This window comes from Dyadobacter sp. SG02, assembly GCF_900109045.1.
In the GTDB taxonomy this organism is placed as follows: Bacteria; Bacteroidota; Bacteroidia; order Cytophagales; family Spirosomataceae; genus Dyadobacter.
On sequence record NZ_FNYL01000011.1, the window covers coordinates 115,213 to 230,555 of the forward strand.

Annotated in this window: 89 protein-coding genes and 1 tRNA gene (2 of these 90 only partly in view); 39 read left to right on the forward strand and 51 right to left on the reverse strand. The window is 51.0% G+C overall.

The features are described 5' to 3' along the window. The 14 genes from BMW93_RS24100 to BMW93_RS24165 all read right to left on the reverse strand — a co-directional run. Nucleotides 1-294, reverse strand: the 5' end (the start) of a protein-coding gene (locus tag BMW93_RS24100; RefSeq protein WP_090382384.1) for a DUF1080 domain-containing protein. Its footprint begins 1,074 nt before the window's first position; only the first 294 of its 1,368 coding nucleotides appear in the window; the start codon lies at nucleotides 292-294; its stop codon lies off the left edge, out of view. Nucleotides 295-411: 117 nt separating this feature from the next. Beyond that, nucleotides 412-1,308 (reverse strand): sugar phosphate isomerase/epimerase, encoded by an 897-nt coding sequence (locus BMW93_RS24105; RefSeq protein WP_090382386.1) that lies wholly within the window; start codon nucleotides 1,306-1,308, stop codon nucleotides 412-414. 88 nt (nucleotides 1,309-1,396) lie between these two features. Then, nucleotides 1,397-3,223 carry a RagB/SusD family nutrient uptake outer membrane protein gene (locus BMW93_RS24110; protein WP_090382389.1) on the reverse strand — a complete coding sequence of 609 codons (1,827 nt, stop codon included), beginning with the start codon at nucleotides 3,221-3,223 and terminating at the stop codon, nucleotides 1,397-1,399. A gap of 27 nt (nucleotides 3,224-3,250) precedes the next feature. Next, nucleotides 3,251-6,448 carry a TonB-dependent receptor gene (locus tag BMW93_RS24115; protein WP_090382391.1) on the reverse strand — a complete coding sequence of 1,066 codons (3,198 nt, stop codon included), beginning with the start codon at nucleotides 6,446-6,448 and terminating at the stop codon, nucleotides 3,251-3,253. Nucleotides 6,449-6,683: 235 nt separating this feature from the next. Then, entirely contained in the window at nucleotides 6,684-8,363 is a 1,680-nt protein-coding gene (locus tag BMW93_RS24120; RefSeq protein ID WP_090382393.1) for a RagB/SusD family nutrient uptake outer membrane protein, read from the reverse strand. Nucleotides 8,364-8,415: 52 nt separating this feature from the next. Then, nucleotides 8,416-11,553 (reverse strand): SusC/RagA family TonB-linked outer membrane protein, encoded by a 3,138-nt coding sequence (locus BMW93_RS24125; RefSeq protein WP_409013115.1) that lies wholly within the window; start codon nucleotides 11,551-11,553, stop codon nucleotides 8,416-8,418. Between the two features lie 524 nt (nucleotides 11,554-12,077). Continuing rightward, on the reverse strand, nucleotides 12,078-13,043 hold the full coding sequence (locus tag BMW93_RS24130) for a DUF1735 domain-containing protein (protein ID WP_090382697.1): 966 nt from the start codon (nucleotides 13,041-13,043) through the stop codon (nucleotides 12,078-12,080). An 11-nt stretch (nucleotides 13,044-13,054) separates the two neighbouring features. After that, nucleotides 13,055-14,851, reverse strand: a complete 1,797-nt coding sequence (locus BMW93_RS24135; RefSeq protein ID WP_090382395.1) for a RagB/SusD family nutrient uptake outer membrane protein — start codon at nucleotides 14,849-14,851, stop codon at nucleotides 13,055-13,057. Between the two features lie 10 nt (nucleotides 14,852-14,861). After that, entirely contained in the window at nucleotides 14,862-18,011 is a 3,150-nt protein-coding gene (locus tag BMW93_RS24140; protein ID WP_229240761.1) for a SusC/RagA family TonB-linked outer membrane protein, read from the reverse strand. A 30-nt stretch (nucleotides 18,012-18,041) separates the two neighbouring features. Continuing rightward, nucleotides 18,042-19,889, reverse strand: a complete 1,848-nt coding sequence (locus BMW93_RS24145; RefSeq protein ID WP_090382397.1) for a RagB/SusD family nutrient uptake outer membrane protein — start codon at nucleotides 19,887-19,889, stop codon at nucleotides 18,042-18,044. A gap of 16 nt (nucleotides 19,890-19,905) precedes the next feature. Further along, complete coding sequence (locus tag BMW93_RS24150; RefSeq protein WP_229240763.1) at nucleotides 19,906-23,448, reverse strand: TonB-dependent receptor; 3,543 nt, start codon at nucleotides 23,446-23,448, stop codon at nucleotides 19,906-19,908. A 159-nt stretch (nucleotides 23,449-23,607) separates the two neighbouring features. Continuing rightward, entirely contained in the window at nucleotides 23,608-24,666 is a 1,059-nt protein-coding gene (locus BMW93_RS24155) for a FecR family protein (protein ID WP_090382400.1), read from the reverse strand. Nucleotides 24,667-24,750: 84 nt separating this feature from the next. Then, nucleotides 24,751-25,455 (reverse strand): RNA polymerase sigma factor, encoded by a 705-nt coding sequence (locus BMW93_RS24160; RefSeq protein ID WP_090382403.1) that lies wholly within the window; start codon nucleotides 25,453-25,455, stop codon nucleotides 24,751-24,753. Between the two features lie 157 nt (nucleotides 25,456-25,612). Next, nucleotides 25,613-25,999: a hypothetical protein gene (locus BMW93_RS24165; protein WP_090382404.1), complete on the reverse strand. Its 387-nt coding sequence runs from the start codon at nucleotides 25,997-25,999 to the stop codon at nucleotides 25,613-25,615. A 278-nt stretch (nucleotides 26,000-26,277) separates the two neighbouring features. Between BMW93_RS24165 and alaS the strand changes: the two genes are divergently transcribed. Beyond that, nucleotides 26,278-28,929 (forward strand): alanine--tRNA ligase, encoded by a 2,652-nt coding sequence (gene alaS, locus BMW93_RS24170; RefSeq protein WP_090382407.1) that lies wholly within the window; start codon nucleotides 26,278-26,280, stop codon nucleotides 28,927-28,929. A gap of 91 nt (nucleotides 28,930-29,020) precedes the next feature. Here alaS and BMW93_RS24175 read toward each other — a convergent pair whose 3' ends face one another. The 3 genes from BMW93_RS24175 to BMW93_RS24185 all read right to left on the reverse strand — a co-directional run bounded on the left by BMW93_RS24175 (nucleotide 29,021) and on the right by BMW93_RS24185 (nucleotide 31,666). Continuing rightward, nucleotides 29,021-29,506, reverse strand: coding sequence for a CHRD domain-containing protein (locus BMW93_RS24175; protein WP_090382410.1), 486 nt, complete (start codon nucleotides 29,504-29,506; stop codon nucleotides 29,021-29,023). Between the two features lie 166 nt (nucleotides 29,507-29,672). Further along, on the reverse strand, nucleotides 29,673-30,533 hold the full coding sequence (locus tag BMW93_RS24180; protein ID WP_090382412.1) for a lysophospholipid acyltransferase family protein: 861 nt from the start codon (nucleotides 30,531-30,533) through the stop codon (nucleotides 29,673-29,675). After that, nucleotides 30,533-31,666, reverse strand: coding sequence for a hypothetical protein (locus BMW93_RS24185; RefSeq protein WP_229240767.1), 1,134 nt, complete (start codon nucleotides 31,664-31,666; stop codon nucleotides 30,533-30,535). Before BMW93_RS24185 ends, BMW93_RS24180 begins: the two co-directional genes overlap by 1 nt. 285 nt (nucleotides 31,667-31,951) lie before the next feature. Here BMW93_RS24185 and BMW93_RS24190 point away from each other — a divergent pair, with 285 nt between their 5' ends. The 3 genes from BMW93_RS24190 to BMW93_RS24200 are packed head-to-tail and all read left to right on the forward strand — an operon-like array spanning nucleotide 31,952 to nucleotide 34,555. Then, nucleotides 31,952-32,923, forward strand: coding sequence for a T9SS type A sorting domain-containing protein (locus tag BMW93_RS24190; RefSeq protein WP_090382415.1), 972 nt, complete (start codon nucleotides 31,952-31,954; stop codon nucleotides 32,921-32,923). 12 nt (nucleotides 32,924-32,935) lie between these two features. Then, nucleotides 32,936-33,763: an exosporium glycoprotein BclB-related protein gene (locus BMW93_RS24195; RefSeq protein WP_090382418.1), complete on the forward strand. Its 828-nt coding sequence runs from the start codon at nucleotides 32,936-32,938 to the stop codon at nucleotides 33,761-33,763. Between the two features lie 33 nt (nucleotides 33,764-33,796). Continuing rightward, nucleotides 33,797-34,555, forward strand: coding sequence for a hypothetical protein (locus tag BMW93_RS24200; RefSeq protein WP_143061716.1), 759 nt, complete (start codon nucleotides 33,797-33,799; stop codon nucleotides 34,553-34,555). 62 nt (nucleotides 34,556-34,617) lie between these two features. On the opposite strand, the gene BMW93_RS24205 is transcribed toward BMW93_RS24200, so the two are convergent. The 4 genes from BMW93_RS24205 to BMW93_RS24220 form a co-directional block, all read right to left on the reverse strand. Next, nucleotides 34,618-36,438 carry an STN and carboxypeptidase regulatory-like domain-containing protein gene (locus tag BMW93_RS24205; protein ID WP_229240769.1) on the reverse strand — a complete coding sequence of 607 codons (1,821 nt, stop codon included), beginning with the start codon at nucleotides 36,436-36,438 and terminating at the stop codon, nucleotides 34,618-34,620. 14 nt (nucleotides 36,439-36,452) lie between these two features. Next, a complete protein-coding gene (locus tag BMW93_RS24210) occupies nucleotides 36,453-37,442 on the reverse strand; it encodes a FecR family protein (protein WP_090382422.1) in 990 nt (329 codons plus the stop codon). Between the two features lie 6 nt (nucleotides 37,443-37,448). After that, a complete protein-coding gene (locus BMW93_RS24215; RefSeq protein ID WP_090382424.1) occupies nucleotides 37,449-38,021 on the reverse strand; it encodes an RNA polymerase sigma-70 factor in 573 nt (190 codons plus the stop codon). Nucleotides 38,022-38,143: 122 nt separating this feature from the next. After that, complete coding sequence (locus BMW93_RS24220; RefSeq protein WP_090148710.1) at nucleotides 38,144-38,368, reverse strand: hypothetical protein; 225 nt, start codon at nucleotides 38,366-38,368, stop codon at nucleotides 38,144-38,146. Nucleotides 38,369-38,551: 183 nt separating this feature from the next. On the opposite strand from BMW93_RS24220, the gene BMW93_RS24225 reads away from it, so the two are divergent. Together BMW93_RS24225 and BMW93_RS24230 are read left to right on the forward strand one after the other, a co-directional pair. Further along, nucleotides 38,552-39,391 carry a KilA-N domain-containing protein gene (locus tag BMW93_RS24225; RefSeq protein ID WP_090382427.1) on the forward strand — a complete coding sequence of 280 codons (840 nt, stop codon included), beginning with the start codon at nucleotides 38,552-38,554 and terminating at the stop codon, nucleotides 39,389-39,391. Between the two features lie 43 nt (nucleotides 39,392-39,434). Then, the gene (locus BMW93_RS24230) at nucleotides 39,435-40,367 is read left to right on the forward strand and encodes a hydrogen peroxide-inducible genes activator (RefSeq protein WP_090382429.1); all 933 of its coding nucleotides are present in this window, start codon (nucleotides 39,435-39,437) and stop codon (nucleotides 40,365-40,367) included. A 15-nt stretch (nucleotides 40,368-40,382) separates the two neighbouring features. Here the strand turns inward: BMW93_RS24230 and BMW93_RS24235 are convergent, their stop codons facing one another. Then, the gene (locus BMW93_RS24235; RefSeq protein ID WP_090382432.1) at nucleotides 40,383-41,564 is read right to left on the reverse strand and encodes an ATP-binding protein; all 1,182 of its coding nucleotides are present in this window, start codon (nucleotides 41,562-41,564) and stop codon (nucleotides 40,383-40,385) included. 103 nt (nucleotides 41,565-41,667) lie between these two features. Then, the gene (locus BMW93_RS24240; protein ID WP_090382709.1) at nucleotides 41,668-43,386 is read right to left on the reverse strand and encodes a DNA polymerase/3'-5' exonuclease PolX; all 1,719 of its coding nucleotides are present in this window, start codon (nucleotides 43,384-43,386) and stop codon (nucleotides 41,668-41,670) included. Nucleotides 43,387-43,591: 205 nt separating this feature from the next. On the opposite strand from BMW93_RS24240, the gene BMW93_RS24245 reads away from it, so the two are divergent. The 3 genes from BMW93_RS24245 to BMW93_RS24255 all read left to right on the forward strand — a co-directional run bounded on the left by BMW93_RS24245 (nucleotide 43,592) and on the right by BMW93_RS24255 (nucleotide 46,383). After that, entirely contained in the window at nucleotides 43,592-44,857 is a 1,266-nt protein-coding gene (locus BMW93_RS24245; RefSeq protein WP_090382434.1) for an AGE family epimerase/isomerase, read from the forward strand. 199 nt (nucleotides 44,858-45,056) lie between these two features. Then, nucleotides 45,057-45,254, forward strand: a complete 198-nt coding sequence (locus BMW93_RS24250; protein WP_090382436.1) for a CsbD family protein — start codon at nucleotides 45,057-45,059, stop codon at nucleotides 45,252-45,254. Nucleotides 45,255-45,381: 127 nt separating this feature from the next. After that, nucleotides 45,382-46,383 (forward strand): 3-hydroxyacyl-CoA dehydrogenase family protein, encoded by a 1,002-nt coding sequence (locus tag BMW93_RS24255; RefSeq protein ID WP_090382438.1) that lies wholly within the window; start codon nucleotides 45,382-45,384, stop codon nucleotides 46,381-46,383. On the opposite strand, the gene BMW93_RS24260 is transcribed toward BMW93_RS24255, so the two are convergent. After that, complete coding sequence (locus BMW93_RS24260; protein WP_218147730.1) at nucleotides 46,380-47,630, reverse strand: S9 family peptidase; 1,251 nt, start codon at nucleotides 47,628-47,630, stop codon at nucleotides 46,380-46,382. The genes BMW93_RS24255 and BMW93_RS24260 overlap by 4 nt on opposite strands. A gap of 170 nt (nucleotides 47,631-47,800) precedes the next feature. On the opposite strand from BMW93_RS24260, the gene BMW93_RS24265 reads away from it, so the two are divergent. From BMW93_RS24265 to BMW93_RS24290, 6 genes are all read left to right on the forward strand, one after another. Further along, nucleotides 47,801-49,111, forward strand: a complete 1,311-nt coding sequence (locus BMW93_RS24265; RefSeq protein WP_090382442.1) for a cytochrome ubiquinol oxidase subunit I — start codon at nucleotides 47,801-47,803, stop codon at nucleotides 49,109-49,111. 303 nt (nucleotides 49,112-49,414) lie between these two features. Further along, complete coding sequence (locus BMW93_RS24270; protein WP_090382445.1) at nucleotides 49,415-50,440, forward strand: cytochrome d ubiquinol oxidase subunit II; 1,026 nt, start codon at nucleotides 49,415-49,417, stop codon at nucleotides 50,438-50,440. A 175-nt stretch (nucleotides 50,441-50,615) separates the two neighbouring features. Then, a complete protein-coding gene (locus BMW93_RS24275) occupies nucleotides 50,616-51,362 on the forward strand; it encodes a LytTR family DNA-binding domain-containing protein (RefSeq protein WP_090382447.1) in 747 nt (248 codons plus the stop codon). 133 nt (nucleotides 51,363-51,495) lie between these two features. Next, nucleotides 51,496-52,749, forward strand: coding sequence for an L-fucose:H+ symporter permease (gene fucP, locus BMW93_RS24280; RefSeq protein ID WP_090382448.1), 1,254 nt, complete (start codon nucleotides 51,496-51,498; stop codon nucleotides 52,747-52,749). A gap of 40 nt (nucleotides 52,750-52,789) precedes the next feature. Further along, nucleotides 52,790-53,578, forward strand: coding sequence for an SDR family oxidoreductase (locus BMW93_RS24285; protein WP_090382451.1), 789 nt, complete (start codon nucleotides 52,790-52,792; stop codon nucleotides 53,576-53,578). 7 nt (nucleotides 53,579-53,585) lie between these two features. Then, nucleotides 53,586-54,599, forward strand: coding sequence for a zinc-binding alcohol dehydrogenase family protein (locus BMW93_RS24290; RefSeq protein WP_090382453.1), 1,014 nt, complete (start codon nucleotides 53,586-53,588; stop codon nucleotides 54,597-54,599). Between the two features lie 31 nt (nucleotides 54,600-54,630). Here BMW93_RS24290 and BMW93_RS24295 read toward each other — a convergent pair whose 3' ends face one another. The 7 genes from BMW93_RS24295 to BMW93_RS24325 form a co-directional block, all read right to left on the reverse strand. Continuing rightward, entirely contained in the window at nucleotides 54,631-55,749 is a 1,119-nt protein-coding gene (locus BMW93_RS24295; RefSeq protein ID WP_090382455.1) for an ABC transporter permease, read from the reverse strand. Next, entirely contained in the window at nucleotides 55,746-56,852 is a 1,107-nt protein-coding gene (locus tag BMW93_RS24300; RefSeq protein ID WP_090382458.1) for an ABC transporter permease, read from the reverse strand. The genes BMW93_RS24295 and BMW93_RS24300 overlap by 4 nt, the downstream gene beginning before the upstream one ends. A gap of 2 nt (nucleotides 56,853-56,854) precedes the next feature. Continuing rightward, entirely contained in the window at nucleotides 56,855-57,601 is a 747-nt protein-coding gene (locus tag BMW93_RS24305) for an ABC transporter ATP-binding protein (RefSeq protein ID WP_218147731.1), read from the reverse strand. A 15-nt stretch (nucleotides 57,602-57,616) separates the two neighbouring features. After that, nucleotides 57,617-58,522 (reverse strand): ABC transporter ATP-binding protein, encoded by a 906-nt coding sequence (locus BMW93_RS24310; RefSeq protein ID WP_090382459.1) that lies wholly within the window; start codon nucleotides 58,520-58,522, stop codon nucleotides 57,617-57,619. Further along, a complete protein-coding gene (locus BMW93_RS24315) occupies nucleotides 58,522-59,457 on the reverse strand; it encodes an HlyD family secretion protein (protein WP_090382461.1) in 936 nt (311 codons plus the stop codon). Before BMW93_RS24315 ends, BMW93_RS24310 begins: the two co-directional genes overlap by 1 nt. A 17-nt stretch (nucleotides 59,458-59,474) precedes the next feature. Beyond that, nucleotides 59,475-60,761: a TolC family protein gene (locus tag BMW93_RS24320; protein ID WP_090382463.1), complete on the reverse strand. Its 1,287-nt coding sequence runs from the start codon at nucleotides 60,759-60,761 to the stop codon at nucleotides 59,475-59,477. Nucleotides 60,762-60,848: 87 nt separating this feature from the next. Next, the gene (locus BMW93_RS24325) at nucleotides 60,849-61,460 is read right to left on the reverse strand and encodes a TetR/AcrR family transcriptional regulator (RefSeq protein ID WP_090382466.1); all 612 of its coding nucleotides are present in this window, start codon (nucleotides 61,458-61,460) and stop codon (nucleotides 60,849-60,851) included. 687 nt (nucleotides 61,461-62,147) lie between these two features. On the opposite strand from BMW93_RS24325, the gene lepA reads away from it, so the two are divergent. The 3 genes from lepA (at nucleotide 62,148) to hslV (ending at nucleotide 66,418) form a co-directional block, all read left to right on the forward strand. Further along, a complete protein-coding gene (lepA, locus tag BMW93_RS24330; protein WP_090382469.1) occupies nucleotides 62,148-63,935 on the forward strand; it encodes a translation elongation factor 4 in 1,788 nt (595 codons plus the stop codon). A 114-nt stretch (nucleotides 63,936-64,049) separates the two neighbouring features. Beyond that, on the forward strand, nucleotides 64,050-65,768 hold the full coding sequence (locus BMW93_RS24335) for a pyruvate dehydrogenase complex dihydrolipoamide acetyltransferase (protein WP_090382471.1): 1,719 nt from the start codon (nucleotides 64,050-64,052) through the stop codon (nucleotides 65,766-65,768). Nucleotides 65,769-65,875: 107 nt separating this feature from the next. Then, complete coding sequence (hslV, locus tag BMW93_RS24340; protein WP_015815054.1) at nucleotides 65,876-66,418, forward strand: ATP-dependent protease subunit HslV; 543 nt, start codon at nucleotides 65,876-65,878, stop codon at nucleotides 66,416-66,418. Between the two features lie 190 nt (nucleotides 66,419-66,608). Here hslV and dacB read toward each other — a convergent pair whose 3' ends face one another. Beyond that, complete coding sequence (gene dacB / locus BMW93_RS24345; RefSeq protein WP_090382473.1) at nucleotides 66,609-68,087, reverse strand: D-alanyl-D-alanine carboxypeptidase/D-alanyl-D-alanine-endopeptidase; 1,479 nt, start codon at nucleotides 68,085-68,087, stop codon at nucleotides 66,609-66,611. Between the two features lie 199 nt (nucleotides 68,088-68,286). Between dacB and BMW93_RS24350 the strand changes: the two genes are divergently transcribed. Genes BMW93_RS24350 through BMW93_RS24370 form a run of 5 tightly spaced genes read left to right on the forward strand, consistent with a single transcriptional unit; the run spans nucleotide 68,287 to nucleotide 73,596 of the window. Further along, the gene (locus tag BMW93_RS24350; RefSeq protein ID WP_090382477.1) at nucleotides 68,287-69,708 is read left to right on the forward strand and encodes an MBL fold metallo-hydrolase RNA specificity domain-containing protein; all 1,422 of its coding nucleotides are present in this window, start codon (nucleotides 68,287-68,289) and stop codon (nucleotides 69,706-69,708) included. A 40-nt stretch (nucleotides 69,709-69,748) separates the two neighbouring features. After that, entirely contained in the window at nucleotides 69,749-70,705 is a 957-nt protein-coding gene (locus BMW93_RS24355; protein WP_090382481.1) for an acetyl-CoA carboxylase carboxyltransferase subunit alpha, read from the forward strand. A gap of 8 nt (nucleotides 70,706-70,713) precedes the next feature. Next, nucleotides 70,714-71,349 (forward strand): HAD family phosphatase, encoded by a 636-nt coding sequence (locus tag BMW93_RS24360; protein WP_090382486.1) that lies wholly within the window; start codon nucleotides 70,714-70,716, stop codon nucleotides 71,347-71,349. Then, a complete protein-coding gene (locus BMW93_RS24365; RefSeq protein ID WP_090382489.1) occupies nucleotides 71,339-72,538 on the forward strand; it encodes a site-2 protease family protein in 1,200 nt (399 codons plus the stop codon). The genes BMW93_RS24360 and BMW93_RS24365 overlap by 11 nt, the downstream gene beginning before the upstream one ends. A 50-nt stretch (nucleotides 72,539-72,588) precedes the next feature. After that, entirely contained in the window at nucleotides 72,589-73,596 is a 1,008-nt protein-coding gene (locus tag BMW93_RS24370) for a phosphotriesterase (protein WP_090382491.1), read from the forward strand. Between the two features lie 5 nt (nucleotides 73,597-73,601). Here the strand turns inward: BMW93_RS24370 and BMW93_RS24375 are convergent, their stop codons facing one another. The 8 genes from BMW93_RS24375 to BMW93_RS24410 form a co-directional block, all read right to left on the reverse strand. Continuing rightward, nucleotides 73,602-74,888, reverse strand: coding sequence for a PAS domain-containing sensor histidine kinase (locus tag BMW93_RS24375; RefSeq protein ID WP_090382493.1), 1,287 nt, complete (start codon nucleotides 74,886-74,888; stop codon nucleotides 73,602-73,604). Continuing rightward, on the reverse strand, nucleotides 74,885-76,258 hold the full coding sequence (locus BMW93_RS24380) for a sigma-54 dependent transcriptional regulator (RefSeq protein WP_090382496.1): 1,374 nt from the start codon (nucleotides 76,256-76,258) through the stop codon (nucleotides 74,885-74,887). Before BMW93_RS24380 ends, BMW93_RS24375 begins: the two co-directional genes overlap by 4 nt. 169 nt (nucleotides 76,259-76,427) lie before the next feature. Beyond that, entirely contained in the window at nucleotides 76,428-77,594 is a 1,167-nt protein-coding gene (locus tag BMW93_RS24385; RefSeq protein ID WP_090382498.1) for an ABC transporter permease, read from the reverse strand. Nucleotides 77,595-77,627: 33 nt separating this feature from the next. Then, the gene (locus BMW93_RS24390) at nucleotides 77,628-78,872 is read right to left on the reverse strand and encodes an ABC transporter permease (protein WP_090382501.1); all 1,245 of its coding nucleotides are present in this window, start codon (nucleotides 78,870-78,872) and stop codon (nucleotides 77,628-77,630) included. A gap of 205 nt (nucleotides 78,873-79,077) precedes the next feature. After that, nucleotides 79,078-79,740, reverse strand: coding sequence for an ABC transporter ATP-binding protein (locus BMW93_RS24395; RefSeq protein ID WP_090382503.1), 663 nt, complete (start codon nucleotides 79,738-79,740; stop codon nucleotides 79,078-79,080). 70 nt (nucleotides 79,741-79,810) lie between these two features. Then, nucleotides 79,811-81,259, reverse strand: coding sequence for a TolC family protein (locus BMW93_RS24400; protein WP_090382505.1), 1,449 nt, complete (start codon nucleotides 81,257-81,259; stop codon nucleotides 79,811-79,813). Beyond that, entirely contained in the window at nucleotides 81,256-82,500 is a 1,245-nt protein-coding gene (locus tag BMW93_RS24405) for an efflux RND transporter periplasmic adaptor subunit (RefSeq protein WP_090382714.1), read from the reverse strand. The genes BMW93_RS24400 and BMW93_RS24405 overlap by 4 nt, the downstream gene beginning before the upstream one ends. 186 nt (nucleotides 82,501-82,686) lie before the next feature. Next, the gene (locus BMW93_RS24410) at nucleotides 82,687-83,973 is read right to left on the reverse strand and encodes an asparagine synthetase B (protein WP_229240771.1); all 1,287 of its coding nucleotides are present in this window, start codon (nucleotides 83,971-83,973) and stop codon (nucleotides 82,687-82,689) included. 180 nt (nucleotides 83,974-84,153) lie between these two features. Here BMW93_RS24410 and BMW93_RS24415 point away from each other — a divergent pair, with 180 nt between their 5' ends. The 9 genes from BMW93_RS24415 (at nucleotide 84,154) to BMW93_RS24460 (ending at nucleotide 98,673) form a co-directional block, all read left to right on the forward strand. Next, a complete protein-coding gene (locus BMW93_RS24415) occupies nucleotides 84,154-85,398 on the forward strand; it encodes an ABC transporter permease (protein ID WP_090382508.1) in 1,245 nt (414 codons plus the stop codon). A 114-nt stretch (nucleotides 85,399-85,512) separates the two neighbouring features. Beyond that, nucleotides 85,513-85,596 (forward strand) — tRNA-Leu (locus BMW93_RS24420). Nucleotides 85,597-85,836: 240 nt separating this feature from the next. Then, entirely contained in the window at nucleotides 85,837-88,917 is a 3,081-nt protein-coding gene (locus tag BMW93_RS24425) for a histidine kinase (RefSeq protein WP_177194183.1), read from the forward strand. A 13-nt stretch (nucleotides 88,918-88,930) separates the two neighbouring features. After that, nucleotides 88,931-89,560 (forward strand): response regulator transcription factor, encoded by a 630-nt coding sequence (locus BMW93_RS24430; RefSeq protein ID WP_090382512.1) that lies wholly within the window; start codon nucleotides 88,931-88,933, stop codon nucleotides 89,558-89,560. 173 nt (nucleotides 89,561-89,733) lie between these two features. Then, nucleotides 89,734-92,586, forward strand: coding sequence for a T9SS type A sorting domain-containing protein (locus BMW93_RS24435; RefSeq protein ID WP_090382517.1), 2,853 nt, complete (start codon nucleotides 89,734-89,736; stop codon nucleotides 92,584-92,586). A 4-nt stretch (nucleotides 92,587-92,590) separates the two neighbouring features. Further along, a complete protein-coding gene (locus BMW93_RS24440) occupies nucleotides 92,591-95,173 on the forward strand; it encodes a T9SS type A sorting domain-containing protein (RefSeq protein ID WP_090382519.1) in 2,583 nt (860 codons plus the stop codon). A gap of 445 nt (nucleotides 95,174-95,618) precedes the next feature. Further along, nucleotides 95,619-96,329 (forward strand): YqjF family protein, encoded by a 711-nt coding sequence (locus tag BMW93_RS24445; protein WP_090382520.1) that lies wholly within the window; start codon nucleotides 95,619-95,621, stop codon nucleotides 96,327-96,329. A gap of 846 nt (nucleotides 96,330-97,175) precedes the next feature. Beyond that, nucleotides 97,176-98,036 (forward strand): AraC family transcriptional regulator, encoded by an 861-nt coding sequence (locus BMW93_RS24455; protein WP_090382525.1) that lies wholly within the window; start codon nucleotides 97,176-97,178, stop codon nucleotides 98,034-98,036. Nucleotides 98,037-98,100: 64 nt separating this feature from the next. Next, the gene (locus BMW93_RS24460) at nucleotides 98,101-98,673 is read left to right on the forward strand and encodes a DUF417 family protein (RefSeq protein ID WP_090382528.1); all 573 of its coding nucleotides are present in this window, start codon (nucleotides 98,101-98,103) and stop codon (nucleotides 98,671-98,673) included. A gap of 75 nt (nucleotides 98,674-98,748) precedes the next feature. Here the strand turns inward: BMW93_RS24460 and BMW93_RS24465 are convergent, their stop codons facing one another. The 5 genes from BMW93_RS24465 to BMW93_RS24485 form a co-directional block, all read right to left on the reverse strand. Beyond that, on the reverse strand, nucleotides 98,749-99,300 hold the full coding sequence (locus BMW93_RS24465) for a dihydrofolate reductase family protein (RefSeq protein ID WP_090382530.1): 552 nt from the start codon (nucleotides 99,298-99,300) through the stop codon (nucleotides 98,749-98,751). Between the two features lie 120 nt (nucleotides 99,301-99,420). After that, a complete protein-coding gene (locus tag BMW93_RS24470; RefSeq protein ID WP_090382532.1) occupies nucleotides 99,421-100,335 on the reverse strand; it encodes an AraC family transcriptional regulator in 915 nt (304 codons plus the stop codon). 51 nt (nucleotides 100,336-100,386) lie between these two features. Continuing rightward, nucleotides 100,387-101,388: an aldo/keto reductase gene (locus BMW93_RS24475; RefSeq protein ID WP_090382535.1), complete on the reverse strand. Its 1,002-nt coding sequence runs from the start codon at nucleotides 101,386-101,388 to the stop codon at nucleotides 100,387-100,389. Nucleotides 101,389-101,486: 98 nt separating this feature from the next. Continuing rightward, nucleotides 101,487-102,278 carry an SDR family NAD(P)-dependent oxidoreductase gene (locus tag BMW93_RS24480; protein WP_090382538.1) on the reverse strand — a complete coding sequence of 264 codons (792 nt, stop codon included), beginning with the start codon at nucleotides 102,276-102,278 and terminating at the stop codon, nucleotides 101,487-101,489. A 56-nt stretch (nucleotides 102,279-102,334) separates the two neighbouring features. Beyond that, nucleotides 102,335-102,916: a TetR/AcrR family transcriptional regulator gene (locus tag BMW93_RS24485; protein ID WP_090382540.1), complete on the reverse strand. Its 582-nt coding sequence runs from the start codon at nucleotides 102,914-102,916 to the stop codon at nucleotides 102,335-102,337. A 51-nt stretch (nucleotides 102,917-102,967) separates the two neighbouring features. Here BMW93_RS24485 and BMW93_RS24490 point away from each other — a divergent pair, with 51 nt between their 5' ends. After that, nucleotides 102,968-104,689 carry a M12 family metallopeptidase gene (locus tag BMW93_RS24490; RefSeq protein WP_090382543.1) on the forward strand — a complete coding sequence of 574 codons (1,722 nt, stop codon included), beginning with the start codon at nucleotides 102,968-102,970 and terminating at the stop codon, nucleotides 104,687-104,689. Here the strand turns inward: BMW93_RS24490 and BMW93_RS24495 are convergent. Continuing rightward, nucleotides 104,686-104,913, reverse strand: coding sequence for a hypothetical protein (locus BMW93_RS24495; RefSeq protein ID WP_090382545.1), 228 nt, complete (start codon nucleotides 104,911-104,913; stop codon nucleotides 104,686-104,688). The two genes, BMW93_RS24490 and BMW93_RS24495, sit on opposite strands and share 4 nt — an antisense overlap. A 320-nt stretch (nucleotides 104,914-105,233) precedes the next feature. On the opposite strand from BMW93_RS24495, the gene BMW93_RS24500 reads away from it, so the two are divergent. From BMW93_RS24500 to BMW93_RS24515, 3 genes are all read left to right on the forward strand, one after another. Continuing rightward, on the forward strand, nucleotides 105,234-105,656 hold the full coding sequence (locus tag BMW93_RS24500; RefSeq protein WP_090382548.1) for a response regulator: 423 nt from the start codon (nucleotides 105,234-105,236) through the stop codon (nucleotides 105,654-105,656). Between the two features lie 16 nt (nucleotides 105,657-105,672). Beyond that, the gene (locus BMW93_RS24505) at nucleotides 105,673-106,146 is read left to right on the forward strand and encodes a response regulator (RefSeq protein WP_177194184.1); all 474 of its coding nucleotides are present in this window, start codon (nucleotides 105,673-105,675) and stop codon (nucleotides 106,144-106,146) included. 368 nt (nucleotides 106,147-106,514) lie between these two features. Further along, complete coding sequence (locus BMW93_RS24515) at nucleotides 106,515-108,707, forward strand: catalase (RefSeq protein ID WP_090382554.1); 2,193 nt, start codon at nucleotides 106,515-106,517, stop codon at nucleotides 108,705-108,707. 114 nt (nucleotides 108,708-108,821) lie between these two features. Here the strand turns inward: BMW93_RS24515 and BMW93_RS24520 are convergent, their stop codons facing one another. The 4 genes from BMW93_RS24520 to BMW93_RS24535 all read right to left on the reverse strand — a co-directional run bounded on the left by BMW93_RS24520 (nucleotide 108,822) and on the right by BMW93_RS24535 (nucleotide 110,799). Then, nucleotides 108,822-109,295: an ankyrin repeat domain-containing protein gene (locus BMW93_RS24520; protein WP_090382556.1), complete on the reverse strand. Its 474-nt coding sequence runs from the start codon at nucleotides 109,293-109,295 to the stop codon at nucleotides 108,822-108,824. A gap of 171 nt (nucleotides 109,296-109,466) precedes the next feature. After that, nucleotides 109,467-109,796 carry a multidrug efflux SMR transporter gene (locus BMW93_RS24525; protein WP_090382559.1) on the reverse strand — a complete coding sequence of 110 codons (330 nt, stop codon included), beginning with the start codon at nucleotides 109,794-109,796 and terminating at the stop codon, nucleotides 109,467-109,469. 74 nt (nucleotides 109,797-109,870) lie between these two features. Beyond that, nucleotides 109,871-110,434: a Crp/Fnr family transcriptional regulator gene (locus BMW93_RS24530; RefSeq protein WP_090382560.1), complete on the reverse strand. Its 564-nt coding sequence runs from the start codon at nucleotides 110,432-110,434 to the stop codon at nucleotides 109,871-109,873. Between the two features lie 5 nt (nucleotides 110,435-110,439). Continuing rightward, nucleotides 110,440-110,799 carry a DUF4180 domain-containing protein gene (locus BMW93_RS24535; protein ID WP_090382563.1) on the reverse strand — a complete coding sequence of 120 codons (360 nt, stop codon included), beginning with the start codon at nucleotides 110,797-110,799 and terminating at the stop codon, nucleotides 110,440-110,442. A 439-nt stretch (nucleotides 110,800-111,238) separates the two neighbouring features. Between BMW93_RS24535 and BMW93_RS24540 the strand changes: the two genes are divergently transcribed. From BMW93_RS24540 to BMW93_RS24550, 3 genes are all read left to right on the forward strand, one after another. Then, the gene (locus BMW93_RS24540; RefSeq protein WP_090382565.1) at nucleotides 111,239-112,867 is read left to right on the forward strand and encodes an ATP-binding protein; all 1,629 of its coding nucleotides are present in this window, start codon (nucleotides 111,239-111,241) and stop codon (nucleotides 112,865-112,867) included. Next, complete coding sequence (locus BMW93_RS24545; RefSeq protein ID WP_090382567.1) at nucleotides 112,860-113,273, forward strand: response regulator; 414 nt, start codon at nucleotides 112,860-112,862, stop codon at nucleotides 113,271-113,273. Before BMW93_RS24540 ends, BMW93_RS24545 begins: the two co-directional genes overlap by 8 nt. 174 nt (nucleotides 113,274-113,447) lie before the next feature. Beyond that, a complete protein-coding gene (locus BMW93_RS24550; RefSeq protein WP_229240773.1) occupies nucleotides 113,448-114,410 on the forward strand; it encodes a glycosyltransferase in 963 nt (320 codons plus the stop codon). A 66-nt stretch (nucleotides 114,411-114,476) separates the two neighbouring features. Here the strand turns inward: BMW93_RS24550 and BMW93_RS24555 are convergent, their stop codons facing one another. Further along, nucleotides 114,477-115,343 carry the 3' portion of a DMT family transporter gene (locus BMW93_RS24555; protein ID WP_090382572.1) on the reverse strand. 36 nt of this gene lie beyond the right edge of the window, so only the last 867 of its 903 coding nucleotides appear in the window; the start codon falls outside the window, past its right edge; it ends in the stop codon at nucleotides 114,477-114,479.

Sequence of the window (115,343 nt, forward strand, 5' to 3'; positions counted from 1 at the left end):
GCGGATCTGTATGCCCGAGTTCAGTTTATTATCGACTTTCACATCGAGTTCGAGGATAAAATCGCCGTAATCTTTTTCAGTAGTCAGGAATGAATTGGGCGTTCCCATCACGGAAGTGCCCACGATCGTGCCATCTTTTACTTCATATTTAGCCTGACCGTTGAGTTGCTTCCAGCCTGTCAGGTCCTTGCCATTGAAGAGGTCTACCCAGCCATCTTTCGACTTCTGGGCTTGGAGCGGAGCGGCAAGGAGGAACGCGGCCATTGCGACCAGCGGTAATCGGAATTTTTTCATTGTGTTGAATAAATAATGATGAATAACTGAAAATGCGAAAGGGTACCCTATTCTAATATCAGTTATTGCATTAATAACGAAATATTAATAGGAATACCCTTACAAATCCAGTTGGGACTACACCGGATATTTCAAAACCTCGGTAATGTATTTTTTATTGATTTCGGCACAAATCAGCGGCGATTTCTCCGGATCGGGCACGCCGTCAAGTTCCACCACGGCCCAGCCTTTAAACTTCACTTTATCCAAAGCCTTAAACACCGCCGGAACGTCCACCCTGCCCTGCCCCAATTCCACAAACTTATAGCCGCTTTTGGTTTCTGCCGGTTTGGTGTCTTTCAAATGCAGCGAATGCAGAATGTCCTTGTATTTCACGATCGCTTCGTGCGGTTCGCCGCCACCTTGCTTGTAATGCGCAATGTCCAGCAGCAGTTTGATATACCTCGGGTTCATGGCCTGCACAATCACATCCACTTCTTCGGGCGTTTCGCCGAGCTGGTTCATATGGTTATGGTAAACGGCCTGCACACCCAGATCGGCGGTTTGTTTCCCGACTTCATTCATCACCTGCGCCAGCTTTTTCAGCTCCTCTACCGATGGAGCGCGGTCTTTGGGACGAAGGCTGTTGGTGAGTTGCATGGCATTGCCGCCCAATGCTTTCACAAAACTCGCGTGCGCCACGTGAGTATCGACGGTACTTTCAAATTTGGCTGGATCTATCTCCACATTTCCGCTCGAAAACATGCAGAGCGTGAGGTTATTCTTCACCAACGCCTCTTTCAGTTCGGAAGGCTTATTACGGTAGGGTCCAAATGTATTGGCCCGTAGTTGAATGCCTTTGAAACCCAACCCGGCCAGGTCGGCGATGGCTTGTTCATCCTTTCCGCCCCATGTGATGGCCGAATAGCCGATTTTGACGTCTCCCTTTTTTATAGCGGCTTCCAGCCAGCCGGCCCCCGCCATGGTAGCGACCATCGCGAGCGAAGTGTTTTGCAGAAAATTCCGTCTGTTCATTTCAGGTTTAGATTAATGTAAAAATCCATAACTCCCAGACGATATAAAACAGCAATGACCCGCTATCTACGGGTCATTGCTTGTAAATTTATTTCGGGATTTCCGTCAGCGGCGGCACATTCTTCTCATACCCCGCATAACCTTTGTTCTGGTTGATCCTCCCTTGCGTATTCCCGTCAATCGCCGATTGCGGAATGGGCCACAGCACGTGGTAAGGGCTCATGGTATATTCGTCGGCGTGGCGCGTTTTTACACCTTTGTTGTAAAAGTCATTCTTCTCCATTACCCGGTCATAGAAGTAATTGTCATCGGAAAACTTGTCGAGCGTATAAGTTTTACCATTGGGCGCCGGTTTGCCGGTTTGCGCGAAAATGTAGGCGATCCGCGTCAGCTCGGTTTTGCGTGGCTCTTCGAAATACAGTTCCCGGGCGCGTTCGTCGAGGATGGTACCGATATTGATCTTACCAGCCGGAAGCGGTGCGCAGTTGGCGCGGGTTCGCACCGCATTCACGTCGTCGGCCGCTTTGGCCATGTCGCCTTTCCATGCGTAGGCCTCCGCCCGCAGGAGGTAAGTCTCGGCGAGCCGGAACACATACCAGTCCGAATTGCCGCCCTGCGGCTGCACACGCAAGGGGTCGTCAACGTACAACTTATATTGTGGCCAGTCGAACCAGCACCGGATCGTGTCGATGGTCAGCACTACGCCGTCCGCGTTTTTGAGCTGCAAATTCTTTCCGTAAAAATTGTCATCGCCCTTCAATGAGGGATTATTGTACAAAATATCCTCCATGCGAATCCAGTTGCCGGGTGCGTGGCGCAGGTCGTTTTTGTCATCCCAAATCTGGTTCTGCGAATAATCGGTCGGGCGCAGGCGTCCGATTCCACGGCCATACTTGACAACCTGATCGATTTCGATGCCGTAAGTATCGATCGTGCCCCGCTTGCCGCTGGGTGTGTTAATGTTATTGAACCACAGTGGAACGGCGTTGCGCATGATGAGCATACCCCCCTCGACATTGCCTTCCATATTCAACCTGTCGATAACCAGCATTAACCCTTCGGTATTCGTCGCAATCGATTTGTTCTGAGGCCGATGCAAATCCCAGATCACATTCCGGCTCGCGTCGCTTGCATTTGCGCCGAAACGCGAGGTCATCAGCTTGTGCGTACCACCGTCTATCACATTTGTCGCCGACTTAATCGCGTCGTCGAACAGTCCCAGTGCCAGATTGACCTTTGTGAGCAAATGGCTTACCGAGCCCCGGTTAACCATTCCCTTGTCGGCCACCACAGGTACCCACTGTTCGGCGAATTCGAGGTCTTCCTTCATTTTTTTAAGGATTACCTCGCGTTTGGTGCTTTGAAAATCAAGCTTTGGACCATTAATTTCACTAAGAATCAGCGGTACGTCGCCGAATTGCTGCGTCAGCCGGTAATAGCGTGCCGCGCGGTGGAAATAAGCCGCCCCCAGGAGCTCGTTCTTTTCCTGCTCATTTTTATAAGTAGGTAAATCAATGCGTGAAATAGCCGTATTGGCATACTTAATGCCTTTATAACCTTCCAACCAATACCAGCCGATACGATTGTAATCGATGTGGTTCAGCTGGGCATCGGGCGTGATGAGCAGGTTAAGGTTCTGTGCCGGGCCCGATTTGTCGGTGGTACCTTCCACGGCAATGTCCGAAAAGATCGATTCTGTAATCATCGGCATCGCGTCGCCATACCATTCCAGGCGCAGGTTACGCTCGCAGGCAACGAGCGTGGCTTTCAACCCGCCCAGGTCTTTAAATGTCAGGTCCGGCTCGTAAAATGAGAGCGGTTCCGGTTTCAGCCAGTTTTCTTTGCAAGAGCTGATCATCGCCCCAGCGCCGAGCAGGCCTATTGCCAGAATATATTTGGATGTTTTGCTAAACATAATCAGTATAGTTTTGTGTGATAGTGATTACAGGGTGATGTCCAGTCCGATGGTGTAAATGCGCGGGCTTGGTACCGAGGTGGCAATGCTGTTATTCGTCGTGCCGTTCGTTCCGTTCTCCGGGTCCCAGAAGTTCCATTGCGGCGCCCAGAAGCCGATATTGCGGACGTTACCGTAAATGCGCAGGTTTTGTACCGCCACTTTTTGCGAAAGGCTTTTTGGTACCGTGTATGCTACCGAAAGGTTTTCGAACCGCACGAAGGATTTGCTTCTGTAAACTGCATAACCGGTTGCCGAACCTTCACTGGAATAGAGCCTCGCCCATTCGTTCTGGCGGTTTTCTTCGGTCCAATAAGGGAATACGTAGGAACTGGTGCGGTCCACGAAACCGTCGCGATTCTTCATCTGGTTAAATGTCCCTTTCTGGCCCCAGTAAGAATAGATCATGAACGAAACATCCAGGCTTTTGAAGAGCTTGAACTCATTCCGAAACGTCCAGCGGAAACGCGGGGAAGTGTAGCCGAGAAATTCCTTATCGTCATTGGTGAACTTGCCGTCGCCGTTCACATCTTTGAGTTTGAAATCACCCGGTTTCACACCGTATTTGGCCGCTTCCGCTTCCTCTTCTTTCTGCCAGACGCCCAGGATACGGTAGTTCCAGATCTCGTCGAGCGCGTGGCCGATGAACCAGCGGTTGGTTACGTCGTCGGCCTCCTTACGGCCCGTAACTTTGCCCGAACCGTCTTTTATGTCGATCATGTTGCCGTACAAATGCACGATCTTGTTCCGGTTGAGCTGGAAGTTGAATGTGCTGCGCCAGGTGAAGTTCTCGCGGCGCATATTGTTGGAATTCAAACTGATTTCCAGTCCTTTATTCTGCACTTCGCCGAGGTTATCCCAAACGTTGTCGAAACCCAGCACATTGGGCAATGCGCGTTTTACAAGCAAATCCTTGGTGGTGGATTTATAGTACTCAATGCTCCCGTCGACAAGGTTGTTAAACAATGCAAAATCGAGTCCGACATTCAATGCATTGGTTTTTTCCCATTTCAAATTCGGATTTGCCATGCGGCTCACGTAAAGCTGGCTCACCTGGTACACGGTACCATCCGGCTTCACGTGCAGGTATTTACCGCTCGCAAGGTCGGCGAGGGCGTCGTAGCGCGGGATGTCGCGGTTACCGTTGTTTCCATATGAAACCCGGAGTTTGCCGTAGCTCAGCCATTTGGAACTCAGGAAACTTTCATCGGTGAATACCCAGCCCAATGCCGCCGACGAAAACACTGCCCGCGGATTTTTCTGCCCGAATGCGGAATAACCGTCCCGCCGGCTCGACAGCGTGAGCATGTACTTGTCTTTGAATGAATAGAACAACCGGGCCATCAATGCATCGGCGGTGCTGGTCTGGTCGTCGGTGTAGACTACCGGTAGTCCGCCTGCCTGGATGTTGTGGTAACCCAAAACGTCCGTCGGAGCGAAGCCTTTGTTGGAAATACTGTCGCGCCAGCTTTTGAAACGTTCGGCATTGGCCAGGAAAGTAAGGTCGATCTGGTGCTTTCCGGCGATGGTTTTGTTCCATTTAAGAATATTATCGACCTGCCAGTTAAATACCGTCGAATCCTTGCGGGAAGCCCGGCCTCCCTCGGCAGCCCACTCGGCGTGTTTGGCCGACTCTGCATTGTAGCGGTGTGTATAGTCGAAGCGGGGCGTAAAATTGAGTTGATAGGTAAATCCAAAAGGCAGGGTAACCTTGGCAAACAGAACTGAATTCAATGTCTGCGCACCCTGGTCGCGCTTGATAAACTGGCGGGCATAATAGGGATGGTTTCCGCCGCTGGCCTCGCCGTTGGGCCGCCAGGAGTAGTCCCCATTCGCATCGAATTCCGAACCCCACGGCGAAATGGTCCGCCCCAGGTCATAGTTCACCGGCACCTGGCTTTCATCACGACGGGCGAATTGCGTGTTCATACCCACCGAAAGATGCTTATTCACTTTGCCTTCGATATTCAGGCGCGCACGGACGGTGCTGTACTTGTCTCCTACTACAATACCTTCATTATTGAGGTATCCCAAAGACATATAATAGGAAATGCGGTCGTTGCGGCCTGAAAGGCTCACTGTATGGTCTTGCCGGAAACCTTTCTGGAATACTTTGGAATACCAGTCCACACTTTTACCGTCCTTGTAGTTCTGGATTTCGGCCGGCTGCATTCCAAGGCGTTGGAGCCATACGGTCGTCGGGTCGCCCGTGGAGCCGTCGAACGCCAGCCACTGTTCGAGGGTAACACCCGCCGGGAGCTTGTTCGGGTCGGCGAAGCGGGCGGGCTCGGCAGTGGCGTTGATATTACGCATCACCTCCTGCCGCCAGCCGATGAAGCCCTGCGGACTGAGTACCGGTTGATTTTTAGCCACTTCCGAGAACCCGAAATTGCTATTGATATTGATCACCGGCTTACCTTCTTTCCCTTTTTTGGTGGTGATCAAAATGACGCCGCTGGCGGCCTTGGCGCCAAAAACGGCCGAAGAACTGGCGTCTTTCAGCACGTCGATGGTTTCGATATCGTTGGGGTTGATATCTTCCATCCCGCCATAGTAAATCGTTCCGTCCAGCACAATCAGCGGGGTGGAACCTGCATTAATAGAGTTCTGGCCACGTACCGACAGGCTACCGCCGCCTTTCGCGGAAGCCGAAAAGCCGACGTTCATACCCGGCACATTCCCGCGCAGCACGTCCTGCACCGACTGCGGGTTCTCATTTTCGAGCCGGGTCGCATTTACTTGTGATACGGCGCCGGTCAGGTCACGTTTCTTTTGCGTGCCGTAACCGACCACCACCACTTCGTTGAGCGTTTTCTGGTCGGTAGCAAGCGAAATGTCCAGGACACTCGCATTGCCCGTTTCCCGCTCCTGCGTTACATAGCCAACAGCCGAAAATACCAGCACCGCCGAGTTTCCGGGGATGCCGATGCTGAACTTCCCATCCGCATTGGTTGTGGTGCCCTGGGTTGTTCCCTTGACAACCACCGTCACACCCGGAATGGGTGCATTTCCTTCTTTGGCCAGTACGGTGCCGGTGATAGTTCTCTCGGCTTGCATGACATGGCCAACCCTTGCGAGCGGACTCGCGACGACACTGGCGGGCACCGGCGGGTGCAGGCATATCGCACATATGCATACCCCACTCATGCGCCGCAAAGAGGTGAAAAATCCTTTTGTGATGTGCATAGGTCAGTGAATTAAAGATGATGTTAAGGTGAAATATACCACCCTGACGCCACCCATTCCAGCCTGCCCGCACCCGTATTAAGTCCTAATTTTCAACCGGATAGTACCATTGATTCTACGGTCAAAAAATTTTTCCCTATAAGTAAATTCCCCTGCTTCGATTACAAAAAACAAAGCCGGAGGATGGGATTAACCACCTCCGGCTTTGTTTCATTTCGCCATTTCCTGAACCGGATCAATACCCCGGGTTCTGCGGGAAACCGGCGCTACCGTCCGGCGTCTTTTCGCTGCGGTCGATCTGCGTCTGCGGGATCGGTCTCAGCACGTGCGTAGGTTTGATGTTCGCCGCACCATCCGGGTTGTATTTCTTAACGCGGTCCACCAGGTTACCCCAGCGTTTCAGGTCAAGCCAGCGGGTTTGCTCACCCAGCAATTCCCGTCCCCGTTCTTCCATCAAAAGCTCCATCGTCATATCCGCAGCTTTGATTTCCATGGCAGCTTCTTTGCCAGGGAACGCAGCACGGCGGCGTACCATATTGATTGCCGTAGTAGCATCGGCAACTTTTCCTTGTGCCAGCAATGCTTCCGAAAGGATCAGATAGGTATCCGCCAGACGGAACGCCAGGTAATCGCGGCTTCCGGGCTCATAGGTCTTGTCGGGACGGAGCGGGTCCATGAACTTCACGAGTGTCGGGAAAAGCGAGTTATTGTACAAGCTCGGTACCAGCACCTGGTAAGGTTTGGCTTTCCGTTGTTCCACCGTCCACTCCACGCCCGGGATGTAAATAGTGGTATCACCCGGCTTGAATGTCACGGAAGTTTTCGAGTTGTCGAACACGTTGGTGAATGTGCCGCCCGCGGTGTTACAAAGCCAGGTAGAGCGGAAAGTCTTCTGGTAACGCGAGTCGTTCACGCGGTCCTTGAACACGGTTTCCAAGGCGTAGGTAGTCGGGCGGAGGCGTTTGAACGGTCTGTCGTAAGCGATGTCGCGCTGCATACCGGCCTGTACGTCGTACTGCATGCCGAAGTAAAGGTGCAGGGTATTACCCGTTCCGTTGGTCAACGCATCCGGAGTGTATTGCACAGCAAAAACCACTTCGTCATTAATTTCTCCCGCGCCTTGTGTGAACACGCTCGCAAAATCGGGCAACAGTTTGAAACCATAATTCGAGATCACATTCTGCGCATAAGTTGCCGCTTTGCTGTAATCGTCAGCCGCTTTGCTGGAAGAAGTTGCTTTGGTAAGGTAAACTTTCGCAAGTAAATGCTCGGCAGCAGCCTTCGTAGCACGACCATAGTCCGCAGATTTCGCTTTGTTTTCCAATGCAGGCAATGCAGCTTCCAGATCGGCAATAATCGCCTTGTACATTTCATCCTCGGATGCGCGCGAAGTTTTCTTTGTAGGCAACACCGTTTCGGTAAGCCGCAAGTCCACGCCGCCGAATTGTTGCATCAGAATAAAATAGTAATGCGCGCGCAGGAACTTCATTTCGGCCACACGCTGCGTCTTGATCGCATCGCTCACACCGGTAATGCTCGGTGCGCGGTCGATTACGGCGTTACAGGTGTTGATGCCTTTGTAAGTTTCCTCCCAAAGCTCCTGGATAATGCTCACCGTTCCGATCAGCTGCGAATCGTATAAGTGGAAACCTTTGAAGCTGCCGTCGGCACCGGTCGTGTAAAGGTCGGTACCGTATTCGGTCATAGAAATACCTCTTTCGGTTCCGTAAAAGCTTCTCAATGTCGAGTATGCCGCATTCACCGCCGAGTTGAAACCGGCCGTGGTGCCCATGTAGTCATCGGGAATGTTCGAGATCACTTTCTCGTCGAGCAGGTCCTTACACGACTGCCCCGTCAATAAAAGCGCCGAAAGCCCCAGTACGCTGAAAGTTTTATATAAGTATGTTGGTTTCATTATTCTGATAATTTTTACAGTTAATAGTTGTCAGGAGTCGATGCGGGGTGCATTAAAACTTAACATTCAAGCCAAAGGTGGTTACGCGGGTAGCCGGGGTAACATCGTTGTTCACGTTGCCATCCGATGATTCCGGATCGATACCGTTGTATTTCGAGCGGTATTTCGAGAAAATAAACGGCTGTTGAATGGATGTGAACAAGCGCAGCGACTCAATGCCAAGTCTTTCTACAAACTTATTGCTGAATGTATAACCGATATTGACGTTACGCACTTTCACGAATGAACCATCGAAATAGATGAACGAAGTATTGTAAACCGGGAACTCCTGATTAAAGTTAGGACGCGGGAATTCGTTGGTAGGGTTGTTTGGCGTCCAGTAATCTACTTTGATCTGGTTGTACCGGCCTTGCAAAGTAAGGGTGTTCTGGTGGAACTTGCTCACGATTTTCTGACCTACCCTTGCAAAAATAAAGAACGACAAATCTACGCCTTTGAAGCTGAAACGGTTGGTGATACCGCCCTGCCATTTCGGGATATCCGAACCAAGGATAACGCGGTCGTCGGCAGTGATTTTTCCGTCGTTGTTGGTATCCTGCAATTTAACCTGTCCCACCTGGAACCCGAACGATTTTGCCTGGTCGGCTTCGTTGGTCTGCCAGATACCCAGCTTTTTGTAATCGTAATATGAGTTCAGAGGCTTCCCGATAAACCATCTGTTACCGGTATCGTCGATCTTGCCATTATAAAGTGAAATGATCGCCTCGCTGTTTTTGTAGAATGTGAAATCGGTGGTCCATTTGAAACCCGATTTGCTGTTCACGTTCACAGTCGAAACGCCGATCTCGATACCGCGGTTGCGGGTTTCGCCCACGTTGCGGGTCACCGCATTGAAACCGATGGAAGTTGGCAGCTGGTCGGAAAGGAGCAGGTCGGTGGTATTGGTTTGATACAATTCCAATGAACCGGAAACTCTTCCCGCGAAAAGGCTGAAATCAAGGCCTATGTTGCGAGTTGCCGATGATTCCCATTTCAAATCGGGGTTTCCGATGGTGTTCGGGCGGTAACCGTAAGCTGCGGCTGTTCCCCATGCATAAGAGGTGCGGCTCAGCAAACCTTGCGTCTGGTAAGGAGAAATCCCCTGGTTACCCGTCGATCCGTAGCTGGCGCGGATCTTCAACTGGTCGAGCCATGAAACGCTTTTCAGGAAATCTTCATTGCTGATATTCCAGGCCAAAGCCACACCGGGGAATGTTCCGTACTTGTGGTTTTCACCAAAACGCGTCGAACCGTCGCGACGGGCCGTCACCGTAACCAGGTATTTGTCTTTGTAATCATAGTTCAAACGGAGCATGTAGGAGTTCAATGTCCACTGGATCAGGTTACTGCCTACGCCGAGTACCGTGCTGGCATTACCTGTGTTGTAAAACTCCTGACCTTCCACCGGCACACCCTGTACGGACACGTTGTTGTATTCAAAGTTGTCGCGTTGCACGGACTGAACGGCTGTAACGTTCAGATTGTGGCCACCGTTGAATGTTTTTCCGTAGGTAAGGATGTTTTCAACCGTATAGTTAAAACCAAACTGGCTGTTGGTCGCGGCAGTCGGGTTACCACCTTTGATATCGTTGGTCTGCGCTCCTATAAATCGCCCGGCGCGGGAAAGGCTGAAATCCGGTCCGAAGTTCACGCGGTATTTCAATCCGGGAAGGATGTTGATTTCACCGTACAAGCTGTTGAAGATCCGGTACTTCTTGGTTTCGTCGATCTGCGCGCCCTTCACGAGCTCGGCCATCGGGTTGGTAAGCAACGCATCGCTGGTCTGGGCGAAAATGATATTGCCCTGATCGTCGTAAGCACGTGCCAGCGGGTTCTGCGCGAGCGTGAAGCCGTAAGGGTTGCGGTTGGCGCCATTGCGGATGCTGTACATACCATATGACGAGATACCCACTTTAATGCGCTTGTTGATATTGTGGTCGATATTTACGCGGACAGACATACGTGTAAAATCCAGCCCGGGGATAATGCCTTTATCTTTGAAATAACCTCCCGAGAAATAGAACTGCGTCTTCTCGTTGCCGCCCTGCACACCGATCGAATGGTTTTGCTGGAAGCCCTGCTTCACCATCATATCCTGGTAGTTGGTCGTGCGGTTCTGCGCGATGCCATCCAGTTCGATCGGTTCGAACAGCTTCGAATCCGCGTAAGCGTCAATCACACCGCTTGCAACCGGATTCCCATTAGCATCCTTATAAGTACCGATATTTCTCCGCGATTCGCGTTTCAACTCGGCATATTCAGGGCCGTTAAGCAGGTGGACTTTATCCAGTGCATTGGTCACGCCCAGGTAAGAGTCGTAGCTCACGGTTGTTTTCCCCTTGCTGGCGCCTCTTTTGGTCGTGATGATCACCACGCCGTTTGCACCCCTGGCACCGTAAATGGCTGTTGCCGTCGCATCTTTCAGGATTTCCATCGACGCTACATCATTGGGGTTCATATCTTCATAGCCCCCTGATACAAAATCAAACGGACGGGTCGGCAGCAGTTCGTTACGGTCGCCGGAAAGCGGGATTCCGTCCACTACATACAATGGGTTGTTACCCGCGTTGAACGAGCGGCGTCCACGGATCAGGATCTTCGGCACGGTACCCGGCTTGCTACCCGATTGTGCCACGTCCACCCCGGCCACGCGGCCCTGCATGGCCTGCCCCAGGTTGGTAATTGGCATTTCGTTGATTTGCTTGGACGATACGGAAGAGATCGCACCGGTCAGCTGGCTCTTTTTCTGCGTACCATAACCCACTACCACCACTTCCGTAAGGGTTTTCATATCCGAAGCCAACGCAACTTCGAAAACTGTTTTCGAGCCGACGGTGATTTCCTGTGATATAAAACCTACGGCGGAGAACACCAGAATTGCGTTGGCATCCGGCACGTCCAGCTTAAACTGTCCGTCCACGTCGGTGTTCGTACCGCTTTTACTTCCTTTCAGGACCACTGAAACGCCGGGAATCGGGAGATTATCTTCCGAGGACGTCACTTTTCCCGAAACAGTCCTGTCGATTACACTTGCCGTTAGGTTTAATGTTGGCCTCATCGCGTAGGCCTGCCCTGTAAAACCTGTCATTACTGCACCAGCCATCGCCCAACGCATTACACAGTGGCCAATACTCGTAAAATTTCTTTTCATACGCATTGATTGTTTAACCATTGATAGTTCACCATTAACTGTTATTCTGACGAGCATTTGATAGAACACCCCTTACAGAATAGTTATATTTTTTCTATTTATAATTACAAATAAGTATAGAGTTACTTAACACAGAATTGTAACTATTCTGATAAAATTTACTATTGGGAAGAGGTTCAGGGACGAGTTATGTTGCCGATTTTCAAATTGGACTACTTATTTGAACAATTCCAATAAGTATATTTATTGTACTTAAAGTACCATTTGAAAATCAATCGGAGAATAGATATTCGGGGAGAAAATTGAAAACGATCTGCGAAGTTTATTTATGCAATCGTTATCGGGAACGTTGCCAAAATAGGCTCGTTCCAATATTTTATTATAAAATATTTGCACAAACACATACGAAAATGCCATACCTGCGAGGTTAGTTCTACCAAAATATTGTACTTAAACAATATTAAGTAAGAGATTTACCAAGCAGATATGGCGGAAAATTTGTTGATGAAGCGATAATCTGACGCCTATTTATAATGGTCCGGATTCTCGTCCTGCCACTCGTTTACCCCGTCGCGGATGCGGTTCCGGAAGGTCAGTGTATCCTGCGCGAAAGAGGTAGTACCATCCTCATTTTCATATTTATAACTCAAAAACAATTTACGTTCCTGCAACAGCTTCGCGCGGTTGAAAGTACTCGCGCCCTCGGGCTTTACTTCGACCGTGGAACCGTCGGCTTTGCTGATTTTAACGGCATTTCCGTCGAGCGTGATTTTGAATGAGCCCTCCTGGTCGCTGATCATGTTGGTCACCAGCGCGTCGGGAGCTACGGTTTTCAGCTTGAAAATCTTGGCTTCCGGCGAGGGGATCGTCGTGTAGTACTTCACGGTCTTCACCACCTTGCCCGCAGCGTCCTTCACCGTCGTGACGCCGCCGTGCCAGTAGTTCCCGAAAAGCATGTTCTCGTATTTGAGCGCCACCACGGCCGAACGCTTGGCCCCGACGATGGAATCGGCATCGGCAGAGGTGATGTAGAACGGGATGGCATACCCGGCGCGGATCGTTGCGGCGTCTTTCAGGAACTTCGCCGAATCCGCCTTGATCACGACCGATCCCATATGCGCACCGGCTTTAATGACCATTCTCGAATTATCGGAAATCGTGAAGTAATCGGCGGGCATCGGTTTGAGCGTGTCCACGCCGCTCACTGCCTCGCGGACGTACCCCGCACCGGCTTTCATGGCTTCCAACGCTTTGCTATTTACGAGCGCAGCGTCCATTTGGAACCCTACCACGCGGTCCTGCCGGTTCTCGCGCACGCCTGCGAGGGCGGCGCCCACCTCAATGCTCATCCCCTCGCCCACCACGAAGGTGCGCGCGTTGGTCTGGTACATGAAATACACGGAGGTGTGATCGAAATCCTTGATGTAATCGTCATAGCAGGCGCTCAGGGCCAAGGTCAGCCCGAGGGCAACGGCAATTTTCTTTTTCATAGCATTCATATTTATTTCCAGGCCTCCCAGCCGTCGTTTTGTACCAGGTTAGACATTCTCAGCATTTCGTCGTAGGGGATCGGCAGGAATGCGGATGAGTACGACCGCGCTTCCACCACTTCGTCGAGCTTGTATTGAAATGTTCCGTCGGAATTGCGGGTAATCTCCGCCATCCGCACCGGTTTGTTCAGATCGGTGAGGTTGGTCGTCCAGCGGCGGATATCGAAAAACCGCAGGCCTTCGAAGCAGGTTTCGATCCTTCTCTCATTCTTGATAAACTCATTGAAAGCAGTCTTTCCTTTCGAGGCTATTTCGGTGAAATACGGGTCCTTCTCGAATCCCTTTCCGCCATCGGAATTGTCTTTCTGCCGCAGATATTGCATGGCCTCTTTGGCCGACAGGCCATATTTGCCGCCGTCGGGCCCTTCTACCTGGTTGGCCGCCTCGGCGAAGGTGAGCAGCATATGCTCCCAGCGGACGAAGAATTTCGAGTGCGGCTGGCGGTTAATGGAATTGTCCGACCAGTTGAGCCCCATAAATACCATCTTTTTAATATGATAATTCGTGCGGCTGTTCACGGCGGGACCGGCTGCGTCCTTGGCATTCTGCCAATTTTCGAAAGTGTACATCACCTTATCCGAATTGATCCGTACAGCCTGGGCATTGTTATGAAAAATTGTGGCATAAAACCGCGGGTCGCGGTCGGCGTAGGGCTTCGCAGGATCGTAGTTGCTGCGCGGGTCCGTGATGGGATAACCGTTTTTCATCGGGAATGCATCCACAAGGTCCTGCGTGGCACCCACTGAGCCTGTTCCCTGAAAACCACCCGGATAATACATCCGCTCCATGGCGTCGTTGGCATTGTTGTAACGCGATGCCCATACGATGCCCGGATAGTTAGGATCGAACCAGTTGACGCCCTTTTTTGCATTGAAACCATTGGTAACGGCGTCGGTCTTCATTTTGAAGTCGATCACTTCCTTCGCATTCTGCGCGGCCAGATCCCAGCGCGTCACGTCGTTCGAGGGGTTGAAGCGCGGGCTGGCCCAGGTGAGGTATACCAATGCTTTGATGGCCCTCGTGGTAATACCGTCCATCCGGCCCCAAAACCTGCCACCGGCATAGGCCCGGTCGTTGGTATTCTTGACGAGGAAATCGCGGTGGGCGATGGGCAGGTACTTGTAGGCCGAATCGCAGTCGGCGACGATCTGCTTCACGCATTCCTCGTAAGTGTTGCGTTTGAGGTTTGTTTCCGCTTTCACATCCACCGGTTCGAGCACGATCGGAAAGCCGAGCATCTGGCCGTTGGCGCTCCCTCCGAATTTTTGCAGCAAATCCCATTCAAACCACGCCCGCAATGCGTATGCCTCGCCCTGCAAACGGTTTTTGACCAGGCTATCCAAATGCGGGTCCACCAGGAAACGCGTATTGTAGCCGCGACGGTCTTTCAGGAACAGGTTCACGAGGAAAATCGCCCGGTAGTCCCTGTCCCAGTAGGTACGGAAAGGGTCCTGACTGGTGGGCAGCGAGCCCAGCGCGAAGCGGGTCAATGCGTGGGTGGTACTGGTGATCACCACGTCGTCGGTGGCGCCGTCGAGGTACACGCCTTCGTTGTCGTTGTAGTTACGGGGCATTACGTCGTAGCATTGGCCCACGAGGCCCTGCACCATGTCCTGGTACTTCCAGATATCCTCGGTGGTGCGGTTACCGTTCGGGTAAGGTTCGAGGTAATCGACGCACGAGGTAAATGCGAATGCGGCCAGCGTCAGTGACAGGATGTTTTTGATATAAAATGATTTCAAATGCATAGCTCTGGCTTTAAAATGTCAGTTTAACCCCGCCCGTAAATGTGCGGAATAGCGGATAGCTGGTAACCCCCGAATTGATCGACTCGGGATCTACATCTTTGATCTTCGTGAAGGTGAGCACATTGGCCCCGCGCACGTACACACGGATACCGCGCGCGCCGATGATGTTACCCAGGCGTACCGGCACATTGTAAGCGAGTTCCACATTCTGGATTTTGAAAAACCCGCCGTCGCGCAGCCAGAAATCCGAGTTCACGAAGTTGTTGTTTACTTTATAATAAGTCAGGCGCGGGTACTGGCCGTCCACATTCTCTTTCACGAAGTCGGAGTAGTTGTTGTCGCCCCAGCCGTTCCAGAAATACTTGTTGGTAAAAGGGATCTGGTAAAAAGCGCGGCCGTTTCCGATGGCGGTCAGTTCGAGGTTACGGAATGCAAGTTTCAGGTTCAACGCATAGATCAGCCGTGGAGACGTGTAACCGATCTGGCTCTGGTCGTTGTCATCTACAAGGCCGTCGCCGTTCCGGTCGAGGTATTTGAGATCGCCGGCTTTGAGGTCGTCATCGTAAACCTGGCGAACAACGCCGGTTTCGGCATCCGTGGCAAACTTGCCGACGTAGGTCTGCCCCCAATAACCATCCGTAGGCTTTCCTACACGGGTTTGGTAATCGAAGCGGTAATTAGGTTCATCCCATTTCAACACCTTGCTGTTCTGTATGGTAGCATTACCACCAATCGAGAACCGGACATCGCCCACGCGTTCGGTAAACTGCAATGCAGCTTCCAATCCGTAATTCCTGATTTTGTTATAGTTATACCACGGCCGCGCGCCGGATACGCCCACCACCAGCGGCAGCGTATTCGCGAGCTGCGACACAATACCGTCGCGCAGTTGATTGAAATAGTTGATCTCCACGGAAAGCCTGCGTTTCAGGAACAATCCGTCGATGCCTATGTTGAACTCCTTGCGTTTTTCCCAGGTCAGGTCGGGGTTGCCCACGCGGCCTTGTGTAGTGCGGTATGCAAGGTTGTCGGTATTGCTGCCAAACCATTGTCCTGTCGAATAGGGACCGAATGCGGAGCCTGTCGAGTTTACCGCCCAGCGATCAAGGTAATAGAATGGCGGCAGGAAGCTTTCGTAACCCAGCATACCGGCCTCCGCCCTTATTTTCAGGTAATCGATCGCATTCAGGTTTTTCAAGAAACTTTCTTCCGAAATCACCCAGCTTACGCCGGCCGCCGGAAACATCGCATAGCGTTTTCCTTTATCAAAACTGTAAGTACCCGCGTAATTGAGCACCCCTTGGAACACATAGCGGTCTTTGAAAGAATACACTCCATTAAATACCGCATTCTGCTGCCGCTGAGGCTCTTCGATACCATTGCGTGTTGATTTACCGAGGTAATAGGTCAGCCCGGCCTGAATGCTGTGAATGCCCCAGCTTTTTTCGTAGCTCAGGTTTTCGTACACCACAAACCGCTGCGAATAGTAGTCGTGGAGCTTCGCCTGGCCGGCCATATCCGCGCCGTCGTGCACTTTGGAAAGACGTATCGTATCCATACCCGCGTCGGTTTTACCGGGTGTGACAATGTAGGCGATATAATCCTCTGCTTTACCGATGCGGAGACTATTGAAGAGATTAAATCCGGCATAAGTCGTGGATTTGAGGCCGGGCACGAGTTCTCTCAGATCATATTCAAAAGTGATATTCGAAGCTCCGGTGCGCCCTGTTTCGGTGTAGTAGCCATTGTGCATGAGGTTACCGATCGGGTTGGTTTTGAAATTGGAACTCACCCCATACCACGGTGCCACCGGGTTGTCGGCAAATGCGGCATACACCGGAAATGCGATCGGCGGCGTGTTGGTAATGTCGTTGATCACCGAGTTGAATTCCACCAGGTCCAGCGCCGTGTTGGTATTGCCGTCCTCGTTGGTAAAGTTGGAATTATAGCCATAGTTGGCCGATCGCCGCAGGGTAAGCCCTCCGAAAAAGTCGAATTTGACCTTGATCAGCGGATTGATCTTGATATCGATATTCGACCGGACATTAACGCGGTTATAGTCCGATTTCGCACCGATCTTGTAAATATCCCCCTCGCCATTGTAACCTAGGTAAGCACTGTACTGAACGGTCTCATTCCCCCCCGTCGATGAAAGGTTGACCCTCGTGAACGGCTTCGAGTTTTTCAGCATCAGGTTCCGGAAATCCACGCTCGGGCGGTAAAGGTCGTACGGATTGTTTTTCGCGTACGCCGCAATGTCGTTCTCGTTGTAAAGCGGTGTGAGGGCGCTATTTGTCCTTGCCACATTATTGAGCTGGGCATATTCCGCACCCGATGCCCATCCGGGGAACCGGTCCACCACGCTCACGCCCTGCTCCGCATTCACGCTCAGCACCCGCTCGTTAACCTTTCCTCTTTTGGTTTTAATATAAATAATGCCGTCGGCGCCCCTCGGGCCGAGCATGGCTTTACCTACAATATCCTTGATAATCGTCACAGACTCGATCTCCTGCGGGTCGATCGGCATTTCGGTAATGTCAGTCGGAACGTCGTCGATGATGAAAATCGGGCTGCGGCCACGGGTAGCAATACCGATCTTCTCCGTAATCCTGAAATTCCCGAGTTCCTCCTCGGCGGTAAGGCCCGGCGAACCGTCGCGTTCCACCACTTCCAGGCCATTCACCAGCCCGGCGAATGCGTTGCGGAGGTCGTTGGTAGGGTATTTTTCAAGATCGGCGGTTTTCAGGGTTACGTAACTGCCCGTCGCCATCCGTTTTGACATATTCATAAAAGGCATAGGCACCGCATCGTCGGACGTAGCGAACAGTTTCGCCTTTTTCAGTTCCACCACACTATTGGTTGCGATATCGCCCACAAGCGAAACGGATTTGCTGTAACCGTACGAGGAAACCGTCACGAAATCCTCCGGCAATGCTTCAAAATCGAAATCGCCGCTCGCATTGGTTTCGGCGTGGATCTGCCCCTCCCCCACGATCACCGAGGCATTCGGGATCGGGTTGCCGTTTTCATCCGTCACTTTCAGGCTTACATTTACCGGCTTCTGCTTTTTGGCCGGTTTGTCCTGGGCCAGCAAATCGCCGCCGCCCAGCAGGCATAGCATTATCATTCCGATAACCCCCTGCCCTATATAATGCATCATTTTTTTCATCATTGGATTGAGCGTTAGGGGTTACCAGACTTCGTTGGGGACGAAATTTTTCATTTTGTACATATCCTCCGTGTTGAACGGGAGATAGTACATGGCTTCTTTCCAGCGCGTCTGGCGATCGGCCGAGAGCGGCATGCGGGTATATTTGAAGCCCGTCGGGTGAGTAGTGCTCACAGCAACCTTCTCCACATCAACGCGGTAGAGCGTGCCACCCATTACTTTGGGAGCGTCTTTCCAGCGGCGGATATCGTGGTAGTAATGCCCGCCCTCGAAGCACAGCTCAACGGTACGCTCGTTCTTAATGCGGTCGCGGAACTTGTCTTTGGTCGTTGCGTACGCGGGCAACACGTTCGGCATGCCGGCACGTGTACGTATACGATTGAGCGCTTGCAAGGCCGTCATGGATGCGCCCGGCGCAATGCCGTTCGGACCGTAAGCCTCATTGGCGGCTTCGGCGTAGTTGAGGTACAGCTCACCGAGGCGTATGAGCGGGTCGGTGTATTGCGGCGTCGTCTTGTTGTTCACGCTCTGTTCTCCCCAGGTTTTGCGCTCATAGTAGCCGGTCCGCGTAATGCCCGCGTAGGATTGGTCGAGCAATTGGCCGTAAATGGCGGCGCCGTCTTTGGTTTCGTAGTAGATTTTGGCATTACCGTAGCCCGGTACCGGCGCAGTATTGTAGATTATATCAATGTAAAAACGCGGGTCGCGGTCTTTGTAAGGATCCTGCTCGCTGTAATGTCCGGCTGCCGTGGCGGCCTGGCGGTCGGCCGGGGTGTTCAAAGGCTCTCCCCATTTGGTTTCGAACTTATCGACCGTGTTCTGCGTGGGGCATTCACCCGACCAGCCTGTTTTACCTCCCCCGAAAACGCCGTTCATCTGGCCATTCAGGTCGCCGTTGTTATAGGGTTTCGTGCCGGCATACCATGCCCATAGCTGCTCGTTGGAATAGGTGGTACCAATGTAATTTTTTTTGTAATCGTCGAGCGAGAGCAGCTCATAGCCATACCTTTCTGCGATCTGGATCGCTTCCCAGTTGGCTTTCGCGGCATCTTCCCAGTCGATATTGCCCTTTTCGTTGTTCAACGGACTGGCCGCGTACAGCAGCGCACGCGCCTTGAATGCCTTGGCAGCCACCCCGGTAGGGCGTTTTTGTTCGGGGTTGTTCAAATGCCCCGCCACGCCCGGACCCGGGTCGCGGCGCATGAGGTCGGCTTGCTCGAAATACATCGCGGCCGAATCCATATCCATCGCAATGCGCACCAATGTCTCGCGTTTCGAAAGCCGCGGGATGTCCCATTCATCGTCCTGGTCCATCACGGTGGTCAGGTAAGGCATAGGCCCCCACAACCTGAAAAGCTCGAAATGCGCGAATGCACGAATGAAATGCGCCTGGCCCTTGAAATCGTTGATATCCACCTGGCTGGCGTCTTTCAGCATGCCGATGTTTTTCAATGCCGTGTTGCATTTACGGATAATGTAAAACATCGAACCGAGGATCGGCCGGCGTTGCGGGTCGTAAGTCATTTTGTTGATAATCGCCGAAATCTGCCCGGCTTTGATCACCTGGGCATCCATCACCCGGCCCATATCGCTCATATCCGTGAGTGCTTCCAGGGTGTACTTCTGGTCCCAGAAATCGAAATAGAGGGAATAGCCGTTCTTGATATTGTAGGGGCGCCAGGTGGTACCGTCCAGCCTGTTGCCTTCATAAATATCATCGAAGTACTTTTTGAAGTTTTCGTATTTGGAAAAAACATCGTCGGGAGTGAGCCCCGACTCTGGTGCCTTGTCGAGATAGTCTTCCACGCACGAACCGAGAAGCAAAATCAACAGCACCGGTACACAAAGTATCGTAATGAATCTTTTCATCATCAGTTGGTTTGGGTTAGAATGCAGCCCTGATGGCAAACTTCACAGTGGTCATTTGCGGGTAAAAACCCTGGTTAAAATCTTTCCTTTCCGGGTCACCCTCGATGAGCTTGGTGAACGTCCAAAGGTTATTGCCGGTCACGAAAAACACGAGGTTCGAAGTCCCGATCACGCGTCGGAGGAACTTGGAATTGAATGTATAGGAAGCATAAACCTCTCTCAATCTCAGATAGTTGGATTTACGCCAGAACCGGTTTTCAATCATGATATCGAATCCCCTGTCGGCCTCGCCGCCACCCCAGAAAAGGTTATCGGTGCTACCGCCGCCCGAGTAATGCAATGTGGCGTGGTTGGCGCCGGGGTTGGTAGGCGTCCAGTAGTCGAGCTGCGAGGCGTGTACGCGCCAGTCGCCTTTGATGAACTCCACCTCGTAAGGCTGGTTGAACTCCACATATTTGCCCACATTACCCTGGAACATGAAGTTGAAATCGAATTTTTTCCAGGTAAAACCGGCTGAAAACGAATAGGTGATCGGCGGGTAGTCCGAGCCGGGAATGGGGTATTTATCGAGGTTGGTCACCTTCCCGTCGCCATTGTAGTCCAGAAATTTGTAATCGCCCACATTCAGTTTTTGCAGGTCGATGGCCGAAACGTTGTTATGGATGTCATCTACGGAAGTATAATAGCCGCTGCCGGTCAGCTCCACCCCGCTCAGCTGCGCGCCCAGCGGCTTCCCTGCCGCTTTCTGGTAGTCGAATGCATAGGGCAGATCGTCTTTGAACAGGATGCGGTTCTCATTAAACCCGAAAATACCTTTTACAAAATAGTTCAGGCCCGAAGCCGTGTGGTTGCGGTATTCCGTTTCGATCTCGATGCCATGTTTTTTCAACCTGCCGAGGTTCAATTCCTTGAATGAATTACCCACCAGCATGGTTACGCTCTGTGGGATCAGCAGCATTTTCTTACGTTTTTCGTCGAAAAGGTCAATGCCGAATGTAAAGGTATCGTTCCAGAGCCCGAGCTCGATCCCGAAGTCGCGTTTGCGCGCTTCCTCCCATTGCGAAACGAGGTTCGGGCCGAGGTCCTCGTGAATGTAGCCCGAATTATCCTTGAAAAAGTCGCTTAAATACAGCCAGCGGTTGTCGGCGATATCGCTCCCCACCTTGCCGTCCGAATAGCGGAGTTTCAGTTTGCTGATCCAGGGAATGCGGTCTTTGAAAAACTTTTCCTCGGAAACCACCCAGCCCAGCGCGCCCGACGGGAAGAACCCGTACCGGTTGCCCGGCGCGAAACGTTCGGAGCCGGTGTAGCCGACGTTCAGTTCGAGCAGGTATTTGTTGGCATAATCATAAGTACCGCGGCTCACAAGTCCCTGGTTGTAATAGGGAAACTCGATGGTTTTGTCCTTCTGCTGCCGGTTCACGAGCACGAGCCCGGTTACGCTATGTTTGCCGAAAGCCCGGTTGTAGCTGGCCGAGAGTTCATAGTAAAAATCTTTGTAATAATCGCCTTCCAGCTCGCCCACATTGATATCCAGCGGCGATTGCTCGAAAACCTCGTTCCCCTGCCCCGCCCTGAACCACGGATTTTCCTCGGTACCGATCTTGTCGTAATTCAGTTGGTATTCGGGAAATGAATAGCTTGCCGTGAGCGAGCGATTGCGGTAATAGGTGCTCATGGACACTTTTCCCTTCACCGACAACCCTTTGGTGATCGCATCGAGTTTCTGATCGAGGATGAGGTCGGTAAAAAGCTTCGAATCCAGGTATCGGTTGAAAGACCCCTGGTTCATGGAAGTGTATGGGTTACCCGTAAACTCTCCGAAGTTCATCGCGAGGCGGTCGCCGGTAGCACCCGGGTAATCGGGATCGGGTACTTGTTCGAGCACCCAGGCCGGGAAATAGGCCGGGTAGCGCGAAGGACCGGTCGAATATAAATTCCTCCACGGCGAGCTGTTGGGCTGATTTTTAATACCGGTCTCGCCGCCTACGTTCAGCGTCAATGTGGTGTTGCGTGTCAGGTTGAAATCGATGTTGGTGCGGTAGTTGAACCGGTTGTACCAGTAGCGGGTATCGTCGTAACCTTTGTGATAAGCCTTGAAAAAATCGCCCTGGTAAGTATAGCCGAGCGAGGCGAAATACTTGATGAAGTTGGTACCGCCCGAAACGTTGAAGTTGGCATTCGCATTGGTGGCAAACGGCTTCGTCATCGTATCGAACCAGTTCACGTCCGGGTAGCGCAGGCTGTTGAGCGGCGTCGACGGGTTACGGTATTCATTCAAAGCATATTGCGGAATGAGGTCCGTGAACTGCTGGCCGTTCATCAATGCCTGATTGTACATCGACATCGTCTGGTAAGAACTGATGTGGTCCGGAATGCGGGTCGCTTTCGCGAGACCGTAAGAGCCGGTAAAATCCAGCTTCGGCTTACCGATCGTGCCGCGTTTCGTGGTGACGATAATTACCCCATTGGCCCCTTTTGCCCCAAAAACGGCCGTGGCCGATGCGTCTTTCAATACCGAAATGGTGGCGATCTCGTTCGGGTCCATATCGCGGAAGTCGCGCTCCACGCCATCTACCATGACCAGCGGCTGCGAACCGTTCCAGCTCGAAAGACCGCGGATGATGATCTCCGAATGGTCGCTTCCCGGCTCGCCGCTTTGCTGCATCGTGAGCACGCCCGAGAGCTTACCCGCGAGCGCATTCGTGACGTTGGATGTACCCGCGCGCATGAGGGCTTTGTTGTCGACCTGCGAGATCGCCCCTACCACACTCTCCTTGCGCTGCGTGCCGTAGCCCACCACGACCAGCTCATCCAATGCCTTGTTTTCAGGTATCAGTTTCACGTCCAGCGACCGGCGGCCTGCCACCTGTATTTCCTGCGATACGTATCCTATATAGCTGAATACCAATACAGAAGCATTATTGGTAACCGTGATTTTGTATTTACCATCGGTATCCGTCGAGAGGCCGTTGAGTGTCCCTTTCTCAACCACGTTCACGCCCGGCAGGCCATTACCGTTTTCGTCGCGGATCACTCCGGCCACGGTCACGGTCAGCGAAGCGATAGCATTGTCCATGACCTCGCGCAGGCGTTGGGCGTGATAGGCCTCCATCGATTCCGTGAACGCCTCCCGCTTCCCCGCCGCCGAGGATTTGAATACCGACGTTCCGTTCAGCACCTCGGTAACCGCGTGCTTTTTGGCATTGGACACATAAATGGTTTCGTTGACCCTGCTGAAACTCAGGCTCGTTTCCTGCGAAATGTGCCTGAGCAACTTGCCCACGCTCGCTTGCGGGAAGTTGAGGTCAACCGTCTTGTCCCGTACAAGTTTGTGATCGTACTGGAAATTGAAATTGGTTTTGTCGTTGATCACCACAAAGGCATCTTCCAGCGGCACGTTGTGCAGATCGATGGAAATGTAGATTTTCTCAATGCTCTGCTCCTGGGCCTTACCGTCGGAAGCCGATAGCAAACCCGCGAAAATGCATTGCAAAACCGTCCCGATAAGCGCATACCTAGACATCGCTACAATTTGTCGTAGTAGTTTATATTGCATATTTTTGATCGTTTTGGATTTCACGTTCATGACACGTGGCTTTCTCCGTTACCTGATTGAGCGCCAACTCCTAGCACGGGAAAGTCACACGGACCGGTAATCAGCAATGGTTACCGGCTCTTTTTTCAGGAGGTATCAGACCGCATAGGCTGGTTTCGGTTATTGAAGTTTTACAATGCTATCGTTCACTTTGTATGAAAACCGGTTGGGATAACTCATTACCCCGAGAATATAGTCGAGTGGTTTCTCCTGAAACTTCCCGCTGAACCGCCAGTCGGCATCCATGCGCACGCCCGGCGCCACTTCGAATTTCACGCCATACCAGCGTTCGAGTTTGAGGATGGTCGATTTGAAGTCCGACTTCTGGAAGTACAGCATACCGTCTTTCCAGCCGATCTGCTCTTTTTCGTCGTAAGTGCTCACAATGAGCTCGCCCGCTTCCTGCTGGAAAGTCGCCATTTCGCTTTTGCTCAGGAACACGCAGGCATTCTGGTCTTCGGAGCCTATTCTGGCATTTACCTTCACTTTGCCGCTCACTACGGCCACCTGCACGGCTTTGTTTTCGGGATAGGCGCGGATGTTGAACGAGGTACCCAGCACCTTGGTCACCACATCGCCGGTGGTGATCACAAAAGCAGCTTTTTCGTTCCGGACCACATCGAAGAACGCTTCACCGGTGAGGGTTACTTTCCGGATATTTCCTTCAAATGCTTCTGGGTAGGAAATTGCCGAGCCCGCATTGAGCGTCACGCGGGTACCGTCCGGGAGCACGAGCTTCCGTTGCTGTCCGTTGGCCGTCTTGCTTTCCACGGGTGCATATGCGGAAGCGGGCGCCTGGTGGTTGGTCAGATACCGGTTCGCGAGAAAAAACGCGCCCGTAAGCACGCATGCGGCCGCCAGAAGCTTGAACACCCGGCGCAAGCCGAGGCGTCGGGGCGGATCAGCCACCGTTTTCTGAACGTCCGAAACGGCGATGGACGATTCGAGCCGCTTCCATTGCTGCTCGATGTCGTACGCGGGGACAGGCTTTCCCTGGAAATGCAGGGCAAGAACGATCTTTCGGGCTTTTTCAATTTCGGGGTGGCGGGACGGATTGGCTTGAAGCCAATGCTCCCACTGATGGTCATTTTCGGGGGCGGTGCCGTTGAGCCACGCGCGGAAGTCGTCGTCGAGGACGAAATCTTTGTAGCTAAACTGGTCGTATTTTTGCGCGTCCAATAGGATAATATTTATTCTTTACTTTGATAAAGCCAGAATAAATACCGAGTGACCCTCGACCAGTGAATTTTTTTATAAAAATTTTTACATAAACTCCTTAATAACTTCTACGCCCTCTCCCACGACGCTCCCGGCACCTAGTAAGGTCATGTAAACGCTCAGCACAAACGGCACGTCGCGGCCCTGCGGCGCGAGTTCTTCATTCAACGCGTCCAGTGCTTTGTAAATGAGTTTGTATACGGCACGGGTGGAGATATTCATGATCAGCGCGATCTCTCCGAACGACTGATCGTTGTAGAACCGGAGGTACAATGCCTCTTTCTGCCGCGCAGGCAGGTTTTGTATCGCATTCTGAAGGAAAATCACATTCTCCTTCAACGTCTGGTCGCGGATCATCTTCATCTCCACAGACAATTCTACGTGAAACAGCGAATCGTCGTCTTCAAGCGCGACCGTCATCGGATTGGATTTTGCCCTTTTGAGGATCAGGCGGCGGAGCGACGCCAGCAAATAATTCCGGATGGAATCCGAGTTCCCGAGAAACGATTTCCGCTCCCAGATATTCATGAACAATATCTGAATGCAATCTTTCACTTCCTCGTTGTCCTTATTGAACCGCAGCCCATAGTTGAGCAGCGATGGGTAGTAATGCCTGAATATCTGTTCGAAAGCTTCGCCGCTTCCTGCCCTCAGCATATCCCAGAGTGGAGCCGCGGGTGCGGCAGGTCCGGGAGCGGCAGGTTCGGAATGGCTTTGTTTCAGGTTGTTAGTCAGGTTTATAGCTTCCATGTTCGCTGAGATTGGCTAGTTGTCGGTTCAGGCAACCCATCGGCAGTATGTAACTGCATAATGATTTCTAGGTGACGCGGATTTCCCCTACCACCCTTAAAAAAGTCAATATTTTTCAGGAAATAATAAAATCAGCAATGAGGAAGGTGTTGGGGGCTCAGTGGTTGCCCAATATAAAGTAAAAGATAAAAAGCAGGAATGTTACCGACATCAGGATGAGGACGATATTGCCTGCCGAAAGGCCGGCGGCGGGTCCGTCGTGCGTATTTTTTCGCGTGTCGCGGTCGCCCATGATGTCGAGCGAACTCATAATACGGCCCCAGATCGAGTTTACATCCTGACCGGAAAGGCCGTCGGGCTTCCAGTCGGAGGCGATCAGCACCAGTTCGCGGGCTTTGGCCACGGTATCTTTCTGCGCGGGGTATTTAAGGATCCAGTTTTCCCAAAAAGAGCGGATAGGCGGATCATCAGGAAACCGTACCCATCTTATGAAGAGGTTTTCCATCGCCAACTCCTCAGCCGATAACTCTGAAAACGGTTTCATCGATATTAGTAGATTGAATTTCAGGGCCTATCAAACTTAAATCCGGATTTAAATCATATCCGGTATTATATGTTTGTTAAACTTTATGTCTAAAAAAGGAGGCGTTTCAGGGTTTATACTCACTTTTCAAGTCGTTAGAAAATTTTTTCAAAAAAAGCCATCCTGTACTGTGGGGTACCTCGAAATTTGGAATATGCAGAGACGTAGTGACTTAATTTCAAAGCAACTGTGTACCTTTGCGGCAAATTTCATGATGATATAGTACCAAAACAGACACAATGACCTCGCATCAAATACGTCAGGCTTTTCTTGATTTTTTCCGCAGCAAAGAGCATTTAATAGTACCCTCGGCGCCTCTGGTAGCCAAGAACGACCCCACGCTGATGTTCAACAACTCGGGGATGGCGCAGTTCAAGGACTTTTTCCTCGGTAACGGCACGCCTCCGTCGCGCCGGATCGCCGACACCCAGAAATGCTTGCGCGTGTCAGGAAAGCATAACGACCTCGAAGATGTGGGTTTTGATACCTATCACCACACGATGTTCGAAATGCTCGGTAACTGGTCGTTTGGTGATTATTTCAAAAAAGAAGCGATCTCCTGGGCGTGGGAACTGCTGACCGAAGTTTACAAACTGCCGAAAGACAGATTATATGTCTCTGTATTTGAAGGAAATGAAGCCGACGGCGTGCCTTTCGACCAGGAAGCCTGGGACCTTTGGAAGGGTATTGTGGGCGAAGACCGCATTATCCTCGGTAATAAAAAGGACAACTTCTGGGAAATGGGCGATACCGGTCCGTGCGGCCCTTGCTCCGAAATCCATGTCGACCTGCGTACACCGGCAGAAGTAGCCGAAGTGTCGGGTAAATCGCTCGTGAACAACGACCACCCGCAGGTTGTCGAAATCTGGAACCTGGTATTCATGCAGTTCGAGCGTAAGGCCGACGGCTCGCTGATCCCTCTCCCATCGACGCACGTCGATACCGGAATGGGCTTCGAGCGCCTTTGCATGGCTATCCAGCAAAAAACATCGAACTACGATACCGACGTTTTCCAAAACACCATTCAAGTACTGGAAACGCTTTCGGGCAAAAAATACGGGCAGAACGACGAGCCGTTCGCCGACATCGCGATGCGCGTCATCTCCGACCACATTCGTGCCGTTTCGTTCGCCATTACCGATGGCCAGTTGCCTTCGAATGTAAAAGCGGGTTATGTGATCCGCCGCATTCTCCGTCGCGCGGTACGTTACGGGTACTCCTACCTGGGCTTCCAGGAGCCGTTCTTCCACAAGCTCGTGCCGGTACTGGCCGAGCAGTTCAAGGATGTATTTACCGAATTGAAAGACCAGGAAGAGTTTGTAACCCGCGTGATTTTGGAAGAAGAAAAGAGCTTCCTGCGCACGCTGGAATCGGGTTTGAAAAGGCTCGACAGCATTACCTCCGGCCTGAAAGAGAAAGGGATCAATACGATCCCCGGCGACGAGGTGTTCGAATTGAGCGACACTTTCGGCTTTCCGGTGGACCTTACCGCGTTGATCGCCCGCGAGAAAAGCTTCCAGATCGACGAAACCGGTTACCAGGATGCATTGGCAGAGCAGAAAAAGCGCTCCCGCCAGGATGCCGCCAAAGAGGCAACCGACTGGATCGAGCTTCGCGAGTACGACGGCGTGGAATTCCTCGGCTATGATTTCGAAGAAACACACAGCCACATTGTGAAATACCGCAAGGTAAAAACCAAAACCGGCGAAGAATACCATATTGTGCTCGACCGTACGCCTTTCTATGCTGAAATGGGGGGTCAAGTGGGCGACACCGGCGTGCTCGTGCTGGGCAGTTCCGGCGATGCGAAAACGGTGAATATTGTTGATACGAAAAAAGAGAACGATCTTTTCGTTCATATTTCCCGTGACAAGAACCTCGACGAGGCATTGTCGGGAGCAGGCATTATCACTGCCAAAATCGACATCGATCGTCGTAATAAAATCAAAGCTAACCACACGGCTACGCACCTTATGCTCTCGTCCATGCGCGAGGTGCTGGGTACGCACGTGAGCCAGAAAGGTTCGTTCCTGAACGACGAAGTATTGCGTTTCGACTTCGCGCACTTCTCAAAAGTAACCGACGAGGAACTGCGGAAAATCGAAGACCGCGTGAACGAAAAGGTCCGCGAGAACATCGCATTGGATGAAAGAAGGAATGTACCCATTCAGCAGGCGCTGGATGCAGGCGCGACAGCTACTTTCGGAGAGAAATACGGCGATTTCGTACGTCTGATCATCTTCGATCCGAAGTTCTCTTTCGAGCTTTGCGGGGGTACGCACGTGCCTTCCACGGGTGAGATCGGCGTGTTCAAATTCATTTCCGAAGGTTCGGTATCGGCCGGTGTACGACGTGTGGAAGCGGTAACGGGCGAGAAGGCATTGGAACTGATGCGCCAGCAGGAAGAGACTTTGAACAAAATTAAAGACCTGCTCAAAGGTCCGACCGACCTCATCAAAGCGGTTGAAAGCCTGATCGACGAGCGTTCGACATTACAGAAAAGGATTGCTGCGCTCGAAAACGAGAAGATCCAGGCGTTAAAAACCACATTGGTGGAAAACATGGAAACCCACAGCACTTTTAACCTGATCGTGCAGAAAGTGGACGTTCCAAGCGCGGATTCATTGAAACAACTCTCCTACGAGCTCCGCGACCAGGTCGAGAACCTGATCGCCGTATTTGGTGCCGAAATTGGCGGAAAGCCGCAGCTTTCGGTATTTATTGCGGAGAACCTCGTGCAGGAAACCGGACTGAATGCGGGCAAAATCGTGAAAGACCTCGCGAAAGATATCCGCGGCGGCGGCGGCGGCCAACCATTCTTCGCCACAGCGGGCGGTTCCGATGCGAGCGGGCTGGATACGGCACTGGAAAAAGCCAAAGGCCTTTTTTAATCAGCATTACTACTTATCAGCTCATAACAAAAGAGCGGCGTCCTCACGGAGCCGCTCTTGTTTTTTGCACGGAATGTGCAGAATCAGTGGGTTATTCCTCAGCTTTCAACTGACCTCTGATCTCGCCGTTCGGATGCCTGGCCGTGTGAATGTTCACGTAATACAAACCAGCTTTCAAATCGGCCACTTGTGCCTCGGTAAGGGTGTCTTTAAATGCGAAGGGTGTTTTGAAATCGGTACCGAAGTCGATTACCACCGCACCTGTCGAATCCGGCGATGCCTTGTGGATGTGCCAGGCCGTTGGTGTGAATACCGAGTCGGCCGACGCCGAATCCGCCGCCGCGGAATCGCTGTAAACGATGTTAAGGCTCAAAATCCTCGACTCCTGGTCTAATGTACCATCTACTGAACCGGTAGCTGTTGATGGATTAGCGGGTACTTCGTTTGCACCGGACAGTGTTGTGGACACTTTCAGCTCGGGCAATACGGGAGTTGGGTCTGTCGGATCGTCATCGTCATTACATGCTGCCACCATCCCGGCGATCACAAACACACCCATGAATGCTAATTTTCTCATAATGCTTCGTTTTGGTAAATAAATTGGTTTGACCGCCGCCTGGTAAAATTATGGTTCCCGCCGGAACATAGTTTACACAAAACACTCATCTTCAATTATTTACAAAACAAGCCTAAAAATCAGAAATTGGGGAAAAGCCCCTACCCTTTGCTGAATATTACAACAATCACAGTGCATTGACCGGCTTCTGCCCGTCCCGCGAGTGGAATTTCCATCGGTTATGCGACCAAAGCCAAAGCTCAGGCTGGCGTTCGATGGTGTTTTCCAGGGCTTTATAATAATGTTCCATTATCCCTGCCTCGCCCAGCTCGCGCGCCTGCGAAGTGATAAGCCGGAACCTGAAATGGTAAGAATTCCGCTCCTTTTTGGTCACATCCAGGTACACCACCGCACAGTCGCGCTGCACGGCAATACGTGCCGCGCCCGATTGCACGAAAGTTTTCCGGTTCATGAAATTGAGGTAGTACTTCCCCGATTCCGGCGGGCGCTGGTCGGCGATGGTGACGAATATGGCCGACGACTCCGCATTCCAGCCCAACGTCCGTCGATACCATTCCGATTTCGGGATTAGTACTGCACCAAAACGGCCCCGCAGTTTCAGTAGCCAGCCATTGAGCCATTTATTGGAGACTGGTGAATATGCAGCCAATACCTGATAATCGGTTTGCAGCGGCAGCGACAGCAAATATTCCCAGCTGCCATAATGCGAGGCCATGAGGACGATGTTCTTTTTCTCGCGCAAGAGCCGGTCGATCAGCGCTGTGTTCTCGTAATTGACCAGTTTTCCGAGACTACCCCGTGCTACGCCGCCGATCATGAACGGCTCGACGACCAGGTCGGCGAGGTGGCGGAAATAGGCGGTGACCATTTGCCGGATCTCCTTTTCCGAACGCGTCGGAAAGCAGCGGGCCATATTCAGCAGCACCATATTGCGCCGGTAGGGCCAGAGTTTGAAAAGAACCAGGAAAATCAGGTCCGACAGGGAGCGCCAGCCCCATAGGGCCAGCCTGAACCGGAGTGCCTGCATCAGAATAGGTATTGCAAACCTGCGTTGAATCCTACGAAAAGTCCCTGGAAGTCTTTGGAGCTGTTGTTCTTCCAGATGTATTTTTTGACGAAATCATAATCATTCTCCCGATCATAAGATACATAGTTGAGCGTCGGCCCGGCGAACGCTTCAAAGCGGTTACCCAGTTTCAATGCAGGAAGGATTCGGAGCGAATTCTTGTTATAACTGCCTCCGTGAAAATCGGTAAGCGTGGTGCCCACGGCTTCCAAATTAATGCGCAGGCTGCTGGCTAAGGGAATATGCGCACCCAGACCACCCTCCGCTGCATACATGGCTTTCGGGTTGTCCTTGAAATTATATCCTATACCCGCGATCCCGTACAGCACGCGCCCTCCTGAACGGAAGGAAACAATACCGGTCATCGTCTCGTCGATAGTCACCGCTACCGATTTTTCGCCGTTTTTGATGAAGTTGAAGATCGCGATCGGATAATCGCTGCTGTCGGCGATATTAATGAAACCGGCCAGCTGAATGCCTTTCACTTTCCTGGCGACGTTGGCGAAACCTGCCACTTGCGCATTCACGTCCCTACCTTTATTCAGGAAGCCGGCGAGCTGCAAGCCTTTCGCATCCTTTTTGGCAATATTCGCAAAACCAGCCACTTGTGCCGCGCCCGAAGACTCCGCGAGATTTAAAAAGCCCGCTACCTGTGCCCCTTGTGCTTCACCGCCGGTAATGTTCGAAAAACCCGCCAACTGGGCGCCTTTCGCTTCGCCACCGATCACATTAGCCACGCCCGAGATCTGTGCGCCGCTCGCCGAACCTCCGATCACATTCGCCGCACCGGCCAACTGAACCCCGCTCACATTTTGCTTCACCACGTTGGCAACACCTGCGATGGACGCGCCGGTTTCGGCTTTCGAAAGTCCGGCAATGGCGTGTAATGAAAACCGGTTGGTAATGGAAGCGGCCTGTTTACCATTGGAACTTACCGGATAAATAAAACCGATGTGCACGGCGGCGGAGCTGTCGCGCTGGGCGATGGCAACTGCCGTACTGGTAATCAATAGTATAATGACGATGAGTAAACGGGATGGATTAAAAAGCAAATTTTTCATGGGTAATGCATTTAAAATGAATGTCTGATGCATATGCTACCCGGTTTCATTGCAGGCCTTCAAATCAATCGCCGGTAGCCATATACACCATTTCGACAACCTGGGTGCCGCTTACCCTAATTTTTTTCGAAAAATAAATCAGTTCGAATAGTCCGATAGGTTACTTAGTAAATATATATCTACAAACTAGATACACGCTCGATATGATTTAGTAGAAATAATTTTATTAATTTTTCTAGCATTCTTTAAATATTTATATACATTTAGTTCATTATCACATTACTCACAATTTTCCGCTTATACTTAATCTTTATCACTATGATGAAACGTTATCTGCTTTTTTGCCAGTTGGCATTGCTTCCAACATTAGCCGCGCAGGCACAGTTTACGGCCGGAACCGACGGGTTCTTTGTTTCACAGAACACACAGGTGTTTATCGACAGTCTCACATTACTGCCGACCGTCGATTTTACCCTCACGTCGCAAACGCTTACGATTTCTCCCACGCCGATTCCGGGCACGCCTCCCAGTATCGCCAGGGTGTACAGTCTGACTACGCCGGTCAATTTCACGGGTGTGGCGGGCTTCTTTTACCGCGCCTCGGAGCTTAACGGGAACAACGAAAGCACGTTGCAGCTTAACCACGGCAACGCCAGCTACGTGTCGACCACCGGAAGTACCGTGAACATCGGCCAGCATTACATTTCGAACACGCTGCCGCTTACCAACTTCACGTCGCTTACCGCCGCACAGGAGAATGCGCTGCCTGTCAAACTGGTTGATTTTCAGCTAAAACGAATGGAGAACGCCACGATACTTTACTGGCAGACTTCCGAAGAAACGAACAGTAATTTCTTCGAAATTCAGCAAAGTGAGGATGCCAAAAGGTGGAGTGTGCTGGGCAAGATCGACGCGGCTAACGAGAGCAATTCCAAAAGGGATTACTCGTTCGACGATGCGGCGGAACGGTATGGCACCCAGTATTACAGGCTGAGAATGGTGGATCTCGACGGCAGCTTTGCTTACAGCAAAATCCAGTCGATCCGGCTCGGGTCTGCCGGGTTAATCAGCGCCTACCCTAACCCCGTGGTGGATAAGCTCCTGATCGGCTCCAAAGAAGTGCTTGCAAGTGTGAAAATGACCGATCTGACCGGTCGCCAGTTTCTGGAACTTTCCAAACCTAAACCGGGCCAGGAGGTTAGCTTGAAAAACTACCCTGCCGGCACCTATCTGGTTAAGGTTGAGACAACCAGCGGCAAGACACAGGTCATCAAAATCATTAAACAATAAGCAGCGCACCTCATGAAAAGACCTCTAACTTTTACCGCTTTTGTATTCCCCCGGGTTTTAAAGGGGACATTGCTCGCCGCGTTGCTGGCACTATCCGCATTGGTAACCCATGCTCAGGTGGGTGTCGGAACAATCACCCCGGACGGCAGCTCTCAGCTGGACATCCAATCGACTTCAAAAGGGGTATTGATTCCGCGCATGCTCGATACCGACCGTGCAGCTATACTTACTCCGGCCACCGGCTTGCTCGTGTACCAAACCAACGGTGACGCGGGTTTCTGGTACTACACCGGTTCGCAATGGGTTCCCTTGAAAACTCCTCCGGCTGTCGCAAATCCAACCATTATTCCTTACGCTTCCGGCACACCTGTCGTGCTGACCACCCTTCTCGGCGGACTAGTGGGAACAACATCGGTAGTGGGATTCGGCTCCAACGCTGCGGGAATTACCTTAATCGGTGGCACGATCGACGCTACATCGCTTACGAACATGGCGTTTTCGGTACCGCGCGACGGGACAATAACATCCATGTCAGGCTTTTTCAGCAACACGGTGGCATTGAGCCTGATAGGAGCAACAGCGACGATACAGGCCCAGCTATATTCAGCGCCACCGACCAGCAATGTATTTTCAGCCGTTCCGGGAGCCATAGTCACACTGGCGCCAGGTTTCACAGGCCTCGTAGCAATCGGGACAATCGCTTCCGGGTTAACCAGCGGCCTTTCCATACCTGTTACCGCAGGTACCCGGTTGCTCCTGGTTTATTCAGCATCAGCACCCGGGTCTTTTATCGCAAATAGTATCGCCGGCTATGCGAGTGCAGGTGTAGGCATCAACTAGCGGGCCCTTCGACAACAATAAATCTCTATTCCAATGAAAAAGAGCTATCAATTATTACTTACAGGGCTGCTATTGCTGCTCACCATTGCAGTACAGGCCCAGGTGGGCGTCGGAACGACTTCTCCGGACGCCACCGCACAGCTTGACGTCCAATCGACTTCGAAAGGTCTTTTGATCCCGCGTATGACGGATACCGAACGGACAGGCATTGCGAGTCCGGCTACGGGTTTGCTGGTTTATCAAACCAATGGTACTGCCGGGTTTTACTTTTTTGATGGAACCACCTGGCAACCATTCATGTATGGCGTTCCTGTGCCTCCTGTCGCTCCCGCCGGTTTCACTGCCACGCTGTCCTCGTTGTCCGTTAATGCGAACAGCGCGATTACCGGATATAACACGTTGTATGCCGACGGATCAGGCTTGAATGCCGCAACCGGAACCTACACAGTTCCAACTACGGGCAGGTACCGGGTTTCCGCCACGGTCAACTATACGACTACGGCTGCTATTTCGATAGCCCTCGGAGCCAGTGTAGACCCGCGGATAGCACTTCGGGTCAACAACGTTGAGACGCTGTCAGGGCTTTTCCCCATCCTGAACGTCAATGTTATCCTTGTACTGACATTACGTGCGATTTTGGGTAGTGGTACCGTTGTAGTTGCTGGTGATCTTCCACTGAACGCCGGTGATGTCCTGGATCTTCAATATGTAGCGGACGGACTGACCCTTAACCTCAATTTGGGCGGTGCGGGCACAACGAATGGCATCGTTTGGTCGGTAAGGAAACTGTAATACGTTTTTAGTGAAAAACATAAAATCGGGTGCGTCACCAAATGACGCACCCGATTTTGCATTTATAACTTCCCGTACCGCCAGCTGATCCCGGCCTGCCAGCCGATCCACGACGAAACTTTTTGGCTTCTGAGGTCGATCTTCGGGTAACCGGATGGTGGAAATTGCTTGTATCCTTTTTTGGTTTCGATGCCGTCGTGGTCGTAGATCGAGTAAGAAGGCCCCCCGAACAGCATGAAATGTCTGCTCAATTTGTAGGTTGCGGCGATTTGCAGACGGTAGAGGGACGGCATTTTGTCCCAATCGCCCAGGTAAATGTTTTGATTAAGTATCTCCACAAAAAAGCCGGCCTTTTTGAATGGGAAAAACTCACGGCCGAAACCGGCGCCGAAAGTTTGTACTTTTTTATTACCATTAATACCGGTTCCGGCCATCAGCAGGCTGTAAAATTTGTGCGTACCCATCTTCCAGGCCACATTCAGCGGCGCAATATCGGTTGCATACACCGAAATATTGGAAGTGCTTTTCCTGACAATATTAAACAAACCGATACTGGCGCCGGATGAGCTGTCGGCGATGTTGACAATGCCTATTTGCACGCCGCGCATTCTTTTAGCATAATTGAACGGGGCGAGTTGAACACCTCTGATATTCCGGGCCATATTCAGCCCGCCGGAAATCTGTGTTGCACGAACCGAGTCGCGTGCGTTGTTTGCAGCGCCGGCAATTTGCACACCCTCAAACACCCCGCGTACCTGATTGTAGCCCCCGGATATCTGCGCACCGTGGCCCCCGTTACGGATCAAGCCGATCGCGCCCGTGATCTGCGCTCCCGCAATGCCACCTCCCGCCCGGCTCAGGAACCCGCTCACCTGTACGCCGTCGACGCGTTTGCGCACCATACTGCTGAAACCGGAGATTTGTACCCCATGCAACGAATCGAGCACATTATTACTGAAACCGGCTATCTGCACACCGTTCACATGCCCGGACACCACATTGAAAGCCCCCGCAAGCTGCACATAACGAACATTTTCTTTTGAAATATTAAAACCACCCGCTATTTCGACCCCATTCACACCGGCAGTATACCCGCCCGCGACATTCAGTGAAAACTTGTTGACCACCTGCCCGCTCATGCGCCCGTGCGTACCCAACCCGGGCGTAAGCGACGCCTGGTAAGGCAATGACACAAAAAACCGCCCGATATTCCGGCTTTGCGCACGAAGCCGCTGTGAAAGGAATAACCTGCCCAGCCAGGTCGATTCTCCTTCCGAATAGCGCACGATCAGCGGATCGAGGTCCACGGCTTTGGGTTGAATGCGCATGGTCCGCGCCGACTCCTCGGTGCTGTTGATCACCATCGTCGTATCGCCATACCCTACCTTACTGACGGTGAGATAAATAGGAAACGCCCTTTCCTTAATACGCAGCCGGAAACCGCCATCATCTTCCGAAAGCGTCGACACGAGCAGTTGCCGCGAGTACACACTCGCATAATCGACCGGTTTCCCCGTTTCGTCGTCGAGAATGAGGCCGCTGACATGGAATGACTTCTCCCTCGCCACCGGAAGGATGATCAGGTAATCGCCCTTCTCTTTGTATTGAAATCTATTGTAAAAAAGCTGGTCGAGCACCTGCCGCACCGGTTGCCGGGTAGCAGTGATGGTCACCAGACTGTCGCCTGCGATGAGATTGCTGTTATACGAAAAATAGAACTTTCCCTGCTCGCTCATAGATTTCAAAACAGCAGAAACCGGCTGCCCCTTTACGGAGATATCAACCGGTTTATTCAGAATCTGCTGCGCAAAACTCACGCACGGGACCATTACCAATATCACAGCGAGCCTTAAAACAATACGGAATATAGAATTCTGATTCATCCCGAAAGATAAGGCTATTTCAAAATGATCTGGCCGCCGTGGTGTTCAACTTTGAGAGAAAGGGTTTCGCTAACCACGCTGAGGATATTTTCGAGCGAATTCTGGTCAAAGGTGGTATTGATAGGCATATTTCTCAACCGCTCGTTACCGATCACAATATCCGCTTCGTAGGCCTCATTCAGGATTTCGACCAGGCGCCAGAGCGGGGTGCCGTCGCAAAACAGCCTGCGGGTGCGGTAGTAATTATGGAATTCGTCGACGGTAATGCCTTTGCTAAGTTTAGAGTTCGCTTTCACCACAATAGCTTCCTCTCGTGGCGTGATGCGTACCCGCTGCGTGTCCCTGGAAACTTCCACAATGCCCGTTTCCACGATCACTTCCGTTTTCTCCGCATTGTCTTTTACATTAAATGAAGTACCCACCACTTTCACCGTCACGTCATTCACCGCGATCAGGAACGGTTTCGATTTGTCGGGTTTTACATCGAAAAATGCCTCGCCTGTAAGCCTTACCTCACGTGTTTTTCCCTTGAAATCCTGCGGATAGCTGATGCTCGATTTCCGGTTGAGGGTTACGACCGAGCCGTCGGGTAGCGTATCGGTAAGTGTCTGCATTCCCGAGCTGACCGTCAGCATTTCGTTCGGGGAACTGCGCGTCGCGAAGATGTAGCTCAGCCAGCCTACGCCGGCCGTCATGAGCACCATCGCCACCATACGCAATATCCTGAATACCGGTTTGGTGTACATCGGTATCACCTCCGGCTCGCGTTCCTTAGCTACCGTCCGTGCCCTGAACCGCTCCCAGGCAGCATTTTCGTCCACGGTACTCGTGCGGGCGAGCCGTTTGCTCTCGTTCCAGATGAGTTCGAAATGTTCGAAATACCGCTGGTTATCGTCGTCGTCGAGGAGCCATTGTTTGATCTCGATCTGCTCCGCTACGCTGGCTTCGTCGAGCATCGACTTCACCAGCAACTCATCTATGTTCGGGTTTTGTTCTGTTTTCATGACTGATCAGCTGAGGAAAAAAAGTAAAAAGGACGCCGGGAGAAAATCGGCTAGTTTAACGCGCAACAGCCGCAATGCCTTACCCATCTGGTTTTCCACCGTTTTTACCGGCAGTTGCAGGCGGTCGGCGATTTCCTGGTATTTCAATTCTTCGAACCGGCTCATCTGGAAAATCGTCCGGCATTTCTCGGGCAATTCGCGCAATGCAATGTCGAGGCGCGTTTCGAGCTCCGACAGTTCGAGGGCTTGCGAGGCGCTGGCGCTCTGCTGTTCCTGTTGCAGCGTGTAGTCGCGGTGTGCTTCCCGCACTTTCAGGTGTTTGAGATAGTTCAGGCTCTCGTGGTACACCGACCGGTAAAGGTACCCGCTGACCGACTCGCGGATATCGATATGGTCCGTTTTTTCCCACAACCTGCAAAACACATTCTGGACCATCTCTTCGGCCATGATATCGTCCCTCAAAATGGTGCAGGCGTAGGCGTGCAGTCCTTTGAAATGTTTCTTGAAAACTTTCTCAAACTCCGATTCCCTGTCCCTGCTCAAAACCGTTACGTGGTCATCCGCTAAGGCTGCATTCATTGCACCGACTGGTTTATGTAAAAAATAAGCGCCCGACTCGGGTTGTACGATATATTGACAACCGGTCGGGCGCTTACCCTAAATTTCCCCGAAAAAATATTCGGTGCTATGTCTTCGACTTGTTACTTTTTCTTTGCCGCCTTGGTCGTGTCGGCTTTGTTTGTTTTATAACGCTTATCGGGCGTACCGTCTTTTTTGAGGTGTTTATTTTCCTTGTAACGCTTATCCGGCGTGCCGTCCTTTTTCAGTTTCGCTTCGGTCTTCTGCTTTTCTGCCGTAGTCTGTGCAAAAATCGGCGTCGCCACCGCCATCAGGGCCAGCAACATCCATGCTTTCAGGTTTTTCATAGTTGACAGTATTAATGTGAGTGATAGTTTAAAGTGAGGCTAAGTTACAATTCCTCAGGGAAATGCAAGAATTCTGCTTCTCCATAAAGTGAAATTTAATTGCAGTTTAATACTACTACAAGCTGTTACTTTTTCGTGAAGCACTCGTATCAAGGAGAATGTTAAACTTAAACATTCTTCGAAATGAAAAATCAGAAAATTATTGTAAATGAGCAGGAGATTAGCGTATTGAACCGCGAGAATGGCGACTTTATTTCACTGACCGACATTGCACGGCAAAAAAACACCGCTACGGGTCTCGTGATCTCGCACTGGCTTAGTACCAGGTTTACTATCGAATTCATCGGACTTTGGGAGCAGCTACACAACCCAGGTTTTAATATTACCGAATTCGGTAACATTAAAAATGGAGCCGGAAGTAACAGCTACGTACTTACCTCCAAACAATGGATCGAGAAAACCAATGCGATTGGGTTGATAGCGAAGACGGGTCGATACAATGGCGGCACTTTCGCACACCGGGACATTGCCTTCGAGTTCGCGTCCTGGATTTCTCCTTCCTTTAAACTCTACCTGATCAAAGAATTCCAGCGGTTAAAAGACGAAGAAAACAACCGCCTGCAACTCGACTGGGACCTACGGCGCAGCTTGGCCAAGATCAACTACACCATTCAAACCGACGCTATCAAAGAAAATTTGGTCCCCAAAGTACTCGATCCGATCATCATAAGTAAGATTTACGCCGAAGAAGCCGACATTCTGAACCTCGCGTTATTCGGTATGACCGCCCAGGAATGGGTGAAACTTAATCCCAAACGCGGAAACCTCCGCGACTCGGCGACGATGGAACAGCTTGTGGTGCTTTCAAATCTGGAAAGTATCAATGCAATGTTAATCGGTCAGGGCAGGCAGGCCACGGAGCGGGCGATAGAGCTCAACCGGATCGCGATTATTCAGATGAGGTCGCTGGTAGCGAATGCTTCGTTACAAAAAGCTTTTCTGGCATTAGATCAACCAAAGTGATAGCTATTATCTTTGCATAAATAAAATTTATATAGCATTCAAAATGAACATCCAGCAACTGGAATATATCGTCGCCGTCGACAACCACCGCCATTTCATCCAGGCTGCCGAACATTGTAACGTTACGCAGCCTACGCTTTCCATGATGATCCGGAAATTGGAGGAGGAACTTTCAGTCAAAATTTTCGATCGGACAAAACAGCCTATCATACCTACAAGCGTCGGGCGCGAGATTATCGACCAGGCCAAAACAATTCTGCGCGAAACGGCGCGGATCAATGAAATTGCCAAGCATTTCAATGGGGACTTGTCGGGAGAACTGCACGTGGGCGTTATTCCTACGATCGCGCCCTACTTGCTCCCGCATTTCGTGAATCCGTTTATTTCCAACTTCCCCGATATCAAACTCCACGTCTCGGAAATGATCACGGACCGGATCATTTCTGCTTTGAAAATGGGGAACCTCGATGTCGGCATCATCGCTTCCGTATCGGAAGAAAACAGCTTGCGGGAAATCCCGCTCTACAGGGAACGGTTTTATGCCTACGTTTCCGAAAAAACAGATTTGTATTCCAAACAATACATTCTGCCCACTGACATCGAACCCAATGAACTCTGGCTCCTGGAAGAAGGCCATTGCTTCCGCACACAAATTCAGCGACTGTGCGAACTGAGCCGCAGCAGCCAGTTCGGCAGCAGTTTCAGCTACCGGTCCGGCAGCATCGAAACGCTCATCCGCATGGTCGAACGCAACGGCGGCATCACCATCCTGCCCGAAATGGCGGTCATGGAGCTATCCGAAGAACGTCAGAAGCACATCCGCCACTTCCGCTTCCCCGAGCCCGCGCGCGAGGTATGTCTGGTCGTGAACCGCGAGCAGATGAAAGCCCGGCTGATCGAGGCGTTGCGGGAAGGCATTACGGCACATTTGCCGGAGGGGATTTTGAATAAGGATGTGGAGGTGAAGGTTTTGTAAAGAAAAAAAGGGAGGTTATTGAAGAAAACCTCCCCATATAAAGCCGTCGAATCGTCTGACCGGATGCCTTCCGACCACATAAGACTCACTGATATCCAGGTTTTTCGCCAGCGATTCAGTATTCTTCAGATCAGCCTCAGTCGCAGTTTCCTTTACCTCAAAGCATTGCTTTTGATCGAGGATAAAATCAATCTCCCGACCGGTTTTCAGCTGGTAGTAAGCGACTTCTCCCCTATGAATCAACTGATTGAATACCGCATTCTCAAATTTCGAACCGCTACCCAGCTCTCCCGCCAGTGAAGCAATACCATTATCGAGGAAATAGACCTTCTTTGCCTTCACTATTTCACGGTCCGGACTATTCGCAAGCACAGGGATTGTCTTAATCAAATAGCTTTTTTCAAGCAAATCCAGATAATTCTCTACCGTCTGCCGCGCCATGCCTGTCAGGCTCGTAAGTTTTGAAATGTCCAGCTTAGTACCAATGCGTACCGAGAGCAACTTGATCAATTTGAACAAATTGGTCGGATTACGAATATCGGAAAGCATCGTAAGGTCAAAGTTGATGTAAGAACTCAGAATATCACTGATCAAGTCACGCTTATCTTCTGCCGATTCTGCCAAAACTACTTCCGGAAATCCTCCAAAATTGATGAATTCATCATAATACCCTTTCAAACGCTCATACTCGGAAGGAATGAATTTTGACGCTTTGGGAATTTCCGGCCTACTAGTATGTATTCCTTTGAATGTTAACAGCTCCCCAAAAGTCAGCGGAAATATCTCAAAGATCTTCTTCCGACCTGCCAGGGATTCCGAGAATTGGTTTTTCATATAATAGGCACTCGAACCTGTGACGATAAACTTGACGTCATAGGTGACATACAGGTATTTAAGTACGCTCGGCAAATTGGGCACCAGCTGTATTTCATCAATGCATATCAGCACTTTCTTAGAAAAGTCCGTTCCCTGCCGGCTCAGCGCCTGGACAATGGTTTCGTAATTAGGTTCGGAAAAAAGAGCGCGCACATCTATCCTCTCCAGATCAAAGTAATGCTTTTGCGGGATATCGCACTGCGCCATCAGTTGCTTCAAGAGCGTAGTCTTACCCGTCCGTCTCATTCCGGTGAGAACAGTAATCTGCCGTTTGGTAGAATGCGCAAGAAGTTTAGGATAAATGTAGCGTGTGATAAACATAGCTTTTACTATTTTCCAAGTACACTGCAAATATAGTTATACTATTTTACAAGTACGATACTAAAATAGTATAACTATATTACACCTGCACTTAAAAAAAAAGTTAAGCTATTTTACCAGCCCGTCCCCTCAGATACTCCTCCATTTGCCCCAAACTCAACGCATTAAAAGTCATATCCTTCGTCAAACCGCCCTTTCTGGCATTCGCAACTCCGTAATGCATATCGAGGTAGCCTTCCATCGCATGGGCGTCCGGGTTGATGCTGAGCATGACGCCTTTTTCCATGCAGTAAGCAATCCATCGCCAGTCGAGGTCGAGGCGCCAGGGGGAGGCATTGATTTCGATGACGACGCCATTGGCAGCACAGGCGTCGATCACCACCTGATGGTCGATCGGGTAGCCCTCGCGGGAAAGGAGCAGGCGACCGGTCGGGTGACCTAAAATGGTGGTATATGGGTTTTCGATGGCTTTGAGCAGGCGTGCGGTTGCTTTTTCGAGCGTCATCGAGAGGTTGCTATGCACGGAGGCGACGATGTAGTCGAAGGAGGCCAGCACGTCCGTCGGGTAATCGAGCGAGCCGTCGCCGAGAATATCGGATTCAATGCCTTTCAGGATCTTGAAAGGTTTTGCGGGGTTTTCGGAAGCGAAGCGAGCATTCAGCCTTGCGATTTCCTCGTGCTGACGTTCGACGTCTTCCACTTTCAGCCCTTGTGCGTAAGTGGCGGTTTGGGAATGGTCGGCGATACCGAGGTATTCGAAACCGAGTTCGCGGCAGTACAGTGCCATTTGTTCGAGGGTATGCTGTCCGTCGGAATAGGTACTGTGGTTGTGCAAAATACCTTTGAGGTCGTCCCAGGTCACAAGCTGGTCAGGCGTACGGGTCTCCGCCCATATGAGCTCCCCTGCCCCTTCGCGCATTTCGGGCACGATGTAAGGCAAGCCCGCCTTTTCATAAATAGCATGCTCGGTATCAGCGGTTTCATAGTAGGCATGCCGCCAGATCGTACTGCCCGATGTACCTGCAAGACCAAGGTGATCGGCACCGGCGGTTTCGAGGAAAAGTTCATTGACCAGCCGATCGGGTTTCGCCGCCACGATTTCAATCGCTACCGCTACGTCCTGTATATGACCGCGCCACACAAACGGCGACGATATCTTTTCGTCCTGCACCAGTAATTCAATGGCACCAATTGTATTTTGGAGAAGCGCCGGAGAATCGGTTCCGACCAGAATCCGGATGGTCTCGACTACTTCCGATTTTCTTCTTACTTCCCCCGCAGCTTCCACCTGATCGAATGTCTTCTTCAATTCATTCACGATCAATTTCGCCACGGCCTCCGCCTTATCCATGCGCAGTTTTCCTGCCTGATCTTTCAAAAATGCCAGCGAATCGAGGATTTTTTGCTGGGTATTTCCTCCGAAGCCCTTCACTTTGGCAACAGTACCATTCAAACAAGCCAGTTCCAGTTCGTGCAGGTTATCGATGCCCAATTCCTGCCACAAAACGGCGATCTTTTTCGGCCCGATCCCTTTGATATTGAACATTTCCATCACGCCCAGCGGCGTGTTCGCAATCAGTTCTTCGAGCTCCGGGAAGGTGCCGGTTTTCGCGATCTGTGCGATTTTGGTGGCCGTACTCTTCCCAACCCCCTGCAATTTGGTCAGCTCCTGCTCGGTCATGAATTGCAGTTCGCCTTCCTTGTATTTATCCAGGTAAAAAGCCGCTACGGAATATCCTTTGATTTTGAAAGGGTCGGCATTGTGCAGTTCCAGCAGCTTGGCAGTTAGTTCGAGGACTTCTACGATTTCAGAATTACTCATGGGGATCGGGATTGATGAATTCATTGCGAATTACGACGTATGGATCAGCATTTGCAAGCGCGCGGCCTGGGACGGTAACCGTTGTAGAGTAAATATTCCAGAAAAAAATATTTATAGTGATAATTGGCCCGCGCCAAATAGCCGACGCAGGCCGCATTCAAGTATATCCAACAACCATTTCAAAACTCTGACCATATTTTAAACAATGAATGTAGATCAATTGAAAAGCTACCGCGAGGAAATCCGTCAGCATTTGACCAACGAATTGCTGCCTTTTTGGGAAAATCGCGCTGTGGACAAGGAGAACGGCGGTTTTATTACCCATTTCGATAATGCAGGCAATGATTCGGGAGAGGATGAAAAGTCGCTGATCGCGCAGACCCGCACGGTTTATACTTTCTCCTCGGCGCACCGCGCGGGGTATGGAGACGGCCGTTACGCCGAAATTGCCCGGCACGGGGTGGATTTTCTGATCGACAAAATGTGGGACAACGAATTTGGCGGGTTTTACTGGCTGATGGACCGCAAGGGTAATGTCAAAATCGATGAAAAAATCGTCTACGGGCACAGTTTCGCGATTTACAGCCTGGCAGAATACACATTGGCCACCGGCGACCCGCGTGGTTTGGAGTATGCCGAAAAGGTTTTTGATTTATTACAAAAACATGGCGCGGATACCTATTATGGCGGTTACTTCGAAATGTTCCATCGCAACTGGGACTTGAAAGGCCCTGGCGCCGCAGGCGGCGACCGCAAGACGCTCGATGCGCATATGCACCTCATGGAGGCATTCACTACATTATATGAAGCTTCCGGCCAGCAGGTTCACCGCCGCAAGCTTGTGGAAATCATCAATCTGCTGCTCAACAAGATCATGCACCCGCAATACAAAACGGGTATTCCGCAGTTCTGGGAAGACTGGACCGTGGCACCACAGATCAAATTCGACATTATATGGGGCTGGGACCGTTTCTCCGAAGATGGCCTCAAAAGCGCCGCCGAAGACAATACCAGCTACGGCCACAATGTAGAGTTCGCCTGGCTGCTCATGCACGCGCTCGACATCGCGGGCATTCCTTACGACAAATACCACGACCAGCTTACCGCATCTTATGACCACGCCGTGGAGTACGGCATCGACTGGGAGTTCGGGGGCGTGTACGTGGAAGGCTCGCATGCGGGTGAGGTGTACGACCGCGAGAAGGAGTTCTGGCAGCAGGCCGAGGTAATTATCGGGATGCTCGATGCCTACCGGGTTTACGGCGATGAAAAATACCTGAAAGCCTACGACGCTACCCACCGCTTTGTGTTCGACAAAATGATCCACCATTCGGTAGGCGAATGGCTCCCGTTGCTCACGCGTCAGGGCGAACCGATCTGGAAGCATATGAGCCATTCGTGGAAGGTCAACTACCACTCGGTGCGCTCGATGGTACAGGGGATCGTGCGTTTGGATAAGCTGATCGGATAAATGTCGGCCCGGTGCGCTCAGACTGACATCTATCGCGGCGCACTAGCAACGCTTTTGGGACGTTCCGGGTAAATTTTTGCTCATTGATAATGCCAAAACCGCGTCTCAGGCCAGTTTTCGCATTGGAATGGTTCTTGAAAAAGATAATGTACAAAGCGCTTGAAAAGGCGCCATTATCAAACTCAAAAACCACACAATCATGAGCGCATTCACACAACAAGTTAAAGGCAACTGGAACGAACTCAAAGGAAAGTTCAAGCAACAATACGCTGACTTGACCGATGACGACCTGCTTTATGAAGAAGGAAAAGAAGACGAACTTCTTGGAAAAATTCAGAAGAAGATCGGCAAAACCAGAGAAGAGGTGGAAAGTGAAGTAGACAGCTGGTCGCGCTAGATCCTGAAAACAGGTCGATATAAGCCCCGGAATCATTGGTTTCGGGGCTTTTTTTGTAGTAACCGGCTGCCGGGATGCGCTTTTAACATTAAATTGCCCGCATCAAATCCTAAATCCGCTTTCAGAAATGAATCCAAATGAAATACCCGTCGGCATTGTTGGTCTTGGTCTAATGGGTTGCAGTATTGTAACCTGCCTGCTCATCGCCGGGCACCCGGTAGCGGCCGTGGCGCCCATCCCCGCTGACCTCGACCATGCCGAACGCCGCATTCGGGAGCATTTGCAAAATGCCTGGCAGAACGGCATTATCGAAAACGAGCCGGAGTACTATTTGCGGAAACTGATCATTACTGAGGATTATTCTGTGCTCTATCCCTGCAAACTCGTGAATGAATGCACGATCGAGAATATCGATGTTAAGAATGCGGTGTATCAAAAGATTGAAAAAGAAATTGCACCGGACGCGCTCCTGACCAGCAATACCTCGGCTATTCCCATCAGCCAGCTCCAAAAACTCACGCAGCATCCGTCGCGCTTCCTGGGCCTGCACTGGACAGAGCCCGCGCACACGACCCGCTTCCTGGAAATCATTTGCGGCGACGATACCGATATTCAAAATGGCGAGTACCTGTATGAACTTTCGCATTTGTGGGGCAAGGAGCCTATTCTCGTGCGGAAAGACATCGCCGGCTTTATCACCAATCGTCTCATGTACGCCATGTACCGCGAGGCCATCAGTCTGGTCGAAAATGGCTACGCCACCATCGAGGACGTCGACCGCTCGTGCCGCAACAATGCGGGTTACTTTATGACGCTCGTCGGCGTATTCCGCTGGATGGACCTCACGGGCGTTCCGGCGTACCACACCGTGATGAAAAACCTGCTTCCTACGCTCAATAACAGCACCGAAGTGCCTGAACTGATCGATAAAGTCGTGCGCGAAGGCGGCAAAGGCGTCCTCAATTCACATGGTTTTTATGAATATGAGCCCGGCGAAGCGGAGGTTTGGGAAGAGACTTTTAAGGAATTCACTTATGATATTCGCGAGTTGGCTTTGAAATATCCCGGGGATATCGTGAAACGGCGGTTGGCTGAGAAGAAAGATCAGGAATCTTCTGAAAACACCTAATCCAACTTCCCGTCCTTCAAAAAAACCGTAGTCCCCGAAACGCCGTCCGTATCTTTCAAATAAAAAAACGCATACTTGTACCCCTCTTTTGGAATGGTTTGTACGATGGTCTGCGTGTCCTCGTTGATCGTCGCGGGGCTGTGGTTCCAGGTGCGCTTCTCGTTGTCCGAGGTTATGTCGTTGGTATAGTAAAACTCGGCGGATGCTACCTGTTTGCCTGCGACGGGTTTAAGGATCACTGTCAGCTGATTTTTATCCAAACTAACCCTGCTCGCCGTTACAAATGGACGAGGGTTACCATTCAATGCACCATCGAAAAAAGTACGGATCTCGACGGGCTCCCAGCCACTCGTGTGGCTATGCGGCATGTTGGGGATGATGCAAACTTGTTTGTTTTTACTTAATTCATAAGTCTTGATGTACGGCCCCACATTGTAATGCTTGTCTTTATTTCCATTAATAAAAAACATAAAAGGCTTCGAATAAGCCAGGTAGGCTGACGGGTCGAAGAACTTCATCCAACGTGCTTTCGCGGCAGGCGACAATGCATTCAGGCTTTGCTTGAAAACATCCGATTCGTCGTAAAAGCCACATCCATAAACCGGCGCGGCGGCGATGAAACGGCTGTCGAGGCTCGCGACGAGGCAGGTCAGGTAGCCCCCCCAGCTAATGCCGGTCACGCCGGTACGCAGCGGATCGATTTCCGGAAAGCTTAGCAAAAGTGAATGCGCCAGAATGGAACTCGCAACGGCGTGATACGTCCACACATTCTTTAAATTACCCTTTTCAATATTCTGAAACTTGTTTTCACCCGATTGTTCCGGCCCGGGCTGGGCTACCTTCTGCCCGTCGGCGCCGTTACCCGATAAGTCCATTGCGATGGCCGCATAACCCTCGTTCGCCCATTTTTCCACCCATTCCCGGAATGCCTTGCCGCCACCGCCGTGGATGAGCACCATTCCGGGGAACTTCTGGTTACCTGCCGGTCGGCCGGCGATAATATCCGGGTTGGAATAGTAAGCGAATACTTCCGTCGGCTTGCCTTCGAAATCGACGCTCTTGTACAACAGCGACCGCACCTTACTGCTATCATCGAGCCAGCGGGACGGCGGGGATTTACTAAGCGCCTTCAGGTCCCACAACAGCGTATCGGTTTTGATGTGCCGGGCGTCTATCAGCCACGGTTGTTGAAATTGTGCGTGAGCGGCTCCGGCCAGCAATAGCAGTATGGCAATGATTTTTTTCACCCTGTTCATGGTTTTCATAACGCTTGAAACATTTTGATAAAAAAAGGCCAAAAACCCGATCATTTTAGTGTAAATGATGGTTCTTCTAAAAAGTCTTGACTAGTTTTGAAATACCCTTGGCAGGCTGCTCCTAAACCGGAAAACGATATTTTTTCAGTAAATCTATTCCCATGACCGACTTCATAGCCGCCAGATCCCAAATGGCCCTTTCGCTGGGGTTTCACATCATATTTTCCTGTATCGGAATGGTCATGCCGTTCTTTATGGCAGTTGCCCATTACTACTATCTCAAAACCGGCCAGACCGTCTATAAAAACGTTACGAAAGCTTGGAGCAAAGGTGTTGCAATCTTTTTCGCTACCGGCGCCGTGTCGGGTACGGTGTTGTCGTTCGAGCTCGGGCTTCTATGGCCGGAGTTTATGAAACATGCGGGGCCTATTTTCGGAATGCCGTTTTCTCTTGAAGGAACGGCATTTTTTATTGAAGCGATCGCGCTCGGCTTTTTCCTCTACGGCTGGGACCGGTTCAATCCGTGGTTTCACTGGTTCACGGGCGTGGTCGTGGGCGTAAGCGGGCTCGCTTCGGGCATACTCGTGGTCGCGGCCAACGCATGGATGAACAGCCCGGCAGGTTTTGAATACATTAATGGACAATACCTGAATATCGACCCCATTGCCGCGATGTTCAACGAGGCGTGGTTCTCACAGGCATTGCATATGACGATCGCCGCATTCGCCGCCACGGGCTTCGCGGTAGCAGGCGTACACGCGCTCATGATCCTGCGCGGGAGCAATGTGCTTTTTCATACCAAATCCTTTACGATCGCGGCCGTATTCGGCTGCGTCGCGGCATTGGTGCAGCCGTTGAGCGGGGATATTTCCGCCAAAGACGTCGCTATCCGCCAACCGGCCAAGCTGGCGGCGATGGAAGCACATTTTCACACCGAAAAATCCGCGTCGCTGCTGGTAGGCGGTATTCCAAATGAAGAAAAGAAGGAGGTCGATTTTGCGATTAAGCTACCGGGCTTTCTCAGCTTTCTGGCGCATGGCGATTTCAAATCCGAAGTGACCGGCCTCGATCGTATTCCGGAAGAAAACCATCCGCCCGTTGCGATAACGCATTATGCATTCCAGATCATGGTCGGGATGGGCATGGCGATGATGCTGGTTTCGGTGCTCTATTTTGCCGCATTGTGGAAGAAGCGAAAATGGCTGCAAGAGCCCTGGCTGCTGAAAATCTTTGCATTGGCCACGCCGCTGGGTTTTATCGCCGTCGAAGCCGGCTGGACCGTCACCGAAGTAGGCCGCCAGCCGTGGATCATCTACGGCATCATGCGCACCGCCGACGCCGTAACCCCCATGCCCGGCATAGCCTACTCGTTTTACCTGTTCACAGCCATCTACGTCTCACTAGCCGCATTTGTGGTGTTCATGCTTTACCGGCAGATACGGATGGTTGGGGAATTGTACGATATTGATTGAATGATTGAATGATTGAATGAGTGAATGAGTGAATGAGTGAATGACTGAATGACTGAATGACTGAATGACTGAATGACTGAATGACTGAATGACTGAATGACTGAATAGATTAGGTCAGAAGTTGCGAAATTTTCAATATTAAGTTAAACCACTCATGACTAATCTTGACAAGACCTGACAATTCACTCATTCACTCATTCACTCATTCACTCATTCACTCATTCACTCATTCAAAATTCACTCATTCAAAATTCATTCATTCCCCATTCCACGGCGGCTCATTCAATCATTAAATCATTAAAAATGCTCTACATCGTCATCACCTACCTCTGGGCGTCGATTTTGCTTTACCTGCTGCTGGGCGGGGCGGATTTTGGCGCGGGGATTATCGAGCTTTTTACTTCGCAGAAGAACAAGCAGGTTACCCGTAAAACGCTTTATTCGGCCATAGGGCCTATCTGGGAAGCGAACCATATGTGGCTGATCATCGCCATTGTGATCCTGTTCGTCGGTTTTCCCATTATTTACTCCACCATGTCGGTGAACCTGCACATTCCGCTGACCGTCATGCTGATCGGCATTATCGCGCGCGGTACTGCATTTACATTCAGGCACTACGACGCCGTCGTGGACGATATGCAGCATTTGTACAATACCATTTTCGCAGTTTCCAGCTTCACCACGCCTCTTTTCCTGGGCATTATCGCCGGCAGCGCGGTTTCCGGGCATATCGATCCGCAGGCGGGTACATTTGCCGATGCGTACATTTTCAGCTGGCTGCATTGGTTTTCGGTGACGGTAGGGTTGTTCACGGTATCGATTTGCGGCTTTCTGGCGTCGGTATACCTCATTGGCGAAACCGAAGTCGAGCACGAAAGGCTGCGCTTTGCGCATAAGGCACAATTTTTCAATATCGCCGCGGTTATCTGTGGCGCGTTGGTTTTCGCCGCTGCCTGGTATGAGCACATTCCGCTGTTCGACTGGGTTTTCGGCAACTGGACGGGCCGCATTGCCATCCTTTCGGCTACGCTCTCGCTGATCTGGATGTGGGCCTTGCTCTACCAGGGCAAGATCGGACTGCTGCGGCCGCTGGCTGGTTTTCAGGTGACGATGATCCTGCTCACCACTACTTTCAAACACTTTCCCAACATCGTCATTCTGAAAGACGGCGGGTATCTGTCACTTACCGAACACGCCGGTCAGGAAAAAACGATCGAGGCACTCGCCTGGGCATTGCTGCTGGGCAGCATCCTGATACTACCGGCGCTTTTTTACCTGATTTACAGTTTCCAGAAAAAACCGCTCGGCTACGAAGGCCAGACGCATTAATATATCATCTCAAAAAGCGCGCAAAATCGGGCCCGTTCGGGCTCGTATTCCTTTCAATAATCATTTGGTACCATACGGACATTGGAATAGGTGCGGTTGTGCCCGTTATCATACTTTGTGAAAAAATCGCAGCCGGGTGAGCTGCATTCACAAGATCTTTAACGCCATACCCACTATGATAAAAGCGCTGATCATCGACGACGAGCCAAGGGCCCGCAATGTTTTGCACCAACTTATCATCACTTACGTACCCGACATCTCGGAGGTACGGACGGCCGCATCCGTGGAAGAGGCTCAGGGTGTGCTGGAATTCTACCATCCCGACCTCGTGTTTCTCGACATAGAAATGCCACACCAGAACGGGTTCGATTTTTTACAGCTTCCCAATATTCCCGACTTCGATGTGATTTTCATCACGGCACACAACAGCTACGCCATCCAGGCGATCCGGTTCAGTGCGCTGGATTACCTGCTGAAACCCATTGATCCTATTGATTTGCAGGAAGCCGTGAAGCGGCATTACACGAAAAGTGAAAGCTTCCGGCAACGCAAAATGCTCTTCGATAATCTCGCGGCCAATATCGACAAACGGGATATCAAGGATTTCCGGCTGGCCGTACCTTCGAGCGAGGGCGTTTTCTTTTTTATGGTGCATGAAATCCTCCGCCTCGAAGCCGACCGCAACTACACGATCATGCACCTGATCAACAAACGGCCTTTCGTGGCGAGCAAAACGCTGAAACATTTCGAGGATATGCTGGCCAAGTTCCGGTTCGTGCGGACGCATAAGTCACATCTGGTCAACCTCGACCATATTATCCGGATCAGCAACAACAACGAATTCATCATCCTCTCCGACGGCTCGCGCATCGAGGTCTCACGCCGGAAAAAAGACGAAGTCCAGCGGCAACTGAATATCTGACAACCAGCCTTTGCAAAACAATGTATCGGAATGTTTATGGGGCGAAGCAGCATTTCCCCGTAAAAAAATATAATTCCTTTGCATTGTTTTGTTTTACTTTACAGCCGTTCCTGATTTATAATACTTAACCTTTATGACCGATCGTAAGACGCGGCTGGCTGTCATCCTCATCACGTCACTGTTTTTTCTCTGGGGCTTTGCCCTCAATCTCAACCCGATCCTGATCCCGCATTTAAAGAAAGCCTGTCAGCTCAGCGACTTTCAATCGGCGCTGATCGACTCCGCTTCCTACATCGCTTACTTCCTCATCGCATTGCCCGCCGGGCTTTTCATGAAAAAGTATGGGTACAAGGCCGGTATCGCCTTTGGATTACTGCTTTTTGCCGCTGGCTCATTCTTATTTTACCCCGCAGCCGAAATGCGGCATTTCGGATTCTTCCTGTTCGCATTGTTTGTGATCGCCAGCGGATTGACGATGCTCGAAACCGCGGCTAACCCGTACATTACCGTGTTGGGCGATGCCGATTCCGCAACGCAACGGCTCAATTTTGCGCAGTCATTCAATGGCCTCGCGGCATTTCTGGCGCCATTAATGGGTGGAAAATTCATTCTTTCGGGCAAAACGCTCAGCGAGGCCGAGCATCAGGCCATGTCGCCCGACCAGCTAAATGCCTACCTGAACGAAGAAGCATCGTCCGTGCAAATTCCATTTATACTGATCGGTCTGGTCGTATTGCTCGTCGCGGTGATGATCTGGCGGACTGCGTTACCTGAAATCAAGGAGGAACAAGAAGTGGAACAAAAGCCGGCCGGCTCGATCTGGGGCGAAAAAAACCTGATTCTCGGTACCACGGCGCAATTCTTTTATGTAGGCGCGCAGGTGTGCATTAGCAGCTTTTTCATCCGTTTCGCTGATCATGTGGCTGGTATCGATGAAAAAACGGCGGCATATCTGCTTTCCGGCGCATTGCTGGCATTCATGATCGGCCGGTTTATAGGTACCTATCTGATGCGTTTCGTGGCGCCGCCGCGTTTGCTGGCTATTTACAGCGTCGCCAATATCGTTCTGCTCATTATCGCGGTACTTACCGACGGCATGTTCTCGGTTTACGCGCTGGTGGGTGTCGAATTCTTCATGTCGATCATGTTCCCGACAATTTTCGCACTGAGTATCCGCGGCCTGGGTGAGAAAACTAAAATCGGTTCGTCGCTTGTCATTATGTCCATCGTCGGCGGCGCTTTTTTCCCGGTGATTATGGGGCAAGTATCGGATATTTCGTCCATTCAAACGGCTTATATAGTCCCTGCGGTGTGTTTCCTCGTAGTACTATACTTCGCAATCCGTAACAGTTCGGTGAAGAGCGTGACGCTAGGCACTTCTCATTAATAGTTAAGCAATTCATTTATAAGTTTTTATATTAATACTAATGGATTTAAAACTTCAAAATAAAGTGGTCATCGTGACCGGCGGGGCCAAAGGCATTGGCGAGGGCATCGTGCAGGTGCTGGCATCCGAAGGCGCGATCCCGGTGATCGTCGGCAGAAATGCGGAAGACAACCAGAAAGTAGTAGACGCGCTGACGGCGCAGGGCAAAGAGGCTTTTCAGGTAGCTGCCGAGCTTACGCAGCCGGAAGCATCGGAAAAAGCGGTGAAAGCGGTTCTGGAAAAATATGGCCGGATCGACGGTCTGGTCAATAATGCAGGTGTTAATGATGGTGTGGGGCTTGAAAACGGCAGTTATGAAGGTTTTATCGCTTCTTTGCACAAGAACGTCGTGCATTACTATCTGATGGCGCATTATGCATTGCCGGCTTTGAAGGCTTCCAAGGGTTCTATCGTCAATATAAGTTCCAAAACTGCGGATACAGGTCAGGGCGGAACGTCGGCATATGCCGCGTCCAACGGCGGTCGCAATGCGCTGACGCGCGAATGGGCGGTGGAATTGCTGAAATACGGAATCCGCGTGAACTCGGTGATCGTAGCCGAATGCTGGACGCCGCTGTACGAAAAATGGATCGAAACGTTGCCTAATCCGCAGGAGAAACTAGCGGCCATCACGGCGAATATCCCATTGGAAAACCGCATGACAACTGCCGAGGAAATCGCGAATATGACCGTTTTCCTGCTTTCGGAAACATCCAGCCACACTACCGGACAGCTCATTTACGTCGACGGCGGCTACGTCCACCTCGACCGCGCGCTAGCCAATTCCTAATCTATCCATGGAAATACTCGTCTGTACCACACCCGGCTCGTTTTCTTACGAAGAGGCAGAGGCTCCCGTAGCGGCGCCCGGGCATAGCATATTGAAAATCAAAAGAATAGGCATTTGCGGAACCGACTTGCACGCCTACGAGGGAACGCAGCCTTTCTTTAACTATCCGAGAATCCTCGGCCACGAACTGGCCGGCGAAATCGTCGAAACGGACGCGCCCGGTTTTGTCAAAGGCGAGGCCGTCACATTTGTCCCTTATTTCAACTGCGGCAAATGCGTGGCCTGCCGCAATGGCAAGCCCAATTGCTGCACCAGCCTGAAAGTCTCCGGCGTGCATATCGACGGCGGGATGGCGGAGTACCTCTCCGTCCCCTCCTACTCGCTCGTGCACGGCGACGGCCTGAGCTTCGACGAACTCGCGCTCGTGGAGCCGCTCGCGATAGGCGCGCATGGCGTACGACGCGCGGACGTGCGTAAGGACGAATTCGTGCTCGTCGTCGGTGCGGGGCCTATCGGACTGGGTACCATGGAATTTGCACGCATTGCCGGCGGAAAGGTGATCGCATTGGATATCAACGACCAGCGCCTGGCATTCTGCCGCGAGCGCATCGGCGTGGAGCATACCGTGAACGGGCTGACCGAAAACGTGGCCGAACGCCTCACCGAGATCACAAATGGCGATATGCCGACCGTAGTGATCGACGCGACCGGCAATTTACGCGCCATTAACACCGCATTCGCTTACCTGGCCCACGGCGGCAAATATGTACTCGTCGGCCTTCAAAAGGGCGAAATCGCATTCAGCCATCCCGAATTCCACAAGCGCGAGGCGACATTAATGAGCAGCCGAAACGCCACCCGCGCCGATTTCGAGCACGTGATCCACAGCATGAAAAATGGGTTGGTAGATCCGAAAACATACATTACCCACCGCGTGGCATTTAGCCAGGTGAAGAATGAGTTCGAAAGCTGGCTCGACCCGGCTAACGGGGTGATTAAGGCGATGGTGGAGCTGGATTAGTCAGGTGTGCAGTCCTCGATGATCAATCGTCTCAATTCGTCTTCTTGTAATTCAAAATCGCCCAACCATTCAGTACCGCAGCCATTAGCGATACTATTCCTACATGAGGGAGAACGTCGGCGAAGCTGCTGCCTTTGAGCATGACCATTCGCATGACCTCGATCATGTAACGCACCGGGTTGACGCGCGTGATCATTTTTGCCCAGTCGGGCATGCTGTCGATCGATGTAAACAGACCGCCCAGCAGTATGAACAACATCATGAAAAAGAACATGATAAACATGGCCTGCTGCTGGGTGTCACAAAACGTCGATACCAGCAAGCCAAAGCCCAAAACGGCCAGCAAATACACCGAAATGAATGCATAGAGCGTCAGCAAACTTCCTACCGGCACGATTCCGTATACAAACCGCGCTACCAGCAGGCCTATTGTGAAAACGATATTGGCCAAAACCCAGAACGGGATCAGTTTACCCAAAATAAAAATGTGTTTCTTGATAGGCGTCACGTTGATCTGCTCGATCGTTCCTATCTCCTTTTCCCGCACAATATTTAACGCGGATAAGAACCCACCGACCATCGTAACGAGGATCGCAAGAATGCCCGGAACGATAAATACCTTGTAATTCAAAACCGGGTTGAACCAGTTGGAACCCACGACGTCGATCACCGGAAACTGGCTGAACCGCGGTGGCGTGACGAGTTGCATACGGATATCCGCATTGAAATCCCCGATAATGCTCCCGAGATAGGAACCTCCCAGGCTCGCTTTTGTGCCGTTGATCGCATTCACCGCTATGAAGAGCTTTTCCTCGTCTTCGCGGATCAGTCTTTTTTCAAAATCGTGGGGAATTTCCAGTATCAGATCCGCCTTATCGGACTCGATCAGGCCGAATGCTTCTTTAAATGATGCATTGTAGCCCGTGAGCCGGAAGTAACCGGACGCCACGATTTTGGAAATCAGTTTTCGGGAATACGGCGATTTGTCGTGATCGACTACCGATAAATTGATATTCCTCACCTCGTAATCCGCAGCGAGCGGCATGAGTATCAGCTGCACCATCGGCATGAAAAAAATCATCGCCACAATGGCCTTATCCCTGAAAATCTGCCGGAATTCTTTGCGTAACAAAAATCGTAATGTCCTCATTGCAAACGGATTTTAAAGCTTTTCAAACTCACCAGCAGCAGAAACACGGTCATACCGAGCAGAATCAGCGTTTCTTTCCAAAGCGACGCAATCCCTAACCCCTTGATCATGATCGATTTGACGATAATGTAAAACCATTTGGAAGGAACGATGTTCGAAATGATCTGCAACGGCACGGGCATATTCTCGATCGGGAACAGGAAGCCGCTGAACATCATCGTCGGCAGCAGCATACCCATCAGCGAAATGAGCATCGCGATCTGCTGCGTATCGGTTTTAATGGAGATAAAAATACCCAGCGCCAGACAGGTGATGATAAACAAGGTACTCTCCGCGAACAGCAGCGCTACGCTCCCTTTCACAGGCAAATCCAGCACAAAAACGCTCAGCAGCAAGATCGCAACCACATTCACCAGCGATAATGCGAGGTAGGGAAATGCCTTGGCAAAAATCACCAGCACGGGTTTAAATGGCGATACGAGCAAGATTTCCATGGTACCGGTTTCCTTCTCACGCACAATGGAAATAGCGGTCATCATCACCGAAACCAGCAGCAGCACCAACGCCATCACGCCCGGCACGAAACCGTGCGCGCCTTTCAGTTGCGGGTTGTAGAGCATGCGTACCTCGGGTGTGATGCGGTAAGGTATTTCCAGGTTTTGGTTGATCTGGTTCTGGTAATCCATGACGATGGACGACAAGTAATTAGTGATCATATTCGCCGTATTCACGTCGCTGGCGTCGGTAATGATCTGGATTTGCGCTTTATTATGGTGTAGCAAATCCCCATTAAAATTGGCAGGAAACACCACCACCGCCTTGATTTTACCCTTCTGAAACGTGCCCAATATCTCCTTATGGGTAAATGCGGCCTGCCGTATATTGAAATACCTGCTCGAACCGATCTTCGTCAACAGCTCCTGAGAGGCATTGTCTTTGGCATAGTCCACCACTAGTATTTCGGAATCTTTCACCTCGTTGGTCAATGCAAAACCGAAGATCAATATCTGCGCGATGGGCATTCCAAAGAGGATCAGTAGTGTGCGACGGTCTCGCAGCACGTGGTAAAATTCCTTTCTGACAAATGCGAGAAATTGTTTCATAGCTAGTCCCCTCTTTTGGCGCCGCGCGCGAGTTGGTAAAACACTTCGTCCATCGACCGCGCGTGAAAGCTGTTTTTCAGGTTCGTCGGCGTGTCGAGCACCTCCATTTTGCCATCCACCATAATGGATATACGGTTGCAATACTCGGCCTCGTCCATGTAATGCGTGGTCACGAACACGGTAATGCCGCTGTCGGCCGCTTCGTAGATCATGTCCCAGAACTGCCGCCGCGTCACCGGGTCAACGCCACCCGTAGGCTCGTCAAGGAACACGATTTTAGGCTCGTGCAGCACCGCCACCGAGAAGGAGAGCTTCTGTTTCCAGCCCAGCGGCAGGGAAGCCACCAGCTTGTTTGCCTCGGTTTTCAAACCCAACCTTTGAAGCAATTCCTCCGTTTTGGATTTAATGCGCTCGTCGGAAAGACCGTAAATGCCTCCGAAGAACTCGATATTTTCCCTCACCGTGAGGTTCTCATAAAGCGAAAACTTCTGGCTCATGTAGCCGATGTTCTTCTTGATTTGTTCCGTTTGGGTGTACACATCGTAACCCGCAATGGTCGCCTTGCCCGAACTGGGCGAAGAAAGGCCACAGAGCATGCGCATGGCGGTGGTTTTGCCGGCGCCGTTGGCACCCAGGAAGCCGAAAATCTCCCCTTTGTGTACGTCAAACGTAATTTCGTTGGTCGCTATAAAGTCTCCGAAGCGCTTCGTAAGCTTCTCGCAGACTATCACTTTATCGTCCTGCATCATGGCTGTGACGTTTTTTTAATGTAGTAATTTGATAAATGAATCCTCGATCGTCACCTCGGCGTCCTTCACCTCCACGTCCGTGAGCCCATGCTCCCGCAGGTACGCCTGCAATGCGTGCGTATCCGCGTCGCGGAACGTAGCGTGCGCGTATTCGCCGAATGCGTAGCTGTTCAGAATGTCGGGATGGCCTTCCAGCACTTTCAGCAGCCGGTACATTTCGTTGGCTTTAATGGCCAGCAACCGGTCGGGATAGGCGTTTATAATATTCTGCGGGGTGTCGATCGATAGTATTTTGCCGCCCTGGATCAATGCGATGCGGTCGCAAAGCGAAGCTTCGTCCATGTAAGGCGTCGAAACGAGTATGGTAATGTTTTGTTCTTTCAACCTTGCGAGCATTTCCCAAAATTCCTTCCGCGAGACGGGGTCCACGCCGGTAGTCGGTTCGTCGAGAAACAATGTGGTCGGTTTGTGGATCAATGCGCAGCACAATGCAAGTTTCTGCTTCATTCCGCCGGAGAGCTTGCCCGCCCGCCGGTTTTTGAACGGCTCGATCTGCACGTAAATGTCTTTGATCAAATGGTAGTTTTCCTCGATCGTCGTACCGAAAACGGTGGCAAAAAAGTGCAGGTTCTCTTCAATGGTAAGGTCCTGGTAGAGCGAAAACTTGCCGGGCATATACCCTACCGAGCTCCGTATCTGCCTGAAATCCTTCACGATATCATGCCCGTCGACGCTTGCTGAGCCGCCATCCGGCAGGAGCAGCGTAGTCAGCATGCGGAAAATGCTGGTCTTGCCCGCACCATCCGGACCTATCAACCCGAAAAGCTCGCCCCGGCTGACGGAAAACGACACATCGTCTACCGCCACAGTCTTTTCTTTTCCGTAGGTTTTAACCAGGTTTTTGACAACAACGGCTTCCATTATTTCAATGCTACTTCTCCGTACATCCCTATTTTCAGGTACCCGTCATTCTTCACCCTGATCTTCACAGCGTAAACAAGGTTGGCGCGTTCGTCCTTCGTCTGGATGGTTTTCGGGGTAAACTCCGCCTTGTTGCTGATCCACTCGATCGTGCCCGGCAACTGGCGATATTGGCCGTCGGCGCTGTCTACGAGCACCTTTACCTGCTGGTTCAGTTTAATGCCCGTCAACTGATCGCCGGTTACGTAGGCGCGCAAGATGATCGTTGAGAGGTCAGCGATTTTGTACAACGGCTTTCCGGCCGCTGCCATCTCGTTCGCTTCCGCATATTTGGTCAGCACGGTACCATTCACTTCGTTGACGATTTTCGACTTGGCGAGCTGATCATCAATCTGCTCAATCTGCGCAACTAACGGCAGCACATCTGCCCGCAAGCCGGAGGTTTGCGTTTTCAAAACCGAGGTTTGCGCCGCATCCTGTTTACGGATCACATCCAGCTGCTTTTGCATTTCTTCCACCTGCGCATTGATGTCGTCGAGCTGCTTGGGCGTCGCCGCGTCGGCTTTCAGCAGGTTTTGAACGCGTTTCTGCTCGTGGAGCAGGTTATCGAGGCGAACTTGCGAAACAGCGATCTGTTGTTTGTAGACATTTGTCTGTGCTACGATGTCCGGTACCCGGCTGCCGGTAGCCCTGATCTGCGCTTCGAGCTGCTTTTTGCGCAGTGACAATTGCAGGCTATCGATGTAACCCACCGTCTGCTCCGCTTTCAGCTGCTGGCCTTCTTCCAGGTTCAGCTCCATAATACGGCCGGTCGCCTCTGCGGATACAATCGTTTCCACGGCTTCAAAAGTACCGGAAGCGTCGTAAGGGTTCTCTTTTCCGTTGCAAGCCGCCATCGCCGCGGCCAGTATGATCAAGTAAGAATATGTTTTCATGTCTTGTAATTATTTGCTTATTCAATATTGGTTCCCAGGGTGTTATCGAGGTTGTATTGCGACATCAGCAGCTGAATGCCGTGCATGATTTTGTTCTGCCGCGCCTGGTCTTCGGCATTCACTTCTCGCAGGAAATCGTTCGTATTGATCACCCCATTTTCGAGTTGCGCTGCCGCTGTGGTTTTAATGCTTTCACGGAGGGTAATAATCTCGTCATCAGTGCTCAGCAGTTGGGTAAAACGGCCCAGTTCGGCATTCTGCTGCCTGGCTGTGAGGTTGGTATTGAAGAGAAATGTTTCCTTTTGCAGCTGAATAGCGTCCCGGCTGTTCCGTATCAGTTCGCGATCTTTCTTAATGGTATACAGCCCCGAAAGTGACCAGTTGAGCCGCACACCCGTCATGTAATAGGTATCGAAGCCATTGTTGAGAATATTCAATGCGGGCCGGCCATAACCTCCCTGGAAGAAAAAGTTGAGTTTCGGGCGGTTACGCACGTCCAGCAGCTGCGATTGCACATCCAGGCTGCGGTTTTGAGCTTCGTAGAGCCTGAGTTCCGGCCGGTTGACATCGCCGCCTCCGACCAGATTGGCAGGCCGTTCCAGCACCGCCAGCTCGCCCATCGGCTGGCCTGTCAGCAATCCCAGCATTTCCAGGTAGGCTTTGCGGCTGGCATTCAGGTCGATGGTACGCTGGTCGGCTTTAAGCAGTTCCGCTTTCAACGTATTTGCATTACTTTTGAATGCGGTCCCGTTGTCGATGAGTGCCTGTACCTTTTTAATGCCCAGGTTGATGTCCTTTTTCAGCAAGTCGTTCTGTTTCAGTTGTTCATCCAGCATTAATATACCGAAAAACAGTTGGTTCACCCGCTCGTTCAGCTTGTACAATTCCACTTCCAGCTTCTGCGTCTCCACCTGCGCATTCGCTTCGTGCGAGCGTACCTGTGTGCGGATGTTGCCGCCGTCGTAGATCGTCTGGTTCACTTCGCCGTAAACCTTGTACTGATCCTTACTAATGCTCGGAAACTCCACGCCGGGGATCGCGACAGGCAATTTAAACTCCGTCACCGCCGACTGATAGGTTGCCTGCCCCTGCACGGAGAACTGCGGCAAATAGCCCTTGGCGGCATTGCTTACGGAGTAATCGCGTGTCTTTTCTATCAAACCCTGCTGCCGGATCATGGGGTAGTTTTTCCGGGCGAGCTGGTAAGCCTCCCGGATCGTCAGCGGCTTGTCCTGCGCCTGCAAATGCGTGACAGCTAATGCCAGACAGCCGGTCAGAATAATCGTTTTAAGTTCATTAATCATTTTGTTTATTCGTTTTATTTAATCATTTGATTAATATATGGGTTAAAAAAATGGAGGTCTAACCTCCGCATATGCGCCCCGAGCCTGTTAGCCGTGGTCCAGCATGAGTTTCATCCAGACCGGAATGAGTTTTTTACGTTGCACCATCATTTGTCGGTAGAAATCCTCGCTTCCTAAAATCGGCTGCAACACGGGTTTCGCCACGAACGGGAACAGGTTCATTCCGAGCAGGTTAATAATGAAATGCAATGGATTAATATCGCTCCTCCGTTCCATCAGCTGCTTCACAAAAGCCGATTCCTTTAAAATCTTCGGTGCCTGTACGCGGTTGGCCAATTGCTCCGGATTGCTGCGTATTTCGCTCAGCACGAAAATCGGAAGGTCCGGATGTTCAAGGAGCATATCGACGTAGTTTTCCGTGATCTTTTCCAGTTTTTCATCCAATGTCGTCGACGCGTCGTTCAGGATCGGCGCCAGGACACCGAACAACTTTTCGATCCGCTCGGCCATCACGATCTGGAAAAGCTTCTCTTTACTGCGAAAATAGTAGTTCAGCAATGCCAGATTAATGCCCGCTTCTTCGGCAATATCCCTTGTACGCGCATTGCCATATCCTTTCTTGGTAAATACAATGCTCGCCGCCTCCTTGATCTTCTCCTCGGTGCTCAGGTCCAACTCCGCCTTTTTCACTTTCGCCATCGTCCGTTTTCAGTTTGATGCGTCAAAGGTAAATGTGTTTTTTAATTTAACCAAATTATTTAATCAAATGATTAATTTCTGCATGTCACGTTGCGGTCGTCGTGGCGTCGGCAATTCTTGCGGTGCCTTCTACAATTCTTGCGGTGCGCTGCACCTTGATTGTTGTAAATCATCATTGTCTACAATTCTTGTGGTGCTTTCTACAATTCTTGCGGTGCGCTGTACCTTGATTGTTGCAAATCGTTATTGTCTACAATTCTTGCGGTGCCTTCTACAATTCTTGCGGTGCGCGGCACCTTGATTGTTGTAAATCATTATTGTCTACAATTCTTGCGGTGCCTTCTACAATTCTTGCGGTGCGCGGCACCATGGTTATTGTAAATCATCATTGTCTACAATTCTTTCGGCGCTCTGCACCTTGACGTAAGGCGCAGAGCGCCGAAAGAATTGTAGAAATCGTTTGCAGCATTCAGACACATCGTTCCAACCATGGAATTGCTAACGTGCAATCTGCAAAGGGAATGGCGGTTGGGGGTTAAACACCTTCCCACGCCATTCCTGCCGCTCCAACGGCCAATACTTTTCGTTTTCCAACCCAAAACATCTTGAAATATTAATTACCCTCGTAATTTTGCGGTTGCTTTGGCCTGAACTAACATTCAAAGCACTTGAATAGGAACTGTTTTCATGAAGAAAATCCGTAATTTTTGCATTATTGCCCATATTGACCACGGGAAAAGCACCCTGGCGGACCGTCTGCTGGAATTTACCAAAACTGTAAGCCAGCGCGAAATGCAGGCGCAGCTGCTGGACAATATGGACCTGGAACGCGAACGAGGCATCACGATCAAGAGCCACGCGATCCAGATGAATTATGTTTATCAAGGAGAAGAATATATACTGAACCTGATCGACACCCCGGGCCACGTCGACTTTTCGTACGAGGTTTCCCGCTCGATCGCCGCCTGCGAAGGTGCATTGCTGCTCGTGGACGCGTCACAGGGAACCGAGGCGCAGACGATCTCCAACCTCTACCTGGCGATCAACCACGACCTCGTAATCATCCCTGTCCTGAACAAAATCGACCTTCCCGGTGCTATGCCCGAGGAAATCAAGGATGAAATGGTAGACCTGCTCGGCTGTGAACGTGCAGACATCATTCCTGCCAGCGGTAAGGAAGGCATCGGTATCGAGAACATCCTGAATGCAATCGTGGAGCGTATCCCTGCGCCTGTGGGCGATCCGGAAGGCCCGTTGCAAGCATTGATCTTCGACTCGGTATTCAACTCGTACCGCGGTATCGAGGTAATCTTCCGTGTGAAAAACGGCAGCATTAAAAAGGGCGACAAGGTGAAGTTCATGGCGACCGGCAAGGAATATATCGCCGACGAAATCGGTACGCTCGGTTTGCAACAAATCCCCAAGCAAGTGGTAGAATGCGGCGACGTAGGTTATCTGATTTCAGGTATCAAAGTGGCCAAGGAAGTAAAGGTGGGTGACACTTTTACGCATATTGACCGTCCGGCAACGGAAGCGATTGTAGGTTTCTCGGAAGTAAAGCCAATGGTATTCGCCGGTATTTACCCGGTGGACACCAGCGAGTTCGAAGAGCTTCGTGAGGCAATGGAAAAATTGCAGCTGAACGACGCGGCGCTGGTTTGGGAACCGGAAACTTCGGCGGCCCTTGGTTTCGGTTTCCGTTGCGGCTTCCTGGGAATGCTCCACATGGAAATCGTGCAGGAGCGTCTGGAACGGGAGTTCGACATGACGGTAATCACCACCGTACCTTCGGTGCAGTTCCGTGTATTGACCACTAAAGACAAGCTATTGAATATCAGCGCGCCGTCGGAAATGCCGGAGCCTAACCATATCAAATACATCGAGGAGCCGTACATCAATGCGCAGATCATCACTAAATCGGATTATATCGGCCCGATCCTGAACTTGTGTATGGATAAACGCGGTGTGCTTAAAAATCAGATTTACCTCACCGCCGAGCGCGTGGAGCTGCAATTCCTTATCCCGCTAGCCGAGGTTGTCTTCGATTTCTTCGATAAACTCAAAACAATATCAAGAGGTTACGCCTCGCTCGACTACGAATTGGCAGGTTACCAGGAGTCGGACATGGTGAAGCTGGACGTGATGTTGAACGGGGAGGCGGTGGACGCATTGTCGGCCATCGTACACCGCTCGAAATCCTACGAATGGGGAAAGAAATTGTGTGAAAAGCTACGCGAACTGATCCCAAGACAGATGTTCGAGATCGCCATCCAGGCGGCCATCGGACAGAAGATCATTGCGCGCGAGACCGTGAAGGCGATGCGGAAGGACGTTCTAGCCAAATGTTATGGCGGTGACATCTCCCGTAAACGCAAACTCCTTGAAAAACAGAAGAAAGGAAAGAAAAGGATGCGTCAGGTCGGCAACGTAGAGATCCCTCAGGAGGCATTTATGGCTGTTTTGAAGATTAACTAATTACCCCGGCGGTTTAGAATTATCCGTAAAAGCAGGTGCGAAGTTGCCCTTTTATTGTAATTTTGACCGAAAGCTAAATTTCGACCAAGAACTAAAAATACCTTAACAAGCGATATGGCAGAAGTAATTCGTATGCCCAAAATGAGCGACACCATGGAAGAGGGTGTTATCGCGGAATGGCACAAAAAAGTAGGTGATAAAATTAAATCCGGTGAAGTGATCGCAGAGGTGGAAACCGACAAAGCGACCATGGACCTGGAATCTTACTGGGACGGTACCCTTCTTTATATCGGCGTGAAAAAAGGCGATGCAGTACCTATCGACGGTATCATGGCGATCGTTGGTTCGGAAGGTGAAGATTACCAATCCTTGCTCGACGGTGCGAGCAATGGCGCTGCTGCCACTCCTGCCGCCGAAGCTCCGAAATCAGAAGCTCCTGCTCCTGCCGAGGCAGCCCCTGCTGTTGAAACCGTCACTCCACAACCTGCTGCGGCAGCCCCCGCTGCGAAACCTGCCGCTTCTACCGAGAAAATCAATGCTGCGGTGGTTCGTATGCCGAAAATGAGCGATACCATGGAAGAAGGAACGCTGGTTTCATGGCAGAAAAAAGTGGGTGATAAAGTAAAATCAGGTGATATCCTGGCCGAAGTCGAAACCGACAAGGCTACGATGGAACTCGAAGCATATGAAGACGGTACCCTGCTTTTTGTAGGTATCAAAGAAGGCGAAGCTGTTCCTGTGGACGCTATTATCGCGGTAATCGGCGAGGAAGGTGCGAATGTGGAAGGTCTGCTGGCACGTGAAAACGGCGAAGCACCTGCTGAAACTGCCGCTGCTCCGCAAGCTGCGTCGGGCTCGGCGGCTCCGGCTGTTAACGGTTCTGAGAAAGCCGTTTCGGTAGCAGATTCCAACGAACGCGTAAAAGCGTCTCCATTGGCGAAACGCCTGGCTGACGAAAAAGGCATTAATCTGAGCGAGGTTGCCGGAAGCGGCGATAACGGACGCATCGTGAAACGCGACGTGGACGAGTTCAAACCTGCTGCACAGGCATCGGCCCCTGCGGCTGCTCCGGCAGCTCAGCCTGCATCCGGAGCGGGAACACCTGCCAAGGCGGAAGCTGCGCCTTCTGCGGCTGCCGCACCGGCATCCGGCGATTTCGTAGACACGCCAATCTCGCAGATGCGCAAAACCATCGCGCGCCGCCTGAGCGAGAGCTTGTTCACCGCGCCTCACTTCTACGTGACCATGGAAATCAACATGGACAAGGCTATGGCATTGCGCCCGCAGCTGAACGAAGTGGCCACCGCGAAGATCTCTTTCAACGACATGGTGATCAAAGCTTGCGCAGTGGCGTTGAAGCAACATCCTGCCGTGAACTCCGCATGGCTGGGTGACAAGATCCGTAAATACAATTATGTCAACATCGGTGTAGCCGTGGCAGTGGACGAAGGTTTGCTGGTGCCTGTTATCCGCGAGGCTGACAAGAAAACGCTTTCTGCCATTTCAGGTGAAGTAAAAGACCTGGCCGGCAAAGCGAAAGATAAAAAACTGCAACCGAAAGACTGGGAAGGCAACACATTCTCGGTGTCGAACCTCGGCATGTTCGGTGTAGACGAATTCACCGCGATCATCAACCCGCCGGATTCCTGTATCCTGGCGATCGGTGCGATCAAGAAAGTGGCTGCTTTCAAGGAAGATGGAACGGTTTACCCGACCAACATCATGAAAGTAACGCTTTCAGCCGACCACCGCGTGGTAGACGGCGCGACGGCTGCCCAGTTCCTTTTGACAGTGAAGAAACTGTTGGAAGAACCAATGAGCATGCTGGTTTAACCCAAATACAAATGCATGAAAAAGTGTCAGGCCCGCAAGGTCTGGCACTTTTGTTTTCAAAGGGATTTTGTTTCAAAGGCGACTAACATTTGCATTTAAATATCAATATGGAGAAGATACACGCTACTACCGTCCTCGGGGTACTACACAATGGAACTGTTGCCCTCGGCGCGGACGGTCAGGCTACAATGGGCAATACGGTTGCCAAGAGTAATGTTAAAAAGATCCGCACATTGCAAGGCGGCAAAATTCTCGTCGGATTCGCGGGTTCCACAGCCGATGCATTCACATTACTGGATCGTTTTGAAGAAAAACTGAACGGCTACGGCGGCAATATGAAACGCGCGGCCATTGAACTGGCCAAAGACTGGCGCACCGACCGCTATTTGCGCAAACTGGAAGCGATGATGATTACGGCTAATAAAGATGAAATCCTCGTCATTTCCGGTACCGGAGATGTTTTGGAACCGGAAAACGGCATTGCGTCGATTGGCTCCGGCGGGAATTTCGCATTATCGGCTGCGCAGGCGTTGAAAAAACATGCTACGCATTTGAGTGCGGAAGAAATGGTCCGGGAAGGATTGACGATCGCGGCCGATCTTTGCATTTATACCAATCATAATTTGGTGATTGAGAAAGTAGTTCAGTAGTGAAACGGATGGCGCGAAGCTCTTGCTTCGTGCCTACTATTCGCAGGCCTCCGGCCGGTCAGAACATCTCAGAAGGTATTCTACGATGCCGCAACGCAGCCAGAGGCTGCATAATAGCGTGAACGAAGCAAGAGCTTCGCGCTATCGTCAGGAGCTTCGCGCCATCGTCAGGGGCTTCGCGCTATCGTCCTTACAACTCCGCCATCAGCGTCATCAGCTTCACCAGCGAATCAGAAATCACCCTGTTACTCCCAGGCACATACTTGTGCGCGATAACAGTAAAACTCAGCAACGCCCCGGATTTCGCATTCACGTAACCCGCAAACGCCCGCGTACCCTCGATGGACCCGCTCTTCGCGTGCGTGTTACCCGCAGCGCGTGAGCCTTTTCCAAGATTGCGGACAGTCCCATTCTGCCCTAGCACGGCAATGCTTTGGTAAAAATCCTTGTAACTCACATCCTTATTAGCCAGACTCAGAATGTCAGTCAGACTACCGGCGGTAATCGAACCGGAAGGCGATAACCCGCTCCCGTCTTTAATATAAAATCCGCGCAAATCCGCACCCCTGCCCGACCAGTAGCCGGTAATCGCCACAGCCGCATCGTCGAATCCCGAACTACCTGAAAGCCGCTTGCCGGATTGTTTGAAAAACACATCTGCAAACAGGTTAATGCTCCAAAAATTGGCTTGCTGGCACAACTCGCGCAACGGCGGAGACTTGTATTCGTCGATAATCTTTTTAGGGTTAGCCGTAAGCAGTACCCCATTTCCCGGAAGCTGTTCCGCCTCCGCTACCACTACCCCGTTGCCCGATAATGCATTCTTCAACGCATAAGCCGTGTACCATGCCGGGTCCGGAATAGAACCTTTGACGGTAAAAGTGGCATTACCAGCCGGTACAGTGCCGGTCAGCAATACATTATTACCCAGCGGGCTGCTGTAAATAATCGTTTTATCGCCGGAGCCGCGTTCGCCGGTGGTAACCTGGTTGGTGAAAGATAAATAGGGAATCGCAGGCTCGGTACCGAGTACCGTTGTAGGGTCGCCGGGATCGGTGCCGGGTTTGAATTTGACGCGATAGAGGTTTTCATTGAAATTCAGTCCCTGTACGCCGGCACCGTAATAATTGCCCATATCACCCCAAATCCAGGTACTCGCAACGGCTTCCTTATCGAAAAACGAAGCGTCGCCCACGACTTTGCCTTTAATGTATTTAATACCCGCTTTTTTTACCGCAGCAACCCACCGGTTGATCATTTCCGGTGCCGCAGGATAACCCTTGAACCGGTCGCTTCCGAGTGACGGATCGCCCGTTCCGTGAATGTAGAGATTACCAACGAGCGTATCGCCGCGGAGTGTACCGTCGTATTCAAGAAAAGTCTGGAATCGGAAATCACCCCCGAAGAGCGCAAGAACGGTTGCGGTGGAAACTAGTTTTAAGACAGACGCCGACGGCAGCGAACGTTCCGCATTCAATGCAAATACATTTTTACCCTCTTTGACAGCCTTCACACTCACCGCGAGTGAGCCGCTGCGCATGAACTCGCTGTTTTGCAATTCCAGTACGGCGTCGGAGAAACGGACCAGGCCGGTGCTGTCGATCGCCTGCGCCGACGCCGCGTTGCCCGTAAGGATTATGTAAAGTAAAAGAAGGGTGGCTCTCATCATATTAAATATTCGCCAGGCACAAAATTGATGCCGCTTTGCCTAAACTAGTAACTAATGTCCGTATCTCAGGCTGTTTTTTGGTACTTTTGTAAGATATTAGGCAATTGATTATTAGTTTACAAAGAAAAGATACAATAGTGATATTGATTTTTCCGCCAGACGAAAAATACCAATATAGCTTTCACCCCATACTATTTATATGAAATTGACATTTTGGGGGGCTTCGCAGCAGGTCACAGGTAGTATGTTCCTTTTGGAATCGGACGACTATCGCATCCTGATCGACTGCGGCTCCGATTTTGATCTGGATGAGATCGGCAAGAAGACAAGATATGAACAGCAGAAGAGCGTATTTCCGTTTGAACCGAGCCTGATCAACACCGTACTGCTCACACACGCGCACATCGACCACTCGGGTAACATTCCGAACCTGTACAAGGAGGGTTTCGAAGGAAGAGTGGTCTGTACCGAGCCTACCATGGCCCTGACGTCGCTTTTGTTGAAAGACGCGGCCAATCTGCACCAGAAACGGCTCAATTCACGGGTTAACTCCAAGAGACGCAGCGGCAAGAAAAAGAGGGAAGTGCCGATGGATTATTATATTGAAAAACATGTGATCGAGGCCATGGACAACTTCGTGCCCGTTGCATTCGGCCAGCGCTACCGCATTGCCGACAATGTGACGGTAACCTACTATGCCGCCGGCCATTTGCTCGGCGCAGCGCATATCGTATTGGAAGTGTATGAAAATGGCGAGAAAAAACGGCTTTGCTTCTCCGGGGACATCGGCCGTAAAAACTACCCGCTGCTGATCGACCCTCAGGAAATCCCGCAGGTGGACTACCTGATCTGCGAATCGACCTACGGAAACCGTTTGCACGAGGATAAGCGCGGGACGGTGGAAACGCTGGCGGATGTGATCAAGCGGACCTGCATCGATATTCCGGGCAGGCTCATTATCCCGTCATTCAGCGTGGGACGTACGCAGGCATTGCTTTACACGCTCAACAAGCTGTATCTCGACCAGTCGTTTCCCTACATTAAGGTATTCTCCGACAGCCCTTTGGCCCACAGCAGCACGAAGGTTTACCAGAAGCATTCACGCATGCTGAACAAGGAGGCGCGCGAGTTCAAGGAAGACAATGACATGCTTTTCGATTTCGAGAACCTGATCTACCTCGAAAGCGCCGATGCAAGCCGTGCCGTTTCAAATTATAACGAACCTTGCATTATCATTTCGTCGTCGGGTATGGTGCAGGGCGGGCGCGTGGAGGCGCACGTGGAGGCCAATATCGGCAATCCCTATGCTACGATTTTGATGATCGGTTACGCCTCGGAAGGGACGCTGGGATGGCGGCTTTTGAACGGGCAGGATACGATCTCGATTCGCGGAAAGCAGTATCCGGTCTTGGCTAATATTGAAAAAATTGACGTATTTAGCGGCCACGGAGACCAAAACGACTTAATTAATTTTGTAAAAATGCAGGATCCGGAGAAACTGAAAGGCATTTTCCTCGTCCACGGAGAGCAGCAAAGCATGGCTGAATTCCAAAGTAAAATCCAGGAAATCGGCTATCATTCGGTGGAAACGCCGTTGAGGGGTACTACTTACGAACTCTGACCGCCCCCCGATCCTGCCCACTAATCACAGAACCTGAATTATGAGAACATACCTCGATTTTGAAAAGCCTATGGCCGAGCTCGAACGCAAGCTCGAAGAAATGAAAGCGTTGGCGAATGAAAACAATGTGGATTTTTCGGACGCCATTGCGTTGCTGGAAGGCAACATCACCAACCTTCGAAAAGAAATATTTGAAAACCTCACACGCTGGCAGCGTGTGCAGCTTTCCCGCCACCCCGACCGTCCCTACACGCTTGATTACATCGAACTGATCTGCGACGAGTTCATCGAATTGCACGGAGACCGCCAGGTTCGCGACGATCCGGCTATTATCGGTGGTCTGGCGAATGTCGGCGGACAATCATTTATGCTTATCGGGCAGCAAAAAGGCCGCAATACCAAGCAGCGCCAGCACCGGAACTTCGGTATGCCGAACCCGGAAGGTTACCGCAAGGCATTGCGCCTCATGAAACTGGCCGAGAAGTTCAACAAGCCTATCGTGACGCTGATCGACACCCCGGGTGCATTCCCCGGAATGGAAGCCGAAGAGCGCGGACAAGGCGAGGCGATCGCACGTAACCTGAAAGAAATGTTCATGCTGAAAGTGCCCGTGATCTGTATCGTGATCGGCGAAGGTGCTTCCGGTGGTGCATTGGGTATTGCCATCGGCGACCGCGTATTGATGCTGGAAAACACCTGGTACTCGGTAATTTCCCCTGAAAACTGCTCGGCTATCCTTTGGAGAAGCTGGGATTTTAAGGAGCAGGCCGCCGAAGCGATGAAAATCACGGCGAAGGACATGACCAACTACAAGCTGGTAGACGGCATCGTGGCCGAGCCGCTGGGTGGTGCGCACCTCGACCACAAATGGATGGCCGAAGAGCTCAAAAGAACAATTCTTGAAAATATTGCCGAACTGGGCGCCATCAGCGAGCAGGACCGCATCGATCAGCGTATCGATAAATTCTGTGCAATGGGCGTGGTAGTTGAAGCGTAAGCATATCCATGAAAAACGACAAGATCAGGAATATCATTTTCGACCTCGGTGACGTCATTCTCAATATCGACGTCCCCATTGCTTCCAGGTCATTTGCCGATCTGAGCGGGCGCGAGCAGAGCGAGATACTCACTATTTTCAAAGAGAGTGAGATTTTCCGCCAGTTTGAAACCGGTGCAATGGACGAACCGGCGTTCCGGAACTACGTCCGCGAAATCCTGAATTTCCCTGATCTGTCGGACGAAGCCATCGACACTGCGTGGAACAGCCTGCTGCTAGACCTCCCGCCCGAGCGCGTGGAGCTGCTTAAAAAGCTGGCGACGCAATACCGGCTGTTCTTGCTCAGTAATACGAGTTCGATCCATATTACACAGGTTAACAAGATATTGGAAGCCTCGACTGGCGTAGAAAAACTCGGCGATTTGTTCGAAACCGTTTTTCTTTCCTACGAAATGGGCCTGATGAAGCCCGATCCCCGTATTTACCAGGAAGTGCTTGACAAAGCCGGTCTGAAAGCGGAGGAAACGCTTTTCCTCGACGACAACGCGGACAATATCCGCAGCGCGGCGCAGCTCGGCATCGATACCATTCACGTCCAAAAGCCGGTCACTATTCTGGAATACCTCCGAGACTATGCAGTCTAACACAAGAACCTACATCATTCAGGCGGCACTTTTTATCCTCACCATCATCACCACGACGATGGCTGGCGCTGAATGGATGTTCAACAGCATATTTGGTTTCGTTTACGACTTTTTATACTTCATGATCGGTGAAAAGGAAGCGAAGGCCATGCCGGCGCCTACCCGGATGCTCGGCTGGGCGGAGTTTGTGCAGGGGTTTCATTTCTCGATCCCCTTCCTGCTGATCCTCACGATCCATGAATTCGGGCACTATTTCGTTGCGAAGGCGCATAAGGTGAAAGTAACGCTGCCGTTTTATATTCCCTTGTGGTTCGGTATTTCTCAGAGCATCGGAACGCTCGGCGCATTCATCCGCATTAAAGAGGCCGTCCGGTCGCGGGTTAAATTCTTTGATATAGGCATTGCCGGTCCGCTGGCCGGGTTTGTTGCGGCATTGGTGGTCCTTTGGTACGGTTTTACCCACTTGCCGCCGCCGGACTATATCTTCAAGATCCACCCCGAGTACGAACGTTTCGGGCTGAATTACCCGCAATTCGTTTATGAAAACCCCACCGGCAATGTGATGCTCGGGGATAATATCCTGTTCTGGCTGTTCAAAACCTATGTGGCCGATCCTGCGCGCCTCCCGCACGCGTACGAGCTGATCCATTACCCATACCTTTTTGCGGGTTACCTCGCATTGTTTTTTACGTCGCTGAACCTCATCCCCATTGGCCAGCTCGACGGCGGCCATATCCTTTACGCGATGCTTGGCAAAAAGCGTTTCAATGCCATCGCCCCGTTCCTTTTCGGCATACTCGTGTTTTACGTAGGCCTCGGCGCTTTCCGTACCGAGTCATTTGCTACCGGTAGCGACGCGATATTCTATGAACGACTGCTTTACCTGGCCATTTACATTTACTTTCTGTACGTCTGTTTCAAACGCGCCTGCGATAATCCATCGACCGCATTGATGGTCAGCCTGCTGATCGTCGTCGGCCAGTTTGCATTATCCTACGTCCGCCCCGACCTGGAAGGCTCGGTCAACCTGCTGCCATTTGTCCTGATCCTTGGCCGTTTCCTAGGCATCCGCCACCCCGAAACCGAAGACGAAACCCCGCTCAACAAAGGCCGGATCGTGCTCGGTATCATTGCATTTGTCATTTTCGTGCTATCGTTCAGCCCTACGCCGCTGATTGTGATTGAGTAGAGGAGATAAGCCGTTGGCAGCCCTTTTAGTTAAAAAAAGCTGATTAGGCAATGTACATCTCCCGCAGACAATTCCTGGCAGCACTAGGCGCTACACCCATTATCGCGAACATCGACGTCGCCGATCCACCCTACACCTATTCCGTCAAAGGAAAACTCCCTGTTTCAGAAATGGCTACCACGCTCATTCACGAGCATGTACTGGTCGATTTCATTGGTGCGGAGAAGATTTCGCCGGATCGATGGAAACACGATGAGGTAATCCGGAAAGTCCTGCCCTACCTGCTCGAAATTAAGAAACGAGGCATTAAAACGCTGGTTGAATGCACACCGGCATTCATCGGCAGGGATGTGGTTTTGCTCAAAAAGCTTTCCGAACAGTCAGGTCTCAATATTCTGACCAATACGGGCTATTACGGCGCTTCCGACAATAAATATTTACCCAAATGGGCATTCACCGAAACTGCCGAACAACTCGCAAGTCGCTGGATCGCGGAGTTTGAGAACGGTATCGAGGGTACAGGCATACGGCCCGGATTTATCAAAACCGGGGTTAACAGCGGCAAATTGTCCGAACTCCACCAGAAGCTGGTCAGGGCGGCGGCGCTCACGCATTTGAAGACGGGGCTTACCATATGTTCGCATACCGGACCAGCAGTACCCGCACGCGAGGAAATTGAAATACTGAAACAGTCGGGCGTGCATCCGTCCGCATTCGTGTGGGTACACGCGAACGGGAGCGCGGAAGAGCTGGAAGATGTAGGCAAAAGCGGCTGCTGGATCAGTCTGGACGGGGTGAATGCCGACAATATCGCCAGGCATGTGGAGCTTATTTCTTTCCTCAAAAACAAGGGACGGCTCGGCCAGGTGCTTATTTCCCACGATGCGGGCTGGTACCGGCCGGGTGAGGCCGATGGAGGCGAGTTCAGGGGCTACACCACGATTTCCGACAAGCTGATTCCAGCATTGAAGACGCAAGGTTTTGCTGAGGCCGATACCCGTACGTTAATGGTTGCCAATCCGGCTAAGGCATTTGCGATCAGCATCCACAAAGGTTAGTACACCTATTTTTCAATCCGAAACTCAGTCCAGCCGTCGGGGCCGGTTCCCAACGCGAAATCGAAGCCGTGGTTGCCAAGGATTTCGCGGGTTAATGTGAGACCAATGCCCTGCCCGTCTCTTTTGGTGCTGAAAAACGGGTTGAAGAGCTTGATACTTACGTCGGGATCGATCGGTTTGCCGTTGTTACGGATTACCAGACGGTCGACAGTGGTGACTATGCGCACCTCCTGCCCGTTTTCGCACGCCTCCACCGCATTTTTGATCACATTGATCAGCACCTGCTCCATTTGGCCCTTATCGACATTCCAGAACACATCCTCTTCCGATTCGCTCAGTACTTTCACATTCCCGACAGAGGCCGCATTCTGCATAAACACGGCCACATCGCGCGTGAGGGTGCCCATATCCGTGCGTTCGCAAACCGGCGCAGGCAGGCGCACCACGTCCGCGAAGTTGCGCATGAAGCGCGTGAGCTGCTGGTTTCGTTCCGACGCCACGTGCAATGCATCCTTAATGTCGCGGTAATCGGTGTCGGGCAGTAAATGCGTTGTGGTTTGCAATATCGAATCAGTGGCGCCCAGGGTGTTGTTCACTTCATGGGCCATCATTCTGATCACCTTACCATAAGCATTCTTCTCCGATTCGAGAATTTCATGGGTCAATTCCTCTATCATCAGAAACGAGCGACGGAAGCCGCGGTCCATAAAATGCGAGCGCTGGCCCTTGAAAGTAGCAATGCCATTGGTCTTGATCATCCTGGATTCGCCATCCGCCAGACCTGCCAGCTCGGTAAGCAACGGCAGGCCCGTTTCTTCCGGCTTTTTCCCTGTCAATGTAGTGTGATCCTGCTCAAACTGGCCCTTCGCCTTGCTGTTGAGCGATTCGATGCGATCGTCGTAATCGAGGATAATGATGGAAATCGGGGATGCTTCTATCAGTTTTTCCAAAAAGAAATGCTGCTCGTTCAGCTTGATACGCTCCTCGCGCAGCTGATCGATCATCATGTTATAGACCTCTATCAGCACATCGACCTCCCCTTTGCCGGTCGGCACGAACTTGATGGAAAAGTCTTTGTCCTTAATGGCCTCGATTCCGGACTTCACAAATTGGATAGGTTGCATAAAATTGGTGTAGAGCACGACAGACATACCCGCCGACAGCAACAAAAACACTTCCGAGGCGATGAAAAGGGCCTTATTCTCAAAAAGCAGTTTGTAAACCAGCACGACCAATACCAGATGCAGGACCACGATATAGGCAATGTATTTCGTCTTCGTGGATAATCTCATATCTCCTCCGAATCAAAGGATATGCCAAACTTTTCCAACCGCCGGTACAATGCGAAGCGGGTGATCCCCAGCGAACGGGCCACCTTGCTTACCTTGCTCTGATGGTGCTGCATCGCCCTGACAATCATCTGATACTCCATTTCTTCCAATGTAATGCTGCCCACTTCGGGCACATGCTTTTGTGCGGATGCTGCATTACCGGCATTCATATTTCGCTGAAAATTATCGACATCGAGTATATTGTTGCCTGCCAGGAGGACAGTCCGCTCCACCAGGTTTTTGAGCTGACGGATATTGCCTTGCAGCGGCAGTGTTTTGAGCCATTTCAAAGCGGCATTGCTTATTTTCAGCTCCGGTCGGTTGTAAATCGTTTTCAGGTTATCGGCAAAAAACGCAGACAGTAACGGAATATCGTCCGGTCGCTCGCGCAACGCGGGAAGTTTCACGGTAATGAGGTTAATGCGGTAGTAAAGATCTTCCCGGAATGTCCCCTGGGCTACCATTTCTTCCAGGTTGCGGTTGGTAGCGCAAATAACGCGCACATCCACCGTCCGGCTCTTGCTGCTTCCCAGCGGCTCGAATGTACGTTCCTGCAACACGCGCAGGAGCTTCACCTGGCTCGACAAATCGAGTTCCCCGATTTCATCCAGAAAGATCGTTCCGCGGTGCGCCATTTCGAAACGGCCCATCCGGTCTGTTTTAGCATCGGTAAATGCCCCGCGCACGTGCCCGAACAGCTCGCTTTCGAACAAGGTGGAAGAAATACCGCCCAGGTTTACCTTTACAAATGGCCTTACTTTCCGGCGGCTGTTCAGGTGAATCGCTTCGGCGATCAGCTCCTTACCCGTTCCACTCTCGCCCGTAATGAGCACAGGCGCGTCCGTAGGCGCAACACGACCGATGGTTTCGAGAATATCGAGCAGCTTCGGGTTTTCACCGACGATGTTTTCAAAATGGTATTGCTGATCCAGTTTTCGCCGGCTCCCCACCTGCTGCACCGGCTTGGCCAGGTTCAGGATCGTGCGGATAGACTGGATCAGGTAATCGTTCTGCCAGGGTTTTGTCACGAAATCGGCGGCGCCCTCCTTCATACCCCGCACGGCCAGATCGATCGTGCCCCAGCCGGTAATCAGGATCACCGGAATGGCCGCATTATGCTTTTTAATGCGTTGCAACAACTGCATTCCCTCCTTACCCGAGGTTTCAATCGAAAAATTGAGGTCGAGCAAGATCAGTTCCGGCGTCACCACTTTCAGTATTTCAAAAGTTTCCTCCGGCGAACCCGCAGCACGCACATCGAATCCCTCCTTTTTCAAAAGAAGCAAAAGGGAAGTGCGGATGGCGATGTCGTCGTCTACGATCAGGAGCATGGTACTGAATTTTGAATGAGCCGCCGTGGAACGGGGAATAATTTTTGAATGAGTGAATGAGTGAATAAAGTCAAGTGTGGTCAGACCTGGTCATGAAATTGTGAAGATAAAAACAATACTTGACCACTTCTGACCTAATGACGAATCATTCGGGCATTCGGTCATTCCGTTATTCTTCATGCAACGCCACCGCCGGATGTATCGCGGCGGCCAGCTTGCTGGGGAACCAGGCGCAAAGTGTTACAATGATATAAATTACGGCGACGGCGGCCAAGATCGCGATGATGTAAATTTCCTTATCGAGGTCAAAAACGTTCATGAGCGGGAACTGGACGGCAAAAATAAGGCCGATGATGAGGCTGAATGTAGCCAGTACCCAAATTTCGCCCAGAAATTGGCTGGTAACCCCGGATTCCGTCGCACCCATGGCACGACGCAGGCCTATTTCACCTTTGCGCTTTGCGATATTGAGGTTCAGTACACCGAAAAGGCCCAATGCGACATTGGTTAACAAAAACCCACTGACAATCAGGAAAATAATTACGGGAACGAGTGTCAGGTTCTCACGATTTTTGCGTGAATCTTTAAGATAACCCACCTCAACACCCCAGCCCGGCAACATCATTGCGATGTCTTTCACCAGCCGCGCCTCGAAGTTGGCATCGGTTCCCGGTTTGGTTTTGATCAATATATTCGAATTCCAGCGATCGTTTTTTTCCAGCATCTGGAACAGCCCGGGGTTATCCGACATAAACTTACCTTTTGCCTTGAACTTGTCGACAATGCCGACCACTTTGTACGACGTCTTTTCGTCGCGTTTCACGACCTTGTTCAAACCGGACTCGTTTTGAAACAGCTTATCTTCCATCACCTGATTGATTACAATGGGAATGAATTTGCCTACCAGGTCGCTTTCGGCATACCAGCGGCCCTTCTTAACGGGTATATCGAGCACTTTGGCGAGTTCGCTGTCGGTATAGTAAAAATCTCCTCCCACATCCACCTTATTGTAGTTGATCGAATTTCCGATCTGATTGGCCGAAAAGGGCGTATTACTGCTCATGCGGCTGGCGGCGGTTACTTCCGGGTACGATCGCACGCGTTGCATGGCGCGCTGCAATTTCGAGGCTATTTCGGTGGTATCCTGGTTCGTGGACAGTTCCAGGTTCCATACCTGCTCGTACTGGAAGCCGATGGGCTGCAAGTAGTTGCGTAAATTAAAAACAATGAGCGTAAGCACGCCGAAAAGCACCATAAAAGCGGCCCATACCTCGATAATGAGCAGGGAATGCGTGCCTTTTTTATTCCATATTAATTTAAAAAGATGTCGTAGCATGGCTAGGCAAGGATTAAAATGAGAGAATCGACGTCACGCTTTCAGCGCTTCCGCTATTTTCAATCTCGACATTCGGAAAGCCGGTAAAACCCCCGACAGCAACCCGAAAACGAGACAGAACAATATGCTGACCAAAAATACCGGCAGGTTGATCGTGAGGTCGGCATAGGCTATCCATCCGCTGGAATTGATGAACTGAATGACGACGAATGTGAGTATCAGGGCAAATGCGCCACCAATGAAGGTAATGAACACGTTTTCAATGATAAACTGCCACAAAAGTGCTTTCGAAGGCGCCCCAAATGCCTTCCTGACGCCGATTTCCGACGCGCGTTCGAGAATGCGGCTCACATTCACATTGACCAGGTTCACAGCCGGAAGCCCCATGATCATGAGCAGTACCAGCCCCACGATCGCGTAAAGTGCAACCCGGTCCTTGTCGCTTCTTGTGAACGTGCTGAGGAAATGTTCGAAATAAGTGTCTGCCTTGACGATCAGTATATTGAACTGGTTATTGTTGGAGTATTCCGCGCGCGGAATGCGTGCAATGTGGCTATCGAATTCCGCCTGTATCGCGGGAATATCAGTAGGCTTTTTGGCCAGCACAATGGCCACGAAGCGACCGCGCATGCCCTTTTCCTCGTAGTTACTTTTGGGGGCTGTATAGGGGAAATACACGTCCGAATAGGTGTAAATCCGCGTGGGAGGGCTGCCTTTCACCACACCTATCACGCGGTAGTTGATGTTTTCGATATCGATCGTTTTACCCACAACCGCTTCCTCGGCGCTTCCGAAATACTGCTCACGCAGCGCATCGGTAATGACAGCCACGTGGTCGGCATTGCGGACATTCGTTTCGTCGTACGGCTTACCTTCCAGGAACTCGAAATCGGTCACCGACCAAAAATCGACATCGGTGTATTTGGTATTCAATTTGATCCGCTTCCCGTTCACATAGGCATTGGAAAAGCCGAAATTGTTCATGATCGACACGCGCTCAGCAGTCTTCAACGATTTGCCATACTTTGTCAAAAACTCGAATGAAGCCGGCCCCGACGACATGGTTGTATTGGCAGAGTCGGTTTGTACCAGGTTAGCGATATAAAGCGACCGCGCACGTTTGGCCTCCGGGTAATGCGCGCCAAAAAGGTGATCGAGAAAAGAAGTCACCACCATCAGCACCGTCAGCGTAAGCGTAATGCCGAAAAGCGTGATGAAAGTATAGAAAGGATGCCGCAGCAATACCTTCCAGGCGATTTTTATGTAGTTTGAAAGCATTTGTTCAATGATTGAATGACCGAATGACTGAATTTTGAATGAGTGAATGAGTGAATGAGTGAATGAGTGAATTGGAGGTCAGGTCTGGTCATGTGTGTTGTCGGGTGTAGTCAATTATTGTGTATAAACTAATCTTGACAATTCATGACTACTTCTGACTCAATGACAATTTATTCACTCATTCACTCATTGACTAATTCACTCATTAACTAACCTGCGTCCCGTCAAACAGCCTGATGAGCCTGTCTGTCTTCTTCGCCATGGCTTCGTCGTGGGTGACCATGACGATGGTAGCGCCGTCGCCGTTCAGCTTTTGGAGAATGCCCAGGATTTCGTTGCCCATAGCGCTGTCGAGGTTGCCGGTGGGCTCGTCGGCGAGGATGATTTCGGGTTTACCGACAATTGCCCGGGCAATGGCGACGCGCTGCTTTTGTCCGCCCGAAAGTTGCTTGGGAAAATGCTTCATCCGGTTGCTCAACCCCACTTTTTCCAATGCTTCCTGCGCGAGCTCGCGACGCTGCTTTGCCGACGTATTCCTGTAAAGCAGCGGAATTTCGACGTTATCTATCACCGATAGATCATTTATCAGGTGAAAGCTCTGAAAAATAAAGCCCAGCTTGCGGTTGCGCAATTCGGCCAGGTGTTTGTCGGTATAGCGCTCCACCGGCGAGCCGTCAATCTCGATCTGGCCCTTCGAGGGCGCGTCGAGCAGCCCGATAATGTTCAGCAAAGTACTCTTCCCGCAACCCGAAGGCCCCATGATCGAAACGAACTCTCCTTTCTTCACATCAATATTGATGTTATTCAAAGCCAGCGTTTCGATGGAGCTGGTACGGTACACTTTTTCTACGTTTTGGAGTTTGATCATGGCGTTGGTACGGGTATGAATGAATTTTGAATGAGTGGATGAGTGAATGAGCCGCCGTTCCAGGGCTCATTCAATAGGCGATCTTCTTGTTTAACTCAAAATCATAAAGCGTCAGCAGCCGCAGACTGTAATATGCCTGCCAGTAATCGCGCAATGCGAGAATGTAATCGCGGCGGGCGATGTCTTTTTCCTGGGTGGCGATGCCGAGGTCGGTTACGCTGAGGTCGCTGAGGATGAAACGCTCCTTGGCGATCTGGTACCTTTCGGCGGCAATGCCGTCGGCGACCTGCGTGAGTTTTACCTGCTTTTGCAGCATTTGTAAAAGGGTTACCTGGGTGAATATTTCCTGTTCAAATGTAAGCTTATCCTGCTCTACCGATTGTTGCGTAAACTCGCGGTTGGCCCGCGCCACCTCCGTGCGGGCCTTGTTGCGTCCCCAGGTGAGAATGGGTAATGTGAGCTGCAACTCCACAAACTCGCGGTCCTGCGGGCTCACGTATACATCGCGCGGGAGGTTGCCCTGGTTGGAAAGCCCGAAATTCGCATTCAGCGTAGCATTCAGGCCATTGGTACGCCGGGCATCTTCCACGTCGCGTTCGGCTTCGAGTAATCTGCGCCGGAATGCTACCGAGGCCGAGCGATTGGCAAATGCCTCGTCGAGGGCCAGCCGGGCGTCTACCGCGAATTCGCTCGCTTCGGCCGGAATGGCCAGTTCCAGCTCGCGCTCGTCACGCGTGCCCATGTACATTTTCAGTTTGAGCGACGCCACAGCCGCCGATTGCTGTGCCGAAGCGAGGTCTTTCTGCGCAGTAAGCAGCCCCATTTGAAGTTGCAAAAGGTCGTTCTGAGAGATTTTGCCCAGTTCCAGCTTATGTTTCGCGATTTTGAACAGCGTGTCGTTATTGCTCCGGTTCTTCTCGGCAATCTGCAAATTTACCTGCGACACCAGCAGATCGAAATAGAAACCGGTCGCATCCAGCGCCACCTGTTCCAGCGACTGAATGTATTGCTGGTTGCCTTCCTGGTATTTCAAAGGCGAGATCCTCCGGTCCCATTTAAGGGGGTTAAACTGAAACAACGGCTGTTTAATGCCTATTTCAAACGGAATACCATTGTAGCTCGTCACGTCGCGATGAAAATCGTCGAAACGCTGCATTTGCTGCTGCACGTAAACCGTTCCGCCCGTCATAGCGATACTCTGGCTAAGCGACAGGCTGAGCATAGAGTTGTTGTTGGATACGTTTTTGAATGAAACCGTGCCGTCGGGCTGCGGGACCTGGATGTAGGAGCGTGTGAACCCCGGTACCGTTCCCAGCAGGCTTAGTTGCGGCTTGTAATCGGCCTGGAACGAGCGGTACTGCCAGTAATTGGTCTTTTTTTGCGTCACGGCCTGTTTGGAGGCAATAGACTGCTCTTTCGACTGCTGCACCACTTCTTCCAGCGTCAGCTTGCGAATCTGCGCCGAAACGGTACCGGAAAGTATGATGAAAATCCAGATAAAAAGCTTTCTCATAGTCATTGAATGGTAAGCTCTTCAAGATGTTCGTAATCATTCATGTTGGTCAGGATGACCTTCTCCCCGGCATTCACGCCATTTTTAATTTCGACATAATCAAAATTGGAAAGGCCGGTTTCGATTTGCCTCCGGCGTGCTTTGCCGTTTTCGAGGATGTATACGAATTGTTTCCGCTTACCCGTAAACGCCGGGCCGTTAGCGACGCGCAATGTTTTGGCGCTCTTGCTCGTCACCACATACACTTCGACTTTCATATTAGGCCTCAGCGATTCGTTCCGCGCATTATCGAGCTGGATCGTGAACCCGATGACGCCATCCTTCACGGCCGGCTTCACCTGTGTGATCACCCCGCGCAACTGGACGTCGTTGATTTTGATGATCGCACCGAGCCCCGCCTTTACCTGATCGGCATAGGCGTCCGAACAACTTCCTTCCACCCTGAAACTACCCAGGTCTGCTACCTTGGCCAGCATTTCACCTTCATTCACCGATGAACCGATATTCTCGTTCACCCACGTGAGCACACCCGGGCGATCGGCTACGATGTCGGCCATTTTGAGTTTATGCTGCAATTCCTGCAAGTTTTTGCCTTCGATCTGCGCCCCGAGCTCGGTTTCCCGCAAGCTGGCGCCCATCGATTCACGGTTGTATTTCAGGTCGTTTTCAAGCTGCCGCTTTTCGAGTTCCGAGATTTTCAATGCGTTCTCGGCGCGGGTAATGTCTTCGACCGTCCCGCCACCTACCCTTTGGAGCCGTTTAGCGTCCTCAAAATCGGCTTTCAGTTTATTGATATTCAGCGACTTGATCTTGTCGTTAATCTCGGCATCATACAAATCCTTGTTCAACTTCATCCGCAGCTGATCGATACTGTTCTTTTTCAGTTCGAGTTGATCTTCGTAGCGTTCGGATTCGATCTCTGTTAATGATTTATCGAGTTCTACAATGCGCTGGCCGGGCTTTACACGGGTACCGGGCGTAAGCAGAATACGCTTGATGCTCGCGCGGATGGGACTCGTGAAGATCTGTTCGTAAGCGGGGATGATCTCCCCGGAAGCAGTAAGGGTATTTTCCACGTCGCCGGTTTCGACGGTACCTGTTCTGATCCGCGCGCTTTCAAGCGTACTCGAAAGCGACTTTTTGAAAAAGTAAAAAAGGACTGCCAGCCCTACCCCGACGGCCCCGATGATCAGCCATCGGCGGTTTCTGGTTAGCTTGACATATTCCGGTGCAATTTCCCGATCCATGTGGGTTTTATTGGAGGTTTCAGTGAAAAAATTCATGGCTAATACGCCTTCATTTATCCGAAATCCGTGCCAACATCTAACACACTACAAATCAGCCATTTATAATATATTTTTAAAACAAAAAACCGTGCGATAACGCACGGTCGGTGTGATTTCAAACTTATTTCTTTCGCTGTTAACTTTCCGTCAGGTTTTCAGTTTCTTCTTTTTCGCGGCGGGGAAAAGGATATTGTTCAGGATCAAACGGTAGCCCGCGGAGTTAGGATGCAGGTTCAGGTCGGTGGGTTCCTCGCCTACCCGGTGCTGGTAATCCTCCGGATCATGGCCACCGTAGAACGTAAAGAAGCCCTTGCCATGCGTACTGTGAATGTAGCGCGCCTCGCCGGCATTTTTGTTCTCCGCCAGGATGATTACCTCCGGTTTGATCAAGCGATTTTTGAATGCGGTAGTTTGTCCGAGAAAGCCCTTAATGATAGTCTGGTGGTTCTGTGTGAGCATACTCGGTACCGGGTCCCATTTGGCCGAAAACTGGAAGAGCGAGAAAAAGTCGTTCGCTTCGATCATACCGCGCTCGTCGGGCTGGTTATCGATGTCCGAAAACTCGATTTCATAAGGGTATGGGATCGTTTTGAAATCGTGGAATGCGAAGGAATTGTTGTAATTCAGCTTTCCGTTTGCAGTAGGGTCGGCCGGTGTGCCGTCGTACATCGCGTCCACAATGTCGATGCCATCTGCTGCGAGCGCAATGTCGAATGTATCCGTCGCATTACACATCGCAAACATGTAGCCTCCGCCCGTTACAAACTCGGCGATCCTTTTAGCGACCGCCAGCTTCATTTGAGGTACATTGTTAAACTGGAATTTGGTAGCGGTCTCTTCTGCTTCTTTCTTCTGCTCGCGGTACCAGGGATAATCCTTGTATTGGAAGAATTTACCAAACTGGCCGGTGAAATCCTCGTGGTGCAAATGCAGCCAGTCGTATTCGGGTAATTTGTTATTCAAAACCTCGTCGTCGTACACTACGTCGTAGGGAATTTCGGCATAGGTAAGCACCAGTGTCACGGCATCGTCCCATGGAAGTTTGGATTTGGGAGAATATACGGCAATGCGGGGCGCTTTTTGAAGTTTCACGGCATCCATATTCACATCCGGCGAGCTGATCTGGTTCAATATCTGCCCGGCCTGGCCTTCGGAGATCACTTCGAAACTCACGCCACGTACCGTCATTTCCGAGGCAAATTGCTGATTGTAAGCCACCATAAAACTGCCGCCCCGGTAGTTGAGGAGCCAGTCCATTTCCATTTCGTAATTTTTCAGGATCCAGTAAGATATGCCGTACGCCTTCAGATGGTTTTTCTGCGACTCGTCCATCGGGATCAGCAGGCGGTTTGCCATAGCATTCAGCGAGCCGATCAAAAAAATGACGAGCGGGATATACAAGCGTATCACTGGTTTGATTCTTTCGACTTTCATGCGCAGTTTTACATTCAGGTAAAGATTAAATATAATAAAGAAACCGTCACGATACGAAATCTACCACAAAACTCGTACCGGTTTCTGACGTCTGAGCCCCGTCGGGATTCCCTCCGGACTTCGTGCGAACAACATTACTAACGACCAAACCCTGTTTCTGGTGCATCAGCTTTACACGCCATGATTATACGCGAAAACATCGAAGAAGGCCTGCGTTCGATCCAAAGTAACCTCCTCCGGACTGTACTTACAGCCATGATCATCGCCATCGGCATTACCTCCCTCGTGGGGATCCTCACAGCCATCGACGGCATTCAGGGCTCGGTCAACAGCAGCTTCGCCGATCTTGGCGCCAACACATTCACCGTGCGCAACCGCGATGACGACGAATTTCGCAGCGGAGGGCGCCGGAGCAAACAATATCCCGCCGTTACGTATCGCCAGGCAATCACTTTTGCTCAAAAATTCAAAGCTTCCTACGAAGCCACCGCCTCACTTTCGTCCAACATCGGCGGCGCGGTGCAAGTCAATTACCGGAGCAAAAAAACCAACCCGAACAGCGACGTAGTCGGCTCCGACGACCAATACCTGGGCATCAACGGCTACAAGATCGACCTGGGCCGAAATCTCGACAAGAATGACCTCGAAAAATCCCTGAATGTTGCAGTTTTAGGGCAAGAAATTGCGCGTAAACTTTTCGAAAACAGCGACCCGCTCAACAAGGAAATCACTTTCATGGGCAGTCGTTATAAAGTAATCGGTGTCCTCGCCAAAAAGGGCTCGCTGGGCGGCAATAATAACTCCGACAGGCTTATTCTCATTCCACTTGAAAGCGGCCGTGGCCTCGCTGCCAACCGCACGCTTACTTACAATATCACCGCTTCGGCACCTAATGCCGCCGATGGTGACCTGATTGTCGAAGAAGCGCGCGGCATGATGCGCCGCATCCGCAGCGACGAGCTCGGCAAGGAAGATTCGTTTACCATCGACCGGGCCGATGCAATGGTGAAAGATTTTGCGGAAGTCAGTGGTTACCTACGCCTCGGCGGCTTTGTGATCGGCACCGTCACATTGCTCGGCGCTGCCATTGCATTGATGAACATCATGCTCGTTTCAGTTACCGAACGGACGCGTGAAATCGGCATCCGGAAATCTCTGGGCGCCACCCCACGCGTGATCCGCATGCAATTCCTGATCGAAGCGATCGTCGTCTGCATCCTGGGCGGTATCGGTGGCTTGATCCTCGGCATCATCGTCGGCAACGCCATTACAGGCGTCATCAGCGAAAACAGCACATTCGTAGTCCCCTGGCTCTGGATGGCCGTCGGCATTGCCATATGCGTGATGGTGGGCGTGCTCTCAGGCATCTACCCGGCCATCAAAGCATCGCGCCTGGACCCTATCGAGGCATTACGCTATGAATAAGCGGGTTAGCATTTACGCCTAAAATTTCTCACAAAAATCTTACGAAAATTTGCATTGCGGGCTTGCTTAATCTCTTTTTCTGCCTACTTTTGCACTCCCAACAAGTAAGAGAATGCCCAGATGGCGGAATCGGTAGACGCGTTGGTCTCAAACACCAATGAGGTTACACTCGTGCCGGTTCGACTCCGGCTCTGGGTACAAAAGCCCTTCAACGCAAGTTGAGGGGCTTTTTTGCTTTGGGCATCTTAGAAAATTACGCTCAAACCTTAGGAATAGATTAGTTTACCGACAGGCATAACGGACTGGACCAACCGATTGTCCCGGCCCTGTCGATTCTCCGCAATGCTTTATTGCTTCTTTCGTACAGTAACTCCAGAGCCGATTCTGACACTCTTTTTTTACCTTGTACCTGCAAAATCACCTCAATGCCCCTATTCCATGAAAATATTCTCCGTTCCGGGTTTAGTTAGCTTGTTGAATGCATCCGGGAAAGCCGGTGATTTTTTTCGGAAGTTTATTTTCCTGGTGATAGTGGGTTTCTCTTCACTTTCTTATGTGTATGCCGCCGGGCCCAGGTTGCAAATAACGGACATATCTCTTCCCAGGCAGTTCAAGGACCGCAATATCAAACAGGCAGTTTACGACTCAAAGGGACTTCTCTGGTTTTTTACCAACAGGGATATATACCGTTTCGACGGAAATAATGTCATCGGGCTGGGCCCACAGTTCGGGATCCAGCCTTATACCATTAAATTCATTCACTGCGACGATCATGACCGCCTTTGGATAGGCACCCGGCAAACGCTCATCCGGCTGGACCTCAGAACCTGGAAGCACCATTCTTTCCTATTTCCTGCCGCTGCACATGATCCCGACAACGCGGGCGCTACCGGCTATATCATGCAGACCAACGCGGGACGTGTATTGGTAGCGGCAGGTTGGGGAAAGCTTTATGAGGTGAAAGCAGATAGCCTTCGGCTGGTATTTGACCTCAAAGACAACATTAACGAAGGGACAAGAAAAGGGGCGGTCAACTGGATTCATGAACAGGCCGACGGCGATCTCTGGCTCACTACCGGCTACGTGGCCCGCATCGTGCGGCTGCATTCCGAAAATAACAGATACGTGCTGAAAGAGATCGTCAGACAGGTCGACTTTATCGATAAGTCCATTCAGCATCCGGTTTATCACGGGTCTGGAAAAATCCTGTTTTTGACCGACCGGGGAGAATTGAAAATGCTGGACTGTAATTCAAAGGTTATAGCAAATGTAAGACTGCCCCGACCCGTTCGCTGCGCCTACCAAACACCGCTTTCCAGGCATCAGGTACTGATAACCACCATTGAAAATGAGCTGTTTATATACGATTTCAATAACAACCACATTACGGCGGCCGGCCCTCAAAGCGTTATCGCCGGAAAGCGCATTCCCGAACACAACAATTACAATCTCAGCCAGCTTATCGTATACGAGTCCGGTCAGGAAAGGGGAATTTTCCGCGTCGCTTTGGCTCCGGACAAGCCTGGAATAGAGGCTGTTGATCTGACCAGGGGAAACAGCATAAGGTCCATTTACAAACACCCGAACGGAGATGTATTCCTTGGGACCTATTCAGAGGGTTTTCTCAAAATCGATGGAAGCACCGGCGCCAAAAAGCAGCTGACCAATTTGCTTTTCGTCTATAAAATAGTCCCGTGGTCGGCAGACAGTCTTCTGCTAGGCATTGAAGGCGGTGGTTTGTATTGGTACGACATCCCCAAGGGAATCTTTTCGCAGGCTATGACCAAATATGGGCAGCTTTACGAAAAATACGTCACCTCCATTGTTCGCACAGGTGATCTGGCATGGGTGGGATGTTACCAAGGCTTTTACCTGGCCGATCTCAAAAAGGGACAAATCATCGAAAGCAATGGCGGCAATGCCGAATTTGCCGCCCGGCAGGTTCACGTTTCAGCTTTATACATACAGGATGGCTTTCTCTGGGTATGTACGGCAGATGGGCTTTTTGTTTTTAAATATAGTAAGGATGGAGTCGGAAAAATCGTCTACCGCAGCGACGACCAAACCAGCTGTCCCTCGCTGACTTTCGTAGGAGACCGGGTTTACGCAGCTACCATCGGCAAGGGGCTCGTCGTGCTCGACCGGCGCAGTTTTAAAAGGGTCGCGTGGATCGATGAAACGAAAAACCTGGCCGGCAGCCTGGTCTATTCCATCAGCTTTCGGAAGAATGTGCTGCTGGCAGGTACGAACAACGGGCTCAGCCGCATCGACCTGCAAACGGGGCTGATCCGAAACTACAAAGAAAGCGACGGCTTGCCCTCCAACGAATTCAATACCGGCGCCTCTTTCTTGTCCGGCGATACGCTCCTGTTGGGAACCGTAAGCGGCGTTGTGGTGATACCAATCGACAAGCTTCTGGCATCCGGCCCCAAAGCAGCGGGGGCCCTTTATGTGACCCAATTGCTTACTCAGACAAAAGACAATGACCGTAAAGCCGACTTGACACTCCCCTATCATTCAGGAACTGAAATCGTGATTCCCGCTGACGTGATCTCTTTCACGGTTCACCTGGGCGGGGACATCAGCGGAACCGCCGATGAAACGCCCTATTTTTTCAGGCTCGATAAAGACATGGCGTGGAGCAGGCTGGGAAACAACAAGGAAATCTCACTCGTAAGGCCGCAGCCCGGATCTTACCGGCTCGAAGTAGGCACAGCCGCGCCCAACGGAAAGGTCAACGCGATCGTGACGGCGGAAATGATCAGGATTAAGCCACAATTTTCAGAAACAGTATGGTTTAAGATATTGCTAATCACTGCCGCCCTGGCTTTGGGAATGGCCGTATTCCGGTACCTGGAAAGGCAAAGGGAAAAAGAAAGAGGCCTGCGGCTCAAAATTGCGGAAGACCTTCACGACGAGGTAGGCGGATTGATTTCTGGCCTTGCCCTTCAAGCTGATTTTCTCCAATATGCGGACGAAAGCCAGCGAAAGGAATACCTCCGCAAAATTATAGAGACAGGCCGCTTGGCTGTTAAAAGCATGCACGACGTGGTGTGGAGCATCGATCCGCGGAACGACAATGCCAAGACATTAACCGATCGCATGAAAGATTATGCCGAATTTGCCCTGAAACCGATTGGGATACAATACGAGTTTGAAAGTAAGGGAATCACTGAGCTCACTTTCCTTTCCCAGCAGGTTCGACAGAATATTTGGCTCATCTATAAAGAAGCGATCACGAACGTTTGTAAACATTCGCAAGCCGAACAAGCGCAGATTACCCTCGATTTCTATGATTCGCAATGGCGAATGTGCATTACGGACAATGGAAAAGGGCTCGGTGATGTTTCCAGCCAGGGAAATGGCCTCAAAAACATGCAGAACAGGGCACACAAAATTCGTGCAGAGTTAAAAGTAGAATCCGGAACATGGGGGGGCGTCGCGGTCACATTGGCAAAGAAGCAAAGCAGTACGGAACTACCTGTATGGGTGGGAAAACAAACCCAGAACCCTGCTTAATTTTACAGCTACGATGAACAGACTAGCTATTATTGAAGACACAGCGGGCATTCGGCAAGTGCTGGCCGACTTTTTTGCGGTGCAACCGGATTTCGAACTCGTACTATCCGCCGCGTCGTTCGAAGAATTCGTGGACCGCTGGAATCCCGCGCAACGCCTTGACCTGCTGCTATGCGACATTGGCCTGCCCGGCAGATCGGGGATCGAAGCCGTATGGCACATCAAGGAAAGCAGCCCGCAGACGCAGGTGATGATGTTTACCGTGTTTGAGGACCAGGACAAAATATTCCAGTCACTTTGTGCGGGGGCAACCGGTTATATGCTCAAAAGCTCCCAATTGAGTGAGCTACGGGCCGGGCTCAGGGAAATGCTGGCCGGAGGCGCCGCCATTTCCCCGAAAATAGCCATGGAAGTGATCCGGTTTTTCAACCGGCCCCAGCAAAAGCAGCCGGACGCCAAATTGACCGTCCGCGAAATCGAGATATTATCCTTGCTGCAAAGCGGCTCGTCCAACAAAGACATTGGCGATAAGCTGTTTATATCGGTGGAAACCGTCAAGTACCACATCAAGAACATCTACATCAAGCTCCAAATATCGAGCCGCAGCGAACTTTTGCTGCGTTTCAGAAATCCGCTGGGATAGTTCACCCCCATTTGGCAAAGTAACCCTGTAAAATCAATCAAACGTATAGACAACTACCCGGATGGGTAGGAAATGCTTTGCGCATAGCAATTTCCTTTGCGGGGTACATTGCCTGTGGTTGAAACGCATTTTCTCAAATCAAAAAACAACACTTGAAAAAACACTACTGCTATATGTTTGAGCTCAAAACACTGGTTCTATGGGTTAGTTTCGCCCTTTGCCTGCCGGCTGGCATTGCGCATGCGACTGTCTACAATGTGACCAATACTGCCGACGGCACTGGTCTCGACCAATTGAGAGGTGCGCTTGTGGATGCAGGTAATACACCTGGCACACATACCGTCAACGTCATTGCCGGAACTTACTACATAGACCCGCTAGCCATCGAAATTGGGACGGCCAGCGGGGTTGACATTACCATTAATGCTGCCGGTCCAGGGAATACAATCATTGATGCCCGCAACCTAGGTCGCGGCTTTGTCATAAATCCGAACGCCGATCAAACGAATGTCAAGGTTGCTTTTAACGGGATGACCTTTCAAAACTGTATATCAGGCACCGCGCTCGGTGGCGGTGCCGTTCTGGCGCGCAACGGGCGTGGAAATGCGATCAGCTTCGATAACTGTTGGTTTTTTAATAATAAGGCAACTAATGACAAGGAGCGACCTGATGGAGGTGCAATCTTCTGCTTCGATGTATCCCTTTCTGTCACAAACTGTACGTTTACGGGTAACACCGCTTACGTCGGCAACGGAGGAGCCATAGGCGTGAGACTTAACATGGCATCTAACAGGATTAACTCCGGGCAAATTAATATTGCCAACTCCCTATTTTCTCACAACAAGGCAACTAATGCCCACATTGGAGCTATTTCAATAATTGCTATTGGCGGTCCGGGCACTTTTTCTACTTCTATTACCGGATGTACATTTATCGCCAATTCCGCCGACCAAGGGTTGATCGGAGCGATTGGTTGGACGAGTTGGATCAATGGATCTAAGCTCAACATCAATTACAATCGTTTCCTCAGTAACACTGCACGAGATCGTGGTGCCGTAGAAATAGTGCTACTGCAGCAGGCTGGCCCTCCTGGCTCTCCAATAACCTTCCCAACATCCGATTTGCTCAATGCCAAAAACAATTGGTGGGGTTGCAATGCGGGTGCGGTGGGATGTAATGGTGATGACTATGGTACATCTCCGAACGGTTTCGCCGAGGTTTTCACCCCCCATTTGCAATTAAAGACTACCCTCAACACGCAAAGCATTTGCTACCCCGGCACCAATTCGGTTCAAGCCTCTACGGGTTTTACGTCCAACTCCGCCAACGAGCTGATCGACCCGTCCAATCTGGGTGCGTTGATCGGCCGCCCGGTGAGTATCTCAGCCAGTCCAGGCGGTATGGGAATTATTTCCGGGGTATCGAAGATTCAGGCAAACGGCATGGCCACCGCGAACTTCATTTCCAACGGAACACCCGGCGTAGTGGAATTTTCTTCGAACTCGGATAATTCCTCCAATAAGGCACCGCTAACCATCAACACGCCAGGTAGCTGGCTCGGCACTACCAGTAACGACTGGTACCTGCCCGCCAACTGGTGCGGCGGGGCCATTCCTACCGCCAGCACGAATGTTAACATCCCGGCAGGTACACCCAATTCGCCGGTTATCAAAATATCCCAATCCGAGGCTTTGGCCAAAAATCTCACGATAGCGCCGAATGCAAGCCTCAGTTTGGATGCCAACTCAACACTTGATGTAAAAGGGGATTTCACCAACAACGGTTCGTTCAACGCAGGTGCCGACGGCGCATACACCTTGTTTTCGGGCACTGGTACTCAAACCATTCCAGGAGGTACATATTCGATCCTGGGCATTAGTGGCGGTAATAAAACGCTTACTGCCGATGCCACACTGAGTCACTACTTTGTATTTTTGAGTAATACAAAAATGATATTGGGCAACAACACCTTTACGGTTGCCAGTCCGTCACCATTCAACGATTTCAATTCGGAGCGGTACTTCATCACCAATGGTACCGGAGGTCTCAAAAAGAAGAATCTAGGCGCCTCAGGATTCACTTTCCCGATCGGGTCGGCGACGAGTTACATGCCGGTCGTGCTTTCCAACACGGGCGCTCCCGACCATTTTACAGCACGCGTGGGCGAAGGGGTTTATACATCCTATTTAAACAATGTACCACAAGGCAGCCCGGTTGCCCTGAAAGCGGTCAACAGCACCTGGTACATCAGCGAAGACGTGCCGGGAGGATCAAACGTGGGAATGTCCCTGTACTGGAACCCGACCGACGAACTTCCCTCATTTGATCGAAGCGACTGTTACGTTTCACATTATCAAAACGGCAGCTGGAAACCGACCACGGGTGGCGTTGCGTCGGGCGGCAATCCGTTTTTCGCGAGCCGCTCCGGCATTACCAGCTTCTCCCCTTTCGCAGTCACCAACCCCGATTCCCCGTTACCTGTCACACTAGCACGCTTCGACGCCGTGAAGGAGGGCTCCACCGCCCTTCTGAGCTGGTCGACCACTGAGGAAACCAATAGCGAACGTTTCGAAGTAGAACATAGCCTTAATGGAAAAATCTGGCAGAAAATCGGTACGGTCAGGGCAAAAGGAGAAAGCAAAGTATGGGCAGACTACCATTTTACGGACGAGCAGCCGGTAGCATCGCAGGAAAATCTTTACCGCTTGAAGATAATCGATCGCGGAGCGACAGGCCCCGGTGCGTTTACATATAGCCGTATTAAAAGCCTGAAATTTGACAGCGATGACAGTCCCGTCGTGTTCCCTAATCCGGTCAATGACAAGCTATTCGTACACGATTACACCCATGTTTCAAGCCTGCGCATTATCGATGTAAATGGAAAGGTAGTCTACCAATCCGGCACGATGAAAACCGATGCAGTCAACGTCGAAAAACTTACGGCAGGGGTACACCTGGTGGAGATCGGGTGGCTTGATGGAAGAAAGTCGGTAAGGAAAATTGTGATCAATATCAACCAACCCTAACCTCATGTACAAACTTCTACTTCCGTTATTTTTCGTATGCTCGGTAAGTTCCACATTATTTGCCCAGAAAACCTGGACAGGAGGATCTAGCAGCAGTTGGATGGACGATGACAACTGGGAACCTTACGGCATCCCGGCTTACGATGACGAAATCACTATACTCGCGAACAGGCCCAACAGTCCGGTAGTACCGACCGGTTCGGAAATTGAGTTCCACACCATTAAAGTCAAGCCAGGCGCTTCATTAACGGTGGAGGCCGGCGCTACCATGACCTCTACCGCTTCGCAGAATCATACGCTGGAGATTCTGGGAACATTTACCAACCACGGTACCGTAACGATCACCAATAACGAAGTTGGCCCGGTCGAATACGCCGCGATCGAGATAAATGGTGGCGGTGTCCTTCGCAACGATGGAACCCTGACTGAAACCGGCACTATATCGATGGGCATTTTTGTAGTTGCGGGTAAAGTATACAATGAATCGGGAGGATTTATTTCAGTTAATAACAACATTGGATTACTCCTCTTCTCCGAGGGTTTGCTAAAGAATTACAGCGGCGCCGAAATCCGGATCAAGGGAACAGCGGGTAGTCTGGGAAGTTTAGGCGACGTTACTAACTCGGGCAAGTTTACATGTGAAGGCAATATGGAAATCGGAGACGGGATGGTGAGCAACGCCCCGTGTGGCACTTTTCATGTAAATGGCTCTGTTATAATTGACAATACGTCCAATAGAGGCATGGGCAATGAAGGCGTGGTTATCATCACCGATACGCTGAAATTGAAAAAGGGACAGTATGGAAACCTGGGCATTACAAAATACAAAGGCATATACGTAAATGACCAAAGTGCCTTCGTAAACTTGTTTAACGATGCACAAATGACAGGTTCCGCTGTGGTCGCCGACGACCCCGAGCTCTTGATTACAGGATATGGATCGGCGAGTGGGATGGAAGTTTTAGGCATTTTCATCGATCCGGCCGGAACACAGTCGGCTGGTTACTACAATGGTACTTATTTTTCGGGTGACCCCTCCTTGCCCGAGGGAAGCCAGACACTTTACATTCAAATGGTCATAAATCATGCGAGCTGCGTTTATACGGTGCCGTTTACGTACGTTAAGCCGGCACCGGCCGGCACCTGGCTAGGCATGCACGATTCCGACTGGAGCAATCCGATAAACTGGATGTATAACAAGGTGCCGGATGCGACGACGAACGTCAATATTCCCGCCGGCACTCCAAACAATCCGGTCATCAGTTCCGACCATGCCACAGCCAATGATTTAACGATAGCAGCAGGTGCTAGTCTGACCCTCACGGAAGGTGCAGTATTAGTCATCATGGGCAACGGGACGAACAACGGGACTTTTGATGCAGGTGCTGCATTCGTTGCATTCACAAGCACCAGCCCGCAGACGATCCTGGGCGGGCAGTATGCGGTCCTCTCTGTTGCCGGAGATTCCAGGAAACAGCTCAGTGGCGATGCAACGGTAAATAGCAGAATATTGCTTAACGAAGCTACTAAGATTGCCCTGGGCGACAACGATATCACATTGGCTGACAATGCCCTGATTGAAGGCGCTAGCGCAGAAAGCTATCTGATCACGGATGGTACCGGCGGCCTTAAAAAGCAAAAAGTAGGTTTGGAGGAATTTACCTTTCCGGTAGGCTCTGAAACCAGTTACACGCCGTTGATCATGACCAACTTTGGCATTGTCGACAATTTTACGGCGCGCGCCAACATTGGTACGTACACATCCTTTTTGAATAACATTCCGCAAGGCAGCCCCATTAGCAGCATGGCCGTAAATAAAACTTGGTATGTGAGCGAAGATGTGCCGGGCGGATCAAATGTGACGATGACGTTGTTTTGGAATGCCACCGATGAACTACCCAATTTTGACCGTAACGAATGCTTTATTACTCATTACCAAAACAATCAATGGGACGAGATGATGGCTTTGCCGGCTTTTGGTACTGGCCCTTATACCAAAAAAAGAGTGGGCATAACCAGTTTCTCACCCTTCGCGGTTGCCAATCCGAACAGCCCGCTCCCCGTCGCACTCGCCCGTTTCGATGCGGTACGGGAAGGAAATGCGGCGCTGCTAACCTGGTCGACCAATTCTGAGATAAACAGCGACCATTTCGAAGTGCAGCGCAGTGGCAATGCCAAGGACTGGGAAAGTATCGGGTCTGTCGCGGCAGCCCGGGAGAGCCAGGTGCTGACGGATTATCACTTTGTGGATTTACATCCATTGGTTTTACAAGAAAGTTTCTACCGCTTACGGATGGTCGATACCGACGGCACATTCGCTTATAGCCGGATCAGGAATTTGTCCTTTTCAGGTTCCGGCAAAAGCCTAGCATATCCGAATCCGGCTACTGAAAAGCTGTTCGTGCAGGATTTCTCGCAAGTTTCAAGTGCCTGCATCACCGACATGAGCGGAAAAGTAGTCTATCGGACCAGCAAGGTGAGCGATGCCGGGATACAGGTCGACAACTTGCCGGCAGGATTGTATTTGATGGAAATTTCCTGGGCAAATGGCCTGAGGGCTGTTCAGAAAGTTTTAATCGACCGGTAGTCAGGTCAAGAGACTTTCTCAGAAGGTGACCGTCTTTCCCCATTTTCCTGGTTGAGTGAGCATAAACACACAATGATCTCATTTTAAAATACTTAACACCGATATCAACTTCAAATCATCAAGCATCCGGTTCGACATTCGTTCCGTTGCGGGTACAAAAGCCCTTCAACGCAAGTTGAGGGGCTGTTTGTGTTTAGGGGTATTCAAAAATGCCATTTTTAAATATTTGAAGGCTGATTTGGGGTTCGACAACCGTTGTTGAGACCAAGCGGGATTTGAACCAGGATCGTGCCTCGCATCTGAACTATCCTGTCCAAGACACATTTCGACGGGGTTCAGAGATCAACAAAGAACGTTTTGATTTCGATCTTGCTGTTAGAACTAAATGCTATCTTTGGCGTATCGAACTGCCAGGCATTTTAACCATATACTTTCTAGTTTTGGCATGAATCCAACTTTTCTTGACGCGGCATGGCGCAAGCTTATTTTAGCTAACTATGCAGTCGATCCCGCCTTGCTGGCACCCCATCTACCTCATGGAACAACATTGGACTTGTATAAGGACACTTGCTATCTAAGCCTGGTGGGCTTCATGTTTCAGGACACGAGGGTGAAGGGCTGGAAGATACCCTTCCATATTAATTTTGAAGAAGTTAATCTGCGCTTTTATGTACTACGAGAACATGAAAAGACCAAAAGAAGAGGTGTTGTGTTCTTAAAAGAGATTGTACCGCGCCATGCACTTAGCCTGGTGGCCAGGGTGGTATATAGCGAACCCTATGTTACAATGCCCATGAGCCACACCTGGTTGAATAACGGGCGAGAATGGACCGTGGCTTACCGGTGGGGCAAAGGATTGCGTAACTGTCTTCAAGTTATCACGGACAATACGCCTACCGATATAGCCGCTGGAAGCGAAGAGGAGTTTATTACCGAACATTATTGGGGCTACACCCGCATCAATGCTTACAAAACAGCAGAATACGAGGTAACCCATCCACGATGGCAAGTTTACGATACCAAAGATTACCTTATAGATGTGGATTTTGCCGGCGTCTACGGCGCAAAGTTCGACTTCTTAAAAACAGAGAAACCTTTGTCGGTATTCCTGGCGGAAGGTTCTGCAATACAGGTAAAAAAAGGGATAACCATTTAGTATTATTTCTATTTTAATGTTCCCTTCAATGGCGTTGCATGGAAATAAGGTGCTACATGGACAATGCGCTCGCTTTCCGAAACACTGGCTACCATATGTTTGAATAAACCTGAAAGTATAACGTTAGGATCAGCGGTGGCGAAGAAGAGTTTGCGATTTATTTAACCACAAGGTAATGAAGGAATCGATCAGCAGAAAAGTATTTATTCCCGTGGGGATACTTCTCAGTTTGGGTGTACTATTGAGCTTCATTTTGTGGTTAAAACTGACTCTAACGAACCAGATCAATTTTGAGACCGCCAGGCAGTTGTATTTATCAAATTATCCGCCGTTTATAAGAAATGCCCGTGTTCTAACTAGGTTGCACATTATTTTTAACGTATTGGCAATCACCTGCTTACTACGGGCTCCACTTTCTTCACCTAAACTCGTTGTACTGGTTAGATTTTTCGTTATGCTCAATGTTGTGATGATGATATGGCAGATATTCAGCTTAATGTAGGATCCAGGACATCTTTTCGATCAAATCATCTCGTGGAACTTCTAAATTGCCAATAAATTCATCTGCATGAGTTAAATATCATTTACTTAAATCGCATACTTTTCGCAAATCATCCAATAGCCGGTCGGCGCAGGCGCTTCTTTACCGTAACAACTTTGGGTAGCAGGGCTTTGTTTGAATTTCCGGACATGTGCCAACGGCTATGGCTTAGCAAACCGATCAACATTGCCGATCACGAACTTCCTGGCCTGACCCTTGCAATAGAAAGCCTCCCGGTAACAAGCTGGGAGGCTTTTTGGTTATTAAATTTGCACAATCAAATTACCAGTACTGCAACCACCCACATGGAGGAAACATTTTCAAAGGACGGACAATATTTGCTCCGGTTAAAGAAATTAACCACTGATCTGCTGGGCACCCCGGCGCAATTTTCGGAATACACCATTCTTTTTATTGCGGCAGGGGAAGGCGTTTATCATGCCGATTTCGGAAGTTTCCATTATGTTGGTCCTACCCTGCTGTTTTCAACGCCTCTGCAAGTGATCCACGTGCAGCAAAGCATGCGCAGCGATGTGACTATGCTCCAATTTCACGGCGATTTCTATTGTATCGAATACCACCGCACCGAAGTAGCTTGTAATGGATTGCTGTTCAACAATATTTACATACAACCTTCGGTACCGCTCACCGGTAGGGATATTATGTTGTATTCCAATCTGATGAATGACATCGAGGAGGAATGCAACCAGCCTACCCCTTCGGAAATTGTGTTACGGGCCTATTTACAATTGCTTCTTGCCAAATCGAGCAGTATCAAAATGAAGCTGATTGAAATCGACAACGGGCCGAAGGAGAAAGATGAACAGATGGAGCAGTTCAGGCAGCTTTTGGACCAGCATTACCTGGATTTACATAAACCTAATGACTACGCGCGGCTGCTGGCTATGTCGCCCAATAACTTTTCCAAACGTTGCAGCCGGTATTTCCGGAAAACGCCGTCGCAGCTCATTCAGGAACGGCTGGTGCTCGAAGCCAAAAAACTGCTTCACCTCACCAGGCAAAGCATCAAAGAAATTGCCTATGCTTTAAAGTTCAAGGACGAATACTATTTCAGCCGTTTTTTCAAGAAAATAACCAAGGTTTCCCCGCAGGCTTTTCGTTCCAAAACGGGAATATCCATCGTGGCAGATTTGTCCAAGTCATAGCCTTTTTCGTCCATGGCCGACGGGAATCGGGTGATGTAATTTTGAACCACAAATCAAATACATCATGAAGACTTCGATCATTAACAGCATCGCCAATCTTGACCAACTCGGAAAAAAACTGGTCAGGTTCGGCATCGTGGTAGTCTTTCTCTGGATAGGAGGACTCAAATTCTTCACTTACGAGGCCGACGGCATCGTGCCGTTCGTGGCCAACAGCCCGTTTATGTCTTTTTTCTATCACCATCCGCAGGATTACAAAGGCCATATCAACAAAGAGGGCGAGCTCATCGCCGCCAATCACCAGTGGCATATCAACAACAATACCTACGGTTTCTCTTATGGCCTGGGAGCATTCCTGGTGGCGGCCGCAGTGCTGGTGGCATTGTACAAGGTAGCGCCGGTGCCCAGTATGGCAGCGAGTATGCTGATCTTCATCATGACGCTGGGTACCCTGTCATTTCTGATCACCACACCCGAAAGCTGGGTGCCTCCCCTCGGCGACGCGCAATGGGGCTTCCCGTACCTGTCCGGGCTAGGGCGGCTGGTGATCAAGGACCTGGTCATCCTGGGCGGTGCGATCATCACCTTGAGCGAAACGGCCCGGTATTACCTGGATAGCCGGAAAGGGAAAAACTGAATTTTTGCATATCATACAAAAGGCCCACGGTAACGCGGGCCTTTTGTGCATTCATTAATGCGGGCTCTGCAAAAGCTATTTTTTGACCGGCTCATAGTAAAGCGTCACGTTCCCGCTATCGAACGTTTTCGTCTTCATCAGTTTCAACATGGTCCAGTCGTTCAGATTTTCGAACATCGCCAGACCTTCTCCGGCAATCACGGGGTGGATCGTGAGCTGGAATTCGTCTATTAAACCCAATTTCAGCATTTGGACAATCAGGCTACGACTTCCCACCAGGATGTCCCCGCCGTCCTGCTGCGTGAGCGCGCGAACTTCTTCCTCGAGACCGCCCCTGGCTACCCGGGCGCTTTTCCAATCGACATCGTTCAAAGTGCGTGAAAAGACAATTTTAGGAATCGCGTCCATCACGACCGCGAATTCATCCATGGCCTTCTCGCCCGATGGGTTTGCTACAAAAGGCCTCCAATATTCCATCAAATGGTAGGTTATCCGCCCATACAGAATGGCATCCGCGTTGCGCAACAGGTCGGTATAATGCTGGTGCAGCTCCTCGTCCGCAATCCCTTTGGTGTGATCGCAAACGCCGTCCAACGTCATATTCATTCCGGCTATTATTTTTCTCATGTGATTTCGTAACTGGTGAACGTCTTTTAACCGGCACTAAATTAGACAGATACGATAGCTGAGCGGATTGTCATTCAGGACAAAAAGAGGGGGGATTAACGACATGATGCGGCTTAGCGTTCAAGCCAACGACTTCCTGTAACCCAAAGGCGTCAAGTCTGTCTTGCTCTTGAACAACCGGCTGAACGATTGCGGGAACTCGAAACCGAGCTGGAAACCGATTTCACTCACAGTCAGACTGGTTTGGGTAAGAAGTTCTTTGGCCTTTTCGATCACATAGCGATGAATGTGCTGCTGCGCATTCTGGCCTGTCAGGTTTTTGAGGAGATCGCTGAGGTAGTTGTCCGAAAAGTTGAGTGCGCCTGCCAGGTACGACACCGTCGGCAGCCCATCCAGAACGGGGCGGTCCGTATTAAAATAGTCGGATAATACTTTTTCAAAGCGTATCAGCACATCGCTGCTGACGGGCTTCCTGGTAATGAATTGCCGGCCGTAAAACCGATGCGCGTAGCTGAGCAACAGTTCAATGTGGGCAACGATGACGTCTTCGGAATAAGCATCGATCCGCGCGCTGATTTCGTCGCGAAGCATTTTCATCAAAGAAATTACCAGGCTTTCCTCATGTTCGGAGAGATGCAGCGCCTCGTTGACAGCATAGTCGAAAAAACCATAGTCTTTCATTCGCTGTCCGAGCGGGTGCTTTCGGATGAAATCAGGATGGAACACGACGCACCAGCCGCTGGGTTTGTGGTCGTCCGTAATGTTGCCCGTAACTTGTCCCGGCGCCGTGCAAAACATAATGCCTTCATCGAAATCGTAAAAGCCCTGTCCGTAACGTACTTTGCCGGTCACATTCCTTTTCAGCGAAACGCAGTACATATCCAGCACCAGCGTCTGCATACGCGTATCCGCATTCGCGTGGTCCATCTCTTCGAAATTGAAAACACTCACCAACGGGTGCACCGGCTTCGGCAATGCCAGTATCCGGTGCTGCTCGGAGATCGAATGGACGATATAGGGTGCCTGTTTTTTCATAGGTTAAATATAATGCATGCAGGCAGAACACGCGCCCCGCCTGCATTGCCGCTACCGGTCTATCGCCTGCATTCCGGCCTGGTCATACCGGTCGCCGGTTTCGGTTCCGAGCGGAATCACAGCTTCCAGGCGCGCCAAATCGTCGGCGCCGAGCCGGATTTCCGTCGCGGCGATATTCTCTTCCAGGTATTTACGGCGCTTGGTTCCCGGGATTGGCACCACGCCTTTTGCGATAACCCAGGCCAATGCAAGCTGCGACGACGTCACCTGCTTTTCATTCGCTATGGTCTGTATTTCAGCCAGCAGTTCCAGGTTTTTATAAAATTGTTCTCCCTGAAAACGCGGTATCGATCGCCTGAAATCATCCTGGGCCAGATCGTCCGGACTTTTCAGCTCGCCGCTGATAAACCCGCGGCCCAGCGGCGAGTACGCGACAAAGCCAATGCCCAGTTCTTCCAGCGTTTGCAAAATGCCCGCTTCCTCCGCACTCCGTTCAAAAAGCGAATACTCGGTCTGAACAGCGGTGATCGGATGGATGGCGTGCGCCCGTCTGATCGTCTCGGCCGATACTTCCGACAGGCCAATGTAGCGCACTTTCCCTTCTTTCACGAGTTCCGACATCGCTTCCACCGTTTCTTCAACCGGCGTTTTGGGATCGAGGCGGTGCAGGTAATACAGGTCGATATAGTCCGTACCCAAATTGTGCAGGGATCGCTCCGCCGCTTTTTTGACATAAGCCTTATCCGCCCTGAACTTCCAGGTTATCTGATCATTATCATCGATCTCCCACCCGAATTTCGTAGCAAGAAGGTAATTGTCGCGTCGCCCTTTCGTCGCTTTCGCAATCAATTGTTCGTTGATCAACGGCCCGTACAAATCCGCCGTGTCCAGAAAGTTGCCGCCCAGTTCCAGCGAGCGGTGAATGGTAGCAATGGCCTCCGCTTCATCGGCTTTTCCATAAATATCCATGTGAGCCATGCCGGTCATTCCCATACAGCCGAGCCCGAGCGACGGCACCACCAACCCCTGGCTTCCTAATTTTACAAGTTTCATTTTTTGGTATTTTTGTGTTTGTTTGAACCAATGCAAAACTAGGTAAGGCCTCACGCGCAGGATTAACCATTTCCCGGAGGTTTGTATCCGAAACCCGGTCAGAGCACTTGAAGCACGCCCCCGTCGGCACGGAGCGACGAGCCATTGGTCGCCACGGCCAGCGGACTGCACAGGTAGGCGACCAGTCCCGCGATTTCTTCGGGCCGGATAAATCGCTGCAAAAGGGATTGCGGGTTGGTACTGCCCAGAATTGCGGCTTTCATTTGTTCCACATCCATGCCCTGCGCACCGGCAATCGCTTCGACGGTACCGGCCACACCGTCGGAATAGGTAGGCCCGCCCAGGATGCTGTTGACCGTCACTTCGGTCCCTTTGGTCAATTTGGAGAGCCCGTTGGCTAACGAAAGCATCGCTGTTTTGGTGACACCGTAATGGATCATATCGGCCGGAACATTCACCCCGGATTCACTGCTGATAAACACTACCCTGCCCCATTTCCTTTCCAGCATTCCCGGTAATATCGCCTTCGAAAGGCGCGCCCCGCTCATGACATTCACCTGGAACACGCGCAGCCAATCGGCCTCGTCGATCTCTGAGAATGGTTTCAATTCGAAAATTCCCACATTATTAATGAGGATATCGACTTCCGGCAGGCTGGCAATCAGCCTTGCCACGTCTTCGGGTTTAGAGAAATCAGCGGCAATACCCGTTACATTACCGGCGGGATCGGTTTCCAAAAGCCGCTTTACGGCCCCCGTCGTTTTTTCTTCGCTTCGACCGTTTACAATTACATTCGCGCCCTCTTCCAGCAGTTGCCGGGCGATTGCAAAGCCGATTCCCTGCGTCGAGCCGCTGATGAAAGCGGTCTTTTGTTTCAGTTTTAAGTCCATTGAATTTGATATAATTATTTTTGTATTGATCATTACAAAAATGGCGCTAAAAAAGGTTAGCTAATGACCGACAACTGCATTTCGATCAGTTCACGCAAACTTGTTCTGTCGGGGTGAATGCGCCTGGTCACGTTCATTCCGTTCCAGACCGTTACCAGGTAGCGACCGAGCAGTTCCGGCGCGGTTGGGTTCGCAATTGTCCCGGCTAGTTGCTCCTTTCGGATCGCGTCGGCAAACATTTGTTCCACCTCCTCCAAAATCGCCGCCGCCTCCGCTTCCAGTTCCGCATCCAGGAACGTCATCTCCGTAACCGCATTCGCGATAATGCACCCGCGCATGTGCGTGTCGTGATCCGCATCCGCGATGCTTCGGAAAAAGTCCTTGATTTCTTTCACAGGCGATTCAGATCGGTCGAGTTGGGCTTTGAATTCCCGGAATGCCTCCCGGCGCTGCCCGATAGCTTTGCTGAAAAGCTCCTTTTTACCTCCTTTGAAGGTATTATAAAAGCTACCGCTGCCCATATCGGTCGCTTTGAGCAGGTCATCGAGGGAGGTGGCACCAAAGCCTTTTTCCCAGAATACCCGCTGCGCTTTGAGTAGTACCTGCTTGTGGTCGATGGATGACGGTCTGCCACGCATAGTGTTTTATTTTTGTATTGATCAATACAAAAATAGGGTACGCATTTTAGAATGGCAAATCCGTTCAGCGATTTTCCCACGTCGTTCATCGACTATGCCCGCCTGCTCCCCGCTTCCCGGTTTAGTTTTGATCATCCGAATGCACCAGCATTCGACCAGAGCGAAATCATTAAAATTACATCGATCATGAAAGCAAAGAGTCTATTAGTCAGAACAGGCATACTGCTGTTTGCCGCATTTCAAATTACCTCCTGCCGGGAAATGACGCCTGAAAACGGCGTGACAGCTGCCCCTGAGTCGGGTATCGGCCGCTCCGCAGCGGAGTTAGCCTACCCGGGCGAAACCGGCGTCCATCGAAAAGGCACATTCCGCGGACACGAGATTACCTACTCCGAAATCGACGGCAAAGCGGTATTTGAAGGGGATATTATCCTTACGCCCGAACAACTGGGCCAGGGTAATGCCCGTACCCAAGCCCTCATCAAGCTTTCTTCGCTCTGGCGGAATGGCAGGGTGCCCTACACGATCGACCCATCCATTACCAATAAAACGCCTGTTCTGGAAGCCATTGCAGAGCTGGAAGCTACCACGCCGGTGCGGTTTGTGGAGCGTCGCGGACAAATTCCCGGACTACCGAACTACCCGGTTGTACGATCCAGTTTCGTGACTTTCAAAAGGGCGAAAGGCTATTCTTCATCGATTGGTCAGGTGGGTGGCGAGCAGTTTATCACGCTACCTGTGGATGCGACAAAAGGAGGTGTACTGCACGAAATCGGTCACACGATCGGGCTGTCGCACGAGCATACCCGGCCGGACCGGAATGTTTACATTAAAATCAATTCGGCCAACATGAACGAAGCCGACCTGCCCAATGTGGGCAAAGTGCCTGACAATGGCTACGACCCGCATGCATATGGGCTCTTCGATTTCGGTTCCATCATGATGCTCGATTCGTGGGCCTATTCCAAAAACGGCTTGCCCGTGATGACCACCGTCGACGGCAAAACCTTCACCGTACAACGCGACCATCTTTCGACCAACGACGTCAATGGCATTATCAACATGTATGCGAATGTCTTCGTCGGGAAGCCGGACGACATTTACCTCGCCGACTCGACCACCGGAAAAATGGCGAAATATTCGGGACACTTCCCGGGCGCCAAGAAAATGCTTTTTACCCCCGAACGACTGTACATTACCGACGGATCGACGCTCTTCCAGGCGGACACGAAGACAGCCAGAGGATACGGCGTCCTGATGACCACCCCGGGCATCAAGGCAATGGCCTACGCCAACGATTTTTTATATTTTCTCCAAGACGGCTATCTCTGCAAAATAGACATCCCCTACAACGCTGGCAAAACCACGATGCCAGGCCAGTACTGGCTCCCGGCCACTGCTATGACCTATTCCTACGGATTCCTCTTCATCGTGAGTGGCGATATTCTGTTCCGCGTATCGCTCAATGGCCAGAACTTCGTATCCATGGGCGCAGGTTATAAAGGCGTCACCGAAATAGCGCAACTGAATGATAAGGTGTACCTCATCAAACCGGACGGCAAGCTCTACAAAATCAACACCATGACCGGCGCAGCCACGGTACACACCGCCAACATCTTCGCCGCGGGCGCACAACTGGCTTCCAATGGCAGGAGCCTGCTCGTTACCAGCGGCAATACGCTATATAGTGTACCGGAAAACGGTGTTACGAAAGCGGTTTCGAACGGATGGTCCGGAGTTACGGAGCTGGCCGTGAACGAGTTTGAAGATTAAACCCCTATACCGTAATTACTCAAAATCCATTTCAAAGTCTTATCCCGCTCTTTCTCGGTATCAAACTGCCAGCGGCCTACTTCGGTTAGGCCTTCCTGGTTTCCCTGGGCTGGTACGGATTCGAAGACGATCTCATAACGGATACCGTTTTCTTTCTTGATACTATCGATGTTTTCGAGATTGATCGCACGATCTTGTTTCTCGGTGTGAATGAAGGTCGGCATAGTCGGATTGGATTGAGCAGTGTTAGTTTTTCACAACATAGCTCAATCCAATCCGGCATCCAAACAAATCTCATCAAAGGCAATTTATCAGGGATGAACCGTTCAAATCCATGATGGTATTTTAAAAAACCGGGGAGTAACCATCGCCCTTTTCGCGAGCGCTGCCGCGAAAAATACACACATTCCCATGCGATCACTGGCAGGCTGCGCACGCCCGGGTTTTTGACCTGCTGGCGGCAAGAATTGTGTCATCTTCGGCCGTGGCATGATTTGTTTGCTTTATCAGTTTTGAAATACTGCATTATGCCTGACCTGATTGCATGAAGACTATTTATCTGGCCGATGACGACGAAGACGATCGCATGCTGATCCGCGCCTCTGTGGAACAGGTCATCAGTCCCGTGCGGATCGTTGAACTGGAGTCGGGGGAAGAGCTTGTCAGGCTGGTTGTCGATCAGGGTGTGACGGACGACCCGGTAATGATCATCATGGATATGAATATGCCGCGGCTGAGTGGCCTGGAAACGCTCAACATCCTGAAAACGAACAATGCTACCTGCCATATCCCGGTTGTAATACTCTCGACAATCTCGAATCGCTCGCTCGTGCGCGACGCGTATGCACGCGGGGTCAATGCATTTCTGGAAAAGCCTGTGCACGAAGCTGATTTCTTAAAACTGGCCCAGGCTGTGGACACCTGTTTCCTGAATGCCAGCTACACCCGTGATGCTAAACGATTTTAATTCGGAAGATCAATCCATGAGCAAAAAAGAAATCTACCTGGTAGAAGATTCGAGCGACTGCCGCCAGCTCGTAAGAGGCATTTTTACCAAATTTTTGGCTGATTACCACGTCAGGTTCTTTCAAGGTGCTCAGGAACTCTACCAGTACATGGTCTTGCAATCGGCCGAGCAGTTCAAAGGACGGCGGCCTGCGCTCATTATCATCGATCTACAACTGCCGAATATCAATGGGCTGGAACTGTTGAAACTGATTCGCCAGACGCCTTCAAATACTGAAACTGCGTGGAAAACGATCCCGGTCGTAATCCTGAGCGGCAGCGCCAACCAGCAGGATATCAACCGTTGCTACCAGGCCGGCGCGAATTCTTTTTTCATCAAGCCTGTGGAATTCGAGGAATGGCAGGCCATGCTCAACACGATGTGCCGCTATTGGATCGACTATAACCGCCTGGCCATGACGGAAATTCCCAACGAAATCCCAGCACAGTGACGCAATGCCGTATCAATCCCGTACTTCTACCACCAGGCCATGTCCTCGTCGCGGCTTCCCATTCCGGGGACTTAGGTACCCGTGTATTTCTGTTTGGTAATGTGAACCCGATACACATACCATTGGCCGGATGCGCGGTGAAGTACTTTAAAGTGTCCCCAAAAACCCCCAGGGACGCCGTCGATTGCAACTTTCGTTGAAAAAACCAAGGTTTCCGAGGCGTGTGACATCGCGTCATTATGGTGGTTGATGCGGCCGCGGAATATCACCGATCTCTTGAAAGGGTGCGTCAGCAACTGGCATACCAAGGCTGAAATATGCTGGAACACGTTTTGCTGGAAGCCTCCGATTTAAAACCATCAACAACTATGGCCAAAAGAAAAGCGCAGCAGAATCCGGCGGTTGACCAGCCGGAAAACGACAAGACCAGAAGCCTTGCCGAGCACATGGAAAATTCCACCGGCGAGTTCATGAATACCAACACGGGCGTCCGCGTCAACGACGACCAGAATTCGCTCAAAGCAGGTGACCGGGGTGCTTCCCTGCTTGAAGATTTTATTCTCCGCGAAAAAATAACGCATTTCGATCACGAGCGTATACCCGAACGCGTCGTACATGCACGCGGCTCGGGCGCGCACGGGGTTTTCAAGCTTTACGAACCACTCGGACAATATACCAAAGCGCAATTTCTCACTGATACCTCCGTCGAAACGCCGGTTTTTGTCCGGTTTTCAACTGTTGCCGGGTCGAGGGGCTCAACCGACCTCGCCCGCGACGTGCGGGGGTTTGCCGTCAAATTTTATACGCAGGAGGGGAATTTCGACCTGGTCGGAAATAATATGCCGGTGTTCTTCATCCAGGACGCCATCAAGTTCCCCGACCTGGTGCACGCCGTGAAGCCGGAGCCCGACAACGAGATCCCGCAAGCCGCCTCGGCGCACGACACATTCTGGGATTTTATTTCCGTGATGCCCGAGTCTGCGCATATGGTCATGTGGCTGATGAGCGACCGCGCTATTCCGCGTAGTTACCGGATGATGGAGGGCTTTGGCGTCCACACGTTCAGGCTGGTGAATGCGGAGGGCGTGAGCCATTTTGTCAAATTCCATTGGAAACCTCTGCTCGGTGTGCATTCGGTGGCATGGGACGAGGCTCAGAATATTTCAGGTAAAGACCCGGATTTCCACCGCCGTGATCTTTGGGACGCGATTGAAAGCGGCAGCTTCCCCGAATGGGAACTCGGTTTGCAGATTGTACCGGAAGCCGACGAGTTCAAATTTGAATTCGACCTGCTTGACCCGACAAAAATCATCCCCGAGGAACTGGTACCGGTGACCAGAGTGGGGAAATTGACTTTGAACCGCAACCCGGAAAACTTCTTCGCCGAAACGGAGCAATCGGCCTTCCATATCGGCCACGTGGTACCGGGTATCGATTTTACCAACGACCCGTTGCTGCAAGGCAGGTTGTTTTCCTACACCGACACTCAGCTGATCCGCCTCGGCGGCCCGAATTTCCAGGAAATTCCGATCAACAGGCCCATTGTACCGGTTCACAACAACCAGCGCGACGGCTTTATGCGCCAGACCATCAACCGCGGCAAAATCAGCTACGGACCCAACTCGCTGGGCGATAATTACCCATTGCAGGCGAAGGCATCGGAGGGTGGATTTACGTCTTATCCCGAGCGGATTGACGCACGGAAAATACGGGCGAGGAGCAAAAGTTTCCTGGACCATTTCAGCCAGGCAAAACTGTTTTTCAATAGCCAGTCTGATCCGGAAAAGAACCATATGATCGATGCATTCAGCTTCGAACTTGGCAAAGTACAGTCCGTTGAAGTGCGTCGCAGAATGCTGGGAATATTGTCGATGATCGATAATGGGCTGGCCGCTTCGGTGGCATTTGCGCTCCGACTTTCGGTACCGGAAGATCCCGAACTGCCGATGAACCGCAGCATTCCTGCCGACGCCGATCCGGCCGACTATGATCCGCTTGTCGTTGAAAGTTCCCTGACTGCCTCAACCGCATTGAGTATGGCCAATAGCCCGAAAGACAGCATCAAAACCCGGAAAGTCGCATTTCTGGCCGCCGATGGCGTAGATGGCAATTCTTTGAATACGGTAAAAGCGTCATTGGAGGCCGAAGGTGCCATTGTGGAAGTGATCGCTCCCAGGTCGAACTATATTTTATCCGCAACCGATGAAGAAATTCCTGTGCAGCACAGCCTCCTGACAGCCGCCTCCGTGCTTTACGACGCGGTATACGTGCCAGGCGGCACCATTAGTGCAGCCACCATCGAGGCGGATGCCGATGCCGTCCATTTCCTCAATGAGGCGTTCAAGCATTGCAAAGCCATTGCAGCGGATGCAAGCGCAATGCAGGCGATCGAGGCGACCTATTTTGCCAGGAAATTACCAGCGGATTTCTCGGATGAATCGGTACTGCTCGATGGCATTGTCATCAGCGACGATCCAGCGAAATTAGCGAAGCAATTCATTGCCGCCATTGCCCAGCACAGGTTCTGGGAAAGAGAAAAGCCAAGAAAAATCCCGGCGTAATAAAATCATCTAAAAATCATCTCATAAAAAATCTCACAGCATAGCAATCCCTTGCCGTCGACTTAAGTCGACGGAAATGGGATTGTTTGTTGTGAGATTTTTATGTTCTAAATTTCAAGCCAATAGTGAAATTGCTTCTTCATTGCCCTGCTGCATGGCCAGATCAAAAGCAGATTGGCCTCTTGTGTCCAGAATCTTTGTATCGGCGCCGCTTTCGAGAAGCAGTTTTACCACGTCATTGCGGCCGAACATCGTCGCGAACATCAGTGCCGTTCCCCCATTGCCATGCTGGCTGTCGAGATTGGCGCCATGCCGTATGAGCAGCGACGCTATTTCCGGCAGACCTTTGAATGCAGCCCCCATTAGTGCGGTATTGCCGCCATAGTCGCCCGCATCCACCTCCGCACCCGATTCGAGCAGCAATTCGGCGGCTTCGGAGCGGTTGTTATAGCAGGCGATCAGCAGGGGCGTATAGCCCTTTTCATCCCTCCCATCTACATCGACACCCCGGTTGAGCAGTTCACGGATTACTTCCAGGTTCCCCACCCTTGCCGCGTGTATCAATACATTCGTGTAGTCTTCCATCATTCACTGGGTTTGGTTTTCATGAAGATTGCTTTCCATTTAAAATCCATACCAGCAGGGAAGCCACTCGCTTGATGCTCCTTGGGGAAAATTGATTTAAAAGATCGTTCAGCTTTACGAAAATAGCTGGTGCCTTCATTCCGGCAGGAGAAAATAGCTTGCCCCCGAAATTACCTAATGCTGTGAAACCACTTTCAGTCCCGCGATGGAGAGGATCAATGTGGTGATGAAGAATATCCGCCAGAAGCTGACGGGGTCTTTAAACACCAATATTCCCACTAACACGGTTCCCACCGCGCCGATGCCCGTCCACACCGCATAGGCCGTGCCGATCGGCAACGTTTGGGTCGCTTTGAGCAGCAACGCCATGCTGACCACCAGTGAGATGATAAATCCGGTAAACCATAAATACATTTCGGTTCCGCTTGTTTCACGAACTTTTCCTAAACAAGAGGCGAATCCAACCTCGAACAGGCCGGCGACAATCAAAATAATCCAGTTCATAACACTTCGTTTTTTTGATACAAAGGTCCTGCGCCGGATCCGTAAAAAATTTTACAAATGATAAATAAGAAGCGTTACCTGATTTCCGCGCGAATGCGGCTCAGGCTTACCTGCGTAATGCCCAGGAAGGAAGCGATGTGGCACAATTGCACGCGTTGGAGCAGATCGGGGGTGGCGGACATTAAATCGAGGTACCGCTCCTGGGCCGTTTTGAACTGCATGGAAATGAGCCGTTCCTCCGTTTTGATCAGCTCCTGTCCGATCAGTCGGCGGCCCCAGTTGGCAATGTGAATGTCGTTGATAAAAAGCGTTTCCAGGTCCTGCGCTTTCATCTGGTACAAGTCGCAGGGTTCCAACGTTTCGATGTGTTCGTAGCCCGGCTGGCCCGAAACATAACTTTTCATCGAAAGCACCACGTCCCCTTCCTTTCCGAACCAAAACGTAACATCCCCGCGATCCGCATCGGAATAGGCACGGACAATGCCGCTCCGGATGAAATAGAGCATTTTCTCCACCCTACCCGACCGGACCAGCATATGGCCTTTCGGATATTGCACTCGGGAAATTTGCGCTTTCAGCGCCTCTTTTGAATGAGACGGCAAAGGGTGAAAATGGTCGAGAATTTCGTCTATTTCCATTTAAATCAGTTTGACAGTCGTCCGACGGCTTCTTCCACGGAAGGTACGAAAGCGATCTGCCTTCCTTTGTTGCTTTCGAAAATAAAGTCGCGCAGGCTCTTGCTGTCGTAACGCGCAAAATCGCCGATAATGGCCAGGCGGACGCGGTAAGTGGTGAATTTCTGCAAAACTTCACCCGCAATTCCCGTCTTCAGATCGAAGAATTCAGGCGTGATATTCCGCTCGTGCAGGATTACCTCGCCGTAGCCCTGATAGTAAAGATCGACCATCAGTTGCAGGCCGTCGGCCGGGGTATGGATGAGAACCTGGTCCGAGGTCACTTCCGCAATCGCAGTTTCGTTTTGTTGATGGACTTGAATATTCATGAAAAACAGATGTGAATTTGATTTTTGGCGACCGCTAAATTAGTTAAAAAGTACGCTGCCAGGCATCTGCCCGGTTTGAACTTTTTCTACATTTCAAAATATTTATTCTAACCTAGTTTTTACATTTTAAGAATAAAAAACGCAACAACGGTTACTAGATATACACTTCCGCATACGGATTCTCCTGGCCGCGATAGCGATGTTTAGTATGCCAAAAGCCATTAATTTCACCCTCAACCTCAGGTCGATCGGCATTCAAAATCTCCTGATTGCTTTGCATTAGTTACAATTACCCCAAGGAATTAAAACTATTTTTACAAACCTGATTGAATAGTATTTTTACGGCAACCGATGGGCTAGTTTTGAAAAGCGGGGAGCGGTTGTTTGGCACGAGATTTATCGTTAATATTCGAATGGACCTCGCGTTAATTAACGATTCATGATCCCCGAAGCCGCGCAACTTCATGCCATTTCAAAAGACCGTATTCCGCTGTGCCGTACGGGTGCGGCGCTGTCCGATACCAGCCGGGCAGGATTGGCAGAGCAGGGGCTCCCGGAGCAGGTGGCGGATTTCTTCCGGGGGATATTCAGCACGTCGGAATGGCCCGCACGCTGGTATTGCGGTTCGTGGTCGGATTTCCATGGGTGGCTGTACATTATTTCGGACATTGTTATCTGGGCAGCCTACTTCCTGATCCCCATCTTTCTGGTCCGCTTCATTCTCAACAAAAAGGACATTCCTTTCCCTAAAACGATCTGGCTTTTCGTCGCATTCATCCTCTTTTGCGGTGCCACGCATTTGATCGACGCCCTGATATTCTGGGTGCCGGTGTATCGTTTCAGCGCGCTGGTGAGGTTTGCCACCGCCATCGTATCCATGGCAACGGTTTACTATTTGTTCAAAATCTTTCCGAATGTACTCCTGCTCCGTTCGGTAACCGATTTACAACACGAGATAGACGAACGCACCGCCGTGGAAGGCAAGCTGGCCGAAAGCGAGTTCCTGCTCACGGCCGCGAGCAATGTCGGCAAACTCGGCGGCTGGGAGTACGACCCCGCCACCGGCCAGTTCCGCTGGACGGCTACCTGTGGCATTATCATGGAGACCAACGAAGGGAACATTCACAATGAAACCGATTTTCTCCAATTCTTCCCCGAACCTTACCAGCTGATCATCCGCGCTGCACTGCGGGAATCCATCGAGTTCGGCCGCTCCTGGGACCATGAGTTGCAACTTACAACCCCGTCGGGTACCCGGAAATGGGTGCGGTTTTCGGCCACACCCTCGCTGAATGCCAGCGGGCAGGTCGGCAAGATCCGGGGGATTATCATGGACATCGACCGGTACAAGACCCTGGAACTCAAACTGGTAAAGTCGATTGACCAGATGGCCCAGAAAAATAGTCAGCTGCAAAGTTTCACCCACATTCTTTCCCATAACCTGCGGAACCATTCGAGCAATATCGCGCTGCTGGCCGATTTTGTCGACGAATCGACCCTTAGCAAAGACAACGAGGAGCTTTTTCAGAAGATCAAAACGGTGGCCAAACACCTGAACGGCACACTCGACGACCTTTCGCAGGTGATCAAGATCCGCGACAACCACCTGGAAGGCGAAAGACTTGATATCAAGGAGGTTACCGAGCAGGTCCTGGGTGTGCTCGACGAAAGCCTGCACACCAGCCAGGCGGAAGTAGGGCTGGATTTCAAGGAAAAAGAGATCGTATTTCCGCGCATTTACCTGGAAAGCATTCTGATGAACCTGATTTCAAATGGTATTAAATATAAAAAAGACGACGGGCACCCGGTGATCCAACTTCGGTTTTACCGCAACGAGAAAGGACTTAAAGTACTGGAATACAGCGATCAGGGAAAAGGTATCGATCTGTCGCTGCATGCCAACAAAATTTTTGGTTTATATAAAACTTTCCACAAACACGAAGATGCTCACGGAGTTGGCTTATTTTTGATAAAAAATCAGATCGAAGCCCAGGGCGGGAACATTCAGGTATTCAGCAAAGTCGACGCGGGTATTACATTTAAAATTACATTTAACGAAAATGCTTGAAATACTCTGCGTAGTAGACGACGACAAAATCTTCACTTACCTGCTGAAACGTATCATAGAAAAAGCCAAAATAGCCCGCGAGATTATCTTTTTTGACAACGGCCGCGACGCGCTCGACTACCTTACCAGCCATAAAGAAGACGCGTTGAAACTCCCCCAACTGATATTACTCGACATCAATATGCCCATCCTCGACGGCTGGCAGTTCCTGAACGAATACGGAAAACTGAAACCGGAGGTCCCCCAGCCTATTTCGATCTGCATGATGAGCTCTTCCTCTGAAGTGGAAGATTACAATCGGGCCATGGATTCGGGACATGTGATGGATTACCTGCAGAAACCCGTCCAGATACCTTCGCTGAAAGAAGTTACCGAGCGCGTGCTATCATTCCTTGGCCAAAAATAGCGCCAGAGTTGCTATTTTTGCCTTGCAACCAAACCACAATCCGCCCTGCCGTTCCGTATCCTGATAGCGCCGCTGGACTGGGGACTGGGACATGCCACGCGCTGCATCCCCGTCATCCGGTATCTTATTGAAAAAGGATGCGAGGTCACTATCGCTGCGTCCGGTGTTACGGCCGTGCTGCTGAAAGAAAACTTTCCCAACGTACCGCAGTTGCCGCTCCCCGGCTACCATATCACGTATAGTCGTAGCGGCGGCACTTTTGTCGCGAAAATTTTAGTCCAAATCCCGAAAATCCTGGGCGCCATCCGTCGCGAGCGGCAATGGCTCCGCGAAATGCAAACCACGCACCAATTCCACCTCGTGATCTCCGATAACCGTTACGGATTGAAGATCGACGGGTTGAAATCGGTGATCATGACCCACCAATTGCAGATCATGACGGGTTTCGGCACGTCGGCAGATTCCCTGATGCGCCGACTGCATTACCGCATGCTCGAAAAGTTCGACCAATGCTGGGTCGTGGATGAGCACGCAAACGGCGGACTGGCGGGCGCATTATCGCACCCGCGCGAGCTTCCTGGCCATGCGCGCTATGTGGGATTATTATCTCAATTACGGCCTCCCAAAACGTCCATACCGCCGCTGCACGACGGCATACTGGTCCTGCTTTCCGGCCCGGAGCCGATGCGGGGCATTTTGGAAGAAAAACTGCTTCAACAAGCCTCCACTGTGCCGGAGTACCACTTCCATATCATTGCCGGCAACCCCGCGGGAGACGTACGCACGCATTTGCCCGCGCATATAACCTACGTAACGCACGCGAACGCGAGCGAGCTTGCCCGTGCGCTCGCCCGTGCGCAACTGGTCATATGCCGTAGCGGCTACTCGACGCTGATGGACCTGGCTGTGCTGAAAAAAAAGGCATTACTCGTTCCCACGCCGGGGCAGTCGGAGCAGGAGTACCTGGCCAGGTATTCGGAGACGCAGGGCATTGCACTGTGCCGGCAGCAAGCGGAGCTGGATTTGAGGAAAGACATCGGCGAAGCATTGCATTACTCTGGTTTTACCCGCGGCGACTATGAACCACTGCAAATGCAGAATGTGATCGACGATTCGTTGAAATCGCTAAAAAACTAATGGTCGTATTCTCTGCCGTTACAACTCTACTAACGGGGCACCACACAATGTGGCGCCCCATTTTGTTTACTGCTGTGTACTCAATTCAGCCGTTCCCGCATTCCTGTGCGCGCGCATCACTTGCAGCATTTGCAACACTACCGACATTATGATCAGCGCCAAACCGAGGTAAAACGACCAGCGGAGCTCCTTGTTTTCGTGGTAAATCAAAATCGCGAGAATGATCGTGTAAACCGGTTCGAGGTTCAGGCTGAGGTTGACCGTAAATGCTGAAATGCGGCGTAGTACCTGCGTTTGCAGCATATACAATACCACCGTGCAGAAAAACGCCAGCACAACCAGATACCCCAGATCTGCACGGGAAAGCACGAGCGTCTCGACCGGGAAAAAGTAGAAATACAATGGCATGAGCGGGGTCAGCGCGATGGCCCCGCCGACCAGCGCGTACACCGTGGCCGTTTCGCTTTTAAAAGAATGCGCCAGCCGCTCATTCGTGATCGTGAAAAGCGACCCGAGCGCCGACGAAACGACGCCTAATGCGATGCCGGTGCGGTAACGGGAATCAAAACTAAAAATCAAGGCAATACCTGAAAGTGTGAGCAGGCTCAACAGCAATTCGGATAGCACAAAACGCTTGCGGTTGATCAGCGGCGAAAAAATGGCCGTAAAAAAGCCAACCAGTGAGAAACACACCACGCCGACCGAAATATTAGAATACTTGATACTCCCATAAAAGAAAATCCAGTGCAACCCAAGCAACAGCCCCGTGAGCGAAGTGCGGGTAAAGTCGCGGAATGAGATCCGTTCGAGCTTTTTGGTGGCTGCCAGGATAAGCAGCATCAGTACGCCCGCCAGCCATATGCGGTACCACGATAGCAGTCCTTCGTTTACAGTAATCAGTTTTCCGAAAATACCGGTAAATCCGGCCAGAAT

Bases quoted from the DNA above. Each gene is read 5' to 3' on its own strand.
- BMW93_RS24215 (WP_090382424.1), bottom strand. From the start codon at position 38,021: ATGAATGCAGCCTTAGCGGATGACCACGTAACGGTTTTGAGCAGGGAC.
- BMW93_RS24315 (WP_090382461.1), bottom strand. From the start codon at position 59,457: ATGAAAACATATTCTTACTTGATCATACTGGCCGCGGCGATGGCGGCT.
- BMW93_RS24480 (WP_090382538.1), bottom strand. From the start codon at position 102,278: ATGGACTTAAAACTGAAACAAAAGACCGCTTTCATCAGCGGCTCGACG.
- BMW93_RS24495 (WP_090382545.1), bottom strand. From the start codon at position 104,913: ATGCCGACCTTCATTCACACCGAGAAACAAGATCGTGCGATCAATCTC.
- hslV (WP_015815054.1), top strand. From the start codon at position 65,876: ATGGAGAAGATACACGCTACTACCGTCCTCGGGGTACTACACAATGGA.
- BMW93_RS24545 (WP_090382567.1), top strand. From the start codon at position 112,860: ATGCTTGAAATACTCTGCGTAGTAGACGACGACAAAATCTTCACTTAC.
- BMW93_RS24240 (WP_090382709.1), bottom strand. From the start codon at position 43,386: ATGAGTAATTCTGAAATCGTAGAAGTCCTCGAACTAACTGCCAAGCTG.
- BMW93_RS24140 (WP_229240761.1), bottom strand. From the start codon at position 18,011: ATGATGCATTATATAGGGCAGGGGGTTATCGGAATGATAATGCTATGC.
- BMW93_RS24270 (WP_090382445.1), top strand. From the start codon at position 49,415: ATGCTCTACATCGTCATCACCTACCTCTGGGCGTCGATTTTGCTTTAC.
- BMW93_RS24445 (WP_090382520.1), top strand. From the start codon at position 95,619: ATGAATCCAACTTTTCTTGACGCGGCATGGCGCAAGCTTATTTTAGCT.
- BMW93_RS24365 (WP_090382489.1), top strand. From the start codon at position 71,339: ATGCAGTCTAACACAAGAACCTACATCATTCAGGCGGCACTTTTTATC.
- BMW93_RS24190 (WP_090382415.1), top strand. From the start codon at position 31,952: ATGATGAAACGTTATCTGCTTTTTTGCCAGTTGGCATTGCTTCCAACA.
- BMW93_RS24145 (WP_090382397.1), bottom strand. From the start codon at position 19,889: ATGAAAAGATTCATTACGATACTTTGTGTACCGGTGCTGTTGATTTTG.
- BMW93_RS24305 (WP_218147731.1), bottom strand. From the start codon at position 57,601: ATGATGCAGGACGATAAAGTGATAGTCTGCGAGAAGCTTACGAAGCGC.
- BMW93_RS24325 (WP_090382466.1), bottom strand. From the start codon at position 61,460: ATGGCGAAAGTGAAAAAGGCGGAGTTGGACCTGAGCACCGAGGAGAAG.
- BMW93_RS24460 (WP_090382528.1), top strand. From the start codon at position 98,101: ATGAAGACTTCGATCATTAACAGCATCGCCAATCTTGACCAACTCGGA.
- BMW93_RS24175 (WP_090382410.1), bottom strand. From the start codon at position 29,506: ATGAGAAAATTAGCATTCATGGGTGTGTTTGTGATCGCCGGGATGGTG.
- BMW93_RS24295 (WP_090382455.1), bottom strand. From the start codon at position 55,749: ATGAGGACATTACGATTTTTGTTACGCAAAGAATTCCGGCAGATTTTC.
- BMW93_RS24255 (WP_090382438.1), top strand. From the start codon at position 45,382: ATGAATCCAAATGAAATACCCGTCGGCATTGTTGGTCTTGGTCTAATG.
- BMW93_RS24290 (WP_090382453.1), top strand. From the start codon at position 53,586: ATGGAAATACTCGTCTGTACCACACCCGGCTCGTTTTCTTACGAAGAG.
- BMW93_RS24150 (WP_229240763.1), bottom strand. From the start codon at position 23,448: ATGCAATATAAACTACTACGACAAATTGTAGCGATGTCTAGGTATGCG.
- BMW93_RS24540 (WP_090382565.1), top strand. From the start codon at position 111,239: ATGATCCCCGAAGCCGCGCAACTTCATGCCATTTCAAAAGACCGTATT.
- BMW93_RS24320 (WP_090382463.1), bottom strand. From the start codon at position 60,761: ATGATTAATGAACTTAAAACGATTATTCTGACCGGCTGTCTGGCATTA.
- BMW93_RS24360 (WP_090382486.1), top strand. From the start codon at position 70,714: ATGAAAAACGACAAGATCAGGAATATCATTTTCGACCTCGGTGACGTC.
- BMW93_RS24390 (WP_090382501.1), bottom strand. From the start codon at position 78,872: ATGCTTTCAAACTACATAAAAATCGCCTGGAAGGTATTGCTGCGGCAT.
- BMW93_RS24220 (WP_090148710.1), bottom strand. From the start codon at position 38,368: ATGAAAAACCTGAAAGCATGGATGTTGCTGGCCCTGATGGCGGTGGCG.
- BMW93_RS24475 (WP_090382535.1), bottom strand. From the start codon at position 101,388: ATGAAACTTGTAAAATTAGGAAGCCAGGGGTTGGTGGTGCCGTCGCTC.
- BMW93_RS24310 (WP_090382459.1), bottom strand. From the start codon at position 58,522: ATGGAAGCCGTTGTTGTCAAAAACCTGGTTAAAACCTACGGAAAAGAA.
- lepA (WP_090382469.1), top strand. From the start codon at position 62,148: ATGAAGAAAATCCGTAATTTTTGCATTATTGCCCATATTGACCACGGG.
- BMW93_RS24335 (WP_090382471.1), top strand. From the start codon at position 64,050: ATGGCAGAAGTAATTCGTATGCCCAAAATGAGCGACACCATGGAAGAG.
- dacB (WP_090382473.1), bottom strand. From the start codon at position 68,087: ATGATGAGAGCCACCCTTCTTTTACTTTACATAATCCTTACGGGCAAC.
- BMW93_RS24210 (WP_090382422.1), bottom strand. From the start codon at position 37,442: ATGAAAACAGAACAAAACCCGAACATAGATGAGTTGCTGGTGAAGTCG.
- BMW93_RS24195 (WP_090382418.1), top strand. From the start codon at position 32,936: ATGAAAAGACCTCTAACTTTTACCGCTTTTGTATTCCCCCGGGTTTTA.
- BMW93_RS24105 (WP_090382386.1), bottom strand. From the start codon at position 1,308: ATGAACAGACGGAATTTTCTGCAAAACACTTCGCTCGCGATGGTCGCT.
- BMW93_RS24525 (WP_090382559.1), bottom strand. From the start codon at position 109,796: ATGAACTGGATTATTTTGATTGTCGCCGGCCTGTTCGAGGTTGGATTC.
- BMW93_RS24135 (WP_090382395.1), bottom strand. From the start codon at position 14,851: ATGCATTTGAAATCATTTTATATCAAAAACATCCTGTCACTGACGCTG.
- BMW93_RS24500 (WP_090382548.1), top strand. From the start codon at position 105,234: ATGAAGACTATTTATCTGGCCGATGACGACGAAGACGATCGCATGCTG.
- BMW93_RS24415 (WP_090382508.1), top strand. From the start codon at position 84,154: ATGATTATACGCGAAAACATCGAAGAAGGCCTGCGTTCGATCCAAAGT.
- fucP (WP_090382448.1), top strand. From the start codon at position 51,496: ATGACCGATCGTAAGACGCGGCTGGCTGTCATCCTCATCACGTCACTG.
- BMW93_RS24425 (WP_177194183.1), top strand. From the start codon at position 85,837: ATGAAAATATTCTCCGTTCCGGGTTTAGTTAGCTTGTTGAATGCATCC.
- BMW93_RS24275 (WP_090382447.1), top strand. From the start codon at position 50,616: ATGATAAAAGCGCTGATCATCGACGACGAGCCAAGGGCCCGCAATGTT.
- BMW93_RS24160 (WP_090382403.1), bottom strand. From the start codon at position 25,455: ATGGAAGCTATAAACCTGACTAACAACCTGAAACAAAGCCATTCCGAA.
- BMW93_RS24385 (WP_090382498.1), bottom strand. From the start codon at position 77,594: ATGCTACGACATCTTTTTAAATTAATATGGAATAAAAAAGGCACGCAT.
- BMW93_RS24235 (WP_090382432.1), bottom strand. From the start codon at position 41,564: ATGTTTATCACACGCTACATTTATCCTAAACTTCTTGCGCATTCTACC.
- BMW93_RS24130 (WP_090382697.1), bottom strand. From the start codon at position 13,043: ATGAAAAAGAAAATTGCCGTTGCCCTCGGGCTGACCTTGGCCCTGAGC.
- BMW93_RS24370 (WP_090382491.1), top strand. From the start codon at position 72,589: ATGTACATCTCCCGCAGACAATTCCTGGCAGCACTAGGCGCTACACCC.
- BMW93_RS24205 (WP_229240769.1), bottom strand. From the start codon at position 36,438: ATGAATCAGAATTCTATATTCCGTATTGTTTTAAGGCTCGCTGTGATA.
- BMW93_RS24395 (WP_090382503.1), bottom strand. From the start codon at position 79,740: ATGATCAAACTCCAAAACGTAGAAAAAGTGTACCGTACCAGCTCCATC.
- BMW93_RS24265 (WP_090382442.1), top strand. From the start codon at position 47,801: ATGACCGACTTCATAGCCGCCAGATCCCAAATGGCCCTTTCGCTGGGG.
- BMW93_RS24300 (WP_090382458.1), bottom strand. From the start codon at position 56,852: ATGAAACAATTTCTCGCATTTGTCAGAAAGGAATTTTACCACGTGCTG.
- BMW93_RS24185 (WP_229240767.1), bottom strand. From the start codon at position 31,666: ATGCATCAGACATTCATTTTAAATGCATTACCCATGAAAAATTTGCTT.
- BMW93_RS24350 (WP_090382477.1), top strand. From the start codon at position 68,287: ATGAAATTGACATTTTGGGGGGCTTCGCAGCAGGTCACAGGTAGTATG.
- BMW93_RS24225 (WP_090382427.1), top strand. From the start codon at position 38,552: ATGAAAAATCAGAAAATTATTGTAAATGAGCAGGAGATTAGCGTATTG.
- BMW93_RS24180 (WP_090382412.1), bottom strand. From the start codon at position 30,533: ATGCAGGCACTCCGGTTCAGGCTGGCCCTATGGGGCTGGCGCTCCCTG.
- BMW93_RS24440 (WP_090382519.1), top strand. From the start codon at position 92,591: ATGTACAAACTTCTACTTCCGTTATTTTTCGTATGCTCGGTAAGTTCC.
- BMW93_RS24115 (WP_090382391.1), bottom strand. From the start codon at position 6,448: ATGCACATCACAAAAGGATTTTTCACCTCTTTGCGGCGCATGAGTGGG.
- alaS (WP_090382407.1), top strand. From the start codon at position 26,278: ATGACCTCGCATCAAATACGTCAGGCTTTTCTTGATTTTTTCCGCAGC.
- BMW93_RS24250 (WP_090382436.1), top strand. From the start codon at position 45,057: ATGAGCGCATTCACACAACAAGTTAAAGGCAACTGGAACGAACTCAAA.
- BMW93_RS24285 (WP_090382451.1), top strand. From the start codon at position 52,790: ATGGATTTAAAACTTCAAAATAAAGTGGTCATCGTGACCGGCGGGGCC.
- BMW93_RS24200 (WP_143061716.1), top strand. From the start codon at position 33,797: ATGAAAAAGAGCTATCAATTATTACTTACAGGGCTGCTATTGCTGCTC.
- BMW93_RS24505 (WP_177194184.1), top strand. From the start codon at position 105,673: ATGAGCAAAAAAGAAATCTACCTGGTAGAAGATTCGAGCGACTGCCGC.
- BMW93_RS24245 (WP_090382434.1), top strand. From the start codon at position 43,592: ATGAATGTAGATCAATTGAAAAGCTACCGCGAGGAAATCCGTCAGCAT.
- BMW93_RS24535 (WP_090382563.1), bottom strand. From the start codon at position 110,799: ATGAATATTCAAGTCCATCAACAAAACGAAACTGCGATTGCGGAAGTG.
- BMW93_RS24485 (WP_090382540.1), bottom strand. From the start codon at position 102,916: ATGCGTGGCAGACCGTCATCCATCGACCACAAGCAGGTACTACTCAAA.
- BMW93_RS24520 (WP_090382556.1), bottom strand. From the start codon at position 109,295: ATGATGGAAGACTACACGAATGTATTGATACACGCGGCAAGGGTGGGG.
- BMW93_RS24125 (WP_409013115.1), bottom strand. From the start codon at position 11,553: ATGAAAAGAAATTTTACGAGTATTGGCCACTGTGTAATGCGTTGGGCG.
- BMW93_RS24435 (WP_090382517.1), top strand. From the start codon at position 89,734: ATGTTTGAGCTCAAAACACTGGTTCTATGGGTTAGTTTCGCCCTTTGC.
- BMW93_RS24430 (WP_090382512.1), top strand. From the start codon at position 88,931: ATGAACAGACTAGCTATTATTGAAGACACAGCGGGCATTCGGCAAGTG.
- BMW93_RS24515 (WP_090382554.1), top strand. From the start codon at position 106,515: ATGGCCAAAAGAAAAGCGCAGCAGAATCCGGCGGTTGACCAGCCGGAA.
- BMW93_RS24455 (WP_090382525.1), top strand. From the start codon at position 97,176: ATGGAGGAAACATTTTCAAAGGACGGACAATATTTGCTCCGGTTAAAG.
- BMW93_RS24405 (WP_090382714.1), bottom strand. From the start codon at position 82,500: ATGGATCGGGAAATTGCACCGGAATATGTCAAGCTAACCAGAAACCGC.
- BMW93_RS24410 (WP_229240771.1), bottom strand. From the start codon at position 83,973: ATGAAAGTCGAAAGAATCAAACCAGTGATACGCTTGTATATCCCGCTC.
- BMW93_RS24230 (WP_090382429.1), top strand. From the start codon at position 39,435: ATGAACATCCAGCAACTGGAATATATCGTCGCCGTCGACAACCACCGC.
- BMW93_RS24400 (WP_090382505.1), bottom strand. From the start codon at position 81,259: ATGACTATGAGAAAGCTTTTTATCTGGATTTTCATCATACTTTCCGGT.
- BMW93_RS24165 (WP_090382404.1), bottom strand. From the start codon at position 25,999: ATGAAACCGTTTTCAGAGTTATCGGCTGAGGAGTTGGCGATGGAAAAC.
- BMW93_RS24470 (WP_090382532.1), bottom strand. From the start codon at position 100,335: ATGAAAAAACAGGCACCCTATATCGTCCATTCGATCTCCGAGCAGCAC.
- BMW93_RS24120 (WP_090382393.1), bottom strand. From the start codon at position 8,363: ATGAAACCAACATACTTATATAAAACTTTCAGCGTACTGGGGCTTTCG.
- BMW93_RS24490 (WP_090382543.1), top strand. From the start codon at position 102,968: ATGGCAAATCCGTTCAGCGATTTTCCCACGTCGTTCATCGACTATGCC.
- BMW93_RS24530 (WP_090382560.1), bottom strand. From the start codon at position 110,434: ATGGAAATAGACGAAATTCTCGACCATTTTCACCCTTTGCCGTCTCAT.
- BMW93_RS24110 (WP_090382389.1), bottom strand. From the start codon at position 3,223: ATGTTTAGCAAAACATCCAAATATATTCTGGCAATAGGCCTGCTCGGC.
- BMW93_RS24380 (WP_090382496.1), bottom strand. From the start codon at position 76,258: ATGCTCCTGATCGTAGACGACGACATCGCCATCCGCACTTCCCTTTTG.
- BMW93_RS24375 (WP_090382493.1), bottom strand. From the start codon at position 74,888: ATGAGATTATCCACGAAGACGAAATACATTGCCTATATCGTGGTCCTG.
- BMW93_RS24355 (WP_090382481.1), top strand. From the start codon at position 69,749: ATGAGAACATACCTCGATTTTGAAAAGCCTATGGCCGAGCTCGAACGC.
- BMW93_RS24465 (WP_090382530.1), bottom strand. From the start codon at position 99,300: ATGAGAAAAATAATAGCCGGAATGAATATGACGTTGGACGGCGTTTGC.